Raw genomic sequence first — 115,343 nt, 5'->3', positions numbered from 1 at the left:
AGTCCGCGCGGCCGGCCGCCGTCGGAGTCCTCGTAGCCGACCTCGACCAGCATCCCGAGGTCGAGCAGCTCCCCGACGAGATTCGCCACGGTGGCCAGGCTCAGCTCGGTGGCGGCGGCCACCTCCTGCCGGGAGACGGGGGATTGGGCCACGATATGGCGCAGCACCCCGTAGCGGTTGGCGGTGCGTATATCGCGGGACGTGCGCTTCACGCCAAAATCCCCTCTGCGCGGGCAGGTGCTGCTGTATCGCGGGTGCCGCGCCAGGCTAGAGTGTGGGCCAGACCATAGACAACCCCTTCGACCAACCCTTGTACGAAGCGTCGGGGCAGCTGGGGACGGCGGACGTGGAGAGCTGTGCGGAAGGCTCAGCCCGCGTCGAGCACCGCGCGGACGACGGGCCCGGCGGCATCCCCGCCGTGCCCACCGCCGGTGACCACGGCGGCGGCCGCCACATCGTTCCGGTAGGCGGTGAACCAGGCGTTGGTCTCGGGCTGGCCGTCGATCTCGGCCGAACCCGTCTTGGCGCCGATGTCGCCGGTGAGCCCGGACATGGCCCGGGCGGCGGTGCCGCTGGTCGCGGTCAGCCGCATCATGGCCTTCAGCTGCGCGACGGTGGCCGGGCTGAGGCCGCGGTCGCTGGTGGCGATCTCCCGGTGGTCGACGGAGCGCGGTACGAGGACGGGCTGCCTGAAGGTGCCCGTCCGGGCGGTGGCCGTGACCGAGGCGATGGTGAGCGGATTCATCTGGACGGTGCCCTGGCCGATCATGGCCGCGGCCTTGTCGTCGCCGCTTCCGCCCGGCACCTCGCCGTCGAAGGTGGTGACCCCCACCCGCCAGTTCAGCCCGAGCCCGAACACGGTCCGCGCCTCCTGGGCCAGCGCGCCGTCGGGCACCGCTCCGGCGAGGGATACGAACGCGGTGTTGCAGGACGCCGCGAAGTCCTGGGCGAAGGTGGCGGCGGGGTTCTCGCTGTCCTCCACGTTGTGGAACAACATGCCCTGTGCGTACGCCGCCGTCTTCGGACACGGCACCGGGCGGCTCGGGCTGACCTTGCCCGCCTCCAGCAGCGTGGCCGCGGTGACTATCTTGAACGTGGACCCCGGCGCCGTCTGCCCTTGCAACGCGGCGTTGAACTCGGCCCGGTCGGAGTTGGCCACCGCCAGGATCTCCCCGGTGCTGGGCTTGAGCGCCACCACGGAGGCACCGTCGCGCGCGGCCACCGCCTTCTCAGCGCTCTTCTGCACCCCGGCGTCGAGCGTCGTGCGCAGCGTGCCCGGGGTGCCCTTCGTCACCACATGGAGCGTGGCCCCGGCGGTCCCGTCGGGCTTGACCGCCGAGACCTCCACCCGGGCCTTTCCGCCCGCGTCCGCGCCGTATCTCGCGCGCAGCGCGATCAGCACCGGATCGAGCGAGGGATAGCGGCCCTGCCGCAGCTCCTTGCCGTCCCTGTCCAGCACCCGGACCGGCGGATTGTCCGCCAGATCCGTCCGTACGGACCCATCGGCGCCCAGCTTGGGGTGGAGGACCGAGGGCCTCCAGTCGACCAGCGGCTTCTTGGTCGTCCGGCCGCGCACCACGGTCAGCCGTGAGGTGTAGGTCCAGCTGGACCGGGCCTTGCCGAAGACCACTTCGGCCTTGACGGTGAACGGGACCGTGGTGCCCCGCGCCGTGCCCGGGGTGGTCGTCACCTTCTTCACATGCCCGTCGTCGCGATAGCCGCTGAGGGCGCCGATGGCCGACTCGGCGTCGTTGGTGAGCCCGGCGGCGAGCATGTCATTGCCGTCCGCCCACGCGTCCAGGAACTCCCGCGCGGTCCGCCGGGCCTCGTCACCGGTCACCGGACCGTCATGGGCCGCGGTGGTGTCGCCGCCGGTCACGCCCGAGTAGAGGTTGTATCCGCCGTAGCCGGCGACCCCCAGGAGCCCCACTGTCAGCGCTCCTAAGACGACCTTCCCCACGGCCCGCATGGCGTCCCCCCGATGTTCACCTGTGGTCGGCCGATGTCACCTTCGTGGGTGGCGCGGGCCGTTGCGCGCATCGCCCCCGTGCCGCTCAGGCGGCCTTTTCCACCTCGCCGCGCAACGCCCGTGTGTAGACCTTCAGCAACCGGCTGTACTCGGCCCGCTCGGAGGGCCGCAGTGCCCGGCCTGCCCGGGCCCGCAGAAAGACGCGTATCGCCTCGTTGGCCTGGTCGGTGGCGGGGCTGGTCAGTAAGGCAGGTTGGTGAGTAGGAGTCGGACGCATGACCACAAGAGTAGAGGCCCCTACCGACAATGGCATCGGCGTAAACCGCCCAACAGCGGTGTTACCGGCGGTATGTGAGGAAGACCGCATCCCCCGCGCAGGTGTTCCCCTCTATGTCCCCATGGCATATGCCCCACCACGGCAGGAGTATGCCCCCCGGGCTCCCCTGGCATTGCATCAGCTCTGACCAGCGGATTCCGGCCCGGTGAGGATCACTTCGAGGGTACGGGGGCCATGGACGCCTTCGACGCGGTCGAGTTCGATGTCGCTGGTCGCGGACGGTCCCGAGATCCAGGTCAACGGGCGGGCCGGGTCGAGGCGTTCGAGCGCCTCGGGGACGGAGCTCACGACCTGGTCGGTGACGCGGATCACGCAGATGTGGTGATCGGGCACCAGGGTGATGCGGCGACGGCCCTGGTCGGGACCGGCGTCGAGGACCACGGTGCCGGTCTCGGCGATGGCCACCGCACAGCCCGTCACCACGCTGGAGACCGCGTCCAGGTCGTGCGGGGTCAGCTCCGCCGTGTCCGGAACCCGGCGCACCGCGTCGGGGACGGCGGACAGCCATGAGCCGGGGAGGCCCGGGGGTACGGCCACGCTGGTCGCGCCGCGGTCGGCGAGGAGGCGGGCGATCAGGGCCGGGAGGGACGACGGGGCGTCGGGGGACGACGGGGTGTCGGCGCGGTGGACGATCGCGCGGTAGTCGGCCAGGTTCTCCGCGAGGAGGTCCGCGGTCTGCGCGGCGGTGCGGTCGCCGTGGACGCGGTGGTAGGTGCGCTCGACCGGCACCTCGCCGGGCGTCTCGGCGCGCGGCACATCGGCCAGGGCGCGGCGGATGCGGGCCATGACCAGGGCGCGCGAGTCCGGGCCCTGGGCGGCGGGACTTTGGGCGCCTGGGTTCTGGACGGCGGGGCTTTGGGCGGCGGGTTGGCGCGCGCCGGGGTTCCGGGAGCCGGGGTCTCGCGGGGTCATGTGGTGTTCTTCCTTCCCTCCGTGCCGCTCCCGGTGCCGCTCCCGCCCCGGGTGCGTTGCCACCAGTCGCGGAACGACTCCTCCGGCACCTTCGGCAGCTCCCGCGTATCGCTCCACGCCCGCCCCGGACCGGGCAGCCGCCGCGGATGGAAGCGGCGGGTGCGGGAGGCCAGCCGCTGGCCGGTGCGCAGCAGCCGGGGGTGGTCCAGGGCCCAGCGGGCGGCGCGCATCGCGGCGCGCTCGGCGGCGTGGCCCTTGGCGGGCTTGACGACCGTACGGGTGCCACGGACGGAGGCGGGCCCGCCCTCGACCACCCGCTCGCGCAGATGGACCAGGATCTCCGGGATGTCGATGGCGACCGGGCACACCTCGTAGCACGCCCCGCACAGGGACGAGGCGTACGGGAGCGAGGCGTCCAGTTCGCTCTGGGTGCCGCGCAGTTGGGGGGTGAGGATCGCGCCGATCGGGCCCGGGTACGCCGATCCGTACGCATGGCCGCCCGCCCGCTCGTACACCGGGCACACATTGAGACACGCCGAGCAGCGGATGCAGCGCAGCGCCTGCCGGCCCACGGTGTCGGCGAGGGTGTCGGTGCGGCCGTTGTCGAGCAGGACGAGGTGGAAGGCGCGCGGACCGTCGGCGTCCGTGGTGCCGGTCCAGGTGGAGGTGTACGGGTTCATCCGCTCGGCGGTCGAGGAGCGCGGCAGGAGCTGGAGGAAGACCTCCAGGTCCTGGAAGGTGGGGACCACCTTCTCGATGCCGACGACGGAGATCAGCGTCTCGGGGAGGGTCAGGCACATCCGGCCGTTGCCCTCGGACTCCACGACCACGAGCGTGCCGGTCTCCGCGACCATGAAGTTGGCGCCGGAGATCCCCACCTTGGCGTTCAGGAACTTCTCGCGGAGGTGGAGCCGCGCGGCCTCGGCGAGGTCGGCGGGCGCGTCGGTCAGCCCGTCCGGGGCCGGGCGGCCCCACTGCGACATCTTCTCGGTGAAGATGTCCCGGATCTCGCCCCGGTTGCGGTGGATCGCCGGGACCAGGATGTGCGACGGGAGGTCGTCGCCGAGCTGCACGATCAGCTCGGCGAGATCGGTCTCGTACGCGGTGATCCCGGCCGTGGCGAGCGCGCCGTTCAGGCCGATCTCCTGCGTGGCCATCGACTTGACCTTGACGACCTCGCGTTCGCCCGTGGCCCGCACCAGCTCGGTGACGATCCGGTTCGCCTCGTCCGCGTCCGCCGCCCAGTGGACCTGGCCGCCGGCCGCCGTGACCGCGCTCTCCAACTGCTCCAGATACTGGTCGAGATGGCGCAGCGTACGGTCCTTGATGGCCGCGCCCGCGGCGCGCAGCCGCGACCAGTCGTCCAGTTCGGCCACGGCCGTGGCGCGCTTGGCGCGGATGGTGTGGGTGGCGTGGCGGAGGTTGGCACGCAGCTGGGTGTTCCGGGTCGAGGCGTCGGCCGCCTGGGGGAAGGCGGGCATCCCCAGATAGGTGGCCTGGTGGGTTCCGCTCACCAGACGTCTCCTTCCGTGCTGGCCAGGATCTCGGCGAGGTGGACGGGGCGGACCGTGGAGCCCTGGCGGGCGAGTGTGCCGCCGATGTGCAGTTGGCAGGAGTTGTCGAGGGTGCACACGGCCTCGGCGCCGGTCGCGGTGATGTTGCGGGCCTTGTCCGCCCCCATGGCCGCCGAGACCGCCGCGTTCTTGACGGCGAACGTACCGCCGAAGCCACAGCACTCCTCGGCCCCCGGCAGTTCCACCAGGTTCAGCCCCTTCACGGCGGCCAGGAGCGAGCGCGGGCGGTCGCCGAGCTTCAGCATCCGCAGGCCGTGGCAGGTGGGGTGGTAGGTCACGGTGTGCGGGTAGTACGCGCCGACATCCGTGACCTTCAGGACGTCCGTGAGGAATTCGGTGAGTTCGTACGTCTTGGGGACCGCCTCGGCCGCCACGTCCGCGAGCTCCTGTCCACGCCCCTCGGCGGCGGCCTTCGCGCCCATCCGGGGGTAGTTGTCCCGCACCATCGCCGCGCATGACCCCGAGGGCGTCACCACGTATTCGTAGTCGCGGAACGCCGTGGCGTAGCGGCGCATCAGCGGTTCGGTCTCATGCCGGTAGCCGGTGTTGAACTGCGGCTGCCCGCAGCAGCTCTGCGCCTCCGGGAAGCCGACTTCCACGCCGAGCCGCTCGAGGAGCGTGACCACGGCTTGGCCGGTACGCGGATAGAGGGTGTCGTTGACGCAGGTGATGAAGAGCGCTACGCGCACGGTTCCTCCTCGTCGCCCTGGCCGGTGGCGGCCCTAGCCTGGCCGTTGGCGGCCTCTGTGACCTGTGCGTCCCCGAGCCGGGCGGCTGCCCGGGCCCACGCCGAATGATCACCTGTGGGCTCATACTGCCTCAGTGGCTGGGTGCTGTGAAGCAGGGCGCGCAACTCGGGCAGGCCACCGGTGATCACTCCGGCCGTCCGCGCCTGGACCAGTACGTTTCCGAGGGCCGCCGCCTCGGCCGGGCCCGCGATCACGGGGAGGCCGCAGGCGTCGGCGGTGAGCTGGCACAACAGCGTGTTGTGCACACCGCCGCCGACGATGTGCACGGCGCTGACCGTACGGCCGGACAGCCGGGTGGCGTCCTCGATCGCGCGGCGGTGCGCCAGGGCGAGGGAGTCCAGGACGCAGCGGGTGGTCTCGGCGGGGGTGCGGGGGACGGGCTGGCCGGTGCGGCGGCAGGCGTCGGCGATGCGGTCGGGCATGTGGTGGGGGGCGATGAAGGCGGGGTCGCCGGCGTCCACGACTGAGCGGAGGGGGGTGGCTCGGGCCGCGGCTTGGAGCAGGGCGGTGAGGTCTGTGGTGCCTGGGGGCGTGCCTTCGGTGTTCCAGGTGCGGACGCACTCCTGGAGCATCCACAGGCCCATGATGTTGCGCAGATAGCGGACCGTGCCGTCCACGCCCAGCTCATTGGTGAAGTTGGCCGCGCGGCTCTCCTCCGTGAGCACCGGCGCGTCCAGTTCGAGTCCCGCGAGGGACCAGGTGCCGGTGGCGATGTACGCGAAGTCGGGCGTGGTGGCCGGTACGCCGACGACGGCGGACGCGGTGTCGTGCGAGCCGACGGCGGTGACGGGGAGGGGGTGGGCGAGGCCCGTCTCGGTGAGAACGTCCTGGCGCAGGGTTCCGGCGGGGTCGCCCGGGTGGCGCAGGGGAGGGAAGAGCGACAGGTCGATGCCCAGCGCCTTGGCCACCGGAGTGGCCCAGTCGCGGGTGCGGGGGTCGATCAGCTGGGTGGTGGAGGCGTTGGTCAGCTCGGTGCCGGGCTCGCCGGTCAGCCAGTACGAGATGAGGTCGGGGATGAGGAGGAGGCGGTGGGCGGCGGTGAGGGCGGGGGTGCCTTGCGCCGCGATGAGCTGGTAGATGGTGTTGAAGGGGAGGTGCTGGATGCCGGTGGCGGCGTAGAGGGCTGGGGGCGGGAGCGCGGCCGCGACCTTTTCGGCGGCGCCGGTGGTGCGGGTGTCGCGGTAGTGGACGGGGTTGGCGAGCAGGGTGCCGTCGGCGGCGAGCAGGCCGTAGTCCACGGCCCAGGTGTCGATGCCGATGCTGGTGAGGGTGTCGCCTGTGTGCACGGCAGCTGCCTTGAGGCCGTTCAGGACGCCCTGGTAGAGCGACAGGATGTCCCAGTGCAGCGTGCCCAGGACGCGGGTCGGCTGGTTGGGGAAGCGGTGCGCCTCGTGGAGGGTCAGCCGTTCGGGGGCGACCTCCCCGACGATGACGCGGCCGCTGGAGGCGCCGAGGTCTACGGCGGCGAAGCGGTGTTCTGTCGTGGGCACGTGGACCTCGTGGTGGGTGGTGGGGTGCGGTGATGGTTGCTGTGGTTCGTACGGGGCGGGGGCCGGGGCCTCCGGGGGACCCCGGCCCCCTATGCACGTCTCAGCGCAGGAACGCCGCCGCGACACCGGCGTCGACCGGGATGTGCAGACCCGTGGTGTGGGTCAGGTCGCCGCCGACGAGGGCGAAGACCGCGTTCGCCACGTGGGACGGGAGTACCTCGCGCTTGAGCAGGGTGCGTTGGGCGTAGAACTCGCCCAGCTTCTCCTCGGGGACGCCGTACACGGCCGCGCGCTGTGCGCCCCAGCCGCCCGCGAAGATGCCGGAGCCTTGGACGACGCCGTCGGGGTTCACGCCGTTGACGCGGATGCCGTGCTCGCCCAATTCGGCCGCCAGGAGGCGGACTTGGTGGGCCTGGTCGGCTTTGGTCGCGGAGTAGGCGATGTTGTTCGGGCCCGCGAACACGGCGTTCTTGGACGTGATGTACACAATGTCGCCGCCCATGTTCTGGGCTGTGAATACGTGGGCCGCTTCACGGGAGGCCAGGAAACTGCCTCGCGCCATGATGGTGTGCTGAAGGTCCCAGTCGGCGGTGGTCGTTTCGAGGAGCGGCTTGGAGATGCTGATCCCGGCGTTGTTGACGAGGATGTCCACGCCGCCGAAGTCCAGCACCGCCTGATCGAACGCCGCCTTGATCTGCTCTTCCGAGGTGACGTCGGCGGCGACGGCCGTGGCCTTGTCCGGGCCGCCCAGCTCCTGGGCCACGGCCTGCGCCGACTCCGCGTTGATGTCCGCGACGACGACGCATGCGCCCTCGGCCACGAGGCGGTGGGCGATCGCCTTGCCGATGCCGGACCCGGCGCCGGTCACCAGGGCGATGCGGGTGGCGAGGGGCTTCGGCTTGGGCATGCGCTGGAGCTTGGCCTCTTCGAGTGCCCAGTACTCGATGCGGAACTTCTCCGACTCCTCGATGGGGGAGTAGGTGGAGACGGCTTCGGCGCCGCGCATGACATTGATCGCGTTGACGTAGAACTCGCCTGCCACGCGGGCCGTTTGCTTGTCCTTGCCGTAGCTGAACATCCCGACGCCGGGGATCAGCACGATGGCGGGATCCGCGCCGCGCATGGGCGGGGAGTCGGGGGTGGCGTGGCGTTCGTAGTAGGACGCGTAGTCGGTGCGGTACGCGGTGTGGAGTTCCTTGAGACGGGTGATCGCGTCGTCGAGGGGCGCGTCCGGGGGGAGATCCAGTACGAGGGGCCGGACCTTCGTACGGAGGAAGTGGTCCGGGCAGGAGGTGCCGAGGGCCGCCAGGCGGGGGTGTTCGGCGCGGGAGAGGAAGTCCAGGACGGTGTCGTCGTCCGTGAAGTGGCCCACCTGGGGGCGGTCCGTGGAGGCCAGGCCCCGGAGCACGGGGGCCAGGGCGGCGGCACGGGCGCGGCGTTCGGCCTCGGGGAGGGTGGGGTGGACGACGGGGCCGAACGGGTCCGCCTTGCCGCGTGTGGTGAGGAACTCCTCGGCGGTGCGGATGATGCGGAGCGAGTTCGCCTCGCACGCGTCGGAGGTGTCGCCCCAGGCGGTGATGCCGTGGCCGCCGAGGATGCAGCCGATGGCCTGCGGATTGGCCTTCTTGATGGCGGCGATGTCCAGGCCCAGCTGGAAGCCGGGGCGGCGCCAGGGCACCCAGACGACCTGGTTGCCGAAACACTCCTTGGTGAGCGCCTCGCCGTCGGCCGCGCAGGCGAGGGCGATACCGGAGTCGGGGTGGAGGTGGTCGACATGGGCTGCGTCCACCAGGCCGTGCATGGCGGTGTCGATGGACGGCGCGGCCCCGCCCTTGCCGTGCAGGCAGTAGTCGAACGCCGCGACCATCTCATCCTCGCGGCCCACCCCGGGGTAGACACCGGTGAGCGCACGAAGGCGGTCCAGCCGGAGCGCGGCGAGCCCGGAGTGAGTGAGGGTCCCCAGATCGCCACCGGAGCCCTTGACCCACATCAGCTCGACGTCCTGGCCCGTGACGGGATCGGTCGCGGTGCCCTTGGCGGAGGTGTTTCCCCCCGCGTAGTTGGTATTGCGGGGGTCGGCACCGAGGCGATGCGAGCGCTCCAGGAGCGCGCCCGCCTCGGGATGCGGTTCTGCGGTCATGTCTTCCTCTGGGTGTGGACCGGTCTCAGCGAATGCGGTGACGAGAAGCGGGCCCGGCGTGGGCGCGCCCGATGGGATCAGGGGCTTGCCCTGAAGCCGGGAGGCTGACGGCAGGGCCCGGGGCCGAGCCTCGGGCCCCAGGGCGGGCCTTGGGGGCTGTGGCGGAGCCTCGGGGTGTCGGGACAGGATCGGAGGTCGGTGGGCGGAGCCCCAGCGGGTCCGGGGCGGAGCGCCGGGGGCAGGGCCCCCGGGGTGCCCGGGGCATGGGGTCGGGGCGGAGTTCCGGGGCGTCCGGGGCAGGGCCTCGGCGGGTCGGTGGGTGTAGCCCGAGTGGGTTGGGGGTGGCTCTCCGGGGTGGCCGGAGCAGGGTCGGAGGGGCGAAGCCCCAGTAGGTCCGGGGCGGGGCTCCGGAGGTCCGGCGCAGGACCCCGGGATCCGGGGTGGAATCCCGGGGTTCGATGGGCGGAGCCCCAGCGGGGCCAGGGCGCAGGCCCCGAGGAGTCCGGGGCGGAGCCCCGTGGGGCCCGGGCCGTGCGGAGGGGGTCCGGGGGCTTGCCCTCGGATTCGGGAAGGGGCGGGGTGGGGGCAGCCCCGCCGCAGGCGCTACGCCCCCCACCCCGCCTGCTGCCCACCCACCCGCTCCGCCACGATCCGCTCCGCCCACCCCGAGGCCCGATACGCCGCCATCGGGTCCGGGGCGATGCCCAACTCCTCCCGGACCTCGGCCAGCAGCGGCCGTACGTCCGTGTTGTACGCGTCCATCAACACCGCGTTCGCGCCGAGCACATCGCCCTCGCGCTGGGCCACGGCAAGGGCGTCGCGGTCGACCAGGAGGGCCTTGGCCGTGGCCTCCTGGACGTTCATCACGGAGCGGATGATCGCCGGGATCTTGGGCTCGATGTTGTGGCACTGGTCGAGCATGAAGGCCACGCCCGAGGTCAGCCCGCCGCCCCGGACCACCTCGTACATGATCCGGAAGAGCTGGAAGGGATCGGCGGCGCCCACCATCAGGTCGTCGTCCGCGTAGAAGCGGGAGTTGAAGTCGAAGGCGCCGAGCTTCCCCTCGCGCAAAAGCAGCGCGACGATGAACTCGATGTTGGTGCCGGGCGCGTGGTGGCCGGTGTCCACGCAGACCTGGGCCTTGGGGCCCAGCTTGAGGCAGTGGGCGTAGGCGGTGCCCCAGTCCGGCACGTCCGTGGTGTAGAAGGCGGGCTCGAAGAACTTGTACTCCAGCAGCATCCGCTGCTCCTCGCCGAGACGCTCGTAGACCGCGCCCAGCGCCTCGGCGAGGCGGTCCTGGCGGGCCGCGATGTCGTCCTGGCCGGGGTAGTTGGTGCCGTCGGAGAACCACAGCTTGAGGTCGCGGGAGCCCGTGGCGTCCATGATGTCGACGCACTCCAGGAGGTGGCCCAGCGCCTTGCGGCGGACCGCCGGGTCGGGGTGGGTGACCGAGCCCAGCTTGTAGTCGTCGTCCTGGAAGACGTTGGAGTTGATGGCGCCCAGCTTCAGGCCGCGTTCCTCCGCGTACTTGGCGAGCGCCCCGTAGTCCTCGACCGTGTCCCAGGGGATGTGCAGGGCGACCGTGGGGGCGACCCCGGTGAAGGCGTGCACCTGGGCGGCGTCGTCCAGCTTCTCCTGGGGGGTGCGCGGGACGCCGGGCTGGGCGAAGACCTTGAAACGGGTTCCGGAGTTGCCGTACGCCCATGACGGCGTCTCGACCGCCTGGCTCTTGAGGGCCGCCTTCACGGCTGGAACGTCAGACATGAATCTCCTTCATGAAACGATTCAAGAAACCTAGCCGCGCGGTCGGCCACGCGTCAAGAAGCGGTGGGTCCCCGACCCCACGGCGAACACCGCGCAGCCGTCCGCCATGCGCAGCAGACGGGCGCCGGAAGCGGTCACGTCCGCCGCGCGGCGCGCCGGAACCCAGATCTGGGCCGTGGTGTTGACGGGGATGGACACCGTGAGGGTGAAGTCCCCGCCGTCGTCCCCGCCCCCGCCGTTGCCCCCGCCCTGCGTCCCCTGCGACCAGCGGGTGGTGACCGGGCCGTAGAGGGAGTCGTAGCGGCCCTCGGCGGAGCGCACCTCGCCACCGGGCCGGGGCCGGATGACGATCTCGCGGAAGCCGGGGGCGGCCGGGGCGATCCCGGTGATGTTCTGGTACATCCACTCGCCGACCGAGCCGTAGGCGTAGTGGTTGAACGAGTTCATTCCGACGTCCTGGAAGCTCCCGTCCGGCTTGATCGAGTCCCAGCGCTCCCACATCGTGGTCGCGCCCCGGTCGATCTGGTAGCCCCAGGAGGGGAACGTGCGCTGGTGGAGCAGGCGGTACGCGACGTCGGTGTGACCGGTCTCGGTGAGGGTCGGAAGCAGCCGCGGGGTGCCGAGGAAACCGGTGGACAGATGCCAGTCGCGGTCCTTGATGAGCGCGACGAGGCGATCGGCCGCGGGTGTGCGGAGGTTCGCCGGGAGCAGGTCCATGGAGAGCGCCAGTACGTACGCGGTCTGGGTGTCGCCCTTGATCCTGCCGTCGGCGGAGACGTACGCGCGGTTGAAGGCCGCCTTGATACGGGTCAGGAGGTCTTCGTACGGGGCCGGGTCCTCGCCCAGGACGTGTGCGGTGCGGGCGACGAGGTCGGTGGCGTGGGCGAAGTAGGCGGTGGCGATGACGTCCTTGGGGGTGTCCGCCTCGACGCTGAGCCAGTCGCCGTAGCCCTCGGCGGGCCGCAGCAGATCGGTGCTGTGCCGCTCCAGGTAGCTGATCCAGCGCCGCATGGCCGGCCAGTTCTCGCGCAGCACCTCGGTGTCGCCGTACGCCTGGTAGAGGTTCCAGGGCACGGTCACCCCCGCGTCGCCCCAGCCCGCCACGCCGTTGCCGACGTCGCCGAGGTGCGGCGCCACATCGGGGTAGGAGCCCTCGTCGGTCTGGCCGTCGCGCAGGTCCTGGAGCCACTTGGTGAGGAAGCGGGCGGACTCCATGGTGTACGCGGCGGTGCTGGAGAACACGTTGATGTCGCCGGTCCAGCCGAGCCGTTCGTCCCGTGCCGGGGTGTCGGTGGGGATGGACAGGAAGTTGCCGCGCAGCCCCCAGGTGATATTGGAGTGCAGCTGGTTGAGCATCGCCGAGTCGGTGTGGAACGACAGGGTGAACGGGGCGGCGGTGTGCATCACCCGGCCGGTGATCGCGTCGAGGGAGGGCGTTCCGGGGTAGCCCGTGACCTCGACGTAGCGGAAGCCGTGGAAGGTGAAGCGCGGCTCGTAGGTCTCCCGGCCGCCGCCCTTGAGGGTGTAGGTGTCGACGGGGCGGGCGGTGCGCAGATTGGCCGTGTAGGCGGTCCCGTCCGGGTTGAGTACTTCGGCGTGGCGGATCCGGACCTTGTGGCCGGCCGGGCCGGAGACCGTGAGGCGGACGCTGCCGACCATGTTCTGGCCCAGGTCGAAGAGGTGGACACCGGGCGCGGGTTCGGTGACCTTGACCGGCTTGATCTCGCGTTCCACCCGGGTCGGGGCGTCGGTCTGGGCCACCACCTCGGCGGTGATGTCGGTGGCCGTGACGGCGGGCTGCCAGCCGGTGTCGTCGAAGCCCGGTGAGGTCCAGCCCGGGGTCTCCTTACGGGCGTCGTACTCCTCGCCCATCAGCAGGTCGGCGGTGAGCAGCGGGCCGGTGGCCGCGCGCCACTGCTGGTCGGTGGTGATGCGCTCGGTGCTGCCGTCGGTGTACGTGACCTCCAGCTGGGCGAGCAGGGCGGGGTGGTCGCCGTACTGGGTCTGGCCGAACCAGGCGATGTTCCCGGCGTACCAGCCGGGGGCGAGGGTCACCCCGAGGGCGTTGGCCCCGCGGCGGAGGGCGTCGGTGACGTCGTAGGTCTGGTATGCCACGCGTTTGCGGTAGTCGGTCCAGCCGGGGGCGAGTTGGTCGCGGCCCACGCGGACGCCGTTGAGGTGGGCTTCGTAGAGGCCCAGGGCCGTGGAGTAGAGCCGGGCGCGCGCCACGGGCTTGGTGAGCCGGAAGGTGCGGCGCAGCTGGGCGGGGGACTGGAGCGGGAGCACCTTGCCCCAGGGCCCGCCGCCCCAGGCCGCCAGCTTCTTGGCGGAGGCCCAGCCGCTGTCGTCGTAGTCCGGGTCAGCCCAGGCGGCGGGGGGTTCGGCGGCGGTCGTGCGCCAGGTGGCGTCCGTGTGGTGATGGGTGGTGCCGTCCTCGGTGGTGAGCTCCAGGGTGGCCAGCAGCCCCGCCGGGCCCTTCTCGGCGTTGGTGGCCGCGACGGCGAGGGTGGCGGCGCCCCGGTCGAGGAATTCGGTGACGTCGACGGTGACCGGATGGCTCCATGCCTTGAGGACGCCCACCGCCTCACGGGCGGCGACCTCGGTGCCGTTCACCCGGGCGGTGAAGCCGTCGTCGGCCGCCACCACCAGCCGGGCGCGGCGGACGGTGCCCGGGGCGTGGAGGGTGGTACGGAACCACCGGGTGGCCGCCGGGGCCTCGGTGGCCGGATCCCCCTCGGGGAACCAGATCCAGGAGGCACCCTCCAGGGACGGCGGCGCGGTCAGCGCGGCGGGCGCGGCGACCCAACGGGCCTGCCACTGCCCGGAGTTCAGCAGCCCGGTCTCCCACCAGGCGGGGGCGGACCACGGGGAGGGGCGGCCGTGGCCGTCCCAGACCCGCACCGACCAGTGGTAGCGGGTGCGCGGGCGCAGGGCCGGGCCGTCGTAGGGGACCAGGACCGACTGGCGCGATGTCGTCCTGCCGCTGTCCCAGACGTCCGGCTCGCCGAGCCGGTCGGGGGAGGTGGCGACCCGGATGTGGTACGCGCTCTGGAGCTGGTCGCGGGCGTCCGATTCGAGGATCCAGCTCAGCCGGGGGCGGGCGGTGTCGAGGCCGAGCGGGTGGGGCGCGTACTCCACCGTGGTGCTCCGGACCCGCAGCCCCGCGCCGGGGCGTTCCTCGGCGGCGGCGGTGGCGGACGGGGTGAGGGCGGGCAGACCCGTGAGGGCCGTACCGGTGGCGGCGGTGGTGGCGAGCAGGTGGCGTCTGCTGATCATGGGCTTCCTCCAGGGACGACTGGATGGGAACGATCGATGAAAACGATTCAACCCAAGGCGCCTGGACCGTAGGGCCGGGGCTCGGCGCGCGTCAAGGGGGCTGGAGAGATGTGGGCATATCCCGTGCACACCCCCTTGACGGCCGCATAGGGCGCGGCTAGCTTCCCGGAATCCGGCATTGAAACATTTCATTTGTTGCCCCTGCGTACGCGTCAGGAGACTCCGTGAGCCAGCCTGCTTCGACCGGTGTGCCGGTCCTCGCCCTCGAGGGGGTGAACAAATCCTTCGGCGCCGTACGGGCCCTCCAGGACGTCTCGATCGAGCTCTTCGCCGGTGAGGCCCATGCCCTGGCCGGTGAGAACGGGGCGGGCAAGTCGACGCTCATCAAGATCCTCGCCGGGGTGCACCGGCCCGACTCCGGCCGGGTGCTGCTGGACGGCGAACCGGTGGTCTTCCACGGCCCGGCCGGCGCCCGTGACGTCGGCACCGCCGTCATCTACCAGGAGCCGACGCTCTTCCCCGATCTGTCCATCGCCGAGAACATCTTCATGGGCCGTCAGCCCCGCCGGGCCCTCGGCCGGATCGACCACAAGGCCGTACGGACCTCCACCGCCGCCCTGATGGCACGGCTCGGCGTCGAACTCGACCCGGACCGGCCCGCCAGGGGCCTGTCCATCGCCGACCAGCAGATCGTCGAGATCGCCAAGGCGCTCTCCTTCGACGCCCGAGTGCTGATCATGGACGAGCCGACAGCCGCGCTCACCGGGAGCGAGACCGCCCGGCTCTTCTCGGTCGTCGAGACGCTGCGCGCCGAGGGCGCCGCCGTGCTGTTCATCTCCCACCGCCTGGAGGAGATCTTCGAGCTCTGCCAGCGGGTCACCACCCTGCGGGACGGCCGGCTGGTGGCCTCCGAGCCGCTGGCCGGGCTCACCCAGGACACCCTGGTCCGCCGCATGGTCGGCCGGGACCTGGCCGAGCTCTACCCCAAGCAGGACAGCCGGGTCGGCGAGACCGCGCTCGCGGTGCGCCGGCTGACCCGTGAGGGCGTCTTCCGGGACGTCTCCTTCGAGGTGCGGCGCGGTGAGATCGTCGCGCTCGCCGGACTGGTCGGCGCCGGGCGCACCGAGGTCGCCCAGGCCGTCTTCGGCGTGGACCGGGCGGACGCGGGCGAGGTGCGGGTCGGCGGGGAGGTGCTGCGGCCCGGTTCGCCGACCGCCGCCATGGACGCCGGGCTCGCGCTCGTCCCCGAGGACCGGCGCCAGCGGGGGCTGGTGATGGAGATGTCCATCGAGCGGAACATCGGGCTGACCGGCCTGGACCGGCTGGGCCGCGCGGGGCTGGTGAAACGGGCGCTGGAGCGCGGCCGCGCGGCCGACTGGGCGGTCCGGCTCCAGCTGAAGTACGGCAGCCTCGCCGACCACGTCGGGGTGCTCTCCGGCGGCAATCAGCAGAAGGTCGTGCTCGCCAAGTGGCTGGCGACCGAGCCCACGGTGCTCATCGTGGACGAGCCCACGCGCGGGATCGACGTCGGCACCAAGGCCGAGGTGCACCGGCTGCTGTCGTCGCTGGCCGCCGACGGGCTCGCGGTGCTGATGATCTCGTCCGATCTGCCCGAGGTGCTGGGCATGGCCGACCGGGTCCTGGTGATGCACGAGGGCCGGCTGGTGGCCGAGATCCCGCGCGCCGAGGCCACCGAGGAGTCGGTGATGGCCGCCGCGACCGGGCTCACGGGTGGCGCCGAAGGCGCCGGTGTCGCCGGTGAGGCCGCGGCGACCGGGCGCACCGGCGCCGACGGCGCGAGCGGGCGCACCGACGCTACCGGTGACACGGGCGCGAGCGGGCACCCCCACGCCACCGGGCGCACCGGCGCCGACGGCGCCACCGCAGAAGGGACCCGCAGGTGAGCGTGACCATCGAGAAACCCGACCAGCCCGCCGCCGCGCCGGAGACGGCCCGCTCGGCGCGCTCGCTCGTCGACGCCGTCTTCCGCGCGCGGGAGATCAGCATCGCCGGGGCCCTCGTACTGCTGGTGCTCTTCACCTGGGTCGCCGAACCGCGCTTCCTCGACGACCAGGGCATCAAGGACCTGCTGCTCAACGCCGCCATCCTGGTGCTGCTCGCGGTCGGGCAGTCGGTCGTCGTCATCACCCGCAACATCGATCTGTCGGTCGGCTCCGTGGTGGGCCTGTCCGCCTTCGCCTGCGGGAAGTTCGTCTCCGGCACCGACCACGGGGCGCTGACGGTCCTGGCTCTCGGCCTCCTCGTCGGCGCGGGCTGCGGCATCGTCAGCGGTGCGCTGGTGAGCTTCGGACGGGTGCCCGCGCTGGTGGTGACCCTCGGGATGCTCTACATCATCCAGGGCGTCGACTACTGGTGGGCGCAAGGCGAGCAGATCAACGCCGCCGATGTGCCGCAGTCCGTACTGGACCTCGGCAGCGGCAGCGTGCTGGGCATCCCCTACCTCCCGCTGATCGCCTTCGTGGTGCTCGCCGGGACCGCGTACGTCCTGCGCACCTACCGCGGCGGACGTGAGCTGTACGCCATCGGGTCCAGCCCGGAGGCCGCCCGGCTGGCCGGGGTGCCGATCCGGCGGCGGGTGCTGGCCGCATACGTGTTCTCCGGCGCCGTCTCGGGCTTCGCGGGCGCGCTGTGGCTGGCCCGCTTCGGCACCGTCGTCGCCGACAACGCCCACGGCTGGGAACTCACCGTGGTCAGCGCGGTGGTGGTCGGTGGCGTCGCCATCGTCGGCGGCACCGGCACGGTGTGGGGCGCGGCGCTGGGCGCGCTGCTGCTCACCACCATCGGCAGCGCCCTGGCCGTGCTGAAGGTGGACTCCTTCTGGCAGGACGCCATCGCCGGTGCGCTGCTGCTGGCGGCCATCAGCGTGGACCGGATCGTACGGGTGCGCATGACCCGCGCGCTGAGGAAGAGGAGTGCACGATGAAGCTCAGGTGGGACACCGCCGTCGGGGTGCTGCTGGTGGCCGTCTTCCTCACCGGACTCGGCACCACGGACGGCTTCGCGAGCCGCGACAACCTCGCCTTCGCCTTCAACGACATCGCCGAGGTGGCGCTGATGGCGCTGCCGATGACACTGCTGGTGGTGGCCGGGCAGGTGGATCTGTCGGTGGCCTCCATGCTCGGCCTGTCCAGCGCGCTCACCGGCCAACTGTGGGACGCGGGCTGGGCGTTCGAGACCATCGTGCCGATCGTGCTGCTGGTCGGGGTGGCCGGCGGACTGCTCAACGGCTGGCTGGTCACCCGGGTCGGGCTGCCCTCGCTCGCCGTCACCATCGGGACGCTCGCGCTCTACCGGGGGCTGGCCTCGGTGGTGCTGGGCTCCAACGCGATCACCGACTTCCCCGAGACGTACGCCAAGTGGGCCGTGGACACCACGACCGTGCCCGGCACCTTCCTCACCTATCCGGTCACGCTGTTCATCGTGCTGGCCGCCATCGCCGCGGTGGTGCTGCACGCCACGGGCGTGGGCCGGTCGCTGTTCGCCATCGGCGCCCAGGAGGACGCCGCGTACTTCGCGGGCATCCGCGTCAAGCGCCTCAAGCTGCTGCTGTTCGTGGTCAGCGGGCTGATCTCGGCCTTCGCGGGGGTCGTGTTCACCCTGCGGTACGGCAGCGCGCGGGCCGACAACGGCCAGGGCTTCGAAATGCTCGTCATCGCCTCCGTCCTGCTGGGTGGCGTCGACTTCGACGGTGGCAAGGGCACGCTGTTCGGCGCCGTCGCCGGGGTGCTGCTCATCGGCGTCCTGAAGAACCTGCTGACCCTCAACGACGTGGCCAACGAGGTCCAGGTGATCGTCACCGGGCTGCTGCTGGTGGCCTCCGTCCTCACCCCCCGTCTGATCACCACCGTGACCGCCTGGCGTCACCGGCGCGCCGCCGCCTCGACCAGCTGATCCACCCACGCACCGCGAAAGGTCTTCTCATGATCCAGTCCTCTTCCGGGCGCCGTCGCGCCGCCACCGCCGCCGCGGTCTGTGCCCTGGCCGTGGCCCTGGCCGGCTGCGGCGGCACGACCAAGAAGGACAACGACAACGGCGGCCCTGCCAAGACCGACGCCAAGGCCGACCCCGGCGCCCCCCTGAAGAAGGGCCTCAAGCTGGCCTTCCTGCCCAAGCAGATCAACAACCCCTACGAGAAGATCATCGACGAGGCGGGGATCACGGCCGCCGGGGAGTTCGGCGGCAAGGGCAAGGAGGTCGGCCCGTCCGACGCCAGCGCCTCCTCCCAGGTGTCGTACATCAACACCCTCGTCCAGCAGCGCCAGGACGCCATCCTGATCGCGGCCAACGACCCCAACGCGGTGTGCGGCCCGCTCAAGCAGGCCATGAAGAGGGACATCAAGGTGGTGGCGTACGACTCCGACACCGCCCCGGCCTGCCGCCAGCTCTTCATCAACCAGGCGAGCTCCGAGGAGATCGGCCGCAGCCAGGTCCAGCACCTCGCCAAGCAGCTCGACTACAAGGGCCAGATCGCGATCCTCTCCGCCACCCAGAACGCCACCAACCAGAACACCTGGATCCGCTTCATGAAGGACGAGCTGAGCAAGCCCGCCTACAAGAACATGAAGCTGGTCAAGACGGTGTACGGGGACGACGACGACCAGAAGTCCTTCCAGGAGACCCAGGGCCTGCTCAAGGCGTACCCCAAGCTCAAGGGCATCATCGCGCCCACCACGGTCGGCATCGCCGCGGCCGCCCGCTACATCAGCGGCTCCTCGTACGAGGGCAAGGTGGTGCTGAACGGGCTCGGCACGCCCAACCAGATGCGCAAGTACGTCAAGGACGGCACCGTCGAGCAGTTCGCGCTCTGGGACCCCAAGAAGCTCGGCTACCTCGGTTCGTACGCCGCGGCCGCGCTCGCCTCCGGGCAGATCACCGGGGCCGAGGGCGAGAAGTTCAAGGCCGGGAAGCTGGGCGAGTACACGGTCGGCAAGAACGGCGAGGTCATCCTCGGCCCGCCCACCGTCTTCGAGAAGTCCAACATCGACAAGTACCACTTCTGAGGCGGGCGGTCGACGATGCGGCGGGTGTGCTTTCTGCTGAAGGTCCGCCAGGACCGGATCGAGGAGTACCGCGAGCGGCACGCGGCCGTCTGGCCCGAGATGCGGACGGCGCTCGCGGAGAGCGGCTGGCACAACTACTCGCTCTTCCTGCGCGAGGACGGGCTGCTCGTCGGCTATCTGGAGACCGAGGACTTCGAGGCGGCCCAGGCGGCGATGGCCGCCACTGAGGTCAACGCCCGCTGGCAGGCCGAGATGGCGCCGTTCTTCGAGGCGCTCGACGGTGCGAATCCGGACGAGGCGATGAGGCCGCTGACGGAGGTCTTCCACCTCGCGTAGCCGCAGGACGCGGCAGGAAGTCCGCTGCGGTTCGGGCAGCGCCCGAAGGGGCGCGGGGCTGTGTCGATGTGCGGCTCCGCCGCGTGGGCGCGACCAGCCACGACGGCGCCGCGCTTAGCGGGCTTCCGGTCTCGTCCCGGCCCGGGGACCGGGGATGCCCCCGGATTCACGGGGTCCAGGGGCGGAGCCCTTGGTTCGGGAAGGGGCGGGGCGGGGACAGAAACCTGGCTCCGCCCCCACAAGCGCACCAGGAAAGGAACGGACATGAGACCACTGCCCATCGCCATCCTGGCCACCGCCCTGCTAGCCGCCGCACCCCCGGGCGCGAACGCGACCCCGCGTTCCGTCGCCGCCCCCGGCCCGGCCGTCAGCAAGCTCGCCGACACCCAACTCGACCCCAAAGCCGTCTACTTCGTCTCCTACGACGGCCTGGTCAACAACAACGCCTTCCAGAAGAACGGCCTGCTCACCTACAAGGGCTATCAGTACGCCGCCTGGTACACCGCCGACCGCAGCGCGGTCATCGGTCGCCGCCCCCTCACCCAGCAGAGCTGGCAGACCGTCACTCTGCCGCACCGGCTCACCGCCGACGACTCCCACAACGTCATCTCCATGGGGATCTCGCGGACCGACGGCCGATTGCACCTGAACATGGACTCCCACAGCAGCGGCTTCTTCTATGTGAAGTCGGTGGCCGGGCTGGTGGACGACCCCGCCGGACACCCCTGGACCACCGGACAGTTCGGCGCCGTCCAGACCACCCTCGACGGCCTCGCGCTCACCTCCCAGTTCACCTACCCCCAGTTCATCGCCACTCCCGAGGGCAGGCTCCAGCTCAGCTACCGCGTCGGCGTCTCCGGCAACGGCCGCAACGCGCTCGCCGAGTACGACGGCACCACGTGGCGGGCGCTCGGCGAGTGGTCCTCCGCCACCGGCACCTACAGCAGCGAGCACGGCTCCAGCACCGCCCGCAACATGTATCTGCACGGCATCGACTACGGGCCAGACGGCCGGCTGCACGCCTTCTACACCTGGCGCGAGCAGAACAACGCGGTGATGTGCGCGAGCGGCGGGCTCACCAACCACGACACCGGCTATGTCTACAGCTCCGACCGTGGCCGCACCTGGCGCACCGCGGCGGGCGCCGTCGTCGGCACCACCGGTGGCTCCGACACGGTGGCGGTCGGCGACGCCGGAACGGTCGTCGACCCCCTCAACCCCGACCACTCGCTGATGAACCAGGAGAGCCAGGCCACCGACTCCACCGGCGCGCCCCACGCCCTGATCAGCTACGTCCCCGGCCGCTTCGGGCAGTGCACCACCGACTATGTGGCCGACCGGACGAAAAACGGCCGTACCTTCCACGTCTTCAAGGACTCGGCAGGCGCCTGGAAGAAGACCGAGATCCCGGTGGCCCCCGGCTCCACCCAGCGCAGCCACCTGGTCTTCGACGCTTACGACAACGCCTACGCCGTGATGCCGTACGGCCGGATCGTGGCCGCCTCCAAGTCCTCGGGCTGGACGGACTGGAAGACCGTCTACGACGGCGGCGGGCTCAACGCCTTCGGCGAGGTCGTCGTGGACGACACCCGGCTGGCCCAGGACGGCGTCCTGTCGTATCTGTACCAGCGGAAGTCCAGCGGCACCACACCCTCCGCCCTCCGCGTCATCGACTTCACCCTCCCCTCCTGACGATGGCGCCAGGCGTGGGCATCAAGGAGGTGGCGCGCGAGGCCGGGGTCTCGGTCGGCACGGTCTCCAACGTCATCAACCGCCCGGACTCGGTGTCCGAGGAGACCCGGGCCCGGGTGCTGTCCACCATCGAGCGCCTGGGCTATGTACGCCAGGAGTCCGCGCGTCAGCTGCGGGCCGGGCACAGCCGCATCATCGCGCTGCTGGTGCTGGACATGGCGAACCCGTTCTTCGTGGACGTCGCGCGGGGCGCGGAGCGTGCGGCGCGGGAGGCGGGTCTTGGGGTGATGGTGTGCAACAGCGCGCAGAGCCCGGAAGAGGAGGCCGACTACCTCGGGCTCTTCGCCGAGCAGCGGGTGCGCGGGGTGCTGATGACCCCGGCCGATATGACCGGGCGCAACCTCGCCTCCTTCCGGCGGCAGCCCATCCCCTTCGTCCTCGTGGACCGGGTGCTGCCCAGCGCCGAGGGGTGTTCGGTGTCGGTCGACGACGTCACCGGCGGCGAGCTCGCCGCCCGCCACCTCCTGGGCCTCGGCCACCGCACCCTCGCCTATGTGAGCGGGCCGATGCGGCTGGCCCAGTGCCGCGACCGCCGCGAGGGCGCGCTGCGCGCCCTGCGCGAGCGGGGGCTCGGCGAGTCCGCGCTGCGCCATGTCGAGGTGGACCGGCTGGATGTGACCTGCGGCCGGGACGCGGGGGCCCGGCTGCTGGGCATGTCCCCGCGCCCGACGGCGGTGTTCTGCGCCAATGACCTGCTGGCGCTGGGCGTGCTCCAGTCGCTGTACGGGGCCGGGGTGTCGGTGCCGGGGGAGGTGGCGCTGGTGGGGTACGACGACATCGAGTTCGCGGCGGCGGCTGCGGTGCCGCTGACCTCGGTGCGCCAGCCGGCGTTCCGGATGGGGCGTACGGCGGCCGAGCTGCTGATCGAGGAGACCGGGGAGCGGGCGGCGGACCACAGCCACCAGCGGATCGTCCTCCAGCCCGAGCTCGTCGTGCGCGGATCGAGCCTGGTGCGCTCCCGAGGCTGAGCCGCGGGCCCGAGGCTGAGCCTGGGGCCGGGGCTGAGCCGGGGCCGGTGCCGGGGCCCGCGGCGGCCCGGTCCCGCCCGACCGGTCGAACAGCGCACTACCATGTTCCCGCGACCGCGGTGGGTCGCGGGAAGGCGGAGGTCCGGGTCGTGGGACGCATGGTGGGGATCAAGGACGTCGCGCGGCAGGCGGGAGTGTCGGTCGGCACCGTCTCGAACGTGATCAACCGGCCCGAGATGGTCGCCGAGGCCACGCGCGACCGGGTGCAGGCCGTCATCGAGCGCCTGGGCTACGTACGCCAGGAGTCCGCGCGCCAGCTGCGCGCCGGGCGCAGCCGCATCATCTCGCTGCTGGTGCTGGACATGGCGAACCCGTTCTTCGTGGACGTGGCGAGCGGCGCGGAGCGTGCGGCGCGGGAGGCGGGTCTCGGGGTGATGGTGTGCAACAGCGCGCAGAGCCCCGAGGAGGAGGCCGACTACCTCAGCCTGTTCGCCGAGCACCGGGTGCGCGGGGTGTTGGTCACCCCGGCCGATGTCACCGGCGCCAACTTGGAGGGCTTCCGGCGCCACGACATCCCGTTCGTCTTCGTGGACCGCGAGGTGCCCAGCTCCGACGGCTGCTCGGTGTCGGTCGACGACATCGAGGGCGGCGCGCTCGCCGGGCGCCATCTCATCGCCCAGGGCCACCGCTCCGCGGTCTACGTCAGCGGCCCGATGCTGCTCCCGCAGTGCCAGGACCGGCGCACCGGGCTGCTCAGCGCGTTCGCCGAGGAGGGGCTGTCGGAGGAGGCGATGGTGCACATCGAGGCCGAGCGGCTGGATGTGGCCTCGGGCCGCGACGCGGGCGCCCGGCTGCTGGGGATCTCCCCCCGGCCGACGGCCGTGTTCTGCGCCAATGACCTGCTGGCGCTCGGGGTGCTCCAGGCCCTCTTCGCGGCCGGGGTGTCGGTGCCAGGGGAGGTGGCGCTGGTGGGGTACGACGACATCGAGTTCGCGGCGGCGGCCGCCGTCCCGCTGACCTCGGTGCGCCAGCCGGCGTTCCGGATGGGGCGTACGGCGGCCGAGCTGCTGATCGAGGAGACCGGCGACGAGGCCGCCACCCACCAGCACCGGCGGATCGTGCTCCAGCCGGAGCTGGTGGTGCGGGACTCGACGTTCGCGTCCAGACCGGGTGCCTGACCTGGGGTTCGCCGGTCTCCTCGTTCGCATCGGGTAAGGGTCCTGACGCCGGGGCCCGGTCAGGCCGGGGGCTTGACCGCGACGACGGGGACGGGGCTCTCCAGCAGCAGCCGCTGGCTCACACTGCCCAGCAGCGCCTTGCCCACCGGCGAGCGTCGGCGGAGGCCGATGACCAGCCGGTCGACGTCGGGCCGGGCCTCGATCTCGTCCAGAACGGCGTCGACCGGGTCACGGTCACCGGGACCGCTGCGCTCGACGATCGTGATCTTCAGGTCCTCGGGCACCCCGGAGCGGTCCAGCGTCGACAGACGCAGATTGACCAGTACCAGATCGGTGCCCAGCAGCCGGGCCTCGGCGATTCCCGCGGCCAGCGCGTGGTCTCCCTCGCGGCCCTCGGCGATGGCGGTCATGACGGTCATGGTGTGGGAGCCCTTCTGCCGGAGCGGATCGGGTCAGGAGTAGCGGGCACGGAAGTCGTCCTCCAGCTCTTCCAGTGAGCGGTCCTTGGTCTCGGGGACGCAGGTCGCGATGAAGACGATGGCCAGCACACCGAAGGCCGCGAAGGCGAAGAAGGTGTTCGAGATGCCCATGGCCTCCACGACGGGCGGGAAGCCGAGGGCGACCAGGGCGTTCGCCATCCACAGCACGAAGATGCTGATACCGATGGCGAGGCTGCGGATCTTCAGGGGGAACATCTCGGAGAGGATGAGCCAGACCAGCGGACCGATGGTGGCCTGCATGGAGAAGACGAAGAGCACGACGAACACGAGAATGAACCACGCCTTGGCGCCGCCCTCGGGCATCAGCAGCGCGGAGAGACCGACGAGCAGATGGAAGGTCGTGGTCAGGGCGAACCCACCGAGCAGCATGGTGCGTCGGCTGAGCTTGTTGATGACCAACAGGCCCACCGTGATGCCGATGACGCTGAAGGCGCCGTTGAGGGTGTTCGCGATGATGGCGGAATTGCCCGAGAACCCGGCGTCGCCGAGCAGCTGCGTACCGTAGTACATGACGGAGTTGATGCCGGTGAACTGCTGGCAGAATCCGAGACCCGCCCCGATCAGGATGAGCACACGCACCCATCGCACCCCGAGATCCACCCTGCCCGCGGTCTTGGCGACCCGCTCCTCCTCGGCGAGGCGATGGACCTCGGCCATCTCGGCCTGGGCCCGCTCGGCGGTGCGGACCTGGGACAGCACCGCGAGCGCCTCTTCGTCACGGCCCTGGGAGACCAGCCAGCGCGGGCTCTCCGGCAGTCGCAGCATGCCGATGAACAGCCCGATCGCCGGAAGGACGGCGACAAGGAGCATGAGCCGCCAGATTCCGTCGACCTCTCCCCATATGTTGAAGATGATCGCGTTGATGACGAACGCGGCGAACTGGCCGGTCACGATCATCACCTCGTTGCGGGTGACGATGGAACCGCGGCGCTCGACCGGGGCGATCTCGGCCAGATAGACCGGAACCGTCGCCGAGGCCCCGCCCACGGCCAGGCCGAGGATGAAGCGGAAGAGGGCGAGCACCTGCCAGCTCGGTGACAGGACGCAGCCCATGGTGCCGATCATGAACACCAGGGCCAGCAGCAGGATGTTGTGGCGGCGGCCGTGCCGGTCGGACAGCGCTCCGCCGATCATGGCGCCGAAGGCGGCGCCGAAGATGAGGATGCTGACGACGATTCCCTCGGTGAGGGCGGTCAGACCGAGGTCGGCGGTGAGGGGATCGAGGGCACCGTTGATGACGCCGGTGTCGTAGCCGAACAGCAGCCCGCCGAAGGTCACGATGACGGCGACCAGTCCGAGACGTCGTGAATGGGGGCCTTTGGGGTCCGGCGGTAGTTCGGGTTCTCGGGGTGCGATGCCCGAGTGCTCGGGGCCGAGTCGGGTGTTCATCGTCGTTGGCTCCTCGTGGAGGCAGCGGAAGGTGTGTGGCGCCCCGACACGTGCGGTTGTTTCCCGATGTCGGGTGAGTGGCCGCCCAGCCAGCCACGATCGTGCGGCTGCGGAGAGACTTTGTCCGTTTGTCAGTACAACTAGTACGTACAAGTGCCACGTACTATGAGGGCGGTGTGTGATGCATGTCAAGACATGAAGCGCGGGGAGGCAGGGATGGGGGATCCAGGGAGCACCGGCCCCTCGGACGGGCGGGTAACCCCGGTGGGGCGCCCCAAGCGCCCGACCATGTCCGACGTCGCCGCGCGTGTCGGTGTCTCACAGGCCCTGGTGTCACTGGTGTTCCGCAACCAGCCCGGCGCGAGCGCCGATACGCGCCGACGGGTGTTCCAGGCGGCCGAGGAACTGGGCTACCGTCCCGACACCGCCGCCCAGCTTCTGCGCCGCACGCGGAGCCGCCAGTTGGGCGTGCTGTTCACCATGCGCCAGCCGCATGACGTGGGCATCGTCGAGGCCCTGTACCCCGCCGCCCGGAAGCACGGCTACACCCTCGTGCTCAACGCCATGGTCGAAACCCGCGACGAGCGTCAGGCGATGGACGAGCTGCTCGGACTGCGCTGTGAAGCCATCATCACCATCGGCACGACGTTCGAGCGGCACCAGCCGGCCACGGACGTCGGCCGGCCCTCCATCGTGGAGATCAACCCGCGGACGCGGGCCGCCGGTACGGACGTCGTCCGGACCGCCGAGGGAAACGGGATGCGCCAGGCCGTCGACCACCTCGTCGCACAAGGACACCGCGCTATCGCGCACATCGACGGCGGCACCATGCCCGCCGCCGAGGAGAGACGACGCGGATACCGCGCCGCCATGCGTCACCACGGGCTCGCCGAGCACATCCAGGTCCATCCCGGCGACTACACCGAGGAATCCGGAGCGACGGTGGCCCGGGACTTGCTCACGCGGCCCGAGCTGCCCACGGCCGTCATCGCCGGGAACGACCGCTGTGCGCACGGTCTGCTCGGCACGCTCCTGCGCGCGGGCGTCAGCGTCCCCGATGACGTGTCCGTCGTGGGCTACGACGACAGCCAACTCGCCAGGCTGTCCTTCATCGACCTCACCTCGGTGCGCCAGGACGCCGCCGAGGCGGCCGAAGTCGCCGTCCGGGCGGCCGCCGAACGACTCGACGAGGGGCGCACCGCCGACCGGGACATCGTCCTCGACCCCACCCTCGTGGTCCGGGGCAGCAGCGGCCCGCCCCGCACCCGGTCAACGCCCGACGGCGACCTTCTCCGGTGACCACTGGGAGTCGTCAGGGGCACCCAGCAGCTCCTGGATCTCCCGTACGGCGGCCCGGCCCGCCCGGTTGGCGCCGACCGTGCTGGCCGAGGGCCCGTAGCCGACCAGATGCACCCGTGGATCACGGAGCGCCCGGGTCCCCTCGACGGCGATCCCGCCACCGCGTTCCCGCAGTCGCAGCGGGGCGAGATGGTCGATCGCGGCGCGGAAACCGGTGGCCCAGAGGATCGTGTCCGCCTCGACATGGCGCCCGTCCGCCCAGACCACCCCGTCCGGGGTGATCCGCTCGAACATCGGCAGCCGGTCGAGGACGCCCTTCTCCCGGGCGCGCAGCATCGGCTCCGTCAGGGGCAGCCCGGTCACGGACACCACGCTCTGTGGGGGCAGTCCCCGACGTACCCGCTCCTCGACCAGCGCGACGGCGGCGCGGCCCTGGTCCTGGCCGAACGGCCCCTCGCGGAACACCGGCGGGCGCCGGGTCACCCAGGTGGTCTCCGCCGCCACCTCCGCGATCTCCAGCAGATGCTGCACCCCGGAGGCGCCGCCCCCGACGACGATCACCCGCCGCCCGGCGAACGCCTCGGGCCCCGGGTACTGCGCGGTGTGCAGCTGCCGCCCCTGGAAGCTCTCCTGCCCGGGGTAGCGGGGCCAGAACGGCCGGTCCCAGGTCCCGGTCGCGTTGATCAGCGCCCGCGCGGCCCAGGTCCCGGCCGAGGTCTCGACCAGCAGCCGGCCGTCGTCCCCGTCCCGTACGGCATCGACGTGCACGGGGCGGACCACCCGCAGATCGAAGGCGCGCTCATAGCGTGTGAAGTAGGCCGGGATCACCTCGGACGAGGGCCGCTCGGGATCCGCGTCGTCGCTGGTCAGCCGCATACCGGGCAGGTCGTACATCCCGTGCACCTTGCCGTACGTCAGCGACGGCCACCGAAACTGCCACGCCCCACCGGGCGCGGGCGCGTGGTCGAGCACCACGAAGCCGGTGCCGGGCTCGTACCCGGCGCGCCTCAGGTGATAGGCCCCGGACAACCCCGCCTGCCCGGCACCGATGACCACGACGTCCACGCTGTTGTTCATGCTTCTACTAACTCTGCTCGGGTGCGGTCTCTTCCCGGTCCTCCAGCCGCCGCCCCCGGCTCTCGGCCACCCGCAGCGCGTCATGCAGCGCCTCGGCGAGCCGATGCCCCACGAAGCGGAGCTCACGGGCGCCGGCCCGGTGGTCCCGGAGCAGTGGTCGAGCGTGCCCAAGGAGGTCGACCCCGGTGCGAAGCTGTACGGCTTCCATCTCGTCGGCCAGCCGGGACAGGTAGCTGGTGCCGGTGTCGTCGGTGACGAGGAAGCAGGGCTGCCCGTTCTGTCCGGGCCAGGGCAGCAGACGGGGGCGTGATGAAGGCATGAGGGCTCCATGGCGTTCCGAGGTTCGGCTACCGCGAGTGATGAGGCGGTGGCGGAAACAGCTTCGGCTGCGCGGAAGCTGGCGCGCAAGATGACAGCTAATTTCCGCTTCAGATGGCATATGTGACCGAGTGGGCAAATAGCCTGATGCGCCGGGCCGCCCTTGCCAGACTCAGAACTCGTACGGCGGCATGGCAGGCTCGACCCAACGGGAGGCATACTCGTGGCAGCACCAACGGGACCGACGGTCCGTCGCATGCAACTCGGCTGGGAGCTCAAGCGGTTGCGGGACGAAGCCGGATTCACCCTCGCGGAGGCGGTGGATGGGTTGACGTTTTCCACCACGAAGCTATTCCGCGTCGAGAACGGCCTCTCGGCCCTGCCCAAGGCCGCAGACCTGAAGGCCCTCTTGGACCGATACGGCGTCGAGGCCGAGGACGACGTGGACTTTCTCATGCAGATCCACCGTGACTCCCTCAACCGGGGGTGGTGGTCCGTCTACCGAAGTGTGCTTCCGTCCGGGGTAGGCATGCACATCGGTCTGGAGAACGGAGCCCGTACCAGCCGGACGTGGCAGCCGAACGTGGTCTTCGGCTTGTTACAGACAGAGCGCTACGCGAGGGAACTGTTCCAGGCTGCCAAGCCGGTCGAGGAGACCACGACCGAGTTCGTCGAGCGGCACATCCAAATCCGGATGGAACGCAAAAAGGCCCTGAGGCGCAGGGACAACCCCATGAAGCTCTGGGTCATCCAGGACGAAGCCTCGTTGCGACGAGTGGTCGGCAGTTCCGAAGTGATGCGCGAGCAGTACCAGGAGATCGAGACCCTGCTGGGGCTCGACAATGTAACGGTCCAGGTCCTTCCGATGGCCACACCCGCGTATCGGCCGCATACGAACTTCAACCTATGGGAGTTCGGCACCCCGCTGCCGTCCGTGGTGCAGAGCGACGCCGTCGATGGATCCGACATCAGCGACAAGGAAACAACGATCTGGTCCTTCTCCCGCAGGTTCGAGAACCTGCGGGCCGCAGCTCTCGCTCCTGGCGAGACATCGGCATTCCTGCAACGACTAGCACGGGAGATCTGACATGACTCACGGCATAGCAACCAACGTCGCACCCGAGGACGCCTGGTTCAAATCCTCCTACAGCGAGGCGAACGGCACCATGTGCGTGGAGATCGCCCATCTGCCTCACACCGCCCAGGTCGGCATCCGCGACTCCAAGGACAAGAACGGCCCGGCCCTGGTCATCCCCGCCAGGGCATGGGCGGAGTTCGTCGCCGCCGTGCGCAAGGTCTGAAGGGGCTGCTGGGCGCGGGCACCGGCTCGCGCCCGAAAACCGTTCGCGGAACGCACCCGCCCCCAACTACCGTGCTCCGCCGTGGACATCGACGATCCCAAGGACGTGGTCAGGCGCGGATACGACGCGCTCTCCCGCCACTACGAGCAGTCCTACGCCACCGAGACCAAGTACCAGCCCTGGCTCGACACGCTCCAACAGCGCATCCCGGCCACCGCCACCGTGCTGGACCTCGGATGTGGCTCCGGCCTCCCGGTCGCCCGCGTGCTCAGCGCCGCAGGGCACCGGGTGACCGGAGTCGACATCAGCGGGGAGCAGATCCGCCGGGCCCGGGAGCTCGTGCCGGAGGCCGAGTTCCGCCAGGCCGACGCCACGGCCGTGGCGTTCCCGGCCGCCTCCTTCGACGCCGTGGTCTCCCTCTACGCCCTGATCCACATCCCCCTGGACGAACAGCCTCCCCTCCTCGCCAGGATCGCCACCTGGCTCCGGCCCGGCGGCTGGTTCCTGGGCACCACCGGGCACACCGCCTGGACCGGCACCGATGACAACTGGCTCGGCGGTGGCGCCACGATGTGGTGGAGCCACGCCGACGCCGCCACCTACCGGGACTGGCTCACCCGGGCCGGGCTGACCGTCGAGGGAGAGGAGTTCGTCCCCGAGGGCGATAGCGGCCACGCCCTGTTCTGGGCGCGGCGGCCGTGAGGTGTATCGGGTTCCCGCCTCAGTTGACGGGGCCGTCTCCACCGGATTTCTGCCAGGCGCAACTGCCCAGCGTGGCCCGGCCCTTCTCGACCAGCGGGTCGGCGATCCGGGCGGGTGGCATCGTGCTGTGGCCCCGGTAGCAGATGACCGTGCGGTCCGTGTGTCCGGCGAGGTCGACGAGGATCTGGTCCCAGTGCCGGTACTGCACATCGTGTCCCGTGTCGGCGTAGCTGCGCACGGCCGGGTTGCCGGGCAGGTGCTGCTTCCAGGTGTCGATCGTGCTGGGCGGCACGGTCGTGTCCTTCTTCCCGCTGTAGATGGTGACGGGGGCCTTCAGCTTTGACAGATCGGGGCCCGGCCGCTGGCAGTAGAGCTTCTGCTCATGCACCTGAGCTGCGGGGTCGGCCTTCTGGCCGCGCTGGTTGTAGGTGCGGGCGCCATCCTCGAAGGCGGTGTCGGCGAAGCCGGGGATGCGCTTGGTCGGGCTGTCGTCCGGGAGCGCCCACCAGACCCGGGGGTCGGCGATCTGCTTCTCCAGGGACTTGCCCAGCTCCTCGTCGGACATCGAGCAGTACGGACGTAGCGCACCGTACGGCGGCAGCGCGGCGGCCAGGTGCAGTGACTGAATGCGGTCCGGGGCCAGGGATGCCAGCTCGGCGGCGTACGGACCGCCGCCCGAGATGGCGATCACACTCGCTTTGCGCACCCCGATACGGTCCAGCACCTGGAGCGCGTCCTTCGCGAAGTCGGCCTTCCCCAGGCTCTTGTCGAACTCGGTGTCCCCGAAGCCATTGCGCTCGACCGATATCAGCCGCAGCCCGAGGGACTCCCGGGTGGAGCGCAGGAAGTCCGTCATGTGCGCCACCCGCGCGCTGGTGCCGGTGCCGCCGATGTAGAGCACCGGCTTGCCGTCCCGGGGGCCGTCGTCGATGTAGTGGGCGGTGCGCCCCGAGTCGAGTTTCAGCGCCCGGACCTCGGGGCCGAGCGAGTCGAAGTCGTCCTGGATATGGACCCGATGGACATCGGCGGCGTGCGGCTCGCGTGGCGCGGTGGCCGTGGCGGTGGAGCTCACGGCTCCCGAGCCGGTGAGCAGGACGGTGGCGACGGCGGTGGCGGCGATCCCGGTGACGAGCGCTCTGGGCACGTGTTCTCCTGGCCGTAGGGGGAGGGCGGCGTTGATCGGTTCGAACGAACGCCCCCTACCCCCTCCGACCCGTAAGACACTAAGCGCTGCGCGGGAAGTGCCCTGACCTGTCGTCGATCGCCCGCGGCGCCGTCGTGGCTGGTCGCCCACGCGGCGGAGCCGCATATCGACACAGCCCGCGCCCCTTCGGGGCGCACCCGAACGCACCGGACTTCAATGAGGCCGCTTAGTGGGTCCCCCGGGGGGGTCTGGGGCGGAGCCCCAGTTTCGGGAAGGGGCGGGTAGGGGGAAAGCAGCCCGCCGCAGGCGCCACGACCGGCCAGCCACCCCCTAGGCGGGAGCGATCATGAAGTCTCTTGGCCGCAAGGCCCGCTGGACGATACGCGTGTCGCCGATCCAGCCGTAGAACCCCTGCCCGAACTTCTCCTCGAACTGCGTGGCACCGATCACGAACGGCTTGCCAAGCGTGGCGATCCCCGTCGACGGCTGGCCCGGATTCCGGGCGATCTTCGAACCGTCGACGTACACCACCGTGTGGTGGCCGTCGTTGACGACCGCGACATGGGTCCACCGGCCCACCGGCAGCGCATGGCTCCAGGAAGTGGGATCGGCGTCCTGCACCTGCGGGTAGACCACGAACTGGAGGAAGCGTTCGGGGGTCACATTGAGGCTGCACGTCGGCTCGTCGGGCGACCAGCCGGTGGTCTTGTCCGCGTCGCCATTGCGCCCCTCCCAGCTGAGGATGCCCATCCAGGCGTGGTCGCCCTCGAAGGGGTCCGGGAGCTTGATAAACGTCTCGATGGTGTAACCACCGGTGAACTTCGCGGAGTTCAGCGGCGCCGTGGCGGAGGTGGTCAGGACCGCGCCGCGGTCGGGGGCCTTGCCGCCGTCGAACCGCAGGCTGGCGTGGGCCGGCTGGTCGCCGTGGTGTTCGCCGGACCACGTCAGGATCTCGGGCGCGCTGTCGTGCAGCCGCGCAACCCGGAGGTCGTTGCCGTGGCCGGACAGATCGCGGATCACCGTGTCCGTACCGACGGGTGTGTCCGCCCCCGTCCCACGGGAGGTGGTCCCCGAGGCGTCGAAGCGCCAGTACGCGAGGGTGCCGCGCGGCATCACCGCGGACGCCGGGCGCGGCTTGCGCGGCACGACCGGCGCGAAGCCGGCGAAGCGGCGCTCGAAGTCGATGCTCAGGCTGAACCGGTCGGCGGGCCCGGTCAGTTCGATGGTCTCCGCCTCCAGAGGGGTGCGCTTCTCCGGATCGCGGCTGAGGAACCAGGGCGAGAAGGTCTCGACGTCGATCACGTCACGGACCAGGTCGAAGGCGTAAAGGCGGATCATCCCGGCGCCGCCGTAGTACCGGTCCTGGTAGTTGGTGATGTGGATGTGGACGTCATGGCCCGCGTCATTGGTCAGGACGGTGCGCCCCGGGGGCCAGTAGTGTCCGCCGAGCGCGAGGAAGATCTGGTCGTTGCCGCGGATGAGGCCGTCCCACAGCCGGCGGCCGTTGTCCGAGAGTTGTGCGGCGCCGTCGTCGTCGGCCCAGGCCAGGTCGTGGGTGGTGAGGATCGCGGGCAGGGTGGGATGGCCGTGGAGCACCTTCCGCGCCCAATCCAGCCCGGAGGCGGAGACCCGCCAGTCGAGCGCGAGGACCAGCCACTCCCGGCCGCCCGCGCGCAGCACGTGGTAGCTGTTGTAGCCGTCGGCCGAGGCGCCGCCGAAGGTGGGCATGGACGAGAACCGCCGAGGGCCGAAGGCGTCGAGGTAGGCGCTGTCGCCGCGCTGGTCGTCGGTGCCGGAGTCGATGTCGTGGTTGCCGGCGAGCACGCTGTAGGGGACCTTGCCGTGGATGGTCCCGAAGGTCGTCGCGGCCAGCGAGATCTCCTCCCGCGAGCCGTGCTCCGTGACATCGCCCAGGTGCGCCATGAAGGCGTTGTTGGCGTCCTGGCGCTGGGACACCAGGTACCGGAAGGTCGCCCGGAGCGGTTCCGGGTCGGAGCTGTCGGCGTCGAAGAGGTACTGCGTGTCCGGCAGGATCGCGAGGCTGAACCGCGGTGACGCGGAGTCGTAGGGGTGGCCCTCCGCATGGTGGCCCTCCGCCTTCGGTGTGGCGGCGTAGCCGGGTGCCGTCCCCGACGCGACGGCCACCGTGCCCGCGGCCGGTATCACGGCGGTGGCCCGCAAAAGTGCCCGTCTGCCCAGGTGGTTGCGCTCCGCCGCGTCCATTCGCTCTCCCGCGCATCGTGTGAAGAATCGGTGACCCTGGCCTGCACTGTGGTCCAGACCTGTGACCACGCGGGGGCGGCCGGATGAACGGCACCTGATCCGTTGAGGGCGGAACGTGTTACAAGCCTGTCGCGCCAATAATCAGGGATAACCCGCCTGACTATTGATGACGACTCATTTTCGGACGGCCCGGCGCCGGATCCGGTGGCTCATCCGCGAAATTAAGCCGAGTTCACTCACCGAAGCAACCCCCTTGAATTATCGCGAACATGCCAATTTTCTATCCGCATCCGTTCCATGGGCCTGTCGCGCGCCGCCCGGGCCGCCTGACACTGAGCGTTTGATCGGGTCGCACCCCGGGGCTTTTACATCGCTTTAACCATGCTATGTTCGGACTTTATTCGTTCATGGTGCATACCCTTCCTAGGGAATTCTGGGTTTTCCGGCCTGGCATGCTGGTCTTGAAAGACCCCCCCAGGAAAGGTTGAAGAATGCAGCACTCCTTTATCGCGGAGTTAGCCGCGCCGGGGCACAAGGTGCCGGTGCGGGCATGCGATTTCGAGTCGAACCCGGTGTGGCTGTTCGCCTCGATCGGCGAGTACCCGGTGTACGACGACGTCGCGTACGAAGTGATGATCAAGGACGAGCGCCGGATGAACCGGTATGTCGAGGCCGTCCGGCGCTACGCCCCGGGCCGGACGGTGCTCGACATCGGCACGGGGAAGGACGCGGTGTGGGCGCTGGCCGCCGCCCGTGCCGGAGCGCGGCATGTGTGGGCGGTGGAGGTCATCCCCAAGTCGGCGCAGATCGCCCGGGAGACCATCGAGGAGGCGGGCTTCGCCGACCGGATCACGGTGATCGAGGGGCTGTCCACCGAGATCGAGCTGCCCGAGCCCGTCGATATGTGTGTCTCGGAGATCATCGGCACACTCGGTGGCTCCGAGGGCGCGGGCTCGGTGTTACGGGACGCGCGGAAGCGGCTGGTGAAGCCCGGCGGGGTGTTCATCCCGCACCGCGGCGTCACCACCGCCGTCGCACTCGATCTGGACAGCGCGAACCGTGGCAGGCCGCTCGGCTTTCCGCCGTTCGTCTTCCGTTATGTGGAGGAGGTGTTCGCCTCGGTGGGCCGCCCCTTTGATCTGCGGGTGGTCCTGGAGGGGTTGCAGGACAGCCCGGCGGTGCGGGAGCGGTCGTATCTGTCGGACCCGGCCGAGGTGGAGCCGCTGGAGTTCAACGGCGATCTGGACCCGGAGGGCACCGACGGCGCCGAGCTGACGTTCACGCGAGCGGGCACCTTCTCCGGGCTCGCACTGGGCATGCGACTGTGGGTGGCCGAGGGCGATGAGCCCATCGACTCGCTGGTGCAGCCGAGTAGTTGGACCCCGGTCTACGCCCCGCTGTCCGTGGAGGGCCTGCCGGTGCGGCCGGGCGACCGGTTCGAGTTCGACTTCACCACCACGCTGAGCGACGACGGCGTACACCCCGACTACGCGCTCACCGGCCAGCTGCACCGGGCCGGCGGCCCGGCGGTGCCGCTGAGCTGGAGTTCGACCCACCACGGGGACGGCTTCCGCACGACGCCCTTCTACCGCTCGCTGTTCCCCGGGCCCGAAGGCACCTGACACCACGCCATGGTCAGCCGCCCGCCGGCCCGGCGGAGGTGGCGGCTTCCCGTACGAGCCGGGCGAACTCCTCCGGCCGCTGTTCGGGAAACGGCACGCCGGCCCCGGGCACGATGTGCCCCTTCGCCGACAGCGCCCGCACCATCGGCTCGAAGCCGGGCATCGACGGGTCGTCGTCCTGTCCGCAGATGACCGTGGCCGGGGCGACGATCCGTGGCAGCCGCTCGTCCATCGCGAACAGCCGGATGGCGATATGGCCGTCCTCCACCCGGTCCAGCACCCGCAGCGCGTCGGCCATGAAGCGGTTGAGCGCGGCCTCCTGCCCCGGCTCGTAGAAGTGTCTGCGCCGGTTCCACAGCTCCAGCAGGTGGGAGCCGTCCGGCTTCGGCGGCACCCAGTCGACCGGGCGTCTCCACACCGCGCGGGCGCGCTTCTCCGGGGTGATGAACGGGGTCGCGGACAGCGTCAGGCTTCGCACCCGGGAGCCCAGCCGGGCCGCCACCTCCACCGCGATCACTCCGCCGGTATGGTGTCCGACCAGGTGGAACGCATCGAGCCCGAGCCCGTCCACCAGGTCCTCGACCCCGTCGGCGAACATCTCGACGCTCTGGTCGTCCGCGGGTTTCGCCGACGCCCCGTAGCCGACGGTATCCATCGCGATCGCCCGGTGCGTGGCACCGAGCAGCGGAAGCACATCGCGGTACTCGGCCCAGGACCGCGGGGTCTGGTGCAGCAGCAGTACCGGCTCGCCCTCGCCGCACTCGACGTGGTGCAGCTGGCCGAACCGGCTGGGGGTGTAGTGGGCGGTCAGCATGCGCACTCTCCTGACGTGGCGGGGCGGCGGGCCCGCACTTCTGGTCGTACTTTGTACGGAACTCCTTGGGTGCCGTCAAGAGGCGTTCGCCGGGGGAAAGCCAGGGGATAGCCGGGGGAAGGGCCCTCGCTCGGGGCGTTCCGTCAGGCGGTACGGATCGCTGGACGGACACGGGCGGGCGAGGTCAGTGTCACCTCGCCCGGCACGTCGCCACGCGCCCCGTTCCGTGTGACGGAACGAAAGTTGGCTCGTGGTGGGCGGCGCGTCTATACCGGAGGCCACATCGGGAGCGCCGGGCCCCGGCCCCATGTTCTTCTCCAGGAGGTAGCCCGTGCCGAATGTTCCCGACCACGTCCCGACGGACTCCCTCCCCGGGGCCGTGGTCAAGGCCGCCGACGCACTCGCGGGCGCCGCCCGCGACGGGATCGCCTGCGCGCCGGTGCGCGCGCTCCTGGACGACGGCGACATCGAGGCCGCCTACGCGGTACAGCGGCTCAACCTACGACGCGAACAGGCCACCGGCCGCCGGATCGCCGGCCGGAAGATCGGCCTGACGTCTCCTGCCGTACAGCGCCAACTCGGCGTGGACCAGCCGGACTTCGGCGCGCTCTTCGCGGACGCGGCCGTGCCGGAGGGCGGCGAGGTGCCCGCCGGGCGGCTGCTCCAGCCCAAGGTGGAGGCCGAGGTGGCGCTCGTACTCGGCAGCGACCTGCCACACCGCCACTGCACCGTCGTGGACCTGCTGCGCGCCACCGACTTCGCGCTGCCCGCGCTGGAGATCGTCGACAGCCGGGTGCGGGACTGGGACATCTCCATCGTGGACACCGTCGCCGACAACGCCTCCTGCGGGCTGTACGTCCTCGGCGCCTCCCCGGTGCCACTGTCCGGGCTCAACCTGCGCTCCGTACAGATGACCATGACGCGCGACGGCGAGGTGGTCTCCGAAGGGACCGGCGCCGACTGCCTCGGCGGCCCCCTCAACGCGGCCGTCTGGCTGGCCTCGGCCCTCGCCGAGCGGGGCGATCCGCTGCGCGCGGGCGACCTCGTCCTGACCGGGGCCCTGGGGCCGATGGTCCCGGCCGCCCCGGGCGATGCGTTCCACGCCCGTATCTCGAACCTGGGCACGGTAGGAGTCGGGTTCGCTGCGGAAGGAGACCACCGGTGAGCAGCGAGACCAGCACCCGCGCCAAAGTGGCGATCATCGGCTCCGGCAACATCGGCACCGACCTCCTGATCAAGGTACTGCGGCTCTCCGACACCCTGGAGATCACCGCGATGGCCGGGATCGATCCCGCGTCCGACGGCCTGGCCCGCGCCCGCCGCCTGAAGGTGGCCACCACTCACGAGGGCGTGGACGGGCTGGTGGCGATGGACGAGTTCGCCGACGTGGACATCGTCTTCGACGCCACCTCCGCCGGTGCCCACAAGCGCCACGAGGAGGTGCTGCGCCCCCTCGGCCGCACCCTGGTCGATCTCACTCCGGCCGCCATCGGCCCCTATGTGGTGCCGCCGGTCAACGGCGACGCCCACCTCGGCGCGCCCAACGTCAACATGGTCACCTGCGGTGGCCAGGCCACGATCCCGATCGTGGCCGCGGTGGGCGCGGTCACCCCCGTCCACTACGGGGAGATCGTCGCTTCCATCTCCTCCCGCTCCGCGGGCCCCGGCACCCGCGCGAACATCGACGAGTTCACCGAGACCACCGCCGCCGCCATCGAGCGCGTCGGCGGCGCCGCCCGCGGCAAGGCCATCATCATCCTCAACCCCGCCGAACCGCCCCTGATCATGCGCGACACCGTGCACTGTCTCGTCTCGGGCTGCGCCACCGAGGAGGTCACCGCCTCCGTCGAGCAGATGGTCGGCCGCGTCCAGGCGTATGTGCCCGGCTACCGCCTCAAGCAGAAGGTGCAGTTCGACCAGGTGGGGCCGGATGACCCGATGCGCTCCCTGCTGCCCGCCGGGGCCGCGCACACCGACGCGGTGAAGGTCTCGGTCTTCCTCGAGGTCGAGGGGGCCGCCCACTACCTCCCGGCCTACGCCGGAAACCTCGACATCATGACCTCGGCCGCGCTGCGCACCGCGGAGCGCCTGGCCGCACATCGCTCCGGCGAGGAGGCCGCACGATGACCACGACCGACGCCGACGCGACCGCCGACACCTCGCCCTCCGGCACCCTGCCCACCGACACTCCGCCCTCCGACACCCCGTCCGCCGACACTCCGCCCGTCCCGCCCGCCCTGTACATCCAGGACGTGACCCTGCGGGACGGCATGCACGCCATCCGCCACCGCTACACCGTCGAGCAGGCCCGCACCATCGCCGCCGCGCTGGACGCCGCCGGGGTGGCCGCCATCGAGATCGCCCACGGCGACGGCCTGTCCGGCTCCAGCGTCACCTACGGAATCGGCGCCCACACCGACTGGGACTGGATCGAGGCCGTCGTCAGGGCCACCGGCACGGCGATCCCCACCACCCTGCTGCTGCCGGGCATCGGCACGTTGCACGACCTCAAGCGGGCGCATGCCCTCGGCATCCGCTCCGTGCGCGTCGCCACCCACTGCACCGAGGCCGACATCTCCGCCCAGCACATCTCCGCCGCCCGCGAGATGGGCATGGACGTGGCCGGGTTCCTGATGATGTCGCACATGGCGGAACCGGCCGAACTCGCCCGCCAGGCACAACTGATGGAGTCCTACGGCGCCCACTGTGTGTATGTCACCGACTCCGGCGGCCGGCTCACCATGGACGGTGTCCGCGACCGCTTCCACGCCTACCGCGATGTGCTCGACCCCGGCACCGAACTCGGCATCCACGCCCACCACAACCTCGCCCTCGGCGTGGCCAACACCGTGGTGGCCGTGGAGAACGGCGTCACCCGCGTCGACGCCTCCCTCGCGGGCCAGGGCGCGGGGGCGGGCAACTGCCCGCTGGAGGCGTTCATCGCCGTCGCCGACCTGATGGGCTGGAAGCACGGCTGCGATCTGTTCCCCCTGATGGACGCCGCCGACGACCTCGTACGGCCCCTCCAGGACCGCGAGGTCCGCGTCGACCGGGAGACCCTGACCCTCGGCTACGCGGGGGTGTACTCCAGCTTCCTGCGCCACGCCGAGGCCGCCGCGGTGCGCCATGGCCTGGACACCCGCGCGATCCTGGTCGAGGTGGGCCGCCGTGGGATGGTCGGCGGCCAGGAAGACATGATCACGGACATCGCGCTCGACCTGGCCGCCCGCCCGGACACCACCTCCCACCCGGACAACACCTCCCGCCTGAACAACACCTCCTGATCGCCGCCCGATCGGCGGGACGCCTGTACGGTGTGGTGTACGACGGCGTCGGTGTCGCCGGTCCCCGGTGGTGTGCGAAGAGGAGAGTCCCAGTGGCGGGTCAGCGGTCGCGTGGCAGGGCGCTCACCGCTGAGCGGATCATCGAGGTGGCCACCCGGATCTGTGACGAGGAGGACATCGACGTCCTGACGATCCGGCGGCTCGCCGCGGACCTCGGCGTGGGCGCGATGACGCTCTACAGCTACTTCCGCGGCAAGGAGGAGATCCTCGACGGGATCGCCGACTACGTCATGGGGAACTTCCGGCTGCCCACCGCCGAGGAGACCTCGCCCGAGGCGGTCGTACGGGCCCTGGCGCTGGCCTTCCTCGAGATGATGCGGGAACACCCCAGCATCGTGCGGCTCTTCGCCACCCGGGTGAGCACCGGCCCGCGGTCCATGCGGGGCGCGTTCGAGGCGGTCATCGGGAGGCTGCGCGAGGCGGGGTTCGCGGACCGGGACGCGGTGCGTGTCTACGGCCTGATCGTGCAGTACAGCCTGGGCTTCGCCAGCTATCAGGCGCCCCGCCCGTGGGGGAAGGCCGACCACCCCGAGGCCGAGGAGCTGCGGCGTCAGCGCAGGCACTTCTACGGGACCCTGCCGCGCGATGACTTCCCCCACATGGTGGAGCTCGCCGAGGAGATGACCACGTTGCCCAGCGACGAACAGTTCCTCTTCGGGCTCGACTGCCTCATCGACGGCGTACTGCGGCGCACCGGCGACTGAGCCTCGTAACCCGGCTTTCCCAGCCCCGGATCCTTCGGCCCGGGGTCTGTCAGCGACCTTGACGCCATACAGCGAACGGTACATAGTACGACCACTTGCAATCGCCGAGTCTGCCTCGCCTCGGCCCGGTGTCCGGTGGACCACGCGGCGGGGCCGCATGATGCTTTCCCCTCCCCGCCCCTTCCCACAACTGGGGCTCCGCCCCAGACCCCGCTCCTCAAACGCCGGAGGGGCTGGATGGCGGGGCTCCGCCCCAGAACCCCGGGGGTCCAGGGGCGGAGCCCCTGGTAGCGGGAAGGGGCGGGGAGGGGAACAGCCCGCCGCAGGCGTACGCGCCCCGCCGGACACCCCCAGGCGTCGCCCCGCCCGCCCCTCTCGCATCCCTCTCCCGTCCCCATGGACCGTCCCTCCGGACAAAGGACCCTCATGACAGCAACCGATGTTCATGGCCCCGGCCGGGATCAGAGCACCCGAGCGCTGGTCGCCGGCTGGATCGGCACCACCGTCGAGTACTACGACTTCTCCATCTACGGACTGGCCTCGTCCGTAGTGTTCGCCAAGCTCTTCTTCCCCACCTCGGACCCGGTGACGGGCACCCTGCTCTCGCTGTCGACCTTCGCCATCGGCTTCCTGGCCCGCCCGATCGGCGCCGTGGTGTTCGGCCACTTCGGCGACCGCCTGGGCCGGAAGTCCACGCTGGTGGCCACGTTGGGGCTGATGGGCATCGCCACCTTCGCGGTGGGCCTGCTGCCCACCTACCGCCAGGTGGGCATCGCGGCGCCGATCCTGCTGATCGTCGCCAGGCTCGCCCAGGGGTTCTCCGTCGGTGGCGAATACGGCGGGGCGGTGCTGATGACCATCGAACACGCGGAGCGCGGGAAACGTGGCTTCCGGGGCTCGCTGATCAATACCGGGACCTCGGCCGGGCTGCTCCTGGCCAACCTCGTCTTCCTCGGGGTGCTCCAGCTGCCGGACGACCAGCTGCACTCATGGGGCTGGCGGATTCCGTTCCTGCTGAGCGCGGTGCTCGTCGGCGTGGGGCTGTTCGTGCGGCTCAGCCTGGACGAGAGCCCCGAGTTCGAGGCGGTCAAGGCGCGGAACGCGGTGGACCGGCTGCCCGTGGTCGAGGTGTTCCGCGAGTGCGGCGGTCGGGTCGCGCTGATGGCCGCCGGGATCCTGAGCGCCGGGGTGGCTTTCACACTGGCGACCGTCTACAGCCTGGAGTACGCCCGCACCGGGCTGGGCCTGGACAAGGACACCATGATCGCCGTGCTGTTGCCGGCCACCCTCGTCATCATCGTCTGCGTCCCGCTCGCCGGAAAGCTCGCCGACCGGTTCGGAAACCGCACCGTCTTCATCGCCGGGGCGGCCTCGCTGATCGTGCTGCCGTTCGCCTGGCTCGCGCTGCTCCAGACGCGGAATTACGGGCTGATGCTGCTGGGCTTCACGCTGCTGTTCATCGGCTACTCCGCCAACTACGGCGTGGTTCCGGCGTACTTCTCACAGGTCTTCCCGGCCCGGCTGAGGTTCACCGGCATGTCGATCGGCTTCACCGTCGGGCTGATCGCCGGAAACGCGTTCTCACCCGACATCGCCACGTATCTGCTGCACACCACCGGCGGATGGGTGGGCATCGCGGTGTACATGGCGGCGATGTCGGCCGTCTCGGTGGTGGCGGGCCTGTTCCTGCGGGAAGTGGACGACACCACGGAGCCGCCCCGCGCTCCGGCTCCGCACGTCGCGGCCGACAGCGATACGGGCGATACGGCGCGGGTGCGCTGACCGCCGTACGTCGTGCCGTACCGAACACTCACCCCAAGCCCTCAGGAGGAGACCGTGAACGAGAACAGTGGGATACGCGTCGGTGTGCGCATACCGCCGTGCGACCGGGTGGACCGGCTGGCCGGGACCGCCCGGCGGGCCGAGGAACTGGGCTTCGATCAGGTGTGGTTTCCCGACTCCCAGCTGCTGTGGCGGGATGTGTTCACGGCCCTGACCGCCGCCGCGCTGGGCACGGAACGGATCGGCCTGGGCAGCGCGGTCACCAACGTCGTGACCCGGCACCCGGCCGTCGTCGCCTCGGCCGCGCGCAGCGTCGCCGAGCTGGCCCCCGGCCGGTTCACCCTCGGCCTCGGCGTGGGCAACAGCTCGGTCGGCCCCGTCGGCATGCGCTCCAGCACCGGGGCCGAACTGCGCGCCGGGATCGCCACGCTGCGGGCGCTGCTCAAGGGGGAGGAGTATGACTTCAACGGCGTACGGTCCCGGCTCCGGGACCCGGATCCGGACGTGCCGATCCACGTGGCCGCCAGCGGTCCGCGGAATCTGCGGCTCGCCGGGGAGATCGCCGATGGTGTCATCCTGCTCAGCGGTGTCTCGCGGACCACGCTCGCCGGCGCCACCGCCCGGGTGCGGGAGGGCGCCGAGGCCGCGGGGCGCACCACGGAGGCGATCCCGCTGACGGTCTCGGCGTTCTGCGCGGTGACCGACGATGTGGAGGCCGAGGCCCGGCTGCTCAAGCCGATCTGTGCGTCGATCGCCCAGAACGGCGGGGCGCCCTTCCTCGCCATGGCCGGGATCGAACTGGACGTCCCGGCGCGGGTGGAGGGGGTCTATCCGGACCTCGTCCACGCCGAGGACTGGGACGCGGCCGTCGAGATCTGCTCGGCGTGGGTGAGCGATGAGACGGCCCTGCGCTTCGCGCAGGAGTTCTGCCTCTTCGGCACCGCCAAGGAGATCGCCGAACGGCTCACCGCGCTGCACGCCGACGGGGTGACCGATGTGTTCCTCCAGCACGTGGGTTCCTACGACCCGCCCACCGAGCTGATCGAAAGCGTGGGCTCCGCGGTGCTGCCCGCCCTGCGGCCGGACGTCAGCCGGTGAGGGTGCCGGACCCGGGACCGCCGTCGGCCGCGACGATCAGATTGAGCACGGTGATGTGCTGACCGCAGTTCGGGCACTCATGGCCGGTGCTGAGCGGGGGCACCGGCGCCGCCTGCGAGCGGTGATGCGTCCGGTCGGCGGTGTCCGCGGCGGCCGTGGTGTCTGCGGCGGCCGTGGTGTCAGCGATGTGCGCGGCGGCTGCGGTGTCCGCAGTGCGCGCGGTGTGCACGGTGTCCGCGGTGTGCGCCGTGTCCGCGGTGTGCGCCGTGTCCGCGCCACGGCGGTGGGCCCGCCACCACCGGGTCTTGCATCTGGAGCCGCAGAACCTGCGCGTCGGGTTCCTGCTGGTCCAGGTGAACTCGGCGCCGCATTCGGCACACCGCCGGGCTGCGGTGTCCATGTAGCCTCCTCTGTCGGCTCGCGGTGAGACTGATTCCGCATCCATCCGCCCAGTAGATCGGTGCAGGGGTTTCGGAACCGTAACGCCCTCGGTCGCCCGCGCGTGATGTGCTTCCCGGCCGGTGGGAACCGGCCAGGTGCGATGAAACCTCGCCGAAACCCCCCGCTGTGGAGGATGAGGCCGCCGAAGACGAGGGCAGGTGAGGTGCGCACGATGTCCATCCCCGCGAACGGGCGGACGACCACCCGGCGAACGGGATTGTCACTCCCTCCCGATCTGCCGCTGCCCGAGTGGCGCCACCTCGGCCAGCAGATCCACGTCATCGCCGACTCCTCCGCGTGGTGGCTGGGCGATTGGCTCATCTTCGGCCAGGAGCACTACCCCGACCGCTACCGCCAGGCGCTGAAGCAGACCTCGCTCGACTACCAGACCCTTCGCAACTACGCCTGGGTGGCACGTAAGTTCGAGCCGGGCAGGCGGCGGGGCAAGCTGAGTTTTCAGCACCACGCGGAAGTGGCGGCCCTCCCCGAGGCCGAGCAGGAGGAGTGGCTGACCCGGGCCGAGGAGGGCGGCTGGACCCGCAATGCGTTACGCCGGCAGATACGGATGCGGCGTCAGTGTCCGGAAGCCGCACCGGAGCCGGGCGTTGTGCAGGTGAACGTGGTCGCCGAGCGCAGAATCCGCTGGGAGCGGGCGGCGGAGACCGCCGGTCTCGGGCTTATGGATTGGATCATCCAGATGCTCGACGAGGCGGCCGAAGACCCGGTCCCGCATATTCCCGGCCCCGCCGCCGACCCGCCTGCCCTGGGGGCGTAAACAGCGCTCCGTAGAACCTCTAGCCAATGCTTTCTGTCCCGCCGGCGGGACGGCGGCGAGGATTCCGGAGCGGCATTCCCGCGATTCCCGCGATTCCCCCGATTTGGCGTTCCCGCATGCCCCATGAAAGCATTTCATGCGTGCTCCGGGGCGCCGGGAAAGAGCGCGAAGGGCCAGGTGAGCGGCCGAACGGGGCCGCATTCGCCTCATGTGACGCGTCTCGTCCCGCCGGTATCAGTAAGCACCTATGGAACGCCATCGCTTCCGCTGGTGATCGCTCCGGCCGAAACCATGAGTTCTGGTTGAGTAACAGCGGCGCGCCGCGCGTGGATACGGGGTGTCAAACCGCCTGACCGCTGTTAGAGTCTGCGTCGAAAGATTGAACGGCCTTTCGCGATTTCGCGAAGTGGAGCAACGGGGGGTGGTCGATATTGATCGGCCACGATTGGCGATCTTCGAAGTGGTGTCCAAAGCGTTCCTGCCACCCCCCGGATAGAAATTCTTTTCGAGGCGAGCTCGCCTTGGAGCGGGGGGTTGGCGATGTTCGAGCAGCAACTTGAGGAAGTGGTCGTCGAAGTCGACATCGCGTCGATTTCGATGGCTGAATCACCGCGGAGTTCAGGGGAGGACCCGGAGCACATCCAAGCGCTGGCGGAGACGGAGGTCACGTTACCGCCCATCATCGTCCACCGGACCACGATGCGGGTGGTCGACGGCGCCCACCGGCTACGGGCCGCGGAGCTCCGCGGCGACGAGAAGATCAAGGTCAAGTTCTTCGACGGCAGCAAGGCCGACGCGTTCGTCCTGGCCGTCGGCTCCAACATCACCCATGGTCTGCCGCTGTCGATGACGGACCGGAAGTCCGCGGCCGCGCGCATCATCGTGTCGCATCCCCAGTGGTCGGACCGCATGATCGCGTCGGTCTCTGGCATCTCGGCGGGCACCGTCGCGGAGATCCGGCGGCGGACGTCGGCGGAGGACGCTGCCGGTGGCAGCCGTATCGGTCAGGACGGCCGGGTCCGTCCCATCAACAGCGCCGCCGGGCGCGAGCTGGCGAGCAGGCTGATCACGGCGAACCCGGGTCTGTCGCTGCGCCAGATCGCCCGGGCCGCGGGGATCTCCCCGGAGACCGCACGGGACGTCAGGAACCGTATGAGCAGGGGCGAGGACCCCTTGCCGAAGTCGCGTGGCGCGGCGAAGGCCGGGGGCCGGCGGACCGAGGCGCTGAGCCGCTCCACGGCGGGCGCGGCCACCGCCGAGGTGGTCCCGATGGCCGATCGCCTCGCGGCCGTCCACCGTCTCACCTCGGACCCCGCCCTGCGGTTCAACGAGACGGGCCGCAGGCTGCTCCGGCTGCTCAACATCAACATGCTCAGTACGGAGGAGTGGCAGGAGATCATCGCGAACGTGCCGCCGCATTGCAGTGGCATCGTGGCCAGCCTTGCCCGCGAATGCGCGGGGATGTGGGACGAGATCGCGGTCCGGCTGGACCTCCAACTCGCCTAGGGAACGTACCGCCTCCGGCGGGCCGCTCCCCACCCCGCCCCTCCCCAAAACCGGGGCTCCGCCCCAGACCCCGAACGGGGTTTCGTCCCGGGCCCCGGACACAGCTCCGCCCCAGACCCCGGACGGAGCTCCGCTCCAGGCCCGGACCGGGGTTCCGCCCCAGGCCCCGGTCCGGGGTTCCGTCTCGGACCCCGGGTGGGGGTTCGGTCCTGGGGCCCGGGTGCGGGCTCCGTCCCGGGATCCGGGTGGGGCTCCGCCCGAGGCCCGGTCCGGGGCTCCGCCGCAGGTCCCGGGCGGGGTTTCGTCCCGGGCTCCGGTCCGGGGTTGCGCCTCGGACCCCGGGTGGGGGTTCGGTCCCGGGATCCGGGTGGGGCTCCGCCCCAGGCCTTGGGCGGGGTTCCGTCCCGGGTTCCGGGCCGGGGCTTCGTCCCGAGTCCCGGGCGGGGGTTCCGGCCGGGGTCCCGAAACTGAGGCTTCGCTCCAGGTCCCGGACGGGGGTTCCGGTCCGGGGGTCCGTCCCAGCCCCGGCCCCGGGTTCTGTCCCAAGCCTTGGGGGGCTTCGCCCGAGCTCCCGGGCGGGGGTTCCGTCCTGGGCCTCGGGCGGGGGTTCCGTCCCGGGTTCCGGGCAGGCGCTTCGCCCCAGCTCCCGGGCGGGAGTATCGCCCCGGGTTCCGGGTGGGGTTCCGTCCCAGCCCCCGGTCTCGGGTTCCGTCCCGGGCCTTGGAGGGGGTTTCGCACCCGGCCCCCGGACGGGGTTTCGTACCGGGCCTTGGGCGGGGGTTCCGTCTCAGGGCCCGGTCCGGGCTCCTTCCCAGAGCCTGGACCGGGGTTCCGCCGCTTCCCGCGGCGTCGATATGCGGGTCCGTCGCGTGGCGGGGCTCCGTTACGGACACCGGGGTCCAGGGGCGGAGCCCCTGGTTGCGGGGAGGGGCGGGGAGGGGAGTAAGAACCGCCGGACACCCCGGCCCGCCGGGCCCGTCCAACCAGCGGGAATCGTTGGTTGGACAGCTCCGGCCGAAGCCACATGCCGAGCCGGCGATCCGGCCAGGACGAGAGGGTCCGTCCTGGCCGGATCGCATATGCGGCGGCGTGGCCGCAGTTCAGCGTACGGTGCGCAGGCTCCGGGCCTCGGTGACATCGGCGCAGCCCGCCAGCCCCAGGGCCGACCGCAGTTCGGCGGTCAGCAGCTCGAACACCCGCCGCACACCCGCCTCACCGGCCGCGGCCAGGCCCCAGATCACCGGTCGTCCCACCAGCACCCCGGCTGCGCCGAGGGCCAGGGCTCTGAGGATGTCCGTACCGCTGCGGACACCGCCGTCGAGCAGCAGCTCGCAGCGGCCGCCGAGCGCGGGCGCCAACTCGGCCAGCGCGTCCAGGCTCGGCACGGCGCCGTCGAGCTGGCGGCCGCCGTGGTTGGAGACCACCAGCGCGTCGACGCCCGACTCGGCGGCGCGCAGCGCGTCCTCCCGCGCCAGGACGCCCTTGAGCACCAGCGGCAGCCGCGTGTGCTCCCGCAGCCGTTCCACCGTGGCCCAGGTCAGCGCCGGGGAGAACGCCTCACTGGTGTGTGCGGCCACGGCCGAGGCACCGGACGGCCGGATGTGCGCCGTCCCGCCCGCGTCGATATTGGCGGCCCGCACCTCGGCCGGGAGCGTGAACCGATTGCGGATGTCCCGCAGCCGGCGGCCCATCCACGGCACGTCCACGGTGAGCATGAGCGCCTCGCACCCCGCGTCCTCCGCCCGGCGGGCGAGCTCCAGCGTCCGGGTGCCGTCACGCAGCCAGTACAGCTGGAACCAGACGGCCCCGCCGACCGCCGTGATCTCCTCGACCGGCACACTGCTCAGCGTGGAGACCGCGAACGGCACCCCCGCGGCCTTCGCCGCCCGGGCGGTGGCCAGTTCACCGTCCTCGTTCACCAGCCGCTGATACGCCACCGGGGCCACCGCCAGCGGCAGCGCCGCCGGGCGGCCGAGCAGCGTGGCGTCCGTCGCGCACCGCGAGACGTCCCGTAGCACCCGTGGCACGAGGAACGTGCGGTCGAACGCCGCCCGGTTGGCGGCCAGCGTCAGCTCGTCACCGCTGCCGCCCGCCACGAAGTCCCGGACGTCGGGCGGCAGGACGGCAGCGGCGGCGCGCTCGAGGTCGGCCAGGCATTCGACATCGTCGACAGCGTCGGCATCTGCTCCGGCCGCACCGCGAGCGGTGCGGTCAGCGCCGGAAGTCACGCTGCCCGGTCCTCTCCAACTCCACGGCCTCGTACAGCGCCTTGATGTTCGCGCTGCCGAACGTCTGCGCACCCTGCCGCTCGATGACCTCGTAGAAGAGGGTGTGCCGCGGGTGGGTGGAGGCCGTGAAGATCTGGAACAGCTGTCCGTCGTGGTCCTCGTCCGCGAGCACCCCGGTGGCGCGCAGATCGGCCAGGCGCCGCGGGCTGAGGTCGATCCGCTCGCCCAGCAGGTCGTAGTACGCGTCGGGCGTGGAGAGGAAGGTGACGCCGCGGTCGGACAGGGCGCGCACGGAGCCGACGGCGTCATGCGAGGAGAAGGCCAGGTGCTGCACGCCCGAGCCCTGGTGGCTCTTCAGGAACTCGTCGATCTGCCCCGGCAGGGCCGTGTCGTCGGGCTCGATGAGCGTGAGCGTGACGGTGCCGGACGGGCTCTGCACGACCTTCGAGTGCATCGCCTGGGCGCCGACGACGATGTGCTCCGCGAAGACGTCCCGGAAGCCCAGCGCCTGCTGGTAGTACGCGACGGCCGGGCCGAGGCCGCCGGTGCCGAGGCAGACCGCGATGTGGTCGATGTCGAGCAGACCCACCCCGGCGGGGCCCACCCTGGCGGGGCCCACCTCGGTCGGGCTCACCTCGGCCGGGCCCGCCCCGGCCAGACCCACCTCGGCCAGACCCGCCTCGGCGCCCGGCCCGTCGGGCCGTTCCTCGCCGTCCATCGGCACGAATCCCGCGGGCAGCCCGGGGCCCGTGTCCGGCGCGCGCTCGACCAGGGTGTGGACCACGTCCCCGAAGCCGTGCACCGCGGCGGTGACGGACGGGCCGTCACCGGTGTGCCGGGCCGGTCGCCGGTGGACAACGGCGCCGTTCGCCACCGCCGCCTCGAAGGCCGCCCGCACATCGGCGGTGCGCAGCGCGATGTCCGCCACGCCGTCACCGTGGCTGAGCACATACGCCGAGGCGGGGTGGCGGTCGGAGGTCGCCTGGGTGAGCACCAGCGTGATCCGCCCGTGCCGCAGCGCCAGGCTGCGGTGGTCCGCGGAACCGCCGCTGCCGACGATGGTGAACGCATACCGATCGACCCACTGGAAGGCGCTCGAATCCAGGTTCTCCACATACAACTCGACATAGTCGATGGCGAGATCCGCGAGCGGCTCCGCGGCTTTCGGTGAATTCCTCATGTTGACCCCCCAGATGCGGAAGAAAACCGAGCCCGCAGAACTCTAGGCGGCCCTAAGCGCGTCCAGCCATCGGCGCCATTCCCCGGCGGTTGGCGGAACTCGTGGACCCCGGACCTTCTCCATAAGCTGTGCCGTGTTTTGTGTTTCCGGGTCGCGGTCCTCTTGGACGGGTGATGTCTTGTGATGCACACGATGGCCGTCATCGGCACCGGCCTCATCGGTACGTCGGTCGCGCTCGCCGCCACCGGTCAGGGCGTGTCGGTGTATCTCTCCGACCGGAACCGGGCCGCCGCCAGGACCGCCGCCGCACTCGGCGCGGGCCGGGCGGAGGACCCGCCGGAGCCGGTCGACCTGGCCGTTCTGGCCGTGCCGCCGAGCCGGATCGCCGAGGTGCTGATCGCGGCCCAGGCACGCGGTCTGGCCCGCGCCTACACCGATGTGGCGAGCGTGAAGGCGGGCCCGGAGCGGGCCGTGCTCGCCCGCGCCCCCGAGCCCTCCCGCTACGTCGGCGGCCATCCGCTGGCCGGGCGGGAGCGGTCGGGGCCGCTGGCGGCGCGGGCCGAGCTGTTCCGGGGCCGCCCCTGGGCGCTGACGCCGCACCGGCTGACCTCGCGCGCCGCCCTCGACCGGGGCTTGGAGCTGGCCGAGTTGTGCGGCGCCGCGCCGGTGGTGATGCGCGGCCGGGAGCATGACGAGGTGGTGGCGCTGACCTCGCACGTTCCGCATCTGCTGGCCAGCGTGATGGCCGCACGGCTGCGCGACGGCCCGGCCGGGGTGCCGCTGCTGGCCGGGCAGGGGCTGCGCGATGTGACCCGGATCGCCGCCGGGGACCCCCGGCTGTGGAGCGACATCCTGCGGTCCAACGCGGCCGCCATGGCCGGGGTGGTGAAGGAGGTGCGGGCCGATCTGGCCCGGGTGGCGGCGGCGCTGGACGTACTCGCCGAGGAAGACGTACTCGCCGAGGAAGACGTGCCGGCAGAGGAAGCCGCGTTCGCCGAGGACGGCGGCGCAGGCCATGACCAGGGCGTACGGACCCTGGAGGACCTGCTGTCCCGGGGCGTGGCCGGGCTCGCCGGACTGCCGCGCCCTGGCGCCGGCCCGCCTGCGGCCGAGGCGGGCCTACGGATCCTGGTCCCGGACCGCCCGGGGGAGCTGGCCCGGCTGCTGGGCGCCGTCGCGGCGCTCGGAATCGCCGTGGACGACGTCGCCGTGGAGGCCGCTGAGGAGAGCGGGCTACGGGTGCGCGTGCCCGTTCCCACGGCCGACGCCGAGCGGATCGGGGCCAAGCTGGGCGCCGACGGATGGGAGCGGGCCCCGGCTGAATCGGTGCCCGCGGGATAGCGCTCCTCGGGGCCGCGGACAAGCCCGTCCAAGCGCGCGGTTCGAGCAATTGGACGGCGTTGTCGAATGGCCGACGGGCGTGTGATGCTGAAGCATCCGAGCCGCCCTCATTCAGCCGGTCTCATTCAGCCGCTCTCATTCATCCGGCACCAATCACGTCGCTCGCATTCGAGCCGCCTCATTCATTTGCCGCCCGGGGGAATTCATGGCAGGAACCACCGTCGCCGCGCAGACCCGTCAACGGGAATACCTCGAAATGGCAGAGCTGCACGGCAGCGTTTCCGAACCGGTGCTGGACACGATGAACTTCCTCAACGAGGTGACCCATCGCTATCCGGACGCGATTTCCTTCGCCCCGGGCCGGCCGTACGACGGCTTCTTCGACACCGAGCAGGTCTTCACCCACATCCGCCGCTACCTGGACCACCTGGCCGAGCAGGGGAGTTCACCGGCCGACATCCGTACCGCGCTGTACCAGTACGGGCCGACCGCCGGGCAGATCCGCCAGATCATCGCGGACTCGCTGCGCGTGGACGAGGACACCGATGTGCCGCCCGAGTCCATCGTGGTGACCGTCGGCGCCCAGGAGGCCATGCTGCTGGTGCTGCGCGCGCTCTTCGCGGGCCCCGACGACGTCCTGCTGGTCTCCAGCCCCTGCTACGTGGGGATCACCGGCGCGGCCCGGCTGCTGGACGTGGCCGTGCGCCCGGTGGAGGAGCGCGAGGACGGATTCCACGCCGCCGATCTGGAGGCCGCGGTGCTGGCGGAGCGGGCGCGCGGCCGCCGCCCCCGCGCGTTCTACGTGGTGCCCGACCACTCCAACCCCTCCGGGAACACCATGGGCCCGAAGGCCCGGGAGGAGCTGCTGGAGCTCGCCGAGCGCCATGACTTCCTGGTGCTGGAGGACAGCCCGTACCGGCAGGTGAGCCCCGGCACCCCGCTGCCGACGCTGAAGTCCCGGGACCGGGCCCGCCGTGTGGTGCACCTGGGGTCGTACTCCAAGACCGTCTTCCCCGGCGCCCGGGTCGGCTTCGTCGTGGCCGACCAGCGGGTCCGGGACGCCACGGGCGGTGAGCGGCTGCTGGCGGACGAACTCGCCAAGATCAAGAGCATGGTGACGGTCAACACCTCATCACTGAGCCAGGCCGCCGTGGCGGGCGCGCTGCTCGGCGCCCGGGGCCGCCTGTCGGAGCTGAACGCGGAGGCGGCCACGTACTACGGCGAGGCGATGCGGGAGATGCTGCGGCGGCTGGACGCCCGGCTGCCCGCCGCCCGCCGGGAGGCGCTCGGGGTGCGCTGGAACGAGCCAAGCGGTGGCTTCTTCCTCACCATGCGGGTCCCGTTCCGGGTGGACAACGCCGTACTGACCACATCCGCACAGGACTTCGGCGTGATCTGGACGCCGATGGCGCACTTCTACCCCGGCACCGGTGGCCACCACGGCATCCGGCTGTCCATCAGCTATCTGACGCCCGCCGAGATCGACGAGGGCACGGCGCGGCTCGCGCGCTTCATCGAGGCGCACTGCGCGTCGCACAACGCGTCCAGCGCGCCGCACAACGTGCCGCATGACGCGTCACACAGCGTGTCGCTCAACGCGCCGCACAGCACCAGCGGATCCCAGTGAGAAAGGTGAGGCAACGTGTCCGGACTGAGTCGCAGTCGCCGCCCCCGGAGCAAGCCGCGTATGTGGGGGTGGACCTTCCGATGACCATGGCAGCCGAGTTACGGCCCCGCGCCCTCGGCGTGGGGACGGCGGTGACATCCACGTCGTACACCCAGCGGGAGGTGCTCGACGCCTTCGAGATCACCGACCCCAAGATCCGTTCGGTCTTCCTCAACAGCGCCATCGACCGCCGCCATCTGACGCTCCCGCCGCCGGACGGCAAGGGCGGCCGCCTCCCCGAACCGCAGGGCGACCTGCTCGACAAGCACAAGGCCAAGGCCCTCGAGATGGGCGCCGAGGCGCTGCGCGCCTGCCTCAAGCGGGCCGGTGCCGAGCTGGCCGAGCTGCGCCACCTGTGCTGTGTGACCTCCACCGGACTGCTCACCCCGGGGCTGAGCGCCCTGCTCATCAAGGAGCTCGGCATCGACCGGCACTGTAGCCGCTCCGACATCGTGGGCATGGGCTGCAACGCCGGGCTGAACGCCCTGGGCGTGGTCGCGGGCTGGGCCGCCGCCCACCCCGGCGAACTCGCCGTCGTGCTCTGCGCCGAGGCCTGCTCCGCCGCGTACGCGATCGACTCCACGATGCGCACCGCCGTCGTGAACAGCCTCTTCGGGGACGGCGCGAGCGCGATCGCGCTCCGCTCGGGACCGGACAACGGAGCCGACCTCGAGGGGCCGCGCATCCTCGAGTTCGCCAGCTGCATCATCCCGGACGCCTCCGACGCCATGCGCTACGACTGGGACCGCGAGCAGGGCCGCTTCAGCTTCTACCTGGATCCGCAGATCCCGTATGTGGTCGGCGCCCACGCCGAACTGGTCGTGGACCGGCTGCTCGCGGACACCGGGCTGCGCCGCAGCGACATCGCGCACTGGCTGGTGCACTCGGGCGGCAAGAAGGTCATCGACGCCGTCGTCGTCAACCTGGGGCTCACCCGGTACGACGTCCGGCACACCGTCGGTGTGCTGCGCGACTACGGCAACGTGTCCAGCGGCTCGTTCCTGTTCTCCTACGAACGGCTCCTGGACGAGGGAGTCGCCAAACCGGGTGAGTACGGCGTGCTGATGACCATGGGGCCCGGCTCCACGATCGAGACGGCGCTGGTCCAGTGGTGAGCGCGGAGGGTGGCATGGAAGAACTGCTGACCGTGACGGTGGACGGCGCCGAGCCGCCGACCGCCGCGACCGTGCACGCCGTACAGGCCGTGTGCGACACGGCCGAGGACCGCCCCGGCCGCGGAGTCGTCGCCGTGCAGGTCGGTGGGGCCCCGGCGGCGGGCTGGACCGGCGACCTCGATGTGATGCGCGTCAGCAAGTGGGAGCGGACGCTGCGCCGACTGGAGCGGCTGCCCCGGGCCACCGTCGCGGTGGCCTCGGGCGACTGCGGCGGCGCGGCCCTGGACGCCTTCCTCGTCTGCGACGTCCGGGTGGTCACCCCGGGCACCCGGCTGCTCGTCCACGGCGACGCCACGGCGACCTGGCCCGGTATGGCCGGCTACCGGCTCGTCCAGCTGGCCGGACCCGCGCGGGTCCGCCGGGCGCTGCTGTTCGGCGTGCCCATCGAGGCGCCCGAGGCGCTCGCGCTCGGCGTGGCCGACGAGCTGGCCGACGACCCGGCCGGTGCGGTCGCGGCCGTCGCCGGGCTGGCCAGCGGGCTGGCCGGAAAGGAGGTGGCGATCCGCAGGCAGCTGCTCTTCGACGCCGCGACGACCAGCTTCGAGGACGCCCTCGGCCCCCATCTGGCCGCCTGTGACCGGGTGTTGCGGCGGCCCGCGGTGGAGGCGTCATGACCGTCCCGCTCTGGCCGGAGCTGCGGCAGGCGGCCCACCGCGTCGACGAACTGGTGGCGAAACTGCCCGAACCCGGCGCCCGGGGACCTGAGGAGCGGGCCGAGCTCGCCGCGGCCAAGGACACCGCCCGGGCGCTGCGGACGCGCTATCTGCACACCCACGCCGGTGCCGTCTACGACCACCTCACCAGCGGCGGCGCCGACGAGCTCCGCATCGCCGAACTCGTCGGCGCCGCCGCGGACGCCTTCCCCGCGCTGCTGCCCACGGCCGGGCAGCTCGCGGCCGACCGTGCCCGGCGGCAGGCGGACAAGGAGGGGTACGAGATCGACCAGGGCATCTTCCTGCGCGCCGTGCTGGGCTCGCCCCGGTCCGGTCCGCATCTGCTCGACGCGATGCTGCGGCCGACGCCACGGGCGCTGCGGCTGCTGCCGGAGTTCACCAGGACCGGTGTCCTCGAGACGGCGTCGGTACGGATGGAGCGGCGCGACGGCGCGGCGTATCTGACGATGTGCCGGGACGACTGCCTGAACGCCGAGGACGAGCAGCAGGTCGACGACATGGAGACCGCCGTCGACCTCGCGCTGCTCGACCCGGAGGTGAGGGTCGGGGTGGTGCGCGGCGGCCCGATGAGCCACCCCCGCTACCGGGGCCGGCGGGTGTTCAGCGCGGGCATCAACCTCAAGCGCCTGCACGCCGGGGCCATTTCGCTGGTCGGCTTTCTGCTCCGCCGCGAGCTGGGCTATCTCCACAAGCTGGTCAGGGGAGTGCGCACGGACACCGCGCCCTGGCACTCCCCGACGGTCGAAAAGCCGTGGGTCGCGGCCGTCGAGACGTTCGCCATCGGCGGCGGCACCCAGCTGCTGCTCGTCTTCGACCATGTGCTCGCCGCGTCGGACGCCTGGCTCAGCCTGCCCGCGGCGCGGGAGGGCATCGTGCCGGGGGCCGCGAACTTCCGGCTCGGCCGGCACACCGGACCGCGGATCTCCCGGCAGGTCATCCTTCAGGGCCGCCGGATCCGGGCCACCGAACCCGACGCCCGGCTGCTGATCGACGAGGTGGTCGAGCCGGAGGAGATGGACACGGCCGTGGCCGGCGCCGTGGCGCGGCTCGGCGGCCCGGCGGTCGTACCCAACCGGCGGATGCTGGGCGGGGCCGAGGAGCCGGTCGAGGAGTTCCGCCGCTATATGGCCGAGTTCGCGCTCCAGCAGGCGCTGCGCCTGTACGGCGAGGACGTCATCGGCAAGGTCGGCCGGTTCGCGGGGCGGGGGCGGGGCGCATGACCGCGGCCGCGCCCGGCGCGCTACGAGAAGAGCAACGACGCCAGGAGGGGGAAGCAATGATGAGTGAGGGTCGTCAGGAGCAGGAGTACGACGTCGTGGTGGTCGGGGGCGGTCCGGGTGGGTCGACGCTGGCCGCGCTCGTCGCCATGCGGGGCCACCGGGTCCTGATCCTTGAGAAGGAGACGTTTCCGCGGTATCAGATCGGCGAGTCGCTGCTGCCGTCCACGATCCACGGCGTCTGCCGGATGACCGGGGTGGCGGAGAAGCTGGCCGCGGCCGGGTTCACCCCGAAGAAGGGCGGCACGTTCCGCTGGGGTGCCAACGCCGAGCCGTGGACGTTCTCCTTCTCGGTGTCCCCGAAGATCGCGGGGGCCACTTCGCACGCGTACCAGGTCGAGCGCTCGAAGTTCGACAACATCCTGCTGGAGCACGCGGTGGAGAAGGGCGCCGAGGTGCGCTTCCGGGTCTCGGTCACCGATGTGATTGAGGACGGCGACCGGGTCAGCGGCGTGCGGTACACCGACGCGGACGGCACCGAGCACGAGGTGCGCGCCCGCTACGTCGTGGACGCGTCGGGCAACGGCAGCCGGCTGCACAAGCGGGTGGGCGGCACCCGGGAGTACTCGCAGTTCTTCCGCAGCCTCGCGCTGTTCGGCTACTTCGAGGGCGGCAAGCGGCTGCCCGCCCCCAACTCGGGCAACATCCTGTCCGCGGCGTTCGAGAGCGGCTGGTTCTGGTACATCCCGCTCACCCCGGACCTCACCAGCGTCGGCGCGGTCGTCCGCCGGGAGAACGCCGACAAGATCCAGGGCGATCCGGAGCGTGCCCTGCTGGCGCTCATCGACGAATGCCCGCTGATCAAGGAGTATCTGTCGGACGCCACCCGGGTGACGGAGGGCCAGTACGGCCAGCTGCGGGTGCGCAAGGACTACTCGTACCACCAGACCACGTTCTGGCGGCCCGGGCTCGTGCTCATCGGCGACGCCGCCTGCTTCGTCGACCCGGTCTTCTCCTCCGGCGTCCACCTGGCCACCTACAGCGCCCTGCTGGCGGCCCGCTCGATCAGCAGCAGCCTGGCCGGGATCGTCTCGGAGGAGGCGGCGTTCACCGAGTTCGAGGCCCGCTACCGCCGAGAGTACGGCGTCTTCTACGAGTTCCTGATGTCCTTCTACGACATGCACGTGGACGAGAACTCCTACTTCTGGTCGGCCAAGAAGGTCACCCGCAACCAGCACACCGAGCTGGAGTCGTTCGTCGAACTCGTGGCGGGCGTGTCGTCCTCGGAGTTCGACCTCGACGGGGCCGAGTCGGCCGCGCTGCGGATGAAGTCCAAGTCGGCGGAGTTCGTCTCCGCCATCGACGAGATGTCCGCCGACGCGGAGGGGAACATGACGCCGCTGTTCCGCTCCTCCGCGGTGCGCCAGGCGATGCAGGAGGGCGCTCAGGTGCAGAGCCGCGCCTTCCTCGGCGAGGACCTCGGCCCCGATGTGCCGATGTTCCCCGGCGGGCTCATCACCTCCGACGACGGCATGCTCTGGCAGCCGGGGCCGGCCTGACGATGCCTGTCGTCCGGATCAACGGGATCCAGCTCAACTACGAGGAGCACGGTGCGGGGGACCCGGTCGTCATGGTGACCGGCACCGGGGCCCCCGGCCGGATGTGGCGCACCCACCAGGTGCCCGCGCTCAAGGCGGCCGGCTTCAGGGTGATCACCGTGGACAACCGCGGGATCCCGCCGAGCGATCCCTGCGCCGAGGGCTTCACCCTCGACGACATGGCGGCGGACATCGCGGGCCTCATCGAGCACCTCGGCGCGGGTCCGTGCCGGGTCGTGGGCTTCTCCCTGGGCGGCATCATCGTCCAGGAGCTGATCCTGGCCCGGCCCGAACTCGTCCGGTCGGCCGTGCTGATGGCGACCAGCGGCCGGGCCGACACCTTCGCCACCGCCCAGGCGATCGCCGAGATGGACCTGGCCGACAGCGGGGTCAAGCTGCCGCCCCGCTACGCCGCCTATGTCAACGCGTTGCAGAGCCTGTCCCCGCAGACCCTGGCCGATGAGCAACGGCTGCGCGACTGGCTGGACATCTTCGAGTTCTCCGCCGTCGACCTGGCCTCGGTCCGCGGCCAGCTCGGCCTCCAGCTGATCCCCAACCGGCTGCCCGCGTACGCGGCCATCCGCTGCCCGTGCCTGGTCCTGGGCTTCGAGCACGACCTGATCGTACGGCCACAGCTCACCCGGGAGGTCGCCGACGCCATCCCGGGCGCCCGCTACACCGAGATCCCCGGCTGCGGCCACTACGGCTATCTGGAGAAGCCGGCCGCGGTGAACGCCGCGCTCGTCGACTTCTTCACCGCTCCCCTCGCCGCTGCGGTGGCGGTCCCGGGCGGTGGGCCACTGGCGGTCCCGGGCGGTGAGCGGGTGACGGTTCCCGCTGGTGGCCGGGTGCCTGCCGGTGGTCCGTTGCCGGTCCCGGCCGGTGGACCGGCGGGTGCGGAAAGCCGACCGTGAAGACGAGGCCCCCCTCCGGGCGGGCCTCCACGGCGAGCGTGGCGTCATGCGCCACCGCGATGGCCTGCACGATCGACAGCCCAAGGCCCAGGCCGTCCTTGTTGGTCCGCGGGTCGCCGAGCCGTTGGAACGGCTGGAACATCTGGTCCAGCGCGCTCGGTGGCACCACCGGACCGGAGTTGGCCACGGTCAGGACCGCCCGGCCGGGCTCGTCCGCCGTGGCCACCTCCACCCAGCCGTACGGCTCGTTGTGCCGCAGCGCGTTGTCCACCAGGTTGATGACGAGCCGTTCGGCCAGCGGCCGGTGGCCCGCCGCGACCGTGGCCGCCGGCGCACAGCGCAGCGTGACCCGCCGCTGCTCCGCGTCCGTCCGCCGGGCCGCCACGACCTCCCGCGCCAGCCGGTCCAGGTCGAACGGCCTGCGCACCTCGATCCCCGCGTGGCTACGGGCCAGGGTCAGCAGCGCCTCGATCATGCGCTCCTGCTGGGCGCCCGCAGCGAGGATCCGCTCATGCGCCGCGCGCAGCGACGCCACGTCCGCGTCGGGGTCCGACAGGGCGAGCTGCCCCAGGGTCCGCTGCCGGGCGAGGGGAGTGCGCAGCTCATGCGAGGCGTTGGCGACGAACCGGCGCTGTGCCTCGAACGAGGTCTCCAGCCGGCCGAGCAGACCGTCGAACGTGTCGCCCAGCTCCTTGAGTTCATCGCTCGGGCCATCGAGGGCGAGGCGCTGATGCAGGCTGGTCGCCGAGATCTCCCGGGCGGCGCCGATGACCGTGCGCAGCGGGCGCAGTATCCGCCCCGAGACCACCCAGCCCAGCGCGATCGAGATGACCGACATCAGCCCGAGCGCGATCGCGGACTGCACCAGCAGGTCGTGCAGCATGGCGTCCCGCTGGAGCTCCATGATCTCCCGCGCCGCGGCCGGGAGGACGTCGCGGGTGCTCTCCCCGATGCGCCCCCGCGGCGGCGGCACCGGCGGGGAGTGGGCGTCGGTCTCGCCCGTCCGCGGCCCACCGCCGTCCGGTGCGGGCTGCCCGCCGGACAGCGAACCGCCGCCCGCGCCCAGCACCAGCAGATACGTGATCGTCAGCAGCGCCGCCCCGGAGAGCAGGAACAGCGCCCCGTACAGCAGCGTCAGCTTCAGCCTGACCGTGCGCCGGGGCAGGGCTGAATGCGCGAGCCGGGCGGTGAGCCGGGACAGCGGAGACATCAGCCGCGACAGCGAAGGCATCGGCGGCCTCAGATCCGGTAGCCGCGCTTGGCGACGGTCTCGATCACCGGCGGTTCGCCCAGCTTGGCCCGCAGCCTGCTGATGGTGATCTTCACGGCGCTGGTGAACGGATCGGCCGCCTCGTCCCACACCCGCTCCAGCAGCTCCTCCGCCGAGACCGCCCGCCCCTTGGCCGACAGCAGCAGCTCCAGCACGCCGAACTCCTTGGGCGCCAGCTCCAGCGGCCGGCCCGCCCGGGCCGCCTTGCGGCGCGCCGTGTCCACCACCAGGTCGCCGTGGTGCACCACCGGCGGCACGGCCGGGTGCGCCCGCCGGGCCAGCGCGCCGATCCGCGCGATCAGCACCGGGAAGTCGAACGGCTTCGCCAGATAGTCATCGGCCCCCAGATTGAGCCCGTCGACCAGATCCTCCGCCGAGGCCGCCGCGGTCAGCATCAACACCCTGCTGCGGCAGCCGGACGCGATCAGCTCGGCGCAGATCTCATCGCCGTGCATCCCCGGCAGATCCCGGTCCAGCACGATCACGTCGTAGTCACTGAGCAGCGCCCGCTCAAGGCCGCCCGCCCCGTCGAACGCCACATCGACGGCCATCTGCGCCCGCCGTAAGCCGACGGCCACCGCCTGCGCCATTTCCTGGTCGTCCTCCACCACGAGCACGCGCACCCGCTCCCCCTCCTCGGTCTGTCCAACCGGCCTGCTCGGCCCTGCCCCCTGGACAACGAGATCCAGAATGCCCCGGCTCCGGTTTCCGCGGGGTTTCACCCGTTGTCCAAGTGCAGAGAATACGCGGTTGGACGCCACTTCAATAGTCGACCTTGCCGCTCCCGATGGGCCCTCGTTACCTTGAATTCCGGCCCGCTCCAGGGAAGTTGGAAGGAGTGAAGATGACCAATCCGTTCGACGACGAAAACGGTTCCTTTCTGGTCCTGCTGAACGACGAGGGCCAGTATTCGCTGTGGCCCGCCTTTGCCGAGGTGCCGGCCGGCTGGCGCGTCGTATTCGGCGAGGACGCCCGCAAGAACTGCCTGGACTACATCGAGGAGAACTGGCGCGACATGCGCCCCAAGAGCCTCATCGACCAGCTCACATAGGTCGGACCGACCCAAGCCGAGGAGAGCGTCGTGTCCATAGGCGGCCCAGGGCCGATGATGATTCGCGCGGTGGGCCCCGACCCATCCGTGACCAAGCAGAAAATAAAAGCCGGGACCGCGAAACGGATAGTTCCGTATACCCGGCCGTACCGCGTCAGCATCTGTCTGCTGCTGCTCATGACCGTGGCGAACGCCGCCATTGTGGTGGCCGTCCCCATCCTCTTCAAATACCTCATCGACAATGGCATCGCCGAACATGATTCCGATGTCGTCGTGGGTATCGCCGTGGCGGTCGGCGGACTGGCGGTCCTCGGCGCGCTGCTGGGGTTCGGCGAGGCGTGGTACTCGGCCCGGGTCAGCGAAGGGCTCGTCTACGAACTGCGCACCAAGGTCTTCGACCATGTGCAGCGCCAGCCGCTGGCGTTCTTCACCCGGGCCCAGACCGGCGCCCTGGTCAGCCGGCTCAACGCGGACGTGGTCGGGGCCCAGCAGGCCCTGACGTCACTGCTGTCCACGGTCGTCTCGGCCGCGCTCACCCTGCTGTTCGTCCTCATCACGATGTTCTACCTGTCCTGGGTGATCACCCTGATCTCCCTGGTGGTGCTGCCCTTCTTCATCCTCCCCGGCAAGGTCGTCGGGCGCCGGCTCCAGCGGCTCATGCGCTCCCAGATGGAGCAGAACGCCGAAATGGGCGCGCTGATGAACGAGCGGTTCAACGTGACCGGCGCGCTGCTGGCCAAGCTGTACGGGCGGCCCAGCCGCGAGCTGCGCCAGTTCACCAAGCTGGCCGGCAAGGTCCGCGACCTCGGCGTCCTGACCGCCGTCAACGGCAAGCTGCTCTTCCTGTCGATGGTCCTCCTCAGCGCGCTCGCCACCGCCGTGGTCTACGGCGTCGGCGGCCGCCTCGTCATCGACGACGCCTTCGAGATCGGCACCCTGGTGGCCCTGGCCACCCTGCTCACCCGGCTCTTCGGCCCCATCAACCAGCTCTCCAGCGCCCAGGCCAACGTGGTCACCGCGCTCGTCAGCTTCGACCGGCTCTTCGAGATCCTCGACCTCAAGCCGCTCATCTCCGAGAAGCCCGACGCGATCGCCCTGCCCCGCGACGGCGCGCCCGAAATCGTCTTCGACGGCGTCTCGTTCTCGTACCCGGCCGCCGCGGACGTCTCGCTCGCCTCCCTCGAATCGATCGCCCTCCCGCGGTCGGAGCGCACCAGGAACGACTGGACCCTGCGTGAGCTGAGCTTCCGGCTGCCCGCCGGGAAGCTCACCGCCCTCGTCGGCCCCTCGGGCGCCGGCAAGACCACCATCACCCATCTCGTGCCGCGGCTGTACGACCCCGGCGAGGGCACCGTCAGCATCGACGGACACGACCTCCGGGACCTCACGCTGGAGTCCCTCTACGACACCATCGGCGTCGTCACCCAGGATGCCTACCTCTTCCACGCCACCATCGGCGACAACCTCCGCTACGCCCGTCCGGAGGCCACCGAGCAGGAGATGGTCGACGCCTGTAAGGCCGCCCAGATCTGGGGCCTGATCGAGTCCCTGCCCGACGGCTTCGACACCGTCGTCGGCGACCGCGGCTACCGGCTCTCCGGCGGCGAGAAACAGCGCATCGCCATGGCCCGGCTGCTGCTCAAGGCGCCGCCGGTCGTCGTCCTCGACGAGGCCACGGCACACCTCGACTCCGAGTCCGAGGCCGCGCTGCAACGGGCGCTGGAGACCGCGCTCGCGGGGCGCACCTCGCTGGTGATCGCCCACCGGCTGTCCACGATCCGCGACGCCGACCAGATCCTCGTGATCGACGGCGGCCGGGTGCGGGAGAGCGGCACCCACGAGGAACTCCTCGCCCTGGGTGGGCTCTACGCGGAGCTGTACCGCACGCAGTTCGCGGGGCGTGGGGGGCCGGGTGGGCAGGAGGCGTCGCCCAACGGGCAGGGGCCGGTGCCGCCCCATGGCCATGGGCCGGTGGGCAATGGGCATGGGCCGGGGCCCCATGGTCATGCGCCGGTCGGGCCTCCTCCTGGGCCGTATCCGGCGGGCCCGGGGGGCGGTCCGTTCCCGGGGCCGGGTCCCGCGCCGTTCCCGGGGCCGGGGCCTCATCCGGGCATGCGGGCGATGCCCGGCGGTCCGCCGCCCGGACATGGCTGAGCACGGCTGAGCACACGTAACGCCGACCACCGCCATCGCGTACCGCAGCAGAGGGAGACATCCATGCATGGCACGACCGAATCCTGGCGACCGCTGGGCGAGTTGTTCGACGCCCAGGTGGCCGAGTCGCCGGACGCGGTGGCGGTGATCGGCGCGGACGGTCTGGAGTGGTCGTACGCGGAGCTGGGGGCGCGGGCGGACCGAGTCGCCGGGGCGCTGGCCGCACATGGGGTCCGGCGCGGTGACCTCGTGGCGGTGGTGCTGGACCGGTCCGCCGAACTGGTGGCGGTGTGGCTGGGGGTGGCGAAGGCCGGGGCGGGGTTCGTTCCGGTGGATCCGGCGTATCCGGCCGAGCGGATCGCATGGATGGTCCAGGACGCCGGGCCGGTGCTCGCGGTGTGCTCGGAGGAGACGCGGGCCTTGGTGCCGGCCGGGGTGGAGTGCCTGGTCCGGGATCCGGCCGCGGAGGGTGAAGCGGCGCCCCCGGTGTCCGTGGATGCCGATGACGTGGCGTATGTGATCTACACGTCGGGCTCGACCGGCCGTCCCAAGGGTGTGCTCGTGACGCATCGTGGCATCGGCAACCTGGCGGCCGCGCAGATCGAGCGGTTCGCGGTGGGCGCCGATGCGCGGGTGCTCCAACTGGCGTCGTTGAGCTTCGACGCCGCGGTGTCCGAGATCTGCATGGCGTTGCTTTCGGGTGCCGCGTTGGTGATGGCGGACGCGGACAGGCTGCCACCGCAGGGGTCGTTGAGCGGGACGGTGGCGGAGTACGGCGTCACGCACGCGACCGTCCCCCCGTCGGTGCTGGCGACGGTGGAGGAGCTGCCGGAGAGCCTGCGGACGCTGGTGGTGGCGGGTGAGGTGTGCCCGCCATCGCTGGTGGAGCGGTGGGCGCCGGGCCGTCGGATGATCAATGCGTACGGGCCGACCGAGGTCACCGTGTGCGCCACGATGAGCGCGCCTCTGGAGCCGTCCGGACCGGTGCCGATCGGCGGGCCCATCGCCAACACACGGGTGTTTGTGCTGGATGAGCGCCTGCGGCCGGTGCCCGATGGCGTGCTGGGCGAGCTGTACGTCGCGGGGCCGGGGCTCGCCCGGGGCTATCTGCGCCGCCCGGGGCTGACGGCGGAACGGTTCGTGGCCTGCCCGTTCACGGACGGGCGGATGTATCGCACGGGCGACCTCGCCCGGCGGACGGCCGACGGTGAGCTGGTCTTCGGTGGCCGGGCCGATGAGCAGGTCAAGGTGCGCGGTTTCCGGGTGGAGCCGGGTGAGATCGAGGCCGTTCTCGCCGGGCACCGGAGTGTCGGCCACGTCGCCGTGGTCGTACGGGAGGACCGCCCCGGGGACCGGCGGCTCGTCGCCTACGTCGTCCCTGACGAGGATGTGGACACCGGCGGGCTGCGGGAGTACGTGGCCGAGCGGCTGCCGGAGTACATGGTGCCCACCGCGGTCGTCGCTCTGGATGCGCTCCCGGTCACGGTGAACGGCAAGCTGGACCGCGCCGCCCTCCCCGCCCCCGACTTCACCGACGCCGCCGAGGGCCGTGGTCCGCGGACGCCCACCGAAGAGGTGCTGTGCAGGCTCTATGGCGAGATCCTCGGCCTGGAGCGGGTCAGCGCGGAGGCATCCTTCTTCGAGCTCGGCGGCGATTCGATTCTGACCATGCTGCTGGTGTCGGTGGCCCGGCGCGCCGGGCTGGTGATCGCCCCGTACCAGGTGTTCGAGCTCGCCACCCCGGCCCGCCTCGCCGACATCGCCGAACCGCTGGACGAGAGCGCCGCGACAGGTGACCGGGCGCGGGGCGCCGGACACCTGCCGCTCTCCCCGGCCATGCACGAACTGCTGGACCACGAAGGACTTCAGGGGCCCGCGAGACCCGAGAGGGCCGCGGGATTCCGGTCGGCCGTGCTGGACGTCCCGGCCGGGCTCGACCTGGACGACATCGCCCGTGCGCTACAGGCCGTCGTCGATCGCCACGACATGCTGCGGGCCCGGCTGGAGACCACGCCGGAGCGGCGGCTGACCGTACCCCCGGCGGGCTCGGTGTCCGTCCGCCCGTGGACGCGGCGGGTGGCCACGGCAGGCATGGACGCCGATCGGCTCCAGCGGCTGCTCGCCGCCGAGTCGGCGGAGGCCGGGCGGCGGCTGGACCGGCGGGCCGGGGTGATGGCCCGGACCGTGTGGTGCGACAGCGGGCCGGACGCGCCCGGGCGGCTGCTCGTCGTGGCGGACCGACTGGTGGTCGACGCGATGTCCTGGCGGATCCTGCTGGAGGATCTGGCCGCCGCGATCGCGGGGCGGGAGATCGCGCCGGTCCCGACGTCGTTCCGCCACTGGACACGGGCATTGGCCACGCAGGCCGACAGCGCCCAACGGCGTGCGGAGCTGCCCGCCTGGACCGAACTCCTCGCCGCCGGTGACCCGTTGCTCACCACCCGGCCCGCCGACCCGGCCCGTGACGCGAACGCCCCGGTGCGGTGCGCCTCCGTACGCATCCCGGCCGACACCACGGCGGCGGTGCTGACTGCCCTGCCGGACGCGTTCCACACCGGCGCCGAGACCGTCCTGCTGACCGGGCTGACCGTGGCCCTCGCCGCCTGGCGCGACGGCCAGGACCGGGCCGGTGGCTTCCTCGTGGACGTAGCGGTGCCGGACCACGGACGTGCCGCCCTGGGCAGCGGCGCCGATCTCTCCCGCACCGTGGGTTCGTTCGCCCACCGGCACCCCGTACGGCTCGACACCGGGGCCCTCGACCTCGCGGAGATCCGCCTCGGCGGGCCTGCCGCGGGCCGGGCCGTGCAGCAGATCAAGGAGCGGCTGCGGGCCGTCCCCGGCGATGGACTCGGCTACGGCCTGCTGCGCCACCTCAACCCCGAGACCGCCGCCACGCTCGCCGCCCTGCCCGCCCCGCGGCTCGGCTTCACCGCCCCGGGCGACGACGACCGGCCGCCCACCCACCCGCTCGAAGCGGCGGCCGGCCTCGACGGAACCGAACTGGTCCTCAGCCTGGACTGGCCGGAGCCCCTCCTCACCGAACCGGCCGTCCGGCGCCTGCTCGAAGCGTGGGCGGAGACGCTGTCCGGCCTCGCCGCACACACCGGCGGTGGCCATACGCCATCCGACTTCCCGCTGATGGCACTCGACCAGGCCCAGATCGAGGAGCTCGAGGCCGAGGTGGCGGGCGGCGTGGTCGATGTACTGCCGCTGTCACCCCTCCAGGAGGGCCTGCTCTTCCACGCGATGTTCGACGAGCGGGAGCGGGACATCTATGTGGAACAGAAGGTCCTGGAGCTCGAAGGGCCCCTGGACGTAGGGAAGTTGCGCGCCACCTGGCAGGCGCTCGTCGAACGGCACGGCAGCCTGCGCACCGGCTTCCGCCGCCTGGTCGGCGTGGACGAACCCGTCCAGGTGATCGCCCGCCACGTCACCCTGCCCTGGCGCGAGGTGGACCTGTCGCACCTCGGCGCCGAGGCGGCGCGGGACCGGGCGGACCGCCTGGAGAGCGCGGAACGGGCCCGCCGCTTCGACCTCACCGCCCCGCCCCTGGCACGGATCCTGCTGGTGAAGACCGGCCCCGACCGCCACCGCATGGTCGTGACCCTGCACCACATCGTGCTCGACGGCTGGTCGCTGCGGATCCTCATCCGCGAGCTGTGGGCCGCTTACGCCCCCGGCGGCGACATCCGCGCACTGGCGCCGACCACGCCCTACGGCGAGTATCTGGCCTGGCTGCGCCGCCAGAACCGGGACGCGGCGCGCGCCGCCTGGCAGCGGGCGCTGGATGGCGTGTCCGAACCGACGACGGTCGCCGCGCTCGATCCGAACGCCGAACCCGTCCTCACCCGCAAGGTCCTCGCCGAGACCGACGACCATCTGGCCGGTGCGCTGCGAGAGCTCGCCCGAGGCCACGGCGTCACGCTGAACACCGTGCTCCAGGTGGCCTGGGCCCAGGTCGTCGGCAAGCTCACCGGCCGCGTCGATGTGGTGTTCGGCGCCGCGGTGGCCGGCCGCCCGCCGGAGCTGGCGGGGATGGCGGACATGCTGGGGCTCTTCATCAACACGATCCCCGTACGGGTCCGGCTGCGCCCGGCAGACTCCATCGCCCATCTGCTCCGCGCGGTGCAGGCCCAGCAGTCGGCGCTGCTGGGCCACCAGCACCTCGGCCTCAAGGAGATCCAGCGCCTGGCCGGACCTGGCGCCACCTTCGACACCCTGATGGCCTTCGAGAACTTCCACGCGGGCGAGACCGGCCCGGCCGCCCCGCTGCGACTGACGGACAGCACGACCCGGATGGCCACCACTTTCCCGCTGACGCTGGGAGTGGACCCGGCGGACGAGCTGACGTTCTGGCTGGACTACCGCCCGGACGCGTTCGACGAGGACGCCGCCCGGGGCGTGGTACGGCGGCTGGTCCGGGTGCTGGAGCAGATGGCGGCGGATCCGGCGCGGCGGGTGAGCGAGATCGAGCTGCTGGGGTGTGGGGAGCGGGCGCGGGTGGTGGAGGGGTGGAACGCCACTGACCGGGTTGCGCCGGTGGGGCCGTTGGGTGAGTTGTTCGATGCGCGGGCTGAGCTGTCGCCGGGTGCGGTGGCGGTGGTGGGTGCGGGTGGTGAGGAGTGGTCGTACGCGGAGTTGGGGGATCGGTCGGATCGGGTGGCGGGGGTGTTGGCTGCGCGGGGTGTGGGGCGCGGTGACTTGGTTGCTGTGGTGTTGGAGCGGTCGGTGGATGTGGTGGCGGTGTTGTTGGGGGTGGTGAAGGCGGGGGCGGGGTTTGTGCCGGTGGATCCGGCGTATCCGGTGGAGCGGATTGGGTGGATGGTCGAGGATGCCGGGCCGGTGCTGGTGGTGTGCTCGGAGGGGACTCGGGGGTTGGTTCCGGACGGGGTGGAGTGCTTGGTGTGGGATGCGTCGGATGTGGTGGCGGAGTCCGCTCCGGTGGTTTCGGTGGGTGTCGATGATGTGGCGTATGTGATCTATACGTCGGGGTCGACGGGGCGGCCGAAGGGTGTGGCGGTGACGCATCGTGGCCTGGGGAATTTGGCTGCTGCGCAGATCGAGCGGTTTGCGGTGGGTGCTGATGCGCGGGTGTTGCAGTTGGCGTCGTTGAGCTTTGACGCCGCGGTGTCGGAGATGTGTATGGCGTTGTTTTCGGGTGGCGCGTTGGTGATGGCGGGTGTGGACAGGTTGCCGCCGCGGGGGTCGTTGAGTGAGGTGGTGGCGGAGTTCGGTGTGACGCATGTGACGGTGCCGCCGTCGGTGCTGGCGACGGTGGAGGAGTTGCCGGGGAGTCTGCGGACGCTGGTGGTGGCGGGTGAGGTGTGTCCGCCGTCGTTGGTGGAGCGGTGGGCGTCGGGGCGGCGGATGGTCAATGCGTACGGGCCGACCGAGGTCACGGTCTGCGCGACGATGAGTGGGCTCCTGGAACCGTCCGGGCCGGTGCCGATCGGCGGGCCCATCGCCAACACACGGGTGTTCGTACTCGACGAGTTTCTGCGGCCCGTGCCCGAAGGTGTGGCGGGCGAGCTGTACGTCGCGGGCCCGGGGCTCGCGCGGGGCTACCTCGGCCGCCCCGGGCTGACGGCGGAACGCTTCGTGGCGTGTCCCTTCACGGGCGGGCGGATGTATCGCACCGGTGACCTCGCCACATGGACGGCGGATGGTGAGCTGATCTTCGGTGGGCGCGCGGACGACCAGGTCAAAGTGCGTGGTTTCCGGGTGGAGCCGCGTGAGATCGAGGCGGTTCTCGCCGGGCATCGGACTGTCGGCCAGGTCGCCGTGGTCGTACGGGAGGACCGCCCCGGCGACAAGCGGCTCGTGGCGTACGTGGTCCCCGATGGGGATGTGGATACTGCGGGGTTGCGGGAGTACGTGGCCGAGCGGCTGCCGGACCACATGGTCCCCGCTGCCGTCGTCGCCCTGGACGCGCTCCCGGTCACGGTGAACGGCAAACTGGACCGGGCCGCCCTCCCCGCCCCCGACTTCACCGACGCCGGCGGGCGCGGTCCCGCCACGCCGACCGAGGAGATCCTCTGCGGCCTGTACCGCGAGGTTCTCGGGCTGGAACGAGTGGGCGCCGAGGTGTCGTTCTTCACCATCGGTGGCGACTCGATCCTCGCGATGAAGCTCATCGCCCGGATCGGCGCCGTCCTCGACACCGAGCTCAACATCGGCGAGCTGTTCGCCGCCCCCACGGTGGCCGGAGTCGCCCGCCTCGTCGCGGCGGCGGGAGGTACGGCCGCCCGGCCCCCGCTGACGCCGCGGCCGAGGCCGGAGGCGCTGCCGCTCTCGTACGCCCAGCGGCGCATGTGGTTCCTCAACCGGCTCGAGGAGACCAACCCGGGGGCCGGAGCGGTCTACAACCTGCCGCTGGCCCTTCGGCTGACCGGAGAGCTGGATGTCACCGCGCTGGAGGCCGCGCTGGGCGATGTGGCCGACCGGCACGAGAGCCTGCGCACGTTGTTTCCCGAGACCGATGGCGAGCCGCGCCAGCGGGTGCTGGAGGGCGAGGCGGGCCGACCGCGACTCGTCGTCGTGGAGACCAGCGAGGAACTCCTCGCGGCCGAGCTCGGTTTGCACGCCGACCGTGGCTTTGATGTGACCGTCGATCTGCCGTGGCGGGCACGGCTGTTGAAGACGGGACCGTCGGAGTGTGTGCTGCTGATCGTCGCGCATCACATCGCCGTCGACGGCTGGTCGATGGGTGTGCTGGCGCGGGACCTGGGGGCGGCGTATGCGGCCCGGCGGGCGGGCGGCGCGCCGGGGTGGGAGCCGCTGCCGGTGCAGTACGCGGACTATGCGCTGTGGCAGCGTGAGGTGCTGGGCGATCCCGAGGACCCGGACAGCGTGGTCAGTGGGCAGCTCGGCTACTGGCGTGCGGCGCTGGCCGGTGCGCCCCAGGAGCTCGCGCTGCCGACCGACCGCCCCCGTCCTGCGGTGTCCTCGTTCCGCGGTGGCGAAGTGCCGATCCAGATCGGCGCGGAGACCCACGCCCGGCTGCTGGACGTGGCCCGCCGTGGTCGCGCCACCATGTTCATGGTGGTGCACGCCGCCCTCTCGGTGCTGCTCAGCAGGGTGGGTGCGGGCGACGACATCACCATCGGCGTGCCGATCGCGGGCCGTGGCGACCCGGCGCTGGACGACCTGGCCGGGTTCTTCGTCAACACCCTGGTCGTCCGCGCCGATCTCAGCGCGGACCCGTCCTTCACGGAGCTGCTGGCCCAGGTGCGGGAGACCGATCTGGCCGCGTACGCGCATCAGGACGTGCCGTTCGAGCGACTGGTCGAGGACCTGAACCCGTCACGCTCGCTCTCCCACAACCCGCTGTTCCAGGTCCTGCTGGCCCTCCAGAGCGTACCGGCGCCCCAGTGGGGCCTGCCGGGGCTGCGGGTCCGACGAATACCGGCGGCCGCCCAGGTCCCGGCCCGCTTCGACCTGTCGCTGGACCTGGCCGAGCATCGTGATGGTGTGGGGGCGCCGGCGGGGTTGGGTGGGGCGTTGTTGTTCGCGGTGGATTTGTTTGATGTGGGTACGGCGCGGGGGTTGGTGGAGCGGTTGGTGCGGGTGTTGGAGGCGGTGGCGGCTGATCCGGGGGTGCGGGTCAGTGAGATTGATGTGGTGGGGGAGGTGGAGCGGGCTCGGGTGGTGGCGGAGTGGAATGCCACGGAGGCTGCGCTGTCTGGCGGTTCGGTTGTGGAGCGGTTTGAGGGGTGGGTTGCGGCGGCGCCGGATGTGGTGGCGGTGCGGTGTGGTGAGGCGGCCTTGTCGTATGGGGAGTTGGATCGGCGGGCGAATCGGTTGGCGCGGTTGTTGGCCGGTGCTGGTGTGGGTCGGGAGTCGCGGGTTGCGTTGTGTTTGCCGAGGTCGGTGGACATGGTGGTGGCGGAGTTGGCGGTGTGGAAGGCGGGTGGGGCGTTCGTTCCGTTGGATCCGGAGTATCCGGCCGACCGGCTGGGTTTCGTGATCGCGGACAGCGGGGCCGGAGTGGTCCTCGGTACGTCGGAGAGCTTGGCCGAGGTGCTGGTCGGTGGTGCTCGTGTTGTGCGTATGGAGGAAGCGGACGGCTACTCCGCCGAGCCGTTGGAGACGGTCATCGTCCCGGGCCAGTTGGCGTATGTGATCTATACGTCGGGTTCGACGGGGCGGCCGAAGGGTGTGGCCGTCGCCCACGGTGGCGTGGCGAACTTGGCCGAGGCGATGCGTCCGGTGTTGGGGATGGATGCGGGTGTGGTGGCGTTGCAGTTCGCGTCGTTCAGCTTTGACGCCGCCGTTCTCGATGTCGCCGTCACCCTCGCCGCTGGCGGCACTCTCGCGGTGGCGAATGCGGAGGAGCGTAAGGATCCGCAGGCGCTGGCGGAGATGATCGGCCGGTGTGGGGTGCGGGTGGCGAGCGTGGTGCCGTCGTTGCTCGGGGTGCTGGACCCGGACGCCGTGGCCGGTGTGAGCAATTGGGTGCTGGGTGCGGAGCGGTTGAGTGCGGAGCTGGCTGGTCGGTGGTCGGCGGGTGCGCGGGTGTGGAACACCTACGGGCCGACCGAGGCCACCGTCATCACCACCGCAACCGCCACGCCCCTCGATCCCGGACTGGGCACAGCACCGCCCATAGGCCGCCCCCTGCCCAACAGCAAGGTGTTCGTGCTGGATACCTTCCTCAAGCCGGTGCCTGTGGGCGTGACGGGTGAGGTGTATATCGCGGGTGCCGGGCTGGCCCGGGGTTATATCGGTCGCCCGGATCTGTCCGCCGAGCGTTTCGTGGCCTGTCCGTTCGCCGCCCCGGGTGACCGGATGTATCGCAGTGGCGACCTGGCGAAGTGGACCGCCGAGGGTGATCTCGTCTTCGCGGGTCGCGTCGATGAGCAGGTCAAGGTGCGTGGTTTCCGCGTCGAGCCGGGTGAGATCGAGGCGGTGGTGGCCGCCTGCGAGGGCGTGGGCCAGGTCGCGGTGGTGGTACGTGACGACGGGCCGGGGGACAAGCGGCTGGTCGCGTACGTGGTCCCCCACGGGGAGCTGGACGTGGCGGCCGTACGGGAGTTCGCGGCGGACCGGCTGCCGGAGTACATGGTCCCGACGATCGTCGTGCTGGACGCGCTGCCGCTCACCGTCAACGGCAAGCTGGACCGCACCGCGCTCCCCGCTCCCGACACCGCCGAGATGACGTCGGGCCGGGCTGCGGAGACCCCGGCCGAAGAGGTCCTCTGTGGGCTTTTCGCCGAGGTGCTTGGCCTCGATGAGGTCAGTGCCGATGCGTCGTTCTTCGAGCTCGGCGGTGACTCGATCATGTCGATGCTGCTGGTGTCGAGGGCGCGTAGGGCCGGTCTGGCGGTGAGCGCCCGGCAGGTGTTCGAGCGGCGTACTCCGGCGGACCTGGCTGTGGTGGCCCGTGATGTGGCCACCGCCGATGGCCTGGCGGGGCGCGGCGATTCGGGCACGGGCGAGGTGCCGTTGACCCCCGTCATGCATGAGCTGCTGGACCGGGCCGGAGCAGAACGCATAGCTGGGGTGTTCCAGTCGACCGTGGTGGGGGTTCCGGCGGGGATGCGGCTGGGGACGCTGACCGCTGCCGTTCAGGCCGTGGTCGATCACCACGACATTCTGCGGGCCCGACTGGACACCGAGCCCGAGCCCCGCCTCCTCGTCCCCCCGACCGTGTCCGTGGCCCCGTGGGTGCACCGGATCGATGCGAGCGCGGCCGGGGGTGACCTCGAGCGCCTGATCGCCGAGCAGTCGCGGGCCGCCGCGGCCCGGCTCGATCCGCGGGCCGGGGTGATGGCGCAGGTGGTCTGGTTCGACCTCGGCCCGAGCGCCCCCGGACGGCTCCTGCTCACCGTCCACCACCTCGCCGTGGACACGCTCTCCCTCCGCGTCCTCATCCCGGACCTCGCCCAGGCGTACGCGGACCTGGCGGCCGGCCGCGAGGTCGTGCTGGAGCCGGTGCCCACCTCCTTCCGGCACTGGGCCCGCGCCCTGCGGACCGAAGCCACCGGCCAACCGCGGCTCGCCGAACTCCCCGCCTGGACCCGACTGCTGTGCGGCTCCGACGCGCCACTCGGCGACCGCTCCCTGGACCCGGTCCGCGACGTGGGTGCCACGCTGCGGCGGGTCTCCGTGACGGCCTCGGCCGAGCTCACCGCCACCCTGCTGACGGCGGTCCCGGCCGCCTTCCACGCCGGGATCGACGATGTGCTGCTCACCGCCCTCGCCTCCGCCGTCGCGGAGTGGCGGCGGCACCGCGGACAGCATGCGGAAGGCGGCGTCCTCGTGGACGTGGAAGGCCACGGCCGGACGTCCGGCGGTCTCGATCTGGCCCGTACGGTGGGTTGGTTCACCAGCACGTACCCCGTGCGGCTCGACCCCGCGACACAGGACTTCGCCGGGCTGCGCGGCGGCGGGCCGGTGGCGGGACGGGCCGTCAAGCACATCAAGGAACAGCTCCGCGCCGTCCCGGGCGATGGCCTCGGCCACGGTCTGCTCCGCCATCTCAACCCCGAGACCGCGCCCGCGCTCGCCGCGCTGCCCACCGCCCAGATCGGCTTCACCTACCTGGGCCGCTTCGCCGACGGGACACCGGAGCAGACGGCCGCCGCCTGGTCCGCCGCCCCCGAAGGCGGTCTCGGCGGCGGAGTGGGCGACGAGGTCCCGCTGGCCCACGCCCTGGAGGCCGTCGGCCTGGTCCGCGACCTGCCGGACGGCCCGCTGCTCACGCTCACACTCGGCTGGCCCCAGCACCTCCACCACCCCGACGACATGCGGCAACTCGCCGATGGCTGGCTGGCGATGCTCACCGGCCTCGCCACCCACACCACCGGCTCCGGCGGCGGCCACACACCGTCGGACTTCTCACTCATCACGCTCGACCAGAGCCAGATCGACGCGCTCGAAGCGGAACTCGCGGACAAGGGGGGAGCACGATGACTCAGATGCGAGTCCAGGACGTCTGGCCGCTGTCGCCGTTGCAGGAGGGCCTGCTCTTCCACGCGGTGTACGACGAGCGGGGCATTGACGTCTATGTCGAGCAACTCGTGCTGGACCTGGCGGGCAAGCTGGACCCCGCGGTGCTGCGCGACGCGTGGCAGGCGCTGCTCGACCGGCACGAGAGCCTGCGCGCGGGCTTTCGGCAGCTGGCCGGGGTGGCGCAGCCGGTGCAGGTCATCGCCCGGGGCGTGGAGCTGCCGTGGCGGGAGGAGGACCTGTCCGGGCTGGAGGCGGATACGGCCCGTGTGGAGTCGGAGCGGTTGGGGATCGAGGAGCGGGAGCGGCGTTTCGATCTGGCGGTGCCGCCGTTGCTGAAGGTGTTGCTGGTCAAGGTCGGGCCGGATGAGTACCGGATGATGGTGACGCTGCATCACATCCTGCTGGATGGGTGGTCGCTGCCGGTGCTGATGCGGGAGTTGTGGACGTGTTACGAGGCCGGGGGCAGCGCGCATGGCCTGCCGCCCGTCACCCCGTACCGTGACTACCTCGCCTGGCTCGCCCGCCAGGACAAGGAAGCCGCGCGAGACGCATGGCGGCAGGAGCTGACGGGCGCGGACGAGCCGACGCTGGTGGCACCGGGCGGACAGTCCACTGCCCCGGTCGCCTCCGGCAAGGCGGCCACCGACGCCGGAGCGGAACTCGCCGGCCGACTGCGCGACCTCGCCCGCCGCAACGGCCTGACCCTGAACACCGTGATCCAGGCCGCCTGGGCCGTTGTGCTCGGTCGGCTCACCGGCCGCCGCGATGTGGTGTTCGGCGCGACGGTGGCGGGGCGCCCCGCCGACCTCCCCGGCATGGAGAGCATGCTGGGCCTCTTCATCAACACACTGCCCGTACGGGTGTGCTTGGACCCGGCGCGTACGGTCGCCGAACTGCTGGCGGAGGTACAGCAACGGCAGTCGGCGCTGTTGGACCACCAGCATCTGAGCCTCACCGAGATCCAGCGGCAGACCGGGCCCGGCGCGACCTTCGACACCATCATGGCGTTCGAGAACCACCCCGTCGGGGGGCAGGACGCCACGGCGGCTGCCGCTGGGCTGCGGATCACCGACACGGCGATGCGCGAGTCCACCAACTTCCCGCTCTCGCTGGGCGTCCACCCGACGGAGGAGCTGCGGCTGCGGCTGGACTACCGCCCGGACCTGTTCGACCCCGAGGCGGCACAGGGGCTCCTTGACCGTTTGGTGCGGGTGCTGGGGCAGCTGGTAGCCGATCCGGAGACGTTGGTCGGTCGGCTGGATGTGCTGGGGGAGGCGGAGTGGTCGCGGGTGGTGGCGGAGTGGAATGCCACGGAGGCTGCGCTGTCCGGTGGTTCGGTTGTGGAGCGGTTTGAGGGGTGGGTTGCGGCGGCGCCGGATGTGGTGGCGGTGCGGTGTGGTGAAGAGGTGTTGTCGTACGGGGAGTTGGACCGGCGGGCGAATCGGTTGGCGCGGCTTTTGAGCGAGGTCGGCGTCGGTCGGGAGTCGCGGGTTGCGTTGTGTTTGCCGAGGTCGGTGGACATGGTGGTGGCGGAGTTGGCGGTGTGGAAGGCGGGTGGGGCGTTCGTTCCGTTGGATCCGGAGTATCCGGCCGACCGGTTGGGTTTCGTGATCGCGGACAGTGGCGCCGAGGTGGTCCTGGGCACGGTCGATTGCCTCGATGGCGTCCCGCTCGGCGATGCTCGCGCGGTCCTTCTTGAGGGTGCGGATGCCTACTCGGCCGAGCCGTTGGGGACGGTCATCGTCCCGGGCCAATTGGCGTATGTGATCTATACGTCGGGTTCGACGGGGCGGCCGAAGGGTGTGGCCGTCGCTCACGGTGGCGTGGCGAATCTGGCCGAGGCGATGCGTCCGGTGCTGGGGATGGACGCGGGCGTAGTGGCGTTGCAGTTCGCGTCGTTCAGCTTTGACGCCTCCGTCCTCGACGTCGCCGTCACCCTCGCCGCCGGTGGCACCCTCGCCGTCGCCACCACCGCCGAGCGCAACGACCTGCGGGCGCTGGCGGAGATGATCGGCCGGTGTGGGGTGCAAGTCGCAAGCGTGGTGCCGTCGCTGCTCGGGGTGCTGGATCCGGACGCCGTCCAGGGTGTGCGGAACTGGGTGCTGGGCGCGGAGCGGTTGAGTGCGGAGCTGGCTGGTCGGTGGTCTGCGGGTGCGCGGGTGTGGAACACCTACGGCCCGACCGAGGCCACCGTCATCACCACCGCGACCGCCACTCCGCTGGACGCCGCGCTGAAGGAGGCCCCGCCGATTGGCCGTCCCCTCCCCAACGCCCGCGTCTATGTGCTCGACCAGTTCCTCAAGCCGGTGCCTGTGGGCGTTACGGGCGAGGTGTATATCGCCGGTGCCGGGCTGGCTCGGGGTTATATCGGTCGGCCGGATCTGTCCGCCGAGCGTTTCGTGGCCTGTCCGTTCGCCGCCCCGGGCGGCCGGATGTATCGCAGTGGCGACCTGGCGAAGTGGACCGCCGAGGGTGATCTGATCTTCGCGGGACGGGTCGATGAGCAGGTCAAGGTCCGTGGTTTCCGCGTCGAGCCCGGTGAGATCGAGGCCGTCCTCAGCGGCCACCCGGCCGTGGCCCAGGCCGCCGTGGTCATCCGCGAGGACCGCCCCGGGGACCGGCGCCTCGTCGCGTATGTGGTCCCCACCGGTGAGCTCGACCCGGCGGCCCTGCGCCGCCTCGCCGCCGACCGGCTGCCCGAGTACATGATCCCGGCCATCGTGACCCTCGACGCGCTGCCGCTCACCGTCAACGGCAAGCTGGACCGCGCCGCCCTCCCCGCCCCCGACACCGCGGGCACCGCCGAGGGACGCGCGCCCGCCACCCCCACCGAGGAGATCCTCTGCGGGCTCTTCGCCGAAGTCCTCGGGCTGAACCAGGTGGGCGCCGACACCTCCTTCTTCGAGCTCGGCGGCGACTCCCTCCTCGCCATGCGGCTCATCGCCCGCATCCGCCCCGTCCTCGACAGCGAACTGCGCATCGCCGATCTGTTCGCCACCCCGACCGTCGCCGACACCGCCCGCCGGATCGACGCCGAGCACGGCGACGCACGGCCACCGCTGGAGCCACAGCCGCGCCCCCAGCACCCCGAGCAACTGCCGCTGTCGTACGGGCAGCAGCGGATGTGGTTCCTCAACCGGCTCGCGACCACCGGCGAAGACGCAGAGGGCGCGGAGGCCGCCGGGGCCGGGGTCACGGGGGCAGCCGCGGGCGTCTACAACATGCCCCTCGCGCTACGCCTCTCCGGACACCTCGACACCGGCGCGCTGGAAGCCGCCCTCGCCGACGTCGCCGACCGTCACGAGAGCCTGCGCACGGTGTTCCCGGAGACCGATGGCGTTCCGCGGCAGCGGGTGCTGGACGGCCCCGCGGCGCATCCGCCACTCGTGGTCGTCGACCTCCCCGCGGACCAGGTCGAGGCGGAGCTGAGCGCGCACGCCGGCCGCGGCTTCGAGCTCGGCACTGAACTGCCATGGCGGGCACGGCTGTTGGTCACAGGACCCACCGAGTACGTGCTGCTCATCGTGGCCCACCACATCGCGGCCGACGGCTGGTCGATGGGTGTCCTCGCACGGGACCTCAGTACGGCCTACGCCGCACGTCGGCAGGGGCGGGCGCCGGTCTGGGAGCCGCTGCCGGTGCGGTACGCCGACTTCGCCCTCTGGCAGCGGCGGCTGCTGGGGGAGCGGGGCGACGCGGACAGCCTGCTGAGCGACCAGCTCGCCTACTGGCACGACGCTCTCGCCGACGCGCCGCAGGAGCTGGTGCTTCCGGCCGACCGGCCGCGCCCGGCGGTGTCGTCGTACGCGGGCGGCCTGGTTCCCGTACGGATCGACGCCTCCACCCACGCCCGCCTCGTCGGGCTCGCGCAGCGCGGCGGGGCCACGGTGTTCATGGTCGTACACGCCGCGCTGGCGGCGCTCCTCGCCCGGATGGGCGCGGGCACGGACATTCCCATCGGCACGGCCACCGCGGGCCGTGGCGACGCCGCGCTGGACGGGCTGACCGGCTTCTTCGTCAACACACTCGTGCTGCGCACCGACCTCAGCGGCGACCCCGCCTTCACCGAACTCCTGGCCCGGGTGCGGGAGACCGACCTGGCCGCGTACGCACACCAGGACGTGCCCTTCGAGCATCTCGTCGAGGACCTCGCGCCGTCGCGCTCGCTGTCCCGCAACCCGCTGTTCCAGGTCATGCTGTCGCTGCGGAACGTCCCGCCCGCGCAGTGGGACCTGCCCGGCCTCCAGGTCCGGCCCACCCCGCCCGGCTCCCTCGCCGCCCGCTTCGACCTCTCCGTCGACCTGTCCGAACACCGCGACGAGGACGGCAGCCCGGCCGGTATCGGCGGCGACATCTTCTACGCCACCGAGCTGTTCGACGAGGCCACCGTCCAGGCCTTGGCCGGGCGGCTGGCGGCGGTGCTGGAGCAGATCGCCGCCGACCCCACCGTGCCCCTCAGCCGGCTGCGGATCCTCGACCCGGCCGAGCGGGCGACCGTCGTCCAGGACTGGAACGACACGGCCCGGAGCGTGCTGGAGGGCACGCTGGCCGAGCTGTTCGAGGCACAGGTGCGGCGAACTCCCGATGCCTTGGCCGTCGTCGGGGCGGAGCGCGGCCTGACGTACGCGGAGCTGGAGGAGCGCGCCAACCGGCTGGCACACGAGCTGATCGCCCGTGGCATCGGGCCCGAGGACCTGGTCGGCGTGGCCATGGAGCGGTCCGTCGAGCTGATGGCCGTGCTGCTGGCCGTGGTCAAGGCGGGCGCGGGCTATCTGCCCATAGACCCCCGGTATCCGGCCCGGCGGATCGCGTTCATGCTGGCCGACGCCCGGCCGAAGCTGGTGCTGTGCACGAGTGGGACCGAGGCCGTGCTGGGCACGGGCGGGACCGAGGCTGCGGTGTGCACTGACGGGCCCGAGGCCGTGATGGGCACTTGGGGGCCCGACGCCACGCCACGCAGCGATGGGCCCGAGGACGTGCCGGACACCGACACGCCGGACGCCGACACGCCGCCCCGCCTGGTCCTCGACGCCCCGGACGTGGCCGCCGCGTTGGCGACACGCCCGGCCACCGCCCCCGGGAACGCCGACCGCGTCCGGCCGCAGCGGCTGCCGCACCCCGCGTACGTCATCTACACCTCCGGCTCCACCGGCACCCCGAAGGGCGTCGTGGTCACCCACGGCGGAGTGGGCAGCCTGGCGGCGAGCCACATCTCCCGGTTCGGGTCCGGGCCCGGCGCGCGCGTCCTCCAGTTCGCCTCGCCCAGCTTCGACGCCGCGTTCGCCGAGTTCTGCACCGCCCTGCCCGCCGGGGCCACCCTCGTCATGGCGGACCGGGACATGCTGCCGCCGTACGGGTCGCTGGCCGACGTCGCCGCCGAGTTCGGTGTCACACATCTGACCGCGCCGCCCTCCGTGCTCGCCGCCGCCGACGAGCTGCCCGCCACCGTGACCACCGTCGCGGCCGCGGGCGAGGTGTGCCCGCCCGCGCTGGTGGCACGGCTCGCGCCGGGGCGGCGGATGCTGAACGCGTACGGCCCCACCGAGGCCACCGTCTGCGTCACCCTGAGCGACCCGCTCACCCCGGGCGACGCCGACGCCCCCGTGCCGATCGGACGGCCGCTCGAGAACGGGCAGACGTATGTCCTGGACGAGTTCCTTCAGCCCGTCCCCGCCGGGGTCACGGGAGAGCTCTACCTCGCCGGCCCCGGCCTGGCCCGCGGCTATCTCGGCCGCTCTGCGCTGACCGCCGAGCGCTTCGTGGCCTGCCCGTTCGCCGCCGCCGACGAACCCGGCGCCCCCGGCGGACGGATGTACCGCACCGGGGACCTGGCCCACTGGACTCCGGACGGCCAACTCGTCGTCGTCGGACGGGCCGACACTCAGATCAAGATCCGCGGTTTCCGGGTGGAACCCGGTGAGATCGAGGCCGTCCTCGCCACCCACCCGGCCGTCCGCCGGTCCGCCGTCGTGGTCCGCGAGGACCGCCCCGGGGACCGCCGCCTCGTCGCCTACGTCGTCCCCGGCGAGGACGCGGACACGGCCGGACTGCGGGAGTACGCGGACACGGCCGGGCTACGGGAGTACGTGGCGGAACGGCTGCCCGACCATCTCGTCCCGTCCGCCGTGATGGCGCTCGACTCCCTCCCCGTCACGGTGAACGGCAAGCTCGACCGCGACGCCCTGCCCGCCCCCGACTACGCGGGTCTGACCGGGCGCCGCGCCCCCGCCACCCCCATCGAAGAGGCGCTGTGCGGGCTGTTCGCCGACATCCTCGGCCTCGACCAGGTCGGCGTCGACGCGTCGTTCTTCGCGCTGGGTGGCGACTCGCTCCAGGCCATGCGGCTGATCGCCCGGATCCGCGCCGTCCTGGACACCGAGCTGAGCCTCCGGCAGCTGTTCGCCGAGCCGACCGTCGCCGGAGTCGCCCGGCAGCTCACCAGTGGCGGCGGTGTGCGGCTTCCGCTCACCCCGCAGCCCCGGCCGGAGGTCGTACCGCTGTCGTTCGGGCAGCGGCGGATGTGGTTCGTCAACCAGATGGAGGAGGCCCAAGAGGGCGGCGAAGCCGCGTACAACCTGCCACTGCGCTACCGCGTCTCCGGCGACCTCGACCTGCCCGCGCTCGAAGCCGCCCTGGGCGACCTCGCCGACCGGCACGAGAGCCTGCGCACGATCTACCCCGAAACGGACGGCGTGCCGCGCCAGCACGTCCTCGAACCCTCGGCCGGGCGCCCGCGCATGGTCGTCCTCGACACCTCCGCCGACCGGGCCGAGCAGGTGCTCGCCGAGCAGACCGAGCAGCGCTTCGACCTCAGCGCCGACCTCCCGTGGCGGATCCGGCTGCTCAGGACCGGCCCCGCGGAGTACGTCCTGCTGATCGTGGCGCACCACATCGCGGTGGACGGCTGGACGATGGATCTGCTGCTCAGGGACCTGGAAGTGGCGTACGCCGCCCGTCGGGAAGGCCGGGCGCCGGGGTGGGAGCCGCTGCCGGTGCAGTACGCCGACTACGCGCTCTGGCAGCGCCGTCTCCTCGGCGACCTGGACACCCCCGACAGCCTGATCAGCGCCCAACTGGACCACTGGCGGCGGTCCCTGGCCGACGCGCCCCAGGAGCTGACACTTCCGGCCGACCGCCTCCGGCCCGCCGTGTCCTCACACCGTGGCGGGGCGGCCGGGGTACGGATCGATGTGCCCACCCACGCCCGGCTCGTGGAGCTCGCGCGACGCGGCGACGCCACGATGTTCATGGTCGTGCACGCGGCGCTGGCGCTGCTGCTGTCGCGGATGGGTGCGGGGAAGGACCTTCCGATCGGCACGGCGGTCGCGGGGCGTGGCGACGCGGCACTGGACGGGCTGGCGGGTTTCTTCGTCAACACGCTGGTGCTGCGCACCGATGTGAGCGGTGACCCGACCTTCGCGGAGCTGCTGGCCCGGGTGCGGGAAACCGACCTGGCCGCCTACGCGCACCAGGACCTGCCCTTCGAACACCTCGTCGAGGAACTCAACCCCACCCGCTCACTGGCCCGGCACCCGCTGTTCCAGGTGATGCTCTCCGTGCAGACGATGCCACCGCGGGAGTGGGGGCTGCCGGGCGTCGAGGTGCGGTCGATGACACCCGGGGCCGCTGCGGCACGGGTCGACCTGTCGTTGACCCTGGCCGAACACCGGGACGGCGAGGGCAACCCGGTGGGGATCGACGGCGATCTGCTGTATGCCACGGACCTCTTCGACGAGCCCACCGCGCACGCGCTGGCGGAGCGGCTGGTGCGGGTGCTGGAGCAGGTCGCCTCGGATCCTGCGGCTCGGGTGAGCGAGATCGAGCTGCTGGGGCGCGGCGAGCGGGCGCGGGTGGTGGAGGGGTGGAACGCCACTGACCGGGTTGCGCCGATGGGGCCGTTGGGTGAGTTGTTCGACGAGCGGGCCTCCGTCTCCCCGGATGCGGTGGCGGTGGTGGGTGCGGGTGGTGAGGAGTGGTCGTACGCGGAGCTGCGGGAGCGGTCGGATCGGGTGGCGGGGGTGTTGGCTGCGCGGGGTGTGGGGCGCGGTGACTTGGTTGCTGTGGTGTTGGAGCGGTCGGTGGATGTGGTGGCGGTGTTGTTGGGGGTGGTGAAGGCGGGGGCGGGGTTTGTGCCGGTGGATCCGGCGTATCCGGTGGAGCGGATCGGGTGGATGGTCGAGGACTCGACGCCTGCGCTCGTCGTGTGCTCGGAGGAGACTCGGGGATCGGTCCCGTCCGGGGTGGAGTGCTGGGTGTGGGATCCGTCTGCGGAGGGTGAATCGGCGCCCGCGGTGTCCGTGGATCTCGATGATGTGGCGTATGTGATCTATACGTCGGGGTCGACGGGGCGGCCGAAGGGTGTGGCGGTGACGCATCGTGGCCTGGGGAATTTGGCGGCTGCGCAGATTGAGCGGTTTGCGGTGGGTGCTGATGCGCGGGTGTTGCAGTTGGCGTCGTTGAGCTTTGACGCCGCGGTGTCGGAGATGTGTATGGCGTTGCTTTCGGGTGGCGCGTTGGTGATGGCGGGTGCGGACAGGTTGCCGCCGAAGCGGTCGTTGAGTGAGGTGGTGGCGGAGTTCGGTGTGACGCATGTGACGGTGCCGCCGTCGGTGCTGGCGACGGTGGAGGAGTTGCCGGGGAGTCTGCGGACGCTGGTGGTGGCGGGTGAGGTGTGTCCGCCGGGGCTGGTGGAGCGGTGGGCGCCGGGGCGGCGGATGGTGAATGGGTACGGGCCGACCGAGACGACCGTGTGCGCGACGATGAGCGGGCCTCTGGAGCCGTCCGGACCGGTGCCGATCGGCCGTCCGATCGCCAATACCGCCGTCTACGTACTGGACGAGCGACTGCGGCCGGTCCCCGTGGGGGTGCTGGGTGAGCTGTATGTCTCGGGTCCGGGCTTGGCACGTGGCTATCTCGGTCGCCCCGGGCTGACGGCGGAGCGCTTCGTGGCCTGCCCGTTCACCGGCGGGCGGATGTATCGCACCGGCGACCTCGCCAAGTGGACCGGGGACGGCCAACTCGTCTTCGGTGGCCGGGCCGACGACCAGGTCAAGGTGCGTGGCTTCCGCGTCGAACCCGGCGAGATCGAGGCGGTTCTCGCCGGTCATCGGAGTGTCGGCCACGTCGCCGTCGTCGTACGGGAGGACCGTCCCGGCGACAAGCGGCTCGTGGCGTACGTCGTCCCTGACGGGGATGTGAATACTGCGGGGCTGCGGGAGTACGTGGCCGAGCGGCTGCCGGACCACATGGTCCCCGCCGCGGTCGTCGCCCTGGACGCGCTCCCGGTCACCGTCAACGGCAAGCTGGACCGCGCCGCCCTCCCCGCCCCCGACTTCACCGACGCGGCCGAGGGGCGCGGCCCGGCCACACCCACCGAGGAGATCCTCAGCAGCCTCTACGGCGAAGTCCTCGGCCTGGAGTGGGTCGGCGCCGACGCCTCCTTCTTCGAGCTGGGCGGCGACTCCCTCCTCGCCATGCGGCTCATCGCCCGCATCCGCGCCGTCCTCGACGCGGAGGTCAGCATCGGCGATCTGTTCGCCACCCCCACCGTCGCCGGCGTCGCCCGGCTGGTGGGCGAGCTCGGGGGCGAGTCCCGGGCGCCGCTGACGGCGCGACCGCGGCCCGAGACGATGCCGCTGTCGTTCGAGCAGCAGCGGATGTGGTTCCTCAACCGGCTCGAGACCACCGGCGAGGGGGCCGCGTACAACCTCCCGCTGGCCCTGCGGCTCTCCGGCGATCTCGACATCCCCGCGCTGGAAGCCGCGCTCGGCGATGTGGCCGACCGGCATGAGAGCCTGCGCACGGTCTTCCCGGAGACCGCGGGCGTCCCCTGCCAGCAGGTCCTGCACGGCGCGGCGGGCCGTCCCTCGCTGACGGTGGTGCACACCGCCGCGGACGAGGTGCCCGCGCAGCTCGCGGCGTACGCGAACCAGCCGTTCGATGTCCGACGCGAACTGCCGTGGCGCGTACGGCTCTTGGTGACCGGCCCGGCCCAGTACGTCCTCGCGGGCGCCGTCCACCACATCGCGGCCGACGGCTGGTCGATGGGCATTCTCGCGGGCGACATCGGCACGGCCTATGCGGCCCGGCGCGCGGGCCGACTGCCCGGGTGGGAGCCCCTGCCGGTGCAGTACGGGGACTACGCCCTGTGGCAGCGTGAGGTGCTGGGCGACCTCGGCGATCCGCAGAGTGTCATCAGCGGGCAGCTGGACTACTGGCGGCAGGCGCTCGCCGGTGCCCCGCAGGAGCTGGACCTGCCGACCGACCGGCCCCGACCTGCGGTGTCCTCCTTCATCGGCGGCGAAATGCCGTTCGAGGTGAACGCGGAGACCCACGCCCGGCTGGTGGAGCTCGCCCAACGTGGCCGGGCGACGATGTTCATGGTGATGCACACGGCGCTGGCGGTTGTGCTGTCGCGGATGGGTGCGGGTACGGACATCCCCATCGGCACGGCGACGGCGGGCCGTGGTGACGCGGCGCTGGACGGGCTGGCCGGGTTCTTCATCAACACGCTGGTGCTGCGCACCGACCTGAGTGGCGACCCGTCGGTCATCGAACTGCTGGCCCGGGTGCGGGAGACCGACCTGGCGGCGTACGCGCATCAGGACGTGCCGTTCGAGCGGCTGGTCGAGGATCTCAACCCCACCCGGTCGCTGGGCCGGCACCCGCTCTTCCAGGTGTCGCTCACCATGCAGAACCTGCCGCAGGGCCGTCGGCCGTGGGAGCTGGCCGGTCTGGAGGTGAGCGGTCTCCCGGCAGCCTCTCCGGCGGCCCGGTTCGATCTGTCGGCGACGGTGGCCGAGCGCCGCGACGAGGAGGGAGCGCCGACGGGGCTGATGGGCTCGCTGCTCTACGCGACCGATCTGTTCGACGAAGACACCGTGCGGTTGTTGGCGGGGCGGTTGGTGCGGGTGTTGGAGCAGGTGGCGGCTGATCCTGGGGTGCGCGTCAGTGGGATTGATGTGTTGGGGGAGGGCGAGCGTTCGCGGGTGGTGGGGGAGTGGAATGCCACGGAGCGTTCGGTGTCCGGGGTGTCGTTGGTGGAGTTGTTCGCGGCGCGGGCCGCTGCCTGCCCGGATGCGGTGGCGGTGGTCGGCGCCGGTGGCGAGGAGTGGTCGTACGCGCAGCTCGGGGAGCGTGCGGATCGGGTGGCGGGTGCGTTGGCCGGGCGGGGTGTGGGGCGTGGTGATCTGGTGGGTGTGGTGATGGAGCGGTCGGTGGAGTTGGTGGTGGTGTGGCTGGGTGTGTGGAGGGTGGGGGCGGGGTTTGTGCCGGTGGATGTGGGGTGGCCGGTGGCGCGGCGGGGGTTGGTGTTGGGGCAGGTGGGTTTGGTGGTGGCGGATGGGGGGCTTGGGGTGCCGGGTGCGGTGGCGGTGGATGAGCTGTTGGGTGGGACGGATAGTGCGCCGGTGCCGGAGGTGGTGGTTTCGGCCGGGGACGTGGCGTATGTGATGTTTACGTCGGGTTCGACGGGTGTGCCGAAGGGTGTGGCGGTCAGTCATGGTGCGGTGGCCGCGTTGGTGGTGGATGGGTGTTGGAGTGCGGCGGCGCGGGGTCGGGTGTTGATGCATGCGCCGCATGCGTTTGATGTGGCGGTCTTTGAGGTGTGGGTGCCGTTGGTGAGCGGTGGTCGGGTGGTGGTGGCGCCGCCGGGTCGGCTGGATGCGATGGGGTTGGCGGGTTTGGTGAAGGCGCATGGGCTGACGGCTGTGCATGTGACGGCTGGTTTGTTCGGTGTGTTGGCTGAGGAGTCGCCGGAGTGTCTGTCGGGGGTGGCGGAGGTGCTGACCGGTGGTGATGTGGTGCCTGCTGGTGCGGTGGCTCAGGTGAAGGCCGCGTGCCCGGGGATTGTGGTGCGGCATCTGTACGGTCCGACCGAGGCCACCTTGTGTGCCACGACGTATGCGGTGGTTCCTGAGGCGGTGGCTCCGGCGGTGTTGCCGATCGGCCGGCCGCGCGACAACACCAAGGCGTTCGTCCTCGATGAGCACCTCAAGCCCGTTCCGGTCGGGGTGAGGGGCGAGCTCTATCTCGCCGGAGCGGGACTCGCCCGTGGGTACACGGGACACCCTCGCCTCACGGCGGAGCGCTTCGTGGCGTGTCCGTTCGCGGGTGGGCGGATGTATCGCACGGGTGACCTGGCGCGGTGGACGGCCGATGGTGAGCTGGTGTTCGCGGGGCGGGCGGATGAGCAGGTGAAGATCCGTGGTTTCCGGGTGGAGCCGGGTGAGATCGAGGCGGTGCTTGCCGCGCACGAGAGTGTGGGCCAGGTCGCGGTCGTCGTCCGCGAGGGCGACCGGCAGGGCGACAAGCGCCTGGTGGCCTACGTCGTACGCAGCGGCGACGGCGAGAGTGGCCTGGCCGGGCTGCGGGAGTACGTGGCCGAGCGGCTGCCCGAGTACATGGTCCCGGCGGCCGTGATGGCCCTTGACACCCTCCCCGTCACCGCCAACGGCAAGCTGGACCGCACCGCGCTCCCCGTCCCGGAGTTCGCCGCCACCACCTCCGGCCGGGGCCCGGCCACTCCGGTCGAGGAGATCGTCGCCGGGGTCTTCGGCGAGGTGCTCGGGCTGGACTGGGTGGACGCGGAGGCGTCCTTCTTCGAGCTGGGTGGCGACTCCCTGCTCGCCATGCGGCTCATCGCCCGCATCCGCGCCGTCCTGGGGGCGGAGCTCACCATCGGGGAGCTCTTCGCCGCCTCCTCGGTCGTCGGCGTGGCCCGCCTGGTGGATGCGGCAACTGGTCAGACCCACGTCGCGCTGACGGCGCGGCCCCGGCCCGAGGTGCTGCCGCTGTCGTTCGAGCAGCAGCGGATGTGGTTCCTCAACCAGCTCGAAGGCGCGGGCGAGGGCGCGGCGTACAACCTCCCCCTGGCCTTGCGGATGTCCGGCGAACTGGACTTCGCGGCGCTGGAGGCCGCGCTGGGCGATGTCGCCGACCGGCACGAGAGCCTGCGCACGATCTACCCGGCGAGCGAAGGCGTTCCGCGTCAGCAGGTGCTCGAAGGCGCCGCGGGCAGGCCGCCGCTGGTCGTGGTGGACACCACCGAGGACGAGATCGACGACGCCCTCACGGCCCACGTGGGCCGCGGCTTCGATGTCAGCGTCGATCTGCCCTGGCGGATCCGGCTGCTCAGGACCGGCCCCACGGACTACGTGCTGCTGATCGTGGCGCACCACATCGCGGTGGACGGCTGGTCGATGGGCGTTCTCGCACAGGACCTGGAGACCGCCTACACCGCCCGCCACCAGGGCCGACTCCCGGGCTGGGAGCCCCTGCCCGTGCAGTACGGGGACTACGCCCTGTGGCAGCGTGAGGTGCTGGGCGACCTCGGCGATCCGCAGAGTGTGATCAGCGCGCAGCTGGACTACTGGCGGCGGACGCTCGCCGGCGCGCCCGAGGAGCTGGACCTGCCGACCGACCGGCCCCGACCGGCCACGCCGACGTTCCACGGGCGCACTTTCCCGGTGGAGGTGGACGCGGAGACCCACGCCCGGCTGGTGGAGCTGGCGCGGCGTGGCCGGGCGACGATGTTCATGGTCGTCCACGCGGCGCTGGGGGTTCTGCTGTCGCGGCTGGGCGCGGGCACGGACATCCCCATCGGCACGGCGACGGCGGGCCGTGGCGATGCTGCGCTGGATGGGCTGGCCGGTTTCTTCGTCAACACGCTGGTGCTGCGCACCGATCTGAGCGCCGACCCGGGTTTTGACGAGTTGCTCGCGCGGGTGCGGGAGACCGATCTGGCGGCGTACGCGCATCAGGATGTGCCGTTCGAGCGGCTGGTCGAGGATCTCAACCCGACCCGGTCGCTCTCCCGAAACCCGCTGTTCCAGATCACCCTCGTCCTCCAGAACCTGCCAGCGTCCCAGGACCGGTGGAATCTGTCCGGGTTGCGGGTCGGGCCACTGGAGGCCACCTCGCAGGAGTCCACCGCCAAGTTCGACCTGTCGCTGACCCTGGCCGAACGCCGGGACAGCGAAGGCGATCCGGCCGGGCTCGTGGGTGGACTGTTGTATGCGACCGATCTGTTCGATGAGGGCACGGTGCGGTTGTTGGCGGGGCGGTTGGTGCGGGTGTTGGAGCAGGTGGCGGCTGAGCCTGGGATGCGGGTGAGTGAGATCGATGTGTTGGGGGAGGGCGAGCGTTCGCGGGTGGTGGGGGAGTGGAATGCCACGGAGCGTTCGGTGTCCGGAGTGTCGTTGGTGGAGTTGTTCGCGGCGCGGGTGGCGGAGGCGCCGGATGCGGTGGCCGTGGTGGGGGCGGACGGCCGGGAGTGGTCGTATGGCGAGTTGGCCGAGCGTGCGGATCGGGTGGCGGGTGCGTTGGCCGGGCGGGGTGTGGGGCGTGGTGATCTGGTGGGTGTGGTGATGGAGCGGTCGGTGGAGTTGGTGGCGGTGTGGCTGGGTGTGTTGAGGGTGGGTGCGGGGTTTGTGCCGGTGGATGTGGGGTGGCCGGTGGCGCGGCGGGGGTTGGTGTTGGGGCAGGTGGGTTTGGTGGTGGCGGATGGGGGGCTTGGGGTGCCGGGTGCGGTGGCGGTGGATGAGCTGTTCGGGGGGATGGAGGGTGCGCCGGAGGTGGTGGTTTCGGCTGGGGATGTGGCGTATGTGATGTTTACGTCGGGGTCGACGGGTGTGCCGAAGGGTGTGGCGGTCAGTCATGGTGCGGTGGCCGCGTTGGTGGTGGATGGGTGTTGGAGTGCGGCGGCGCGGGGTCGGGTGTTGATGCATGCGCCGCATGCGTTTGATGCGGCGGTCTTTGAGGTGTGGGTGCCGCTGGTCAGTGGCGGGCAGGTGGTGGTGGCGCCGCCGGGCCGGGTGGACGCGGCGGTGTTGGCGGGTTTGGTGAAGGCACATGGGCTGACGGCTGTGCACGTCACGGCTGGCCTGTTCGGTGTGTTGGCTGAGGAGTCGCCGGAGTGTCTGTCGGGTCTGGCGGAGGTGCTGACCGGTGGCGATGTGGTGCCTGCTGGTGCGGTGGCTCAGGTGAAGGCTGCGTGCCCGGGGATTGTCGTCCGGCATTTGTACGGTCCGACCGAGGCCACCTTGTGCGCCACGACGTATGCGGTGGTTCCTGAGGCGGTGGCTCCGGCGGTGCTGCCGATCGGCCGGCCGCGCGACAACACCAAGGCGTTCGTCCTCGATGAGCACCTCAACCCCGTGCCCCCGGGCGTCAACGGCGAGCTCTATCTCGCGGGCGCCGGGCTCGCTCATGGCTATCTCGGTCGGCCGGGGCTGTCGGCGGAGCGCTTCGTGGCGTGTCCGTTCGCGGGTGGGCGGATGTATCGCACGGGTGACCTGGCGCGGTGGACGGCCGATGGTGAGCTGGTGTTCGCGGGGCGGGCGGATGAGCAGGTGAAGATCCGTGGTTTCCGGGTGGAGCCGGGTGAGATCGAGGCCGTGCTTGCCGCGCACGAGAGTGTGGGCCAGGTCGCGGTCGTCGTCCGCGAGGGCGACCGGCAGGGCGACAAGCGCCTGGTGGCCTACGTCGTACGCAGCGGCGACGGCGAGAGTGGCCTGGCCGGGCTGCGGGAGTACATGGTCGAGCGGCTGCCCGAGTACATGGTCCCGACCGCCCTGGTCCCCCTCGACACCCTCCCCGTCACCGCCAACGGCAAGCTCGACCGCGCCGCCCTCCCGGCCCCCGACTTCGCCGCCACCATCTCCGGCCGGGGCCCGGCCACTCCGGCCGAGGAGATCCTTTGCGGGCTCTTCGCCGAGGTGCTTGGCCTGGAACGGGTCGGCGCGGAAGACTCGTTCTTCGAACTCGGTGGCGACTCTCTGCTCGCCATGCGGCTGATCGCCCGGATCCGGTCGGTGCTGAACACCGACATCGGGATCGGCAGGCTGTTCACGGAGCCGACGGTGGCCGGGGTCGCCCGGCTGCTCGACGCCCGCGAGGACGGCACCACCCGGGCCGCGCTGACGGCACGGACCCGGCCGGAGGTGCTGCCGCTCTCGTACGCCCAGCAGCGGATGTGGTTCCTCAACCGGCTCGAAGGCGTCGGCGAAGGCGCGGGCTACAACCTGCCGCTGGCGTTGCGGATTTCGGGCGACCTGGACATCGCCGCGCTGGAGGCCGCGCTGGGTGATGTCGCCGACCGGCACGAGAGCCTGCGCACGATCTTCCCCGAGACGGACGGCGAGCCTCGGCAGCAGGTGCTGGAGGGCGAGGCGGGCCGACCGCCGCTGATCGTCGTGGAGACCACACCGGACGAGCTCGGCGCGACACTCGCGGCGCAGTCCGGGCGTGGCTTCGAGCTGAGCGCCGATCTGCCCTGGCGCATCCGGCTGTTGGCCACCGGGCCCATGGAGTACGTGCTGCTGATCGTGGCGCACCACATCGCGGTGGACGGTTGGTCGATGGGTGTGCTGGCGCGGGACATCGGCGTGGCGTACGCCGCCCGTCGGGCGGGCGACGCCCCGGGATGGCGGCCGCTGCCGGTGCAGTACGCGGACTACGCGCTCTGGCAGCGCGACGTGCTGGGCGATATCGAGGACCCGGACAGCGTGATCAGCGGCCAGCTGGACTACTGGCGCGCGGCCCTGGCCGGTGCGCCCCAGGAACTGACGCTGCCGACCGACCGGCCGCGCCCGCCCGCGTCGTCCTTCCGGGGCGGCACGGTGCCCCTGCATGTGGACGCCGAGACCCACGCCCGGCTGGTGGCGGCCGCCCAGCAGGGCAACGCCACCATGTTCATGGTCGCCCAGGCCGCACTGGCCGTGCTGCTGGCCCGGCTGGGCGCGGGCACGGACATCCCCATCGGCACCGCGATCGCAGGTCGTGGCGACGAGGCCATGGACGCCCTGGCCGGGTTCTTCGTCAACACACTGGTCTTGCGGACGGACGTCAGCGCCGACCCGACGTTCAACGAGGTGCTGGCGCGGGTGCGGGAGACCGATCTGGCCGCGTACGCGCATCAGGACGTGCCCTTCGAGCGGCTGGTGGATGTGCTGAGCCCGGAACGCTCGCTGGCGCGCAACCCGCTGTTCCAGGTCATGCTGGCGCTCCAGAGCGCCGCGCCGGAGAAGTGGGAGCTGCCCGGCCTGGAGGTCGACACGCTGCCGTCGACCGCGGACCCCGTGGCCCGCTTCGACCTGTCGGTGACGCTGATCGAGCATCGTGATGGTGTGGGGGCGCCGGCGGGGTTGGGTGGGGCGTTGTTGTTTGCGGTGGATTTGTTTGATGTGGGTACGGCGCGGGGGTTGGTGGAGCGGTTGGTGCGGGTGTTGGAGGCGGTGGCGGCTGATCCGGGGGTGCGGGTCAGTGAGATTGATGTGGTGGGGGAGGTGGAGCGGGCTCGGGTGGTGGCGGAGTGGAACGCCACGGAGACCGTGCTGCCCGGCGGTTCGATCGTGGAGCGCATCGAGGCGCGGGTCGCGGCGGCGCCGGATGTGGTGGCGGTGCGGTGCGGTGATGAGGCCCTGTCGTATGGGGAGTTGGATCGGCGGGCGAATCGGTTGGCGCGGTTGTTGGCCGGTGCTGGTGTTGGTCGGGAGTCGCGGGTTGCGTTGTGTTTGCCGAGGTCGGTGGACATGGTGGTGGCGGAGTTGGCGGTGTGGAAGGCGGGTGGGGCGTTCGTTCCGTTGGATCCGGAGTATCCGGCGGATCGGTTGGGCTTTGTGATCGCGGACAGTGGCGCCGAAGTCGTCCTGGGCACGGCCGACTGCCTCAACGACGTCCCCCTCGGTGACGCCCGCGCCATCCTTCTCGGCGGTGCCGATGCCTTCTCGGCGGAGCCGTTGGGGACGGTCGTCGTCCCGGGCCAGTTGGCGTATGTGATCTATACGTCGGGTTCGACGGGGCGGCCGAAGGGTGTGGCTGTCGCGCATGGTGGTGTGGCGAATCTGGCTGAGGCGATGCGTCCGGTGCTGGGGATGGACGCGGGTGTGGTGGCGTTGCAGTTCGCGTCGTTCAGCTTTGACGCCGCCGTTCTCGATGTCGCCGTCACCCTCGCTGCTGGCGGGACGTTGGCGGTGGCGGGTGCGGAGGAGCGTAAGGATCCGCGGGCGCTGGCGGAGATGATCGGCCGGTGTGGGGTGCAAGTCGCAAGCGTGGTGCCGTCGTTGCTCGGGGTGCTGGATCCGGATGCCGTGCCGGGTGTGAGCAATTGGGTGCTGGGCGCGGAGCGGTTGAGCGCGGAGCTGGCTGGTCGGTGGTCGGCGGGTGCGCGGGTGTGGAACACCTACGGGCCGACCGAGGCCACCGTCATCACCACGGCCACCGCCATGCCCCTCGATCCCGGACTGGGCACAGCACCGCCCATAGGCCGCCCCCTGCCCAACAGCAAGGTGTTCGTGCTGGACACCTTCCTCAAGCCGGTGCCTGTGGGCGTGACGGGTGAGGTGTATATCGCGGGTGCCGGGCTGGCCCGGGGCTATATCGGTCGGCCGGACCTGTCCGCCGAGCGTTTCGTGGCCTGCCCGTTCGCCGCCCCGGGCGGCCGGATGTATCGCAGTGGCGACCTGGCGAAGTGGACCGCCGACGGTGACCTCGTCTTCGCGGGTCGCGTCGATGAGCAGGTCAAGGTGCGTGGTTTCCGCGTCGAGCCGGGCGAGATCGAGGCGGTGGTGGCCGCCTGCGAGGGCGTGGGCCAGGTCGCGGTGGTGGTACGTGGCGACGGGCCGGGGGACAAGCGGCTGGTCGCGTACGTGGTCCCCAACGGGGAGCTGGATGTGGCGGCGGTACGCGCGTTCGCGGCGGACCGGCTGCCGGAGTACATGGTCCCGGCGATCGTCGTGCTGGACGCGCTGCCGCTCACCGTCAACGGCAAGCTGGACCGTGCCGCGCTCCCGGCCCCCGACGCCACAGCCACCGTGACGGGCCGGGGTCCGGCCACCCCGACCGAAGAGATCCTCTGTGGGCTCTTCGCCGAGGTGCTTGGCCTCGATGAGGTCAGTGCCGATGCGTCGTTCTTCGAGCTCGGCGGTGACTCGATCATGTCGATGCTGCTGGTGTCGAGGGCGCGTAAGGCCGGTCTGGTGGTGAGCGCCCGGCAGGTGTTCGAGCGCCGGACCCCTGCGGAGTTGGCGCTGGTGGCCGGTGATGCCGCTGCCCCCGGTGGCCTGGAGGGGAGCGGCGATCCGGGCACGGGCGAGGTGCCGTTGACCCCCGTCATGCATGAGCTGCTGGACCGGGCCGGAGCAGAGCGTATAGGTGCGGTGTTCCAGTCCACGGTGGTGGTGGCTCCGGCGGGGCTGCGGCTCGAGACGCTGACCGCTGCCGTCCAGGCGGTGGCCGATCACCACGACATTCTGCGGGCCCGACTGGAGACCGAGCCCGAGGCTCGCCTCCTCGTCCCCCCGACCGTGTCCGTGGCCCCGTGGGTGCACCGGATCGATGTGAGTGCGGCCGGGGGTGACCTCGAGCGCCTGATCGCCGAGCAGGCGCGGGCCGCCGCGGATCGGCTCGATCCGCGCGCGGGTGTGATGATGCAGGTGGTCTGGTTCGACCTCGGCCCGGACACCCCAGGCCGGTTGCTGATCCTCCTCAACCACCTGGTCGTGGACGGCGTTTCCTGGCGCGTCCTCGTGCCCGACCTGGCCGAGGCGTATACCGAACTGGCCGCCGGCCGTGAGGTCGTGCTGGAGCCGGTGCCCACCTCCTTCCGGCACTGGGCCCGCGCCCTGCGGACCGAAGCCACCGGGCAACCGCGGCTCGCCGAACTCTCCGCCTGGACCGAGCTATTGGACGGCCACGCCCCCCTCCTCACCTCGCGGCCCGTGGACCCGGAGCGGGACCTCGGCGCCACCGTCCGGCAGCTGTCGGTGAAGGTGTCCACGGAGGTCACATCGGCGCTGTTGACCACCGTGCCGACGGCGTTCCACGCGGGTGTCGACGACGTACTGCTGACCGGCCTGACCGCGGCGTTGGCCGATTGGCGGCGCCGCCAGGGCCAGGAGGACACGCCCGGGGTCCTGCTGGACCTCGAGGGCCATGGCCGGGTGCCGTTGGCGGAGGGCGTGGATCTGACGCGTACGGTGGGCTGGTTCACCAGCAGCTACCCGGTGCGGCTCGACGTCGGCGTCGTCGATGTCATGGAGCTGCGCTCCGGCGGGGCCGTGGCGGGACGGGCCATCAAGCGCATCAAGGAACAGCTCCGCGCCGTCCCCGGTGACGGGCTCGGCTACGGGATGCTCCGGTATCTCAACCCCGAGACCGCGCCCGCGCTCACCACCCTGCCCACCGCCCAGATCGGCTTCAACTACCTGGGCCGGTTCCCCGGCCGGCAGCACCAGGGCGAACAGGGTCAGCGGCCCGTCGAGCAACATGCCTGGCAGACCGCCGGTGACGGTGGCCGAGGTGGCGGCGCCAACGACCGGATCCCGGTCATGCACGCCCTGGAGGTCATGGGCGTCGTCCACGACCTGCCCGACGGCCCGCAGCTCACCCTCATCGTGTCCTGGCCGTCCGAGCTGCTGGCGGAGTCGGCCGCCCGGAGCCTGCTGGACGGCTGGGCCGCGATGCTCACCGGGCTGACCACGCACACCACGGACGCGGACGCCGACACCGGTATCGGGGGCCACACCCCTTCCGACTTCCCGTTGGTGGACATCAGTCAGAGCGAGTTGGACGAGTTCGAAGCGACAGCGCAGCAGATGGACGAAGGAGCTTGAGATGACCGACTCCGCTCTGGTGGGGGTATGGCCGCTGTCGCCGCTACAGGAGGGCCTGCTGTTCCATGCGGTGTACGACGAGGAGGGCATCGACGTCTACGTCGAGCAGATGATCACCGGCCTGGAGGGCAAGCTCGACTCCGCGGTGCTACGGGCGTCCTGGCAGGCGCTGCTCGACCGCCACGAGAGCCTGCGCGCGGGCTTCCAGCGGCGCGCCTCCGGGGCCCCGGTCCAGCTCGTCATGCGCCGGGTGACCCTGCCGTGGCGGGAGGAGGACCTGTCCGGCCTGGAGGCGGAAGCGGCCCGTGCCGAGTCGGAGCGGTTGGGGATCGAGGAGCGGGAGCGGCGTTTCGATCTGGCGGTGCCGCCGTTGCTGAAGGTGTTGCTGGTCAAGGTCGGGCCGGATGAGTACCGGATGATGGTGACGCTGCATCACATCCTGCTGGATGGGTGGTCGCTGCCGGTGCTGATGCGGGAGTTGTGGACGTGTTACGAGGCCGGGGGCAGCGCACACGGTCTGCCGCCCGTCACCCCGTACCGCGAGTATCTGGCCTGGCTCGCCCGCCAGAACAAGGAAGAAGCCATGGCGGCCTGGCGGAAGACGCTGGCCGGGGCGGATGAGCCCACGCTGGTGGCACCGGCCGAGTACAACGGGGCGCCGGCCCACTCCGCCATGGTGTCCGGCAGGGCGAGCAAGGAGCTGGACCAGGCGCTGCGCGACCTGACGCGCCGCTTCCACGGCCTCACCCTGAACACCGTCGTTCAGGCCGCCTGGGCTCTCGTCGTCGGCAAGCTGACCGGCCGACGGGATGTGGTGTTCGGCGCCAGCGTGGCCGGACGGCCGCTGGACCTGCCGGGCATGGAGAGCATGCTGGGGCTCTTCATCAACACCGTGCCCGTACGCGTGCGCTTCGACCCGGCGCAGTCGGTGGCCGAACTGCTGACGGAGCTCCAGGCCGAGCAGGCGGCGCTGGTGGACTACCAGTATCTGAGCCTCAGCGATATCCAGCGGCAGGCCGGGCCCGGGGCGACGTTCGACACCATCATGGCGTTCGAGAGCTTCCCCTCGGGCACGAACGCGCGGAAGCCGCAGGGCGACAAGCCATCGGCCGACAAGCCATCGGCCGACAAGCCATCGGCCGATAAGCCATTGGGCGATGAGGCCGATCGACGCGGACCGGGCGGCCTGAAGTTCACCGAGCATGGGCTCCGGGAGTCGATCAACTATCCGCTCGGCCTGGTGGTCGGCCCGAGCGGCGGCCTGGGCATGCGGCTGAGCTACCGGCCGGACCTGTTCGACGAGGAGACGGCCCAGGGGATGGTCGACCAGGTACTCCGGGTGCTGGGGCAGATGGCGGCCGATCCGGAGACGTTGGTCGGTCGGCTGGATGTGCTGGGGGAGGTGGAGCGGTCGCGGGTGGTGGCGGAGTGGAATGCCACGGAGGCTGCGCTGCCTGGTGGTTCGGTTGTGGAGCGGTTTGAGGGGTGGGTTGCGGCGGCGCCGGATGTGGTGGCGGTGCGGTGCGGTGAAGAGGTGTTGTCGTACGGGGAGTTGGACCGGCGGGCGAATCGCTTGGCGCAGTTGTTGTGTGCTGTGGGGGTGGGTCGGGAGTCGCGGGTTGCGTTGTGTCTGGCGCGGTCGGTGGACATGGTGGTGGCGGAGTTGGCGGTGTGGAAGGCGGGTGGGGCGTTCGTTCCGTTGGATCCGGAGTATCCGGCCGACCGGCTGGGCTTTGTGATCGCGGACAGCGGGGCCGAGGTGGTCCTGGGCACGGTCGATTGCCTCGATGGCGTCCCGCTCGGCGATGCTCGCGCGGTCCTTCTTGAGGGTGCCGATGCCTTCTCGGCGGAGCCGTTGGGGACGGTCATCGTCCCGGGCCAGTTGGCGTATGTGATCTATACGTCGGGTTCGACGGGGCGGCCGAAGGGTGTGGCCGTCGCTCACGGTGGCGTGGCGAACTTGGCCGAGGCGATGCGTCCGGTGTTGGGGATGGACGCGGGTGTGGTGGCGTTGCAGTTCGCGTCGTTCAGCTTTGACGCCGCTGTTCTTGATGTGGTGGTCACCCTTGCCGCGGGTGGGACGTTGGCGGTGGCGAGTGCGGAGGAGCGTAAGGATCCGCGGGCGTTGGCGGAGATGATCGGCCGGTGTGGGGTGCGGGTGGCGAGCGTGGTGCCGTCGCTGCTCGGGGTGCTGGATCCGGATGCCGTGCCGGGTGTGCGGAACTGGGTGCTGGGTGCGGAGCGGTTGAGTGCGGAGCTGGCTGGTCGGTGGTCTGCGGGTGCGCGGGTGTGGAACACCTACGGGCCGACCGAGGCCACCGTCATCACCACCGCTACCGCGACCGAGCTGAAGGCCGGGTTGGAGGCTGCGCCCCCTATCGGTCGGCCGCTGCCCAACAACAAGGTGTTTGTGCTGGATCCGTTCCTGCGGCCGGTGCCTGTTGGCGTGGTCGGCGAGGTCTATATCGCCGGTGCGGGTCTGGCCCGGGGCTATATCGGTCGGCCGGGGCTATCGGCAGAGCGGTTTGTTGCCTGCCCGTTCGCTGTGCCGGGTGGCCGGATGTATCGCAGTGGCGACCTGGCGAAGTGGACCGCTGACGGTGATCTGGTCTTCGCGGGGCGTGTCGATGAGCAGGTCAAGGTGCGTGGTTTCCGCGTCGAGCCGGGTGAGATCGAGGCGGTGGTGGCTGCCTGCGAGGGCGTGGCGCAGGCCGCGGTCGTGGTCCGGGAGGACGGGCCGGGGGACAAGCGGCTGGTCGCGTACGTGGTCCCCAACGGGGAGCTGGACGTGGCGGCCGTACGCGCGTTCGCGGCCGACCGGCTGCCGGAGTACATGGTCCCGACCGTCGTCGTACTGGATGCGCTGCCGTTGACGGTCAACGGCAAGCTGGACCGCGCGAAGCTTCCGGCGCCTGATGCCACAGTCGCCGTGGCGGGTCGGGGTCCGGCCACCCCGACCGAGGAGATCATCTGCGGGCTTTTCGCCGAGGTGCTCGGCGTGGAGCGGGTCAGTGCCGACGCCTCGTTCTTCGAGCTCGGCGGTGACTCACTCCTGGCGATGCGGCTCATTGCCAGGGTCCGGGCGGTGCTCAACACCCGGATCACCATCCGTGAGCTCTTCACCGCCACCACGGTCGCCCTCCTCTCCCGCCGTATCGAGGAAGAAGGCAGCGCGGAGGGCCGGGCCCGCCCCGCGCTGGTGCCGTGCCCCCGGCCGGACTCCGTACCGCTGTCGTACGCCCAGCGGCGGATGTGGTTCCTCAACCGCCTCGAAGGCGTGGGCGAAGGCGCGGGCTACAACCTGCCATTGGCGCTCCGGCTCTCCGGTGAGCTGGACAGGGGTGCTCTGGAGGCGGCGCTCGGGGATGTCGCCGACCGGCACGAGAGTCTGCGTACGGTCTTTCCCGAGACCGATGGCGAACCGAGGCAGCACGTGCTGGCGGGTGGCGCCGGCCGACCGTCGCTCATGGTCGTGGAAACGACGGAGCAGGAGTTGCCGCAGGTCCTGGCGGCGCACTCCGCCCGGGGCTTTGACCTGAGCGTTGATCTGCCGTGGCGGGCGCGGCTGTTGAAGACGGGGTCGTCGGAGTATGTGTTGTTGATCGTGGCGCATCACATCGCGGTGGATGGTTGGTCGATGGGTGTGTTGGGTCGGGAGATCGGGGTGGCGTATGCGGCGCGTCGGGCGGGTCGTGCGCCGGGGTGGGAGCCGTTGCCGGTGCAGTATGCGGACTATGCGCTGTGGCAGCGTGACGTGCTGGGTGATCTGGAGGACCCGGACAGTGTGATCAGTGGTCAGCTCGGCTACTGGCGTGAGGCGCTGGCCGGTGCGCCGGAGGAGCTCGTCCTGCCCGCCGACCGGCCCCGGCCCGTTGTGTCCTCCTTCCGAGGCCGTTCCATGCCGGTGAGGGTGAGCCCGCAGGTCCACGCCCGGCTGGTGGCACTCGCCCAGCGGGGGCGGGCCACGATGTTCATGGTCGTCCAGGCGGCGCTGGCGCTGCTGCTGTCGCGGATGGGTGCGGGGAAGGACATTCCGGTCGGTACGGCGGTGGCGGGTCGTGGGGATGCGGCCTTGGACGGGCTGGTGGGGTTCTTCGTCAACACGTTGGTGTTGCGGAGCGATGTGGGTGGCGATCCGACGTTCGTGGAGTTGTTGTCCCGGGTGCGGGAGGCGGATCTGGATGCGTATGCCCATCAGGATGTGCCGTTTGAGCGGCTGGTGGAGGACCTTAATCCTGCTCGTTCGTTGGGGCGGAATCCGCTGTTTCAGGTGTCGTTGGGGCTTCAGAGTGCGCCTTCGGGTGAGGGGCGGTTGTGGGATCTGCCGGGGTTGCGGGTGCGTCCGTTCGAGTCGGGGACGGAGGCTTCGGCACGTGTGGATCTGGCCCTGGACCTGGCCGAGCACCGCGACGGCGATGGCAATCCGGGCGGGATTGCCGGCGCGTTTCTGTATGCCACCGATCTCTTTGACGAACGGACGGTGGAGGTGCTCGCCGAGCGTCTGGTGCGGGTGCTGGAGCAGGTCGCCTCGGATCCTGCGGCTCGGGTGAGTGAGGTCGCCGTGCTGGGCCCGGGCGAGCGGGCGCGGGTACTGGTGGAGTGGAACGCCACCGAGCGAGAGGTTCCCGTACGGCCGTTGGGTGAGCTTTTCGACGCACGGGCTGAGCTGTCACCGGATGCGGTGGCGGTGGTGGGCGCTGGTGGTGAGGAGTGGTCGTACGCGGAGCTGCGGGATCGGTCGGATCGGGTGGCGGGGGTGTTGGCCGCGCGGGGTGTGGGGCGCGGTGATCTGGTCGCTGTGGTGTTGGAGCGGTCGGTGGATGTGGTGGCGGTGTTGCTGGGGATTGCCAAGGCGGGGGCTGGGTTTGTGCCGGTGGATCCGGCGTATCCGGTGGAGCGGATCGGGTGGATGGTCGAGGATTCGGCGCCTGCGTTGGTCCTCTGCTCGGAGGGGACTCGGGGGTTGGTTCCGGCCGGGGTGGAGTGCTTGGTGTGGGATGCGGCGGACGTGGTGGCGGAGTCCGCGCCCGCGATCTCGGTGGATGTCGACGATGTGGCGTATGTGATCTATACGTCGGGTTCGACGGGCCGTCCGAAGGGCGTGGCGGTGACGCATCGCGGTATCGGGAACCTGGCGGCTGCGCAGATCGAGCGGTTCGCGGTGGGTGCTGATGCGAGGGTGTTGCAGCTGGCGTCGTTGAGCTTTGACGCTTCGGTGTGGGAGTTGTTCATGGCGCTGCTCTCGGGCGCTGCTCTTGTGATGGTGGACTCGGACACGCTTCCGCCCAATGGGTCGTTGAGCGAGGTGGTGGCGGAGTTCGGTGTCACGCATGTGACGGTGTCGCCGTCGGTGCTGGCCACGGTGGAGGAGTTGCCCGAGAGCCTTGGCACGGTGGTGGTGGCCAGTGAGGTGTGCCCGCCGTCGTTGGTGGCGCGGTGGGCGCCGGGGCGGCGGATGGTCAATGCGTATGGGCCGACCGAGGTCACCGTGTGCGCGACGATGAGCGAGCCGCTGGAGGCGTCCGGCTCGGGCCCGGTGCCCATCGGCCGTCCGAACCCCAACACCGCTGTCTATGTGCTGGACGAGCGTTTCCAACCGGCCCCCGTGGGGGTGCTGGGCGAGCTGTATGTCGCGGGTCCGGGCCTTGCACGTGGCTATCTCGGTCGTCCCGGGTTGACGGCGGAGCGCTTTGTCGCGTGTCCGCTCACGGGTGGGCGGATGTATCGCACGGGTGACTTGGCCAAGTGGACCGCGGACGGCCAGCTCGTCTTTGGCGGTCGCGTGGACGAGCAGGTCAAGGTGCGTGGTTTCCGTGTCGAGCCCGGTGAGATCGAGACCGCTCTCGCCGCTCACCAGGGTGTTGGTCAGGTGGCGGTGATCGCTAGGGAGGACCGTACGGGGGACAAGCGGCTGGTCGCCTACATCGTGCCGGATGACGCCGTGGATGTGCCTCAATTGCGCGCGTTCCTCGCTGACCGGCTGCCCGACTACATGGTCCCGGCCGCGTTTGTGATGCTTGACGCGCTGCCCATCACGGTGAACGGCAAGCTGGACCGGGCCGCTCTTCCCGCTCCCGACTTCACCGGCGCGGCAACGGCGGGACGTGGCTCGGAGACGCCGACCGAGGAGCGCCTGTGTGCCCTCTTCGCGGAGGTGTTGGGCCTTGAGGAGGTGGTGAGCGCCGAGGCGTCGTTCTTCGAGCTCGGTGGCGATTCGATCCTGGTGATGAAGCTGATCGCCCAGATCCGGGCCGCATTCGGCGCCGAGGTCAGCATCCGTGCGCTGTTCACCGCTTCGACGGTGGCCGACGTGGCCCGGCTGCTCGACGGTGCGGAGGACGGCACCGCCCAGCAGGCGCTGACCGCCCGGCCGCGCCCGGAGGTGCTGCCACTGTCGTACGCCCAGCAGCGGATGTGGTTCCTCAACCGGCTCGAAGGCGTCGGCGACGGTGCGGTGTACAACCTCCCGCTGGCGCTCCGGCTCTCCGGTGAGCTGGACAGGATTGCTCTGGAGGCGGCGCTCGGGGACGTGGCCGACCGGCACGAGAGTCTGCGTACCGTCTTTCCCGAGACCGCTGGTGAACCGCGTCAGCATGTGCTGGCGGGCGAGGCGGGTCGGCCGCCGCTGATCGTGGTGGAGACGGCGGAGGAACATCTGCGGGAGGTGCTCGGCGGCTATGCCGCCCGGGGCTTTGATCTGAGCGTTGATCTGCCGTGGCGGGCGCGGCTGTTGAAGACGGGGTCGTCGGAGTATGTGTTGTTGATCGTGGCGCATCACATCGCGGTGGATGGTTGGTCGATGGGTGTGTTGGGTCGGGAGATCGGGGTGGCGTATGCGGCGCGTCGGGCGGGTCGTGCGCCGGGGTGGGAGCCGTTGCCGGTGCAGTATGCGGACTATGCGCTGTGGCAGCGTGAGGTGCTGGGTGATCTGGAGGACCCGGACAGTGTGATCAGTGGTCAGCTCGGCTACTGGCGTGAGGCGCTGGCCGGTGCGCCGGAGGAGCTCGTCCTGCCGACCGACCGGCCCCGGCCGGCGGTGCCGTCCTTCCGCGGTGGCGAAGTGCCGATCGCCATCACCGCGGAAACCCACGCTCGGCTCACGGAACTCGCCCAACGGGGCGGGGCGACGATGTTCATGGTGATACACGCCGCCATCTCCGCACTGCTGTCGCGGATGGGTGCGGGGAAGGACATTCCGGTCGGTACGGCGGTGGCGGGTCGTGGGGATGCGGCCTTGGACGGGCTGGTGGGGTTCTTCGTCAACACGTTGGTGTTGCGGAGCGATGTGAGTGGTGATCCGACGTTCGTGGAGTTGTTGTCCCGGGTGCGGGAGGCGGATCTGGATGCGTATGCCCATCAGGATGTGCCGTTTGAGCGGTTGGTGGAGGATCTCAATCCGGTGAGGTCGTTGGGGCGGAATCCGCTGTTTCAGGTGTCGCTGGGGCTTCAGAGTGCGCCTTCGGGTGAGGGGCGGTTGTGGGATCTGCCGGGGTTGCGGGTGCGTCCGTTCGAGTCGGGGACGGAGGCTTCGGCGCGGGTGGATCTGGCCCTGGACCTGGCCGAGCACCGCGATGGCGACGGCAATCCGGGCGGGATCCGCGGCGCGTTCCTCTATGCCACCGACCTCTTTGACGAACGGACGGTGGAGGGGCTGGCCGAGCGGCTGGCGAGGTTGCTGGACCAGGTGGCGGCCGACCCTTCCGCTCGGGTGAGTGAGTTCGCGGTGCTCGATGGCGCGGAGCGGGTCCGGGTGCTGGAGGGATGGAACGCCACCGAGCGGGACGTTCCCGTGCGGCCATTGGCTGAGTTGTTCGACGCACGGGCTGAGCTGTCACCGGATGCGGTGGCGGTGGTGGGCGCTGGTGGTGAGGAGTGGTCGTACGCGGAGCTGCGGGATCGGTCGGATCGGGTGGCGGGGGTGCTGGCCACGCGGGGTGTGGGGCGCGGTGACCTGGTCGCGGTGGTCCTGGAGCGGTCGGCCGATGTGGTGGCGGTGTTGCTGGGGATTGCCAAGGCGGGGGCGGGGTTTGTGCCGGTGGATCCGGCGTATCCGGTGGAGCGGATCGGGTGGATGATCGAGGATGCCGGGCCGGTGCTGGTGGTGTGCTCCGAGGAGACTCGGGGGTTGGTTCCGGACGGGGTCGAGTGCCTGGTGTGGGATCAGTCCGTGGTGGCGAAGGCACCCCGGGCGCCGGTGGTCTCCCTGAGCGTGGACGACGTGGCGTACGTGATCTACACATCGGGGTCGACGGGCCGGCCGAAGGGTGTGGCGGTGACGCATCGCGGTATCGGGAACCTGGCGGCTGCGCAGGTCGAGCGGTTCGCGGTGGGTGCTGATGCGAGGGTGTTGCAGCTGGCGTCGTTGAGCTTTGACGCTTCGGTGTGGGAGCTGTTCATGGCGCTGCTCTCGGGCGCCGCCCTGGTGATGGCGGACCAGGACATGCTCCCGCCCAACGGCTCGCTGGGCGCGACCGCCACGGCGCTGGGCGTCACGCATGTGACGGTGTCGCCGTCGGTGCTGGCCACGGTGGAGGAGTTGCCCGAGAGTTTGGGCACGGTGGTGGTGGCCAGTGAGGTGTGCCCGCCGTCGTTGGTGGAGCGGTGGGCGCCGGGGCGGCGGATGGTCAATGCGTATGGGCCGACCGAGGTCACCGTGTGCGCGACGATGAGTGAGCCCCTGGAGGCGTCCGCCTCGGGCCCGGTGCCCATCGGGCGGCCCCTCACCAACACCCGGGCGTTCGTCCTCGATGAGCGTCTCGCCCCCGTCCCCGCAGGCGTGATGGGTGAGCTGTATGTCGCGGGTCCGGGCCTTGCACGTGGCTATCTCGGCCGCCCCGGGCTGACCGCGGAGCGCTTCGTCGCGTGTCCGTTCACGGGTGGGCGGATGTATCGCACGGGTGACTTGGCCAAGTGGACCGCGGACGGCCAGCTTGTCTTCGGTGGTCGCGTGGACGAGCAGGTCAAGGTGCGTGGTTTCCGTGTCGAGCCCGGTGAGATCGAGACCGCTCTCGCCGCTCACCAGGGTGTTGGTCAGGTGGCGGTGATCGCCCGGGAGGACCGTACGGGGGACAAGCGGCTGGTGGCCTACATCGTGCCGGATGGCTCGGTGGATGTGTCCCAGTTGCGGGCGTTTCTCGCTGATCGGCTGCCCGACTATATGGTCCCGGCCGCGTTTGTGGCGCTTGACGCGCTGCCCATCACGGTGAACGGCAAGCTGGACCGGGCCGCTCTTCCCGCTCCCGACTTCACCGGCGCGGCAACGGCCGGGCGTGGCCCGGAGACGCCCACCGAGGAGCGCCTGTGTGCCCTCTTCGCCGAGGTGCTGGGATTGGAGGAGGTGGTGAGCGCCGAGGCGTCGTTCTTCGAGCTCGGTGGCGACTCGATCCTGGTGATGAAGCTGATCGCCCAGATCCGGGCCGTCCTCGGTGCCGAGGTCAGCATCCGTGCGCTGTTCACCGCCCCGACGGTGGCCGATGTGGCCCGGCTGCTCGACGGTGCGAAGGACGGCACCGTCCGCACCGACTCCGACGCCACCGGCCTGTTGCTGCCGCTCCGGACCGAAGGCGACCGGTCGCCCGTGTTCTGCGTCCACCCGAGCACCGGGCTGGGGCGCTGCTACGCGGAACTCACGGACCACCTGCCGCCGGACCGGCCGGTCTACGCGTTGCAGGCCCGCGGCTTCGGCACGGATGAGGCACTGCCAGGGACGGTCGAGGAGATGGCCGCGGACTACGTGGCGAGGATCCGGACCGTGCAGCCGGCCGGGCCCTATCACCTCCTCGGCTGGTCGTTCGGTGGCACCGTGGCCCATGCGATGGCGGCGCTGCTCCAGCAGCAGGGCGAAACGGTGGACCTCCTGGTCAGCCTCGATGGCTACCCCGGTGTAGACGAGGCGGAGCCGACCGGCGAGCCCGTTGACGGGCCTGCCGACGGACCCACCGAAGGGCCCCGCGGCGGTCGGCCCAAGCGGGTGCGGATGCTCTCCGAGATCCAGAGGGTCAACGCCAACAACAACCGGCTCCTCCAGCACCACACGCCCGGCGTCTTCCGCGGAGAACTGCTGCTCTTCGTCGCCACGGAGGGTCGGCCCGCGTCGGCCCCCGCGCCGCTGGCTCCGGACAGCTGGGCGCCGTACGTCGACGGGCATATCGAACCGGTCCGGATCGCCTCCGATCACGACGGGATGCTCACCGGAGAGCCCCTCGAAACGATCGGTCGGCTCATTTCCGCGCAGCTGCTGACGAAGAATTAGGGAGAGGGTGGAGAGAGAGTATGGACGAGAAGGAGAACGCGGCCGCGGGTGAGCCGCCCGAGGGCACGCGCCGCCAGGGCAGATTGGGTATTCTGCTCGTTTCGCTGGGGGCCGCTCTCGCGATCGCGATGGTGGCGGGCGGATTGGGTTTCGCGCTCGGCTCCGACGATTCCCCGAAGTCCTCCGGGAGCGCGGGGGCGGGGGACAAGAAGGCCAAAAGCATGGCCTTCGTCGAATGCCTTCGGGACAATGGCGTGCCGGACTTTCCCGACCCCGCCGCGGACGGCTCCATTCTGCTGGACCCGAGCAGCGGCATAGACGTCAAGGGCGATGCGTACAAGAAGGCGGAGAAAGCCTGCGAGCGTCTGATGCCGGAAGGGCGCCGGGCTTCCCCGCCGCCCGGTGGGATGCCCGATCTGACGAAGTACGTGAACTGCATGCGGAAGAACGGCGTGCCCGAGTTCCCCGACCCAAAGGGCGGCGGCTTCGCCCCCGAGGAGGCCGGGATCGACGTCAAGTCGCCCGAGTTCCGGGACGCCCACAAGGCTTGCCGGCAGAACCTGCCCGCGGGAGCGCCGGGTCCGGCGTAACCCCGCCCGATGCTCAGCCCGGTGTCCTGCCGGATGGCTCCTCCGCCCCGGCCCGCCGAACCACCCGGTACGGCGGCCCGGGGCTTCCGCATGCCGGATGGCCCTGGGGCCTCCGCCTGCCCGGCGCGCTGGGGCCTCCGCCTGCCCGGCGGCCCGGGGCTTCCGCCTGCCCGGTAACCGAGGCTTCCCCGTGCCGGGCGGCCCGGGGTTTCCGCCTGCCCGGCGCCCCGAGGCTTCAGCCTGCCCGGGGCTTCCGCCTGCCCGGCGGCCCGAGGCTTCCGCATACCCGGCGGCCCGAAGCCTCCGCCTGCTCGGCGGCCCGCAGCCTCCGCCTGCCCGGTGCCCTGGGGTTTCCGCCTGCCCGGTGCCCTGGGGCTTCCGCCTGCCCGGCGGCCCGAAGCCTCCGCCTGCCCGGCGTCCCGAAGCCTCCGCCTGCCCCGGCGCGCCAGGCCCCGCACATCTCCTCCCGTAACCCCCACTGAAACCTCGGCGAAACCGCCCCCTCGCTAAAACAGGAGGTACAGGAAATCCCGAAGGAATGGGGACAGTGGCATGGTGGTTATCACGGAGCGGCCGTCGGTTGGCAGTGCCGCACCCAAGAAGAGGCTGCGGCGCACCACCGCACTGGCGGCGCTGCTGACCGGGGTCGCCCTGCTCGCCACTGCCTGTGGCGACAACGACGAGCCCGATAAGAGCGTGGCCAGCGTGGGCTCCGGGAAGAACTCACAGTCCAAGCAGCCGGAGGCCGGCGCACAAGGGGACGGGCTGAAATTCGCGGAGTGCATGCGGAAGAATGGCCTGCCCGATTTCAAGGACCCGAAGCCCGGTGAGGGCATGGGCACCGGAATCGACCCGCAGTCGTCGGAGTTCAAGAAGGCCGAGAAGGCCTGCAAGCAGTACATGCCGGCCCCGCCCCCGCAGGAAGGCGGCGGCGGTCCGGGCGATGTGTGGCCGACCGAGGACAAGCTCAAGTACGCCAAGTGCATGCGCAAGAACGGCGTGCCCAGCTTCCCGGACCCGGACGAGAGCGGTGGCTTCAAGCTGGAGGTCGACCCGACCACTCCGCAGTTCAAGAAGGCGGAGAAAGCCTGCAAGCAGTACCAGCCCGAGTCCCTGCGCAACATGGAGCCCAACAAGCCCGGTGGGAGCTCGGCGTGAGTGCGACCCAGAGCCCGACCGAGGACGAGGAAGCGAGCCCCCCGGAGCGGCAGAGCGCGCCACCACCGGCGCGGCGCAAGCGGCGTGGACTGACCGCGATCGTCGTCGTGGCCATCGTGGTCGCGGCGGGCGCGGGCGTCGTCGTGGCCGATCCGTTCAAGAAGTCCGAGAAGGACTCGTCGACCAGGACCAGCGCCCCCACGGGGCTGGCGAAGGTCACCCAGGGGTCGTTGTCGGCCCGCACCCTGGAGAACGGGACGCTCGGCTACGCGGGCTCGTACGACGTGGTCAACAACGCCAAGGGCACCATCACCAAGCTGCCCGCCGTGGGCGATGTGATCAGCCAGGGCAAGGTGCTCTACCGCGTGAGCGGCAAGCCGGTGGTGATGCTCCAGGGCGCCGCCGAGCCGGTCTACCGCGATCTGGCCTACGGCGCCGAGGGCGCCGATGTGCGGCAGCTCAACGCCGCGCTCGTCAGCCTCAAGTACGCCACCAAGGCACAGATCGACCCCGACTCGGACTACTTCAGCATGCAGACGTACTACGCCCTGAAGGAGCTCCAGGAGGACGTCGGTCTGAAGGAGACGGGTGAACTGTCCCTCGGGCAGGCGGTGTTCCTGCCCGCCGAGGAGGTCCGGGTCATCAAGGCCGGGGCCGTACGCGGTGGCCCGGCCGGGCAGGGGCAGAGCGTCCTCCAGGTCTCCTCGACCAAGCGGCAGGTGACCGTCGAGCTCAACGCCAGCCAGCAGACCGGAGTGGCGGTCGGCGACAAGGTGACCATCACCCTCCCCAACGGCAAGTCGACCGACGGCGAGGTGTCGTCGGTGGGGAAGGTGGCGAAGCAGGCCGACGACAAGACCACCATCGAGGTGCAGATCAAGCCGAAGGATCCGAAGGCCACCGGCGGGCTCGACCAGGCGCCCGTCCAGGTGGCCATCGTCTCCGACACCGTGAAGGACGTGCTGTCGGTGCCGGTGAACGCGCTGCTGGCGCTCGCCGGAGGCGGTTACGCGGTCGAGGTCGTCGAGGCGGGCGGCAAGCACAAGCTGATCCCGGTGCGCACCGGGCTCTTCGACGACAGCGAGGGCAAGGTGGAAGTCAGCGGCGCCGGACTCGAGGTCGGCCAGAAGATCGCGGTGCCCGCGTCATGACCGGCGTGGAGACCGAGACGCGGCCGGTCGACGTCCGGACCGGCGGCGAGGCGGTCCTGCAACTGGAGGACGTGACCAAGGTCTATCCGGGCGCCTCCCCGGTCGTGGCGCTGGACGGGGCCGGATTCACCATCCACCGGGGCGATCTGGTGGCCATCGTGGGCCCCTCCGGCTCCGGCAAGTCGACCCTGTTGCAGGTCATGGGCACCCTGGACCGGCCGACCTCCGGCACGGTACGGGTCGTGGGGGAGGACGCGGCCGCGATGTCCGACCGGGCGCTGGCCGGGCTGCGCGCCACCCGGATCGGCTTTGTCTTCCAGCAGTTCTTCCTGGCCGAACACGCCACGGCGCTGGAGAACGTGGCGGACGGGATGCTGTACTCGGGCGTCCGGCGCCCGGCCCGGCTGTCGGCGGCCGCCGCGGCGCTGGACCGGGTCGGCCTCAGCCACCGGATCCACCACCGGCCGTCGCAGCTGTCGGGTGGCGAGCGGCAGCGGGTGGCGATCGCCCGCGCCCTGGCCGGTGATCCGGCGATCGTGCTGGCCGACGAGCCCACCGGCAACCTCGACAGCGTCGCGGGTGCCGCGATCTTCAAGCTGTTCAAGGAGCTCAACGCCGAGGGCACCACCATCGTCATGATCACCCACGATCGGGAGCTGGCCGCCCGGCTGCCACGCCGGATCGAGGTGCTCGACGGCCACATCGTCGCGGACGTCATGTCGGCGGAGGACCCGCTGGACATCGAGAGGCGGTTGCCATGACCTCCACGGCCCCCGCCCCCGGCCGGCTGCACCCCGCCGACCTGGGCCGGACCGCCAGCGTGGGCCTGCGCACCCGCCGGATGCGGGCCGCCCTTTCGGCGCTGGGCATCGCCATCGGCGTCGCCGCGATGGTGGCGGTGCTCGGGCTGTCGTCCTCCTCGCAGGCCGGGCTGCTCGCCGAGATCGACAAGCTGGGCACCAATCTGCTGAAGGTCACTCCGGGCCAGTCGCTGGGCGGCGGGGACGCCAAGCTCCCCGTCGAGGCGCCGGGCATGATCTCCCGGATCGGCCCGGTCGAGGCGGTGCAGAGCACCGGCAAGACCGACGCCGAGGCGTACCGCAGCCCGCACATCCCGACCCTCAACACCAACTCCCTCTCGGTGAACGCCGCCAGCCTGCGCCTCCCGGCCGCGGTGCGCACCTCGATGGCTCAGGGCCGATACCTCAACGCCGCCACCGCGCGGCAGCCGGTGGCCGTCCTCGGCTGGGACGCCGCCAGCCGGCTGGGCATCTCCCGGATCCATCCGGGCGTGCGCATCTGGGTCGGCGGCCAGTGGTTCTACGTGTCCGGGGTGCTCAAGCCCGCGAAGCTGACACCGGAGATCGACTCGGCGGTGCTGGTGGGCTACGAGGCCGCGAAGAAGTACCTGGACTTCGACGGCCACCCCTCCACGGTGTACGTACGGTCGGACACCGACCAGGTCAAGGAGGTCCGCAACGTCCTGGCCGCCACGGCCAACCCGCAGAACCCCAGCGAGGTCAGCGTCACCCAGCCGTCGGCGGCGCTCGAGGCCCGGGCCGCCGCGCGGTCGGCGCTGGACGGACTGTTCCTCGGGCTGGGGGCGGTGGCCCTGCTCGTCGGGGGCATCGGCGTCGCCAACACCATGGTGATCTCCGTGCTCGAACGCCGCTCGGAGATCGGACTGCGGCGGGCGCTCGGCGCCACCCGCGGCACCATCCGGCTCCAGTTCCTCTCCGAGGCGATCCTGCTCGCCATGCTCGGTGGCGCGGTCGGGGTCGTGCTGGGCACGCTGGCGACGTTCGTCTACGCGGGCGTCAAGGGCTGGGAGACCGTGGTCCCGGTGCTCGCCTGGGCGGGTGGACTCGGCGCGGCCGTGGCCATCGGCGCCATCGCCGGGCTGCTGCCCGCCCTGCGGGCGGCCCGGATGCCACCCACGGAGGCGCTGCGTACGGTCTGAACCGAGCCGCCCGGCACCGTGGTGAATCCCCCGTCCCGGTGCCGGGCTTCGGCCTGCCCGAAACAGGGGAACGGACGTAGGGCCGTGGTCGGACGCGATCGGCGTCGGCCCCGCGTCCAGACGTCCAAGTGCACATTTCCGTAAGGGAGTTGGCTCGCCGAAACTGGGCGGAACCGGTGACGGGGGAGGGCCATGGCCATGAGTGGCAGTGCGCTGGAAGAGACCATCCGTGATGTGCTGATCGGCCTCGCCGTGGTCGTACCCGCGGCCGTCGTCTGCGGGCGGATCGCCCAGCGGCTGCGGCAGCCGGCGGTGCTGGGGGAAATCGCCGCGGGCCTGATGCTGGGGCCCAGTCTGCTGGGGCTGCTGCCCGGGAATCCGACCGCGGTCCTCTTCCCGGACCAGGCCCGCCCCTTCCTCCAGCTGCTGGCCCAACTGGGCCTCGTGCTCTTCATGTTCGGGGTGGGATACCACCTCGACGTGGCGCAGCTGCGTGGCCGGGGCCGTCAGGTGGTGTCGATCTCGCTCAGCTCCGTCGCCCTGCCGTTCGCCCTGGGCACGGGCCTGGCCGTCGCCTTCGCGTCCTGGGGACTCACCGAGCAGGGGCGGATGGGGCTGCTGGGCCCGGCGCTGTTCCTGGGCGCGGCCATGTCCATCACGGCCTTCCCGGTGCTCGCCCGCATCCTGACCGACCACGGTCTGGCCCGGGAGCGCATCGGCACCATGGCGCTCGCCTGCGCCGCCCTCCAGGACCTGCTGGCATGGGGGATCCTCGCCGTCGTGGTCGTCGTGGTGAACGCCGACGGCTCCTGGCCGCTCGCCCGGATGGCGCTGCTGTCCGCCCTCTTCGTCGTCGGCATGCTGTACGTGGTGAGGCCCGCGCTGCACCGGCTGCTGGCGCCCGAGCGGTCCTGGAACCGGGACAGCACACTGGTCCAAGGCGTGGTCTTCAGCGGTCTGCTGCTGTCGGCCTGGGCCACCGACGCGATGGGGCTGCACACCGTGTTCGGCGCCTTCGCCTTCGGCGCCGTCGTACCGCGCCGCCTGCTCGAGGCCCACACCCCGGAGGTGCCCGCGCGCATCGAGCAGTCGAGCCTGCTGCTGCTCCCGGTCTTCTTCACCGTCACCGGGCTGTCCGTCAACTTCCAGGGACTCGGCGGCCAGGGCCTGGCCATGCTGCTCGCCGTGCTCGTCGTGGCCTGCGCGGGCAAGTTCATCGGTGCCGCGGCCGCCGCCCGGCTCACCGGGGCCACCCCACGGCAGGCCGTCACCCTCGGTGTGTTGATGAACGCGCGCGGGCTCACCGAACTCGTCCTGCTCAACGTGGGCCTGGGCCTCGGTGTCATCGACGGCCGTGTCTTCACCGTGATGGTGGCCATGGCCGTGGTCACCACGATGATGACCGGCCCGCTGCTCCAGCGCCTGTTGCCGGCGCCCCCGTCGCGCACCGCCTGCCGCGGTGGCGAACACGGGGGCGCCGGTGGCGCGGCGAACACCGGGACGGGCCCGCGGCCGCTGCCGCGCGACGCGGCCGGAAGCGGTCAGCCGGATACGGCGCTCAGGGAGCCGTGACGACCGCGCCGCCACCCGCCCCGGCCGTGATCCTGCCGGGGCACAGCCCCCGTGCCGCGAGCCCGCTGAGGATCTGCGGCACGGCGGCGACGGTGGTCTGGTACCCGCCGTCGTGCATCAGGATGATGCTGCCCGCCCGCATGGTGGCGGCGGCCTGGACGATCTGCTGCGTGCCGGCCCCGTTCCAGTCCTGGGAGTCCACGCTCCACAGCACCTCGGTCAGCCCGAGACGGGCCTCGTCGGCCCTGACCTGCGCGTTGGTCTCCCCGTAGGGCGGCCGGAACAGGGTGGGTGTCTGCCCGGTGATGCGCTTGATGGTGTTCTGGGCGCCCGCGATCTCGTTGTACGCCGCCGGTTCGCCGATCTGGGTGAGATGGGGGTGCGAGGTGGTGTGATTGGCGATCCACATGCCCGCCGTCTGCTCGGCCCTGAGCAGATCCGGATACTGGTCGGCGTGCTGCCCCCAGATGAAGAAGGTGGCCTTCGCGCCACCCGCGCGCAGGGCGTTGAGCAGCGCCTGGGTCGACCCCGGGTTCGGCCCGTCGTCGTACGTCAGACCCACGTATCCATTGGGGCAGTTGGCCCAGGCCCGCTCGGTGTGCGCCGCGCCGTGCGTGGCCGCGGGCGACGGCGCGGCGGAGAACCCCGCAAGGGCGGCCGTGGCCGCGGCGACGAGCGCGAACCGCCGCGCTTTCCCGGTGCCTCTTGTGCCTGCGCGTCTTGCCGTGGCCTTCCCGCGTTTGGTCATGGTCCCTCCTGTAAGTGCGGGTGCGGTCCCCTGCCGGTCGGCTAGGAGGCGGTGCACGAGCCGATGGTGGGGGCCGACCAGTCCCCGTTCGCCATGACCGTGAAGCCGAAGCTGGTGGCCGCTCCGACACCCAGGTTGCCGTTGCCGTTGGGCCTCATCGTCATCACCTTGCCGCTGCCGTCCCAGCTGGGAGTGCCGCTCCAGGTGGTGGAGACGGTCTGCGCGGAACGCACGGTCACCGTCACCGTCCAGTCGCTGATGGCGGAGTTCCCGGCCGTCACCGTCACCTTGCCGTTGAAGCGGTCGCCCCACCGCTGTGTCTCGGAGTACGACGCGGTGCACGACTTGCCGTCGCCTCCGCCACCGCCTCCGCCACCACCGCTGGTGCCGCCCAGCGCGGTGAGCACCGCGGAGTACGCGGGCTTCTTGGCGTAGTTGTTGTCAAACAGCAGCGGGGTGCCACTGGCGCGCCACGAGTACTTGTCGGTGACGCCCCATACGGTGATGCCGGTGCAGCGGGACACGCTCAGACACGCCTGGGTGACACGGCGGTAGTTGTCGGCCTGGGCCGTGCCGGAGCCCTCGATGTCCAGCTCGGTGATCTGCACATCGACGCCGAGGTCGGCGAAGCGCTGGAGGTTCTGCTGGTAGTCACCGGGGACCGGGGACTGGCTGTTGAAGTGCGACTGGAAGCCGACGCAGTCGATCGGCACGCCGCGCGCCTTGAAGTCCTTCACCATGTTGTAGACGGCGTTGCTCTTCGCGTTCTGGCCGTCGGTGTTGTAGTCGTTGTAGCAGAGCTTGGCGTTCGGATCGGCCGCACGCGCGGTGCGGAACGCCTCCTCGATGAAACCGTCGCCGAGCTTGTCCTGGAACGGCGAACTGCGCCGGGCACCGCTGTTGCCGTCCTGGAACGCCTCGTTGACCACGTCCCAGGCCAGGATCTTGCCCTGGTAGTGCTGCATCACCTTGGTGATGTGGTTGTTCATCGCCGAGCGCAGCTCGGTGGCGCTCAAACCGCCCACCCAGCCGGGGAGTTGGGAGTGCCAGACCAGAGTGTGGCCGCGGATCTTCATACCCTTGCCCTGGGCGTGGCTCACGATCTGGTCGGCGCTGCCGAAGTTGAACGAGTTGCGGGAGCTTTCGACCGCGTCCCACTTCATCTCGTTCTCGGGTGTGACGGCGTTGAACTCGGTGTCCAGCGTGCCGGCGTACGCGGATTCGCCGAGGTGGTTGGCGGCCACGGCGGCGCCGAAGTAGCGGCCCTTGGCCGCCGCCGCGCCGCCGAGGGTGCTCGCGGCGCTGGCGGGACCGGACAGGGCCAGGACACCGGCCGCGGTGAGGAGGCCGACGACACCGAGGCTGAACGCCCTTCGGGCGCGTAACCGAGGACGGCGATCTCCGCGCTCCTGATGGGCCTGACGGGAATCGATGACCATTGCTGTCCCTTCTTCGGGGGCGGGTGCCAGTGGTGTGCCGATGGGCAACGATCGATGCGGAGTATGCTGCGGGGCTGACGCAACGTCAACGCTTCTTCCGGAATGATTCCGGTAGAAACTTCTGCCGCTTCTGGTGCCGTATCGCCTCTGATCTGCGATGTATGGCTGCGTACGTGTGGTCATCGACGGCGCAAAGGATCTCGCCCCATCTGGTTCCGAAAACTTTTCGGCATCGCGATGATGTGTTATCGGTCGTGCTGCCCGCCTCGGTCAGTGACTTCAGTCAGGTGACGGATACCGCCCATGACCCACTCCGACGAGGATTCTGCTGCGAATCGGACTTCTCACGAACAAGGCGAATATCCATGCAGCAGATAACCTTGGGCGATGTCACCGTCACACGCGTCGAGGAATACTACGGATCCGTCGACCTGACGCCCCGGACCTTCTTTCCGGAAAGTCCTGAGGAGGTCTGGAAGGACAATGCCTCCTGGCTGGTCCCGGACTTCTACGATCCCGGCACCGATAACGTGCGGTCCGCGATTCAGACCTGGGTCCTGCGCAGCGAGGGCAAGACCATTCTCGTCGACACCGGAGTGGGCAACCACAAGCACCGGCCCTACGCACCGGTGTGGAGCTATCTGGACACCGACTTCCTGGGGAATCTCGCCAGGGCCGGGGTGCGGCCTGAGGACGTCGACATCGTGGTCAACACCCATCTGCATGTCGACCACGTGGGCTGGAACACCCGTCTCGACGGTCGGCAGTGGGTGCCGACCTTCCCGAACGCCACGTATCTCATCCCCGAGCGCGACTTCGAGTTCTGGAATCCGGAGAACGAGCACAAGCCACTGCTGGGCAGGGGCAATCAGAACGTCTTCGAGGATTCCGTCGCCCCCGTCCGGGAAGCGGGCAAGGCGCTGCTGTGGGACGGCAGCCTCGATATCGACGCCAATCTCCGTCTGGAACTCGCCCCCGGACACACACCGGGATCCTCCATGCTCGCTCTCGATTCCCGGGGCGACCGCGCGCTGTTCGTCGGGGACCTGCTGCACAGCCCGGTGCAGATCGCGGATCCCGACACCAACAGCTGCTTCTGCGAGGACCCGGCCGAATCCCGCGCCACCCGCCGCCGGGTCCTCGGCCGGGCCGCCGATCAGCACGCCCTCGTCTTCCCGGCCCACCTGGGCGGCCACGGCGCCGCCGAGGTGCGGCGCGAGGGCGGCACGTTCGCCGTCAAGGAGTGGGCCGCCTTCGCACGCCTGTGACCGGCGGCCGGAGCGATACCGAGAAAGAGACACATCACGCATGACGAAACACACCACCGCCCCCGTCGTGATGACCTCCCACGGCGCGGTCCGCGGCCGCCAGGAGGAACACGCCACCGTCTTCCGGCACATCCCCTACGCCGCCCCGCCACGTGGCGCCGCCCGGTTCGCCCCGCCGACGCCGCACCCGCTGTGGGACGGTGTCCGGGACGCCACCGCCGCGGGCCCCACGGCACCGCAGCCGAGGCGCGACGCGTTCGGCCGGCTCGACATGTCCCCGTACTTCGGACCGGGCTGGGTCCCGGGCGAGGACTACCTCGCGCTGAACATCTGGACGCCCGACACCGCGCGCGACGACCTGCCCGTGATGGTGTTCGTGCACGGCGGCGGCTTCGTGGCCGGGTCCACCCGGTCCGAGCTCTACGACGGCACCGCCTTCGCCCGGGACGGCGTCGTCCTGGTCACCCTCGACTACCGGCTCGGGATACCCGGTTTTCTGCACCTCCCCGACGCCCCCGACAACCGCGGCCTGCTGGATGTGATCGCGGCGCTGCGCTGGGTCGGGGAGAACATCGCGGCCTTCGGGGGCGACTCGTCCCGGGTGACGCTCTTCGGCCAGTCGGCGGGCGCCACCATCGTGGGCGGGGTGGTGGCCGACCCACGGGCCGAAGGGCTCTTCCAGCGGGCGATCGTCCAGAGCGGCAGCGGCCTGGGGGCGTTCAGCCGCGCCCAGGCGAGCCGGGTCACCCAGGCCCTCGCCCGCGCCCTGGGGACCGCCGCGACCGCGGAGGCGCTGGCGTCGGTCCCCGACGAGCGCTTCGTCGAGGTCATGCCGCGACTCGCCGGGATCGATCTCACGGTCGACGGGCGCTTCGATCCGCTGGTCGGCCTGAGCGCGTTCAGCCTCGTCCTGGACCAGCAGCCGGCCGAGGCCGTGGCCACCGGACGTGGCGCGGGCGTCGATCTGCTACTCGGCACGACCGCCGAGGAGGGCAACCTCTATCTGGCCCCGTCGGGCCACCTCACGTCCTCGACCGAGGAGGACGTCCAGGCCACGGCGGCACGCTCGCACCCCGCCCCCGAGAAGCTCGTGGAGGTCTACCGCCGGGAGCGGCCCGGGGCGTCACCGGGCGAGCTGCGGGCCGCCATCATGACGGACGCCCTGTTCGGCGCGGGCACCCGGCGGCTCGCCACCGCCCATGCCCGGCACCCCTCGTCGCGTACCCACGTCTACGAGTTCGCCTGGCGGTCGGGGGCGCTGGACGGACGGCTCGGCGCCTCGCACGTCATGGAGCTGCCGTTCGTGTTCGACCGCACCGAGCTCGCGCGGCTGCACGGACCGGAGGCGCTCCTCGGCCCGACCGAGCCGCCCGCCGACCTCGCCTCCCGGGTCCACGCCACCTGGATCCGGTTCGCGAGGACGGGCGACCCCGGCTGGCCGCCGTACGACAGCGTGCGCAGGACCACCATGCGCATCGCCGAGACATGGACGCAGGTGGCGGACCCCGGCGCCCAGGTACGGCTGGCCTGGGAATAGCACCATCACGGGCCCGCCATCACGGGCCCGCCATCACGGACCCGCCACCACGGATCCGCCACGGACGACCCGCGCCCCATCCGCTCCCCGCGACGGATGGGGTTCCGCGGGTCCCGTGTGTTTTCAGTCC

At 71.1% G+C, this 115,343-nt stretch carries 64 protein-coding genes and 1 pseudogene (1 of these 65 cut by a window edge); 41 read left to right on the top strand and 24 right to left on the bottom strand.

Translation table 11 applies throughout. The features are described from left to right. From ACT2CW_RS08600 to ACT2CW_RS08555, 10 genes are all read right to left on the bottom strand, one after another. Positions 1 to 212: the 5' end (the start) of an ROK family protein gene (locus tag ACT2CW_RS08600; RefSeq protein WP_445516129.1), read on the bottom strand. Its footprint begins 1,021 nt before the window's first position; the window shows 212 of its 1,233 coding nt (coding positions 1–212); its start codon is at positions 210 to 212; its stop codon lies off the left edge, out of view. A gap of 155 nt (positions 213 to 367) precedes the next feature. Next, on the bottom strand, positions 368 to 1,969 hold the full coding sequence (locus tag ACT2CW_RS08595; protein ID WP_445516128.1) for a penicillin-binding transpeptidase domain-containing protein: 1,602 nt from the start codon (positions 1,967 to 1,969) through the stop codon (positions 368 to 370). An 85-nt stretch (positions 1,970 to 2,054) separates the two neighbouring features. Next, a complete protein-coding gene (locus ACT2CW_RS08590; RefSeq protein ID WP_078559756.1) occupies positions 2,055 to 2,246 on the bottom strand; it encodes a hypothetical protein in 192 nt (63 codons plus the stop codon). Between the two features lie 177 nt (positions 2,247 to 2,423). After that, positions 2,424 to 3,092, bottom strand: coding sequence for a LutC/YkgG family protein (locus tag ACT2CW_RS08585; protein ID WP_233361545.1), 669 nt, complete (start codon positions 3,090 to 3,092; stop codon positions 2,424 to 2,426). Between the two features lie 122 nt (positions 3,093 to 3,214). After that, positions 3,215 to 4,699 (bottom strand): lactate utilization protein B, encoded by a 1,485-nt coding sequence (locus tag ACT2CW_RS08580; protein WP_432046730.1) that lies wholly within the window; start codon positions 4,697 to 4,699, stop codon positions 3,215 to 3,217. Between the two features lie 29 nt (positions 4,700 to 4,728). After that, the gene (locus tag ACT2CW_RS08575) at positions 4,729 to 5,481 is read right to left on the bottom strand and encodes a (Fe-S)-binding protein (protein ID WP_138916449.1); all 753 of its coding nucleotides are present in this window, start codon (positions 5,479 to 5,481) and stop codon (positions 4,729 to 4,731) included. Further along, the gene (locus tag ACT2CW_RS08570) at positions 5,472 to 7,031 is read right to left on the bottom strand and encodes a rhamnulokinase (RefSeq protein ID WP_445516127.1); all 1,560 of its coding nucleotides are present in this window, start codon (positions 7,029 to 7,031) and stop codon (positions 5,472 to 5,474) included. Before ACT2CW_RS08570 ends, ACT2CW_RS08575 begins: the two co-directional genes overlap by 10 nt. Before the next feature lie 100 nt (positions 7,032 to 7,131). Continuing rightward, on the bottom strand, positions 7,132 to 9,171 hold the full coding sequence (locus ACT2CW_RS08565) for a bifunctional aldolase/short-chain dehydrogenase (RefSeq protein WP_445516126.1): 2,040 nt from the start codon (positions 9,169 to 9,171) through the stop codon (positions 7,132 to 7,134). A 603-nt stretch (positions 9,172 to 9,774) separates the two neighbouring features. After that, positions 9,775 to 10,935 carry an L-rhamnose isomerase gene (gene rhaI / locus ACT2CW_RS08560; RefSeq protein WP_414083323.1) on the bottom strand — a complete coding sequence of 387 codons (1,161 nt, stop codon included), beginning with the start codon at positions 10,933 to 10,935 and terminating at the stop codon, positions 9,775 to 9,777. Between the two features lie 30 nt (positions 10,936 to 10,965). Beyond that, positions 10,966 to 14,211 carry an alpha-L-rhamnosidase gene (locus ACT2CW_RS08555; RefSeq protein WP_445516125.1) on the bottom strand — a complete coding sequence of 1,082 codons (3,246 nt, stop codon included), beginning with the start codon at positions 14,209 to 14,211 and terminating at the stop codon, positions 10,966 to 10,968. Positions 14,212 to 14,435: 224 nt separating this feature from the next. Here ACT2CW_RS08555 and ACT2CW_RS08550 point away from each other — a divergent pair, with 224 nt between their 5' ends. From ACT2CW_RS08550 to ACT2CW_RS08515, 8 genes are all read left to right on the top strand, one after another. After that, entirely contained in the window at positions 14,436 to 16,115 is a 1,680-nt protein-coding gene (locus ACT2CW_RS08550; RefSeq protein ID WP_445516124.1) for a sugar ABC transporter ATP-binding protein, read from the top strand. Continuing rightward, complete coding sequence (locus ACT2CW_RS08545) at positions 16,112 to 17,155, top strand: ABC transporter permease (RefSeq protein WP_445516123.1); 1,044 nt, start codon at positions 16,112 to 16,114, stop codon at positions 17,153 to 17,155. Before ACT2CW_RS08550 ends, ACT2CW_RS08545 begins: the two co-directional genes overlap by 4 nt. After that, positions 17,152 to 18,123: an ABC transporter permease gene (locus ACT2CW_RS08540; RefSeq protein ID WP_414083327.1), complete on the top strand. Its 972-nt coding sequence runs from the start codon at positions 17,152 to 17,154 to the stop codon at positions 18,121 to 18,123. The genes ACT2CW_RS08545 and ACT2CW_RS08540 overlap by 4 nt, the downstream gene beginning before the upstream one ends. A gap of 29 nt (positions 18,124 to 18,152) precedes the next feature. Continuing rightward, positions 18,153 to 19,232 carry a rhamnose ABC transporter substrate-binding protein gene (rhaS, locus tag ACT2CW_RS08535; RefSeq protein WP_445516122.1) on the top strand — a complete coding sequence of 360 codons (1,080 nt, stop codon included), beginning with the start codon at positions 18,153 to 18,155 and terminating at the stop codon, positions 19,230 to 19,232. 15 nt (positions 19,233 to 19,247) lie between these two features. Further along, positions 19,248 to 19,568 (top strand): L-rhamnose mutarotase, encoded by a 321-nt coding sequence (locus ACT2CW_RS08530; protein ID WP_182469579.1) that lies wholly within the window; start codon positions 19,248 to 19,250, stop codon positions 19,566 to 19,568. A 264-nt stretch (positions 19,569 to 19,832) separates the two neighbouring features. Continuing rightward, a complete protein-coding gene (locus tag ACT2CW_RS08525; protein WP_445516121.1) occupies positions 19,833 to 21,260 on the top strand; it encodes a BNR repeat-containing protein in 1,428 nt (475 codons plus the stop codon). A gap of 2 nt (positions 21,261 to 21,262) precedes the next feature. Beyond that, the gene (locus tag ACT2CW_RS08520; RefSeq protein ID WP_445516120.1) at positions 21,263 to 22,288 is read left to right on the top strand and encodes a LacI family DNA-binding transcriptional regulator; all 1,026 of its coding nucleotides are present in this window, start codon (positions 21,263 to 21,265) and stop codon (positions 22,286 to 22,288) included. Positions 22,289 to 22,446: 158 nt separating this feature from the next. After that, positions 22,447 to 23,466, top strand: coding sequence for a LacI family DNA-binding transcriptional regulator (locus ACT2CW_RS08515; protein ID WP_138917467.1), 1,020 nt, complete (start codon positions 22,447 to 22,449; stop codon positions 23,464 to 23,466). A gap of 59 nt (positions 23,467 to 23,525) precedes the next feature. On the opposite strand, the gene ACT2CW_RS08510 is transcribed toward ACT2CW_RS08515, so the two are convergent. Next, on the bottom strand, positions 23,526 to 23,876 hold the full coding sequence (locus ACT2CW_RS08510) for a universal stress protein (protein ID WP_445516119.1): 351 nt from the start codon (positions 23,874 to 23,876) through the stop codon (positions 23,526 to 23,528). A 42-nt stretch (positions 23,877 to 23,918) separates the two neighbouring features. After that, the gene (locus tag ACT2CW_RS08505; protein ID WP_445516118.1) at positions 23,919 to 25,355 is read right to left on the bottom strand and encodes a sugar porter family MFS transporter; all 1,437 of its coding nucleotides are present in this window, start codon (positions 25,353 to 25,355) and stop codon (positions 23,919 to 23,921) included. A 288-nt stretch (positions 25,356 to 25,643) separates the two neighbouring features. Between ACT2CW_RS08505 and ACT2CW_RS08500 the strand changes: the two genes are divergently transcribed. Beyond that, positions 25,644 to 26,654 (top strand): LacI family DNA-binding transcriptional regulator, encoded by a 1,011-nt coding sequence (locus tag ACT2CW_RS08500; RefSeq protein WP_445516117.1) that lies wholly within the window; start codon positions 25,644 to 25,646, stop codon positions 26,652 to 26,654. Here ACT2CW_RS08500 and ACT2CW_RS08495 read toward each other — a convergent pair. Both ACT2CW_RS08495 and ACT2CW_RS08490 read right to left on the bottom strand, forming a co-directional pair. Continuing rightward, the gene (locus tag ACT2CW_RS08495) at positions 26,625 to 27,731 is read right to left on the bottom strand and encodes an NAD(P)-binding domain-containing protein (RefSeq protein WP_445516116.1); all 1,107 of its coding nucleotides are present in this window, start codon (positions 27,729 to 27,731) and stop codon (positions 26,625 to 26,627) included. The genes ACT2CW_RS08500 and ACT2CW_RS08495 overlap by 30 nt on opposite strands. A gap of 7 nt (positions 27,732 to 27,738) precedes the next feature. Further along, entirely contained in the window at positions 27,739 to 28,050 is a 312-nt protein-coding gene (locus ACT2CW_RS08490; protein WP_401640682.1) for a hypothetical protein, read from the bottom strand. Between the two features lie 255 nt (positions 28,051 to 28,305). On the opposite strand from ACT2CW_RS08490, the gene ACT2CW_RS08485 reads away from it, so the two are divergent. The 3 genes from ACT2CW_RS08485 (at position 28,306) to ACT2CW_RS08475 (ending at position 30,052) form a co-directional block, all read left to right on the top strand. Then, positions 28,306 to 29,136 carry a helix-turn-helix domain-containing protein gene (locus ACT2CW_RS08485; RefSeq protein ID WP_445516115.1) on the top strand — a complete coding sequence of 277 codons (831 nt, stop codon included), beginning with the start codon at positions 28,306 to 28,308 and terminating at the stop codon, positions 29,134 to 29,136. Between the two features lies 1 nt (position 29,137). Further along, positions 29,138 to 29,350: a DUF397 domain-containing protein gene (locus ACT2CW_RS08480; RefSeq protein WP_445516114.1), complete on the top strand. Its 213-nt coding sequence runs from the start codon at positions 29,138 to 29,140 to the stop codon at positions 29,348 to 29,350. 81 nt (positions 29,351 to 29,431) lie between these two features. After that, entirely contained in the window at positions 29,432 to 30,052 is a 621-nt protein-coding gene (locus ACT2CW_RS08475; RefSeq protein WP_445516113.1) for a class I SAM-dependent methyltransferase, read from the top strand. Positions 30,053 to 30,071: 19 nt separating this feature from the next. Here the strand turns inward: ACT2CW_RS08475 and ACT2CW_RS08470 are convergent, their stop codons facing one another. Together ACT2CW_RS08470 and ACT2CW_RS08465 are read right to left on the bottom strand one after the other, a co-directional pair. Beyond that, positions 30,072 to 31,196 (bottom strand): alpha/beta fold hydrolase, encoded by a 1,125-nt coding sequence (locus ACT2CW_RS08470; RefSeq protein WP_445516112.1) that lies wholly within the window; start codon positions 31,194 to 31,196, stop codon positions 30,072 to 30,074. Positions 31,197 to 31,526: 330 nt separating this feature from the next. Beyond that, positions 31,527 to 33,419: a LamG-like jellyroll fold domain-containing protein gene (locus tag ACT2CW_RS08465; RefSeq protein WP_445516111.1), complete on the bottom strand. Its 1,893-nt coding sequence runs from the start codon at positions 33,417 to 33,419 to the stop codon at positions 31,527 to 31,529. 491 nt (positions 33,420 to 33,910) lie between these two features. On the opposite strand from ACT2CW_RS08465, the gene ACT2CW_RS08460 reads away from it, so the two are divergent. Continuing rightward, positions 33,911 to 35,041 (top strand): 50S ribosomal protein L11 methyltransferase, encoded by a 1,131-nt coding sequence (locus ACT2CW_RS08460; protein WP_445516110.1) that lies wholly within the window; start codon positions 33,911 to 33,913, stop codon positions 35,039 to 35,041. A 13-nt stretch (positions 35,042 to 35,054) separates the two neighbouring features. Here the strand turns inward: ACT2CW_RS08460 and ACT2CW_RS08455 are convergent, their stop codons facing one another. After that, positions 35,055 to 35,855, bottom strand: coding sequence for an alpha/beta fold hydrolase (locus ACT2CW_RS08455; RefSeq protein WP_164425259.1), 801 nt, complete (start codon positions 35,853 to 35,855; stop codon positions 35,055 to 35,057). A gap of 331 nt (positions 35,856 to 36,186) precedes the next feature. On the opposite strand from ACT2CW_RS08455, the gene ACT2CW_RS08450 reads away from it, so the two are divergent. From ACT2CW_RS08450 to ACT2CW_RS08425, 6 genes are all read left to right on the top strand, one after another. Then, positions 36,187 to 37,020 carry a 2-keto-4-pentenoate hydratase gene (locus ACT2CW_RS08450; RefSeq protein WP_445516109.1) on the top strand — a complete coding sequence of 278 codons (834 nt, stop codon included), beginning with the start codon at positions 36,187 to 36,189 and terminating at the stop codon, positions 37,018 to 37,020. Beyond that, positions 37,017 to 37,982: an acetaldehyde dehydrogenase (acetylating) gene (locus tag ACT2CW_RS08445; RefSeq protein ID WP_445516108.1), complete on the top strand. Its 966-nt coding sequence runs from the start codon at positions 37,017 to 37,019 to the stop codon at positions 37,980 to 37,982. The genes ACT2CW_RS08450 and ACT2CW_RS08445 overlap by 4 nt, the downstream gene beginning before the upstream one ends. Continuing rightward, positions 37,979 to 39,139: a 4-hydroxy-2-oxovalerate aldolase gene (gene dmpG / locus ACT2CW_RS08440; protein ID WP_445516107.1), complete on the top strand. Its 1,161-nt coding sequence runs from the start codon at positions 37,979 to 37,981 to the stop codon at positions 39,137 to 39,139. The genes ACT2CW_RS08445 and dmpG overlap by 4 nt, the downstream gene beginning before the upstream one ends. Before the next feature lie 92 nt (positions 39,140 to 39,231). Then, complete coding sequence (locus tag ACT2CW_RS08435) at positions 39,232 to 39,903, top strand: TetR/AcrR family transcriptional regulator (RefSeq protein WP_445516106.1); 672 nt, start codon at positions 39,232 to 39,234, stop codon at positions 39,901 to 39,903. 426 nt (positions 39,904 to 40,329) lie between these two features. Beyond that, on the top strand, positions 40,330 to 41,685 hold the full coding sequence (locus ACT2CW_RS08430) for an MFS transporter (protein ID WP_445516105.1): 1,356 nt from the start codon (positions 40,330 to 40,332) through the stop codon (positions 41,683 to 41,685). A gap of 54 nt (positions 41,686 to 41,739) precedes the next feature. Then, a complete protein-coding gene (locus tag ACT2CW_RS08425; protein WP_445516104.1) occupies positions 41,740 to 42,783 on the top strand; it encodes an LLM class flavin-dependent oxidoreductase in 1,044 nt (347 codons plus the stop codon). On the opposite strand, the gene ACT2CW_RS08420 is transcribed toward ACT2CW_RS08425, so the two are convergent. Beyond that, positions 42,773 to 43,183, bottom strand: coding sequence for a hypothetical protein (locus tag ACT2CW_RS08420; protein WP_445516103.1), 411 nt, complete (start codon positions 43,181 to 43,183; stop codon positions 42,773 to 42,775). The two genes, ACT2CW_RS08425 and ACT2CW_RS08420, sit on opposite strands and share 11 nt — an antisense overlap. 213 nt (positions 43,184 to 43,396) lie before the next feature. Between ACT2CW_RS08420 and ACT2CW_RS08415 the strand changes: the two genes are divergently transcribed. Both ACT2CW_RS08415 and ACT2CW_RS08410 read left to right on the top strand, forming a co-directional pair. After that, positions 43,397 to 43,999 (top strand): LmbU family transcriptional regulator, encoded by a 603-nt coding sequence (locus tag ACT2CW_RS08415; RefSeq protein WP_164436424.1) that lies wholly within the window; start codon positions 43,397 to 43,399, stop codon positions 43,997 to 43,999. A gap of 540 nt (positions 44,000 to 44,539) precedes the next feature. Next, positions 44,540 to 45,505, top strand: coding sequence for a streptomycin biosynthesis protein (locus tag ACT2CW_RS08410; RefSeq protein WP_445516102.1), 966 nt, complete (start codon positions 44,540 to 44,542; stop codon positions 45,503 to 45,505). A gap of 1,100 nt (positions 45,506 to 46,605) precedes the next feature. On the opposite strand, the gene ACT2CW_RS08405 is transcribed toward ACT2CW_RS08410, so the two are convergent. After that, a complete protein-coding gene (locus ACT2CW_RS08405) occupies positions 46,606 to 47,733 on the bottom strand; it encodes an alpha-hydroxy acid oxidase (RefSeq protein WP_445516101.1) in 1,128 nt (375 codons plus the stop codon). After that, positions 47,717 to 48,913: a VOC family protein gene (locus tag ACT2CW_RS08400; RefSeq protein WP_445516100.1), complete on the bottom strand. Its 1,197-nt coding sequence runs from the start codon at positions 48,911 to 48,913 to the stop codon at positions 47,717 to 47,719. Before ACT2CW_RS08400 ends, ACT2CW_RS08405 begins: the two co-directional genes overlap by 17 nt. A 183-nt stretch (positions 48,914 to 49,096) precedes the next feature. Here ACT2CW_RS08400 and ACT2CW_RS08395 point away from each other — a divergent pair, with 183 nt between their 5' ends. The 7 genes and pseudogenes from ACT2CW_RS08395 to ACT2CW_RS08365 form a co-directional block, all read left to right on the top strand. Continuing rightward, the gene (locus tag ACT2CW_RS08395; protein ID WP_445516099.1) at positions 49,097 to 50,254 is read left to right on the top strand and encodes a prephenate dehydrogenase; all 1,158 of its coding nucleotides are present in this window, start codon (positions 49,097 to 49,099) and stop codon (positions 50,252 to 50,254) included. Positions 50,255 to 50,459: 205 nt separating this feature from the next. Continuing rightward, complete coding sequence (locus ACT2CW_RS08390; protein WP_445516098.1) at positions 50,460 to 51,881, top strand: aminotransferase-like domain-containing protein; 1,422 nt, start codon at positions 50,460 to 50,462, stop codon at positions 51,879 to 51,881. Between the two features lie 80 nt (positions 51,882 to 51,961). Next, entirely contained in the window at positions 51,962 to 53,035 is a 1,074-nt protein-coding gene (gene dpgA / locus ACT2CW_RS08385; RefSeq protein WP_445516097.1) for a 3,5-dihydroxyphenylacetyl-CoA synthase DpgA, read from the top strand. 14 nt (positions 53,036 to 53,049) lie between these two features. Continuing rightward, complete coding sequence (gene dpgB / locus ACT2CW_RS08380; RefSeq protein ID WP_164436432.1) at positions 53,050 to 53,709, top strand: enoyl-CoA-hydratase DpgB; 660 nt, start codon at positions 53,050 to 53,052, stop codon at positions 53,707 to 53,709. Continuing rightward, the gene (gene dpgC, locus ACT2CW_RS08375) at positions 53,706 to 54,989 is read left to right on the top strand and encodes a (3,5-dihydroxyphenyl)acetyl-CoA 1,2-dioxygenase DpgC (RefSeq protein WP_445516096.1); all 1,284 of its coding nucleotides are present in this window, start codon (positions 53,706 to 53,708) and stop codon (positions 54,987 to 54,989) included. The genes dpgB and dpgC overlap by 4 nt, the downstream gene beginning before the upstream one ends. A gap of 59 nt (positions 54,990 to 55,048) precedes the next feature. Beyond that, a complete protein-coding gene (locus tag ACT2CW_RS08370; RefSeq protein ID WP_445516236.1) occupies positions 55,049 to 56,545 on the top strand; it encodes an FAD-dependent oxidoreductase in 1,497 nt (498 codons plus the stop codon). A 2-nt stretch (positions 56,546 to 56,547) separates the two neighbouring features. Then, positions 56,548 to 57,339 (top strand): annotated as a pseudogene (locus ACT2CW_RS08365) (alpha/beta fold hydrolase); the annotation flags it as partial. Here ACT2CW_RS08365 and ACT2CW_RS08360 read toward each other — a convergent pair. Both ACT2CW_RS08360 and ACT2CW_RS08355 read right to left on the bottom strand, forming a co-directional pair. Further along, a complete protein-coding gene (locus ACT2CW_RS08360; protein WP_445516095.1) occupies positions 57,338 to 58,729 on the bottom strand; it encodes a sensor histidine kinase in 1,392 nt (463 codons plus the stop codon). The pseudogene ACT2CW_RS08365 and the gene ACT2CW_RS08360 overlap by 2 nt on opposite strands. An 8-nt stretch (positions 58,730 to 58,737) precedes the next feature. Beyond that, entirely contained in the window at positions 58,738 to 59,391 is a 654-nt protein-coding gene (locus ACT2CW_RS08355) for a response regulator transcription factor (RefSeq protein ID WP_182469554.1), read from the bottom strand. A gap of 221 nt (positions 59,392 to 59,612) precedes the next feature. Between ACT2CW_RS08355 and ACT2CW_RS08350 the strand changes: the two genes are divergently transcribed. The 11 genes from ACT2CW_RS08350 (at position 59,613) to ACT2CW_RS08300 (ending at position 110,221) form a co-directional block, all read left to right on the top strand. Continuing rightward, the gene (locus ACT2CW_RS08350; RefSeq protein WP_020866836.1) at positions 59,613 to 59,819 is read left to right on the top strand and encodes an MbtH family protein; all 207 of its coding nucleotides are present in this window, start codon (positions 59,613 to 59,615) and stop codon (positions 59,817 to 59,819) included. Between the two features lie 54 nt (positions 59,820 to 59,873). Then, positions 59,874 to 61,973, top strand: coding sequence for an ABC transporter ATP-binding protein (locus ACT2CW_RS08345; protein ID WP_445516235.1), 2,100 nt, complete (start codon positions 59,874 to 59,876; stop codon positions 61,971 to 61,973). A gap of 63 nt (positions 61,974 to 62,036) precedes the next feature. Beyond that, complete coding sequence (locus ACT2CW_RS08340; RefSeq protein ID WP_445516094.1) at positions 62,037 to 72,887, top strand: amino acid adenylation domain-containing protein; 10,851 nt, start codon at positions 62,037 to 62,039, stop codon at positions 72,885 to 72,887. After that, positions 72,884 to 93,538: a non-ribosomal peptide synthase/polyketide synthase gene (locus tag ACT2CW_RS08335; protein ID WP_445516093.1), complete on the top strand. Its 20,655-nt coding sequence runs from the start codon at positions 72,884 to 72,886 to the stop codon at positions 93,536 to 93,538. Before ACT2CW_RS08340 ends, ACT2CW_RS08335 begins: the two co-directional genes overlap by 4 nt. Before the next feature lies 1 nt (position 93,539). Continuing rightward, positions 93,540 to 103,790 carry an amino acid adenylation domain-containing protein gene (locus ACT2CW_RS08330; RefSeq protein ID WP_445516092.1) on the top strand — a complete coding sequence of 3,417 codons (10,251 nt, stop codon included), beginning with the start codon at positions 93,540 to 93,542 and terminating at the stop codon, positions 103,788 to 103,790. A 20-nt stretch (positions 103,791 to 103,810) separates the two neighbouring features. After that, complete coding sequence (locus ACT2CW_RS08325) at positions 103,811 to 104,380, top strand: hypothetical protein (RefSeq protein WP_164431773.1); 570 nt, start codon at positions 103,811 to 103,813, stop codon at positions 104,378 to 104,380. 552 nt (positions 104,381 to 104,932) lie between these two features. Continuing rightward, positions 104,933 to 105,538 (top strand): hypothetical protein, encoded by a 606-nt coding sequence (locus ACT2CW_RS08320; protein WP_445516091.1) that lies wholly within the window; start codon positions 104,933 to 104,935, stop codon positions 105,536 to 105,538. After that, positions 105,535 to 106,689 carry an HlyD family efflux transporter periplasmic adaptor subunit gene (locus tag ACT2CW_RS08315; protein ID WP_445516090.1) on the top strand — a complete coding sequence of 385 codons (1,155 nt, stop codon included), beginning with the start codon at positions 105,535 to 105,537 and terminating at the stop codon, positions 106,687 to 106,689. The genes ACT2CW_RS08320 and ACT2CW_RS08315 overlap by 4 nt, the downstream gene beginning before the upstream one ends. Beyond that, positions 106,686 to 107,450 (top strand): ABC transporter ATP-binding protein, encoded by a 765-nt coding sequence (locus ACT2CW_RS08310; RefSeq protein ID WP_445516089.1) that lies wholly within the window; start codon positions 106,686 to 106,688, stop codon positions 107,448 to 107,450. The genes ACT2CW_RS08315 and ACT2CW_RS08310 overlap by 4 nt, the downstream gene beginning before the upstream one ends. Continuing rightward, a complete protein-coding gene (locus ACT2CW_RS08305) occupies positions 107,447 to 108,649 on the top strand; it encodes an ABC transporter permease (RefSeq protein WP_182469548.1) in 1,203 nt (400 codons plus the stop codon). The genes ACT2CW_RS08310 and ACT2CW_RS08305 overlap by 4 nt, the downstream gene beginning before the upstream one ends. A gap of 198 nt (positions 108,650 to 108,847) precedes the next feature. Beyond that, positions 108,848 to 110,221, top strand: coding sequence for a cation:proton antiporter (locus ACT2CW_RS08300; RefSeq protein ID WP_445516088.1), 1,374 nt, complete (start codon positions 108,848 to 108,850; stop codon positions 110,219 to 110,221). On the opposite strand, the gene ACT2CW_RS08295 is transcribed toward ACT2CW_RS08300, so the two are convergent. Both ACT2CW_RS08295 and ACT2CW_RS08290 read right to left on the bottom strand, forming a co-directional pair. Continuing rightward, positions 110,208 to 110,969 (bottom strand): polysaccharide deacetylase family protein, encoded by a 762-nt coding sequence (locus ACT2CW_RS08295; RefSeq protein ID WP_414082662.1) that lies wholly within the window; start codon positions 110,967 to 110,969, stop codon positions 110,208 to 110,210. The two genes, ACT2CW_RS08300 and ACT2CW_RS08295, sit on opposite strands and share 14 nt — an antisense overlap. A gap of 41 nt (positions 110,970 to 111,010) precedes the next feature. Further along, the gene (locus tag ACT2CW_RS08290; protein ID WP_445516087.1) at positions 111,011 to 112,408 is read right to left on the bottom strand and encodes an endo-1,4-beta-xylanase; all 1,398 of its coding nucleotides are present in this window, start codon (positions 112,406 to 112,408) and stop codon (positions 111,011 to 111,013) included. Positions 112,409 to 112,773: 365 nt separating this feature from the next. Between ACT2CW_RS08290 and ACT2CW_RS08285 the strand changes: the two genes are divergently transcribed. Together ACT2CW_RS08285 and ACT2CW_RS08280 are read left to right on the top strand one after the other, a co-directional pair. Then, complete coding sequence (locus ACT2CW_RS08285) at positions 112,774 to 113,676, top strand: MBL fold metallo-hydrolase (protein WP_445516086.1); 903 nt, start codon at positions 112,774 to 112,776, stop codon at positions 113,674 to 113,676. A gap of 40 nt (positions 113,677 to 113,716) precedes the next feature. Continuing rightward, on the top strand, positions 113,717 to 115,213 hold the full coding sequence (locus ACT2CW_RS08280) for a carboxylesterase/lipase family protein (protein WP_445516085.1): 1,497 nt from the start codon (positions 113,717 to 113,719) through the stop codon (positions 115,211 to 115,213). Positions 115,214 to 115,343: the final 130 nt, after the last annotated feature.

The organism is Streptomyces sp. NEAU-174, from assembly GCF_052665095.1.
This window is presented reverse-complemented; position numbering and strand designations above follow the sequence as displayed.

What these genes read in the sequence shown, in the direction of transcription:
- ACT2CW_RS08595 (WP_445516128.1), bottom strand. Translation starts at nt 1,969, where the DNA reads ATGCGGGCCGTGGGGAAGGTCGTCTTAGGAGCGCTGACAGTGGGGCTC.
- ACT2CW_RS08590 (WP_078559756.1), bottom strand. Translation starts at nt 2,246, where the DNA reads ATGCGTCCGACTCCTACTCACCAACCTGCCTTACTGACCAGCCCCGCC.
- ACT2CW_RS08585 (WP_233361545.1), bottom strand. Translation starts at nt 3,092, where the DNA reads ATGGCCCGCATCCGCCGCGCCCTGGCCGATGTGCCGCGCGCCGAGACG.
- ACT2CW_RS08580 (WP_432046730.1), bottom strand. Translation starts at nt 4,699, where the DNA reads ATGCCCGCCTTCCCCCAGGCGGCCGACGCCTCGACCCGGAACACCCAG.
- ACT2CW_RS08565 (WP_445516126.1), bottom strand. Translation starts at nt 9,171, where the DNA reads ATGACCGCAGAACCGCATCCCGAGGCGGGCGCGCTCCTGGAGCGCTCG.
- rhaI (WP_414083323.1), bottom strand. Translation starts at nt 10,935, where the DNA reads ATGTCTGACGTTCCAGCCGTGAAGGCGGCCCTCAAGAGCCAGGCGGTC.
- ACT2CW_RS08555 (WP_445516125.1), bottom strand. Translation starts at nt 14,211, where the DNA reads ATGATCAGCAGACGCCACCTGCTCGCCACCACCGCCGCCACCGGTACG.
- ACT2CW_RS08540 (WP_414083327.1), top strand. Translation starts at nt 17,152, where the DNA reads ATGAAGCTCAGGTGGGACACCGCCGTCGGGGTGCTGCTGGTGGCCGTC.
- rhaS (WP_445516122.1), top strand. Translation starts at nt 18,153, where the DNA reads ATGATCCAGTCCTCTTCCGGGCGCCGTCGCGCCGCCACCGCCGCCGCG.
- ACT2CW_RS08530 (WP_182469579.1), top strand. Translation starts at nt 19,248, where the DNA reads ATGCGGCGGGTGTGCTTTCTGCTGAAGGTCCGCCAGGACCGGATCGAG.
- ACT2CW_RS08525 (WP_445516121.1), top strand. Translation starts at nt 19,833, where the DNA reads ATGAGACCACTGCCCATCGCCATCCTGGCCACCGCCCTGCTAGCCGCC.
- ACT2CW_RS08520 (WP_445516120.1), top strand. Translation starts at nt 21,263, where the DNA reads ATGGCGCCAGGCGTGGGCATCAAGGAGGTGGCGCGCGAGGCCGGGGTC.
- ACT2CW_RS08515 (WP_138917467.1), top strand. Translation starts at nt 22,447, where the DNA reads ATGGTGGGGATCAAGGACGTCGCGCGGCAGGCGGGAGTGTCGGTCGGC.
- ACT2CW_RS08510 (WP_445516119.1), bottom strand. Translation starts at nt 23,876, where the DNA reads ATGACCGCCATCGCCGAGGGCCGCGAGGGAGACCACGCGCTGGCCGCG.
- ACT2CW_RS08505 (WP_445516118.1), bottom strand. Translation starts at nt 25,355, where the DNA reads ATGAACACCCGACTCGGCCCCGAGCACTCGGGCATCGCACCCCGAGAA.
- ACT2CW_RS08500 (WP_445516117.1), top strand. Translation starts at nt 25,644, where the DNA reads ATGTCCGACGTCGCCGCGCGTGTCGGTGTCTCACAGGCCCTGGTGTCA.
- ACT2CW_RS08495 (WP_445516116.1), bottom strand. Translation starts at nt 27,731, where the DNA reads ATGAACAACAGCGTGGACGTCGTGGTCATCGGTGCCGGGCAGGCGGGG.
- ACT2CW_RS08490 (WP_401640682.1), bottom strand. Translation starts at nt 28,050, where the DNA reads ATGCCTTCATCACGCCCCCGTCTGCTGCCCTGGCCCGGACAGAACGGG.
- ACT2CW_RS08485 (WP_445516115.1), top strand. Translation starts at nt 28,306, where the DNA reads ATGCAACTCGGCTGGGAGCTCAAGCGGTTGCGGGACGAAGCCGGATTC.
- ACT2CW_RS08480 (WP_445516114.1), top strand. Translation starts at nt 29,138, where the DNA reads ATGACTCACGGCATAGCAACCAACGTCGCACCCGAGGACGCCTGGTTC.
- ACT2CW_RS08465 (WP_445516111.1), bottom strand. Translation starts at nt 33,419, where the DNA reads ATGGACGCGGCGGAGCGCAACCACCTGGGCAGACGGGCACTTTTGCGG.
- ACT2CW_RS08460 (WP_445516110.1), top strand. Translation starts at nt 33,911, where the DNA reads ATGCAGCACTCCTTTATCGCGGAGTTAGCCGCGCCGGGGCACAAGGTG.
- ACT2CW_RS08455 (WP_164425259.1), bottom strand. Translation starts at nt 35,855, where the DNA reads ATGCTGACCGCCCACTACACCCCCAGCCGGTTCGGCCAGCTGCACCAC.
- dmpG (WP_445516107.1), top strand. Translation starts at nt 37,979, where the DNA reads ATGACCACGACCGACGCCGACGCGACCGCCGACACCTCGCCCTCCGGC.
- ACT2CW_RS08430 (WP_445516105.1), top strand. Translation starts at nt 40,330, where the DNA reads ATGACAGCAACCGATGTTCATGGCCCCGGCCGGGATCAGAGCACCCGA.
- ACT2CW_RS08420 (WP_445516103.1), bottom strand. Translation starts at nt 43,183, where the DNA reads ATGGACACCGCAGCCCGGCGGTGTGCCGAATGCGGCGCCGAGTTCACC.
- ACT2CW_RS08415 (WP_164436424.1), top strand. Translation starts at nt 43,397, where the DNA reads ATGTCCATCCCCGCGAACGGGCGGACGACCACCCGGCGAACGGGATTG.
- ACT2CW_RS08410 (WP_445516102.1), top strand. Translation starts at nt 44,540, where the DNA reads ATGTTCGAGCAGCAACTTGAGGAAGTGGTCGTCGAAGTCGACATCGCG.
- ACT2CW_RS08400 (WP_445516100.1), bottom strand. Translation starts at nt 48,913, where the DNA reads ATGAGGAATTCACCGAAAGCCGCGGAGCCGCTCGCGGATCTCGCCATC.
- ACT2CW_RS08395 (WP_445516099.1), top strand. Translation starts at nt 49,097, where the DNA reads ATGCACACGATGGCCGTCATCGGCACCGGCCTCATCGGTACGTCGGTC.
- ACT2CW_RS08390 (WP_445516098.1), top strand. Translation starts at nt 50,460, where the DNA reads ATGGCAGGAACCACCGTCGCCGCGCAGACCCGTCAACGGGAATACCTC.
- dpgA (WP_445516097.1), top strand. Translation starts at nt 51,962, where the DNA reads ATGACCATGGCAGCCGAGTTACGGCCCCGCGCCCTCGGCGTGGGGACG.
- dpgB (WP_164436432.1), top strand. Translation starts at nt 53,050, where the DNA reads ATGGAAGAACTGCTGACCGTGACGGTGGACGGCGCCGAGCCGCCGACC.
- dpgC (WP_445516096.1), top strand. Translation starts at nt 53,706, where the DNA reads ATGACCGTCCCGCTCTGGCCGGAGCTGCGGCAGGCGGCCCACCGCGTC.
- ACT2CW_RS08370 (WP_445516236.1), top strand. Translation starts at nt 55,049, where the DNA reads ATGAGTGAGGGTCGTCAGGAGCAGGAGTACGACGTCGTGGTGGTCGGG.
- ACT2CW_RS08360 (WP_445516095.1), bottom strand. Translation starts at nt 58,729, where the DNA reads ATGCCTTCGCTGTCGCGGCTGATGTCTCCGCTGTCCCGGCTCACCGCC.
- ACT2CW_RS08350 (WP_020866836.1), top strand. Translation starts at nt 59,613, where the DNA reads ATGACCAATCCGTTCGACGACGAAAACGGTTCCTTTCTGGTCCTGCTG.
- ACT2CW_RS08345 (WP_445516235.1), top strand. Translation starts at nt 59,874, where the DNA reads ATGATGATTCGCGCGGTGGGCCCCGACCCATCCGTGACCAAGCAGAAA.
- ACT2CW_RS08340 (WP_445516094.1), top strand. Translation starts at nt 62,037, where the DNA reads ATGCATGGCACGACCGAATCCTGGCGACCGCTGGGCGAGTTGTTCGAC.
- ACT2CW_RS08335 (WP_445516093.1), top strand. Translation starts at nt 72,884, where the DNA reads ATGACTCAGATGCGAGTCCAGGACGTCTGGCCGCTGTCGCCGTTGCAG.
- ACT2CW_RS08330 (WP_445516092.1), top strand. Translation starts at nt 93,540, where the DNA reads ATGACCGACTCCGCTCTGGTGGGGGTATGGCCGCTGTCGCCGCTACAG.
- ACT2CW_RS08325 (WP_164431773.1), top strand. Translation starts at nt 103,811, where the DNA reads ATGGACGAGAAGGAGAACGCGGCCGCGGGTGAGCCGCCCGAGGGCACG.
- ACT2CW_RS08320 (WP_445516091.1), top strand. Translation starts at nt 104,933, where the DNA reads ATGGTGGTTATCACGGAGCGGCCGTCGGTTGGCAGTGCCGCACCCAAG.
- ACT2CW_RS08310 (WP_445516089.1), top strand. Translation starts at nt 106,686, where the DNA reads ATGACCGGCGTGGAGACCGAGACGCGGCCGGTCGACGTCCGGACCGGC.
- ACT2CW_RS08305 (WP_182469548.1), top strand. Translation starts at nt 107,447, where the DNA reads ATGACCTCCACGGCCCCCGCCCCCGGCCGGCTGCACCCCGCCGACCTG.
- ACT2CW_RS08300 (WP_445516088.1), top strand. Translation starts at nt 108,848, where the DNA reads ATGAGTGGCAGTGCGCTGGAAGAGACCATCCGTGATGTGCTGATCGGC.
- ACT2CW_RS08295 (WP_414082662.1), bottom strand. Translation starts at nt 110,969, where the DNA reads ATGACCAAACGCGGGAAGGCCACGGCAAGACGCGCAGGCACAAGAGGC.
- ACT2CW_RS08290 (WP_445516087.1), bottom strand. Translation starts at nt 112,408, where the DNA reads ATGGTCATCGATTCCCGTCAGGCCCATCAGGAGCGCGGAGATCGCCGT.
- ACT2CW_RS08285 (WP_445516086.1), top strand. Translation starts at nt 112,774, where the DNA reads ATGCAGCAGATAACCTTGGGCGATGTCACCGTCACACGCGTCGAGGAA.
- ACT2CW_RS08280 (WP_445516085.1), top strand. Translation starts at nt 113,717, where the DNA reads ATGACGAAACACACCACCGCCCCCGTCGTGATGACCTCCCACGGCGCG.